Source organism: Chryseobacterium tagetis (assembly GCF_016735585.2).
GTDB classification, from domain to species: Bacteria; Bacteroidota; Bacteroidia; order Flavobacteriales; family Weeksellaceae; genus Chryseobacterium; species Chryseobacterium tagetis.
Window position 1 is genome coordinate 1 of record NZ_JAERSE020000005.1, and the last position, 115,343, is coordinate 115,343.

The window sequence follows — 115,343 nt, forward strand, 5'->3', positions numbered from 1 at the left end:
GCTTCAGAGTTTAAAAACAAAGAATAAGGTAACGAAGATCAATACGCAACCTCTGATACAGGGGGCTTACCTGATTACGATAAAAACAGATACGAACAAAACGGCGAATGCTAAACTGATTAAGAAATAAATATGATGAAAAGAATACATTACATACCATTACTTCTATTTATTTTATGTGCCGGGCGGTTGGCTTCCCAGACCGGAGAAAGCTATATGGCGGCGCCTTCGGCAGCTTCGGTCACAAGCTTTGTGAATGCCCCAGTTTCTTTATCCACAGGGATTCCGGATATCAATATCCCGTTTTTTTCATTACCGGCCCGCAATCCGTCGGTAGGGATCAATATCGGAATTTCCTATCACCCCAATAATTCCTTCAAGGGAAGTAAGGCAACAGATGTAGGATCAGGATGGTCTTTATATGGGGGAAGCTGCCTGATATACAGGGAAACCAATCCTTACAACGGTATTCCTACCGATGCCTACTATTATAGCTTTATGGGTAGAAATGGGAAATTTTTGCTAAAACCTGATGATCAGGGAGTGAAGACCGTTTTTCCTCTTACGTATGATAAACTCCAGATTACCTATACAGAAGCCAGCAACAGTTTTCGAATTATAGATCCGTCAGGAAATGAGTTTTTATTTGATAAGGTGGATAAAGCCTATTCGGGAAGCCAGTCTACCCCTACCTATTATACCTCTGCTTATTATTTATCTAAAGTGAAAGATGTGCAGCAGGCTGATATTTTAACATTTGATTATATTGAAGATAATTACCTTCTGAATCCCGCTTCATTAATAAGAGTAAAAAGTCTGAAGCTGAGTAAGATCACTTCACCCGACTATGGTTCTATTGAATTGACGTACAACCTGGACACCTCTTTACGTAAGAAGATGTCTGATCCTTTTTGGCTGCAACGCGTTGATCTGAAAAACAAAGCCGGAAAAACCATTCAGAAATATACCCTTCAGAATGAGCTTGGAAGCTATATATACCATGACCTCAGTATTTCTTCCTGTGTACCGGAGAGCTCCGATACCGGATTGTACGAGAAAAGAATCCTGCGTTCGGTAAGAAAATATGGTACGGGTGATCTCTTTGAACAAACCAGTTTTGAGTACAACACAAGCTCTTTTAGCCAGAATTACTGGTCATATCTTGCATGCAACTGCTTACCCAATGAAGATGAAAACCCAAAATATCTGAGGATCGGCTTACTCAGTACCATACAGTATCCTACAGGTGGAAAGACCCGGTATGAATTTGAGCCCAATACCTATGGCGTGAAAAAAACCAATATCTTTGATCCCTTTACACTGGATTGGAGTACCAATTATATTCCGCCCTACACTTTACAGGACCGCGATGCGCAGATTCTGGAAGATGTGGGAACATTCAGTTTCGACAGTCATAATGGCTACAGCGGTACGTTCCAGCTGAGTGCCAATCCGGATGATGCACAGGGCGCGAGCTACCTGATGTACTGTGTGAATGTGGATGTTCTGTATACCGATAGCCCAGCGTGGGATCCAGGTATGACTCCCACCGCAGATGTAAAATTGGTTTCAGGGGTTTATGACAATGCAGGTAACGAGATCTTTATGCCGGGCACCAATACCTACCAGTTCATAGGAACGGGAGGGGCAGGTACGGTGAACGTAAAGAGAATACGTTATAAATCTCTTCCTTTACCCAATTACAGCACAGGAAACGGAGTCCGTATAAAAAAGATTGAATTTCTGGATCATGAGGTCGTTATTCCTACCGAAACCAGAAGCTACTCTTATCAGCTGTTTGATAATACCAGCCTGACCAGCGGAAGGCTCTACAACCTGGAGGGGGATAACCCGGTTGTTTATAAAAACGTAACAGAAACGGTAGGTACCAATAAAGGCTATACACAATATTATTTTAAAAGACTGGAAGACGTTCCTGAAAACGTAGATGTGGACGGTAATTTTACCGGGGATAATATTGCGCATTACAACACTTTGAGATATGGGCTTCTGGAGAAAAGAGAAATGTATGATGCTGCCCATACAAAGGTAGCACAGGAAGAAAATACCTTTGAATATTATCCTGTGGGAGACTTTTATCTGCTCAATAATTATTCTTCCAGCACTCAGGTAAAAAATTCAGTGATCAGAAAGCAGGTGAATCTTTCCACCTCATTTGCAGGAGCAGACCAGATTGCTACTACCGTAGAATCTACAAGAGATATTAAAGATCTTAATATTATCAACAAAAAAACCACCACTCCCGAAGGAGATGTAATGGAAGAGAATTACACCTACTCCAAAGCAAGTGATCTTCGGCTTTGGATGGCCAATGTAAGAGACAGGGTCATTACTTCCGAGACCAAGAAAAACGGAGTGGTGATTGCTAAGGGTAAAACCCTGTATGAAGATACCTCACACTTTTATCCTACCTCTCAGATAAGCTACCTGCCGGATGATCTTTCGCAGTCTGTGAAAAACATCTCGTATGATCTTTATGATGATAAAGGGAACCCGGTTCAGTACACCTCATTTCCGGAAGTAGGCTCTACGGGAGTCCCGACAACAATTATTTATGGATATAATAAAACGTTGCCTATTGCGAAAATAGAAGGCGCTAAGCTTTCGGATATTCCTACGGCGCTTATCACAGCTATCGTGAATGCTTCCAATGAAGATGGGGATGCATTACCAGCAACAGAAGAAGCAAAGGAGAATGCCCTGATCGGTGCCTTGAATACCTTTAAAAGTGATGCTTCACTTCAGAATTTTATGGTGACATGTTATACCCATAATCCATTAATAGGAATTACGACGGCTATACCGCCTAACGGAATCATGGAGCTTTACAAATACGACTCGTACAACAGGCTGCTGAAGACAGTAGATGTCAACGGAAACATCATAAAAGAATATCAGTATAACTACAAACAATAACCATCATCATGAAAAAATTAATTCTATTCCTTTTGTTGTTTGTAGCACAAAGCATTTGGGCACAGATACCAACAGCCAGCGAAAATTATGTTTCTACAAAAGTATATCTTTCTGCAGACGGTAGTAAAAAAACAGAAACCGTACAGTATTTTGACGGGTTGGGAAGAGCCAAAGAAGTCATTCAGGTAAAAGCAACCCCTCTGGGAAAAGATTTGGTAGTACCTGTAGTGTATGACCAACAGGGAAGGGCTACCAAAACTTTGTTACCCGTTCCAGTGGCTACTGCCAATTCGGGCATACATGGCACAGATGAAAATACGGTGAACAGTTATTACGGAGGTGCCAATGCATTTTCTGATCAAAAGCTGGAAAGCTCTCCTTTGGCCAGGGTACTCGAAGTAGCCGGTCCCGGAACTGAATGGGCGATGGCAACGGGACATACTACCAAGATGCAGTATCTCACCAATACAACAGGGGATCAGGTAAAGAAATACAACACCTCGGTGTCCTGGAGCAATGCTACCCTTACCACCAATATTAGCAATGTCTCTTATTATAATGCCAATCAGCTTTCTAAGAACAGAGTAACCGATGAAAACGGAAACATCACCACAGACTTTAAAAATTCTGAAGGGAAAACCATCTTATTGAGAAAAGGAGAGGGAGCCGATAAGTTAGATACATATTACATCTATAATAATTACGGGCAGCTTGCTTTTGTGATCTCTCCCAAGGCCGATCAACAGATCACAATAAACAGCAATACCATAACAGGTCAGATTTTGGATGATCTCTGCTACCGATATGTGTATGATAATAAATTCAGGCTCGTAGAAAAAAAGCTTCCGGGCAAAGGCTGGGAATATATGGTCTATGACCGTCAGAACCGTCTGGTAGCCTCTCAGGATACCAATATGAGAAATAATCCTGCTCATCCTAACACATGGCTGTTTACCCGTTATGATAAATATGGAAGGGTAGTGTATACCGGGCAGTTTACAGGAAGTACAAGATTGCAGGAGCAAAGTAATGCCAATGCAAAAGAACTGAATAATGAAAGCAGAAGTACGACTGCTTTCACCCTGAACGGGCAGGAGATCTTTTATACCAATACCGCTTATCCTTCTGCAGTATTTACTCCTTATTCAGTTAATTATTACGATACATATCCTTTCAGCGGCCTGGGAGGAGGTAACTATCCTTTACTTACGGAAGTATTATCGTTTTACATGACGAATACTACGCAGTCATTTTCCAGTAATGGAGTGAATAGTATGAGGAACCTGAAGTTGATGCCGACTTCATCCTATGTTAAAAATCTGGATGATGACAGCTGGTCTGCTTCCCATATCTGGTACGATGCCTTGCTGAGACCCATTGGAAGTAAGAATATTAACTATTTAGGAGGCTATACCAACACCGAAAAAGAGCTTGATTTTTCAGGAGCGGTATTGCGTGCCAATACCTTTCATAAAAAAACAAATGCAAGTAATGAAACCGTTATCAAAGAAAGGTTTACCTATGACGATCAGTACAGAGTAAGACAGCACTACCATCAGGTCAACGGCAACAACGAAGAGCTTCTTGCGGAATATACATATAACGAACTTGGGCAGGTTTCCAAAAAATCAGTAGGTAACGGGATTCAGGATGTTGAATATACTTACAATATCAGAGGGACGGTAACCAAGGTTAATGACCCTTCCAATTTGAATGGTAAGCTTTTCGGGTACGAGTTGAAATTTGCTTCTACTTCCGATGCATCAGTGGCGCCTGCCAATTACAATGGGAACATCACCGAAATGATCTGGAAAAGTACCAATGATAACCTCCTGAAAAAATACAGCTATCGCTATGATCAGTACAACAGATTATTGGCAGGATTGTACCAGGAACCTGAAACCACGATTCCTCAGAATGGTTTCTACAATGAAACCATGAGCTATGATGCCAACGGAAATATTGCTGGTCTTCAGAGAAACCAGAAAAACTCTGGTGGTTTTGCCCAGCAAATTGATAACCTTACCTATGCTTATGCAGGAAACAGGCTTCTGACGGTAACCGACAGTTCCAAAAACTATGCAGGCTATCCCGATGTCTCAGGAAATACCATTGCGTATGATGACAACGGAAATATGAAAGATCATATTGATAAAGGGATATTACAGATTGATTATAATCTTCTGAATCTTCCGAAATATGTTAAGTTCAATCAGGCTGTGGCAAGCCGAGGAGGAGCATTATATGTGAATTCTACCTTTTTATACAGGGCAGATGGGGTGAAACTGAAAAAACTGCATCAATATAAAGATGGAACTAATGAATATCTGGCTACAAAAACTACAGATTATCTGGATGGTTTTCAATACGAAGGAGATGCTACCTTGGCGAATCCTATGGCAGTAGCTTCTTTAAAGTTTGTTCCCACTTCGGAGGGCTATTATAATTTTGAAAATAATAAGTATATTTACAGCTATACCGACCATTTGGGGAATGTACGTGTTAGTTACACTCGAAATACAACGAGTGGCAGCGCAGAAGCTCTTGAAGAAAACAATTACTATCCTTTTGGCTTAAGACAAACACCTGCCATTGGAGTAGGAAATCCTGCTTATAAATACCAGTACAACGGTAAAGAATTGCAGGGAGAAACCGGCTGGAGTGATTACGGGGCAAGAATGTATATGTCTGACATCGGAAGATGGGGGGGTATTGATCCTCTGGCAGAAAAGGCAAGAAGGTTCACTCCATACCATTATGGGAATAATAACCCGATACGATTTACAGATCCTGATGGGATGCAATCTTGGGATAATCTAAGTACCTACAACGCCGGTAGTTCTGTAGCAAGTTTTTTACAAAGATCCGGAGTAGATGAAGAATACATGCCGAAGTTATATGCAGATAGCAGCGGAATGATGATTGTGAATACGGGGTTAGGTAACGATGGTGAAGGCGGCGGAGGCGGAGCAACTATTGGTGAACTTATGGATAATTTAGGAATTACAGCAGGTAGTATTGAGTCTTATATGCAAGCTGGATTTGTTTTAAGTTTAAAACAACAACTAATAGATGCGGGATGGGACGATCCTGCCCATACTAAAGCTAAATTTGATGATATTTATGAACTAGTTAAAAAAGTACCTGAGTTAAAAAGGTTATTCGAAAAATTTACAACTGAAAGATCTATTAAATTTCAAAACGGGGGTACTCAATTTCCAGGTGAATATTTACAAGGAACTAATATAGTTGCTTTTGATATGAAACAAATATCTAATATATTACAGCTTGCCTTTACTGGAGGACATGAAATGTTGCACTTACATGATGCTTACTATATTAATAGAAGTTTACGAGATGTTTTTGGTATAACTACTGTTGGTACGGCAGCTATTTCATTGTATGGTGAATATCGTTCTTATACATGGATGAATAATGTAGGGTATCAAGATGCGAAAGGGAATAGTGTAAATGTTTTAGGAGTTGTTAAATATTACTCAGAAAGATTAAATGTGGAAACTAAAAGTAATATTGGAACAAGAGCTTATGAAATGTTATTGAAAAATTTAAATATGTTAAATAATAAATACAAAATACCATGAGAATAGTCAAAAAAATTTATTGGGTAATTATTCTGCTGACTATAAATATATATTCACAGAGTACTCTATCACTAAAACTTACAGATGGGGAATATCTTACTAAAAATATTGAAATTGAATTAGTAAATAATACAAATAAAAAATGTGTAATTCCCATTGATAAAACAGACTTTCAACCTTATTCTTCAAAGAGGGTAACTTCTTTAAAACCATTGATAGAAGTTAAACAAAATGGTCGGCAAGTAAAATTTACAAATAGATTTGCAGAATTAAAAGAAAATGAAATTCAAATTATAAATGAAGGAAAAAAACTTTCGGGTTATATAGAAAAAAATGAGATTATTGAAATTAAACCAATGGAAGTTTTTAAAATTGTAATTCCTTTTAACCCTTTTTCATTTAATGTTAAAAACTATATATATAATTCATATCAGATTTTATTTGATAAGGACTATGAATTAAAAATTTATTTAAAAACAAAAAAAAGCACTTGTTTTGGTAAAATAATTGAAAGTAATGTTGTTACTACTCGTTGGAAACAATAAAAATAGATACAATGCTTCAGAATAGTATTGACATTTTTATATGACCAATCTATTGATGGTCTTAATTTAAATAAATCAGATTTTATCACGAATGAAGAATTCAATAAAGTTTGGAATAATTAAAAAAAGCCCCGTGTCGGGGCTTTTTTTATTAATCATTTTGATGTTTTTCTACAATGCCAAACAAAGACACCTAATACAAATATTTTAACTGCTGTAAAATGGACAAGTATTTTGAGGTTTTCTAAAACATCAAAATGAAAACCTCCATCAATTTCAAAGCAGTAAAATCCGATTCCGAAGCCCACAACTTTCGAAGAAAAACCTTTGATTATATCCGAAAAGATTTAACAGGAAAAAACGAATACTGGTCGGAAGAAAAACTTTCAGGTAGACTTCATAAAATAGAAGCCTACTGCAAAGAAAAATCGGGTAGAAAATTACAGAAAAACGCAATGCCAATTCGTGAAGCGGTGGTTGTCATTAAAGAAAATACGACCATGCAGGATTTGCATAAACTTTCCAAAAGATTGGAAGAAGAACTCAGCATCAGAATTTTTCAGATTGCAATCCATAAGGACGAAGGACATTTTGATAGGGGAACTAAAGAATGGAAAGCAAATTACCATGCTCATTTAGTAGCTGACTGGCAGGATTTAGAAACAGGGAAAACATTAAAACATCAGTCCTTCCATTATTCAAAAATGCAGGATATTACGGCTGAATGTTTGGATATGGAAAGAGGAGTGGAAGGATCAAAAGGAAGACTTGAAGCTATTGAATTTAAAATTCAAAAAAAGGAAGAAGAATATCTTCAGTTACAAGATAAAATCAAGGATTTGAAAACTGAAATAGATTCCAAAAAATTTGAAGATCTTATCGTGAAGGAAAATGATTTTTTGGGATTTAACAGAATTAAAACAGATAAAACAATTGATAATTATGAGAAAGTTTTTAAATCATATATGATTCAATTGATGAAGGCTAAAGAAATCTTACAGTCAAAAAACAAACTCATTTCAGAATTACAGGAAAGAAATGCAAGTCTTAAAAAAGAAATAGCAGGACTCAAGAATAAATTATCCAATGTACTTTCCAGTACTGCCATTAACCTTTCCGAAAGAGAGCAATATTTACGGTCAGTAAAAGACACTTTGATAAAAGCTCTGCAATTTGAAAAGCTGAAACAGCCACAACTATTTAAAACGAGCAAAGAAAATATGATTGGACTGGTTGATACAATCTGTCAAAAAGTTTCTGTAGAAAACCAAATTCCTCTCTCTGCTTTTGAAGAACTTTTAAAAGAAAAGGATATGGTAAACGAAGTATTTTCCTTATTTAATTTTGATCATAATCTTACTTACAATCATTCTGATGAAATCATCCTTCCGGAAAAGAAGAAAAAGAGAAGACGGTTATAAATCAGACGAACAAAAAATCATAAAAAGAAATCAAAGGTATAGTTTCATATTTTGAAAAAGACAAGTTCAAGTCCTGAAGGATATGCTAAAAAATCTCCACCTTGCAGGTCGTATTTTTCATCATAAACTTGCTTTTGAAAATCTTACACAATAGAAAATGGACTTTCTTTTTTCTCTTTTTTTCTTTTGAAATAACTATTCCTTTCAGTCATTCATACAGCAATAAACAAATACGGCTCAACCATCATAGTTGAGCCGTATCAAGGAAAAAGTAATTATCCCAAATTACTCATTTTTTTATTTGTTGATTAACTTTTCAAGTCTTGCCATCATTTCATCTTTCTCCTTTAACATTCTTTCATACAAAGCAATCTTTTCTTCGTGAAGTTTGATAATTTCCTGTACTGGGTTGATATTGAATGTTCCTCCAGAATTACCAATGAAAGCTTCGTCATGAAAAGTATTAGAAATAATATTGATAGCTTGTTCCTCATCAAAATTCTGAAAAGCCTCTACAGGAATTTTCAGCGCATTAGAAATTGCCTTTAGAAGATCTTCTTCGATGACATCTTTCTGTTCCAACAGAGAAATTTTCTTTTGATTCCAGTCTTCTCCCAGATCAAAAGCCAATGCTTCCTGCTTAATCCCCAGCATTTCTCTGAATCTTTTCACATTTCTTCCCTGATGTATTTTGTGTTCCATGAGTAGTCAAATTTTTGAAGGCTTAAAGATAGAGCCATTCTGTTACAATGTTTGAAGAGTAAAGTTAAAAAAATATCCGGTAAAATATCCCTTTTTAAAGATATAATATGCGGTTTCTGTATAGATTATCTGTTTTTGATGACTGTAATTCGTGATCATATAAATGTATGCATCATGAAAAAGACTATCATAGATTTTGAATCCCAGTTTTGGGCAGGGTATAGAAAGTACAATTGCTTGCAATTAATAGATGAATTTTTCAAGATAGATAATGTGAGCGCAGTGAAAAACTATTTGTTTCTGGTGATGGATTATTCAGGAAAAAATAAAGTTTTGATGGTAGAAGATCCATCCGTTATTTTTTACTTTTATCTTTCCCTCCGTTCATTTCTTCGGGCAAGTTATCTGTTGCAGCTAAAAAAGAAAAAACTCAAACTTAATGAAGCTCCTGAGTCCGGATCATACTTGTTACTAGGAGTACTATCTGATGAAGAATACAATAACCCTCTACTGGTTTTTCAAAAGGCTTTCAAAGAATTTACGTTGAATGAGTTTGAAAACTTTCTCACAACTATTATTTATTTCTCGATGGGAGCATATTCCGACGACTCGCAAGAAAATATGGTCACTCCTTTTATCCATATCCTCAAAATGCTTGATGCTGCACAAATGATCAGAGAAAGAAGAATCGAAGAAACTAAATACTAAACCTTTCAAGGTGAGCATAATATATCCCTCTGAGGAATAGATTATCCCTTATTCCTTTTTCAACTTTACTAAAGATAAAATTTTTGATATGAAAAATAGAACACACTTTAGTAAGGAGAAACCGCTTGTAAAAACAAAAGAGCAGGCTGAGATGGCTTTACATATTCTGGTTCGGAATTCTCAAAAAGAAGATCTGGAACTTGGAATATTCCGACTTCGAGACCAACTGAATAATCCCAACCTTACAGAACTACTCGAAAACTATCCCGATCTGATTCAGGAGTACCCATTAGAAAAGCTGCTATCAGGAAAGATTGCGATCAATAATGCAAGTGAGCAGGATGTCAAGACGGCAGGACTGCTGTCCTGCCTGTTATTACTCATTCATTTTTACTTTGATTATGATAATGGTAATTTGAGCCAATCCAAAGTTGATGATTTGAATCAATTTGACAGTATCAAATACATAGTAAATGCAATCACTTCCGAGGAATGTATCTATGAACTGTTTCTTTTAGTGCTATCAATAGTAGGGATAAATTACTTTGAGAAGTATCAGGAAAAGATGAAAGACCCTGATTTTGTATTGAAACAGACTATAGGATTTGACAATGATCCTGAAATGGATGAGCATATCGATATGATGGTCTGGTTTGTCTTGGCTCGCTTATTTATTGAAGCGATCTTTATATATTACCATAGAAGTTATGAATCTAAAAATAATCAGCCATGAAAACGCAAAAAAAATCTCCATTTTCAGTTCTTGCCAATGAATTTTTGGAAAATACATTAGATCAGCTTGTAAAAGATTATTCCATTGTTCAGGTATACTATAAAAAAGAAAAGAAATCCACTCAATCACATATTCTGGTTCAGGTCTATAAATATGCAGATGTAGTGAAATTACAAGCTAAAAAATGGGTCGCCGAATTTAGGGAACAATATCAAGTATATATTTATTTTATTGATTATTCCAGAATCGACTATCAATTTTCCAAAGGTCATCCGTTTATCGAATACCATTGTCATCAATCATCATTGATCTATCAGCATGAAGAATCAAGTTCACCACTAGTGATCGAGAGAGGCTGGAAAAAATACCATAAAAAGTTCAATCAATATGAAGATTCTTTCCATCACGATCACGAGATTCGTCGGGTGCAGATCGAAAGACTGATTTCTGAAGATTCGTACAACAGTATCTTCACTTCATTTGAAAAACTGATCGAATATGACCTTGAATATTTGGAGGAATTATATACCGGAAACAGGACAAGTGACATCAATCTGAATCAAAGAATAAATAACTTGTTGATTTATATTCCAGAACTCAAATCCTATTTTGTCAAGAAGAATAGTCATCAATACTTTATAACCGAACTTTTCGCCAAAGCCAAAAAAGCAATTGAAGGAGATGATTTGATTTACGATACCGAAATGTATGAATCATTACGCATCATTGAAGATTCTTTGTTTACATTCATTGAAGCTCGATTCTATGAGCTGAAACATTTGATCAAAAAGCAGTATGGAAAAATATACAAGGTTGATCAGGATGTATTTCCAATAAAAGAATATCCCAACGATGAAATACTTGATAAGGCGATAGAGAGAATTCTCACGTTCACCGAACTCGAACAAATCTATTTATTTCATCAAACAACATACGGAGAAGTAAAAACCTATTACCTACTTTTAATTGGTTCAAATGTGAATAATGAAAAACTAAAATCCATTACCCAATCCTTGAAAAGCAGGTTTGGAGATCAATATGGTTTTTTACTGCTTGGTCATGATCGGTATTGGATTCAAATGAATCTATACCAATACCAAAGCTTCTTTGTTTTCATTATGCAAACCAAACATCTGATGTATTCTTCAGATCAATACCATCCCGAGCCGCATTGGCAAATGCCTCACCATCCACAACACAATGAACTGTATTTTCACTGCAAAAATACCCTTGAAAGCGTAGTGCAATTTTACAAGCTGTTGGAAGGGGAGAAAGAAAACTATCAAGGCATATCCAATCTATTCTCATTGTTTTTCCTGTCTTTTTGCAGAACCTACATATTGGTTAAAACTTTCTATCTGCCTAATTATTTGACGAGCGAAGCCCTTTGGCAATTATGTATCTACGCTAATAAGGACATCTATAAGTTCAACTATCTTTTTGAGCAATTTTATACCAATCCATTTTCTTTTGCTGATTATAATATGAGCGTACATCACAGCCTTGCAAAAATTGATACAGAGAAGGTAAACCAAATGAAGATGATTGTTGAAAAGCTAATGAACGAACTGAAAGAGGTTGTGATAGGTGGTCAACTATTAGACGATTTTGAGTTGGATTTAATAGCTGAAAAAACCGATCATCCAATTGTTTACACAAACTGATAACAGCATTACAATATAATATCTATCAAAATTTAGACATTTGGTGCCTAATAGGGCAGTAAGGTACTTACAACCGATTAACTGGGATTTCTCTGAATTATATTTAGAGAAATTCTGCCTATATGTCTCAACCGAAAGAAATCAAAAAAATACCAATCGAAGAAGTAATGGAATATTTCCGATCTGAAGGTATGGAAGTGACCCAAGAAGAAGCTGAATTGATAATGGAATTTTTGTACAATCTTACATGGATGGTGATCAAAAAAAATTTCACTCCTAATCAAGACTGATTGATATTCTTACATCGAAAATCACATACATAAATATATACATACAATTTCTTCTTTGGCTGGGTTGAGCATATTTTAGCATTGCATTACAAAATTAATCTATTACATTATGAAAACAGCAGACTTATATATTCGTGTATCTACAGACGAACAAGCAGACAAAGGATACTCCCAAAGAGATCAGGAAGAACGTCTCAGACGTTTCTGCTTCCAGAATAATTATATCATTGGAAATGTTATTTATGAAGATCATTCCGCTAAATCTTTTAATCGTCCCGAGTGGACAAAATTATTGGCTGAGCTTAAAAAAAAGAGTTCAAAGACCAATGTAATTTTGTTTACAAAATGGGATAGATTCAGCAGAAATGCTGGTGATGCCTATCAGATGATAAGCATTCTTTCAAAAATAGGAGTAGATCTACAAGCGGTTGAGCAACCTCTTGATCTTTCGATCCCGGAAAATAAAATGATGCTCGCAATATATCTTGCAGCACCGGAGGTTGAAAATGACAGAAGAGCACTCAATGTTTTTTATGGAATGAGAAGAGCCGTGAAAGAAGGTCGTGTTATGGGGAAAGCTCCATTTGGTTATGCGAACAAGATGACAGAAAATGGTAAAAAATATATAGCAGTAAAAGAACCTGAAGCAACAAAAATGAAATGGGCATTTAATGAATTAGCAAAAGGGATCTATGCGAGCAATTCCGTTAGAATTAAAATTAATGAGTCCTTAAGAAAAGGGATTAGCAGAACATCTTTTCACTTGGCTATTCGTAATCCTATTTACTGTGGTAAAGTCTTTGTTCCAAAACATAAAGACGAAGAAGCTTGTTTTGTTGAAGGTCAGCATGAAGCTTTAATCAATGAAGAACTTTTTGATCGCGTACAGGAAATCTTGGATGGTAAAAAACGACCTCAAAGACCCAATACAAAAATACGTGTTCAGGAAAACTTTCCTCTTCGTGGGTTTCTGACCTGTCCCAACTGTGCTAAGACCCTTACCGCCAGTGCTTCAAAAGGTAGAAATAATAGATACTACTATTACCATTGCAATTCAACCTGTGGATTTAGGGAAAGAGCAGAATTGGTCAACAAAGTTTTTGAAGAAGGATTAATGACATTGGAAATGCATGACCCTATCAAAAAATATCTTAAAAAGATTTTAACGGATAATTATAAGGATTTCATTGATGATCCGCTGAGAGAGAAAAAGAAAATATCAGACGAGATTGATACATTAAATAACAGGCTATCCTTTGCCCGAAACAAATTTCTTTCAGAGATAATTGACGATGATGAATATTTGGTGATTAAAAGAGAATGCAAAGAGCAAATTTCCAAGTTGGAAGAAGACTTAAATAAAAATTTAGTTCCTCAAATCAGCAATATAGATAAACTGTTCGAACAAGCTTTGGAAACACTTCAAAATATCGGAAAACACTACTTAGCAGGAGGAATTGAAACAAAACGGGCAATAATTGGTTCGATATTTCCTGAAAAATTGGAATTTGACGGAAAACATTATCGAACCACCCGAATCAACTCCATAGCATATCATATCTTTCAGATTAATAATGAGTTAGTACATAACAAAAAAAAGAGAAACAATCATTTTGATCATTTCTCCTTGAATGTAGACCCACAGGGATTCGAACCCCGACTGACGGTACCAAAAACCGGAGTGCTACCGTTACACTATAGGTCTATGTTGTTTTTGGTGATGCAAATTTACAGCTTTTTTCATTAGATGCAAGAACTTTTTAAACTTTTTTTTAAATTTACTGTACTTTTTATGCCCGCTTATTATGCTGATAGACTTCAATAATCTCAATATTAATCAATTATCTTTTGAAACCGAATTTGAAATTAAAATTAAAAAATTTTTAGAAGAATGGTTTTCAGATTCCGAGACGGTAAAAGTGCAGACTTCGGGTTCTACAGGCATCCCGAAGATCTTTGATATTGAGAAAAAGAAAATGATTAATTCCGCAGAAATGACCTGTAATTTTTTAGGATTACAGGAAGGAGATACTGCTTTAATCTGTTTACCTGTTGAATATATTTCAGGAAAAATGATGCTTGTTCGGTCTATCATTAGAAAATTTAAATTAATGATCGTCGATCCTTCTACAAAACCGGTTGAACATTTGAATGAGAAAATTGATTTTTGCGCCATGACGCCGCTTCAGGTAGAAAATTCTTTGGATCAGTTACATTTAATTAAAAATTTAATCATTGGAGGAGCGGCAGTTTCAGAAAGTTTAAAAAAGAAAATTATTCAAATGCTTAAACTTTCAAATTCCACAACTAAGATATTTGAAACGTATGGAATGTCAGAAACGCTTTCTCATATCGGGCTGAAGCAGGTGGCTCCAAATTCAGAAGATTTCTTTACCGTTTTTGAAAATGTTGAGATTTCGAAAGATGAAAGAGGATGCTTGAAAATTTTTGCTCCCAAAGTCAATGCTGAGGTATTGAAAACTAATGATTTAGTTGAAATTAAAGATGGAAATATGTTCAGGTTTTTAGGGAGAATAGATCATGTTATCAATTCCGGAGGGGCAAAGATTTTTCCTGAACAGTTGGAAGCTTTAGTCAAAAAAGAAATTCCAAATGAGGTAGTTTTTTTAGGAATTGATGATGAAAGTTTAGGACAAAAATTGATTTTGGTTGTTGAAGGAGAAGAATCAGAAGTTTTGATAGACAAAATTTCAAATATTCCGTTTGAGAAAAATTTTCATAGGCCTAAAGAAATTCTTTTCCTTGAAAAAATTCCGAGAACGGCTAACGGAAAAGTAAGTAGAATTGAATTAAAAAATGGATTGTAACGGTTATATCTAACCATCAATTTTAAATTAGAATGAAAGATTTTTCAAAAGAACTTAGTTTCAAAACCTCCCGAAGCAGTGGAGCAGGAGGTCAGAATGTGAATAAAGTCGAGACCTCTGTTACAGTTCTTTGGAAAGTTGCTGCCTCAGAATTTTTTACTGATGAGCAGAAAGATTTAATTCAAAATAAACTGAAGAACAGAATCAATGCAGATGGTTTTTTATTCTTAACCGTTTCTGAAAGCAGGATGCAGCTGATGAATAAAAATAAAGCGATTGAGAAGATCTTGGAAATTGTCGATCAATCTTTATGGATTCCTAAAAAACGGATAGCCACAAAACCGTCTAAAGCGAAGAAACAGAAAAGATTAGATACCAAAAAGAAACTTTCGGATAAAAAGGAAAGCAGAAGGTTTAAGTTTTAAGAATTCTTATAACTTCCGGCTTCCATCTTACAACCCAAAATTCTTATCTTTGCAAAAATTAAAAAAATGAGCAAACCGATTACTGAATTCATAGAAAAATATTACCTTCACTTTAATGCAGCTGCATTGGTGGATGCTTCTAAAGGATATGTTGCACACCTTAAAGAGGGCGGGAAAATGATGATTACTTTGGCAGGGGCAATGTCTACTGCTGAGTTGGGGAAAATTCTTGCTGAAATGATCCGCCAGGATAAAGTAGATTTTATCTCTTGTACAGGAGCAAACCTTGAGGAAGATCTTATGAATCTTGTAGCGCATTCTCATTATGAAAGAGTTCCTCATTACAGAGATTTGACAGCTCAGGATGAGTGGGATCTTTTGGAAAGAGGGCTGAACAGAGTTACAGATACTTGTATTCCTGAAGAAGAGGCTTTCAGAAGATTGCAGAAACATATCGTTGAGATCTGGAAAGATGCTGAAGCAAAAGGTGAAAGATATTTCCCGCATGAATTCATGTATAAAATGATTCTTTCAGGAGTATTGGAGCAGTATTATGAAATTCCTAGAGAAAATTCTTGGATGATTGCTGCGGCTGAGAAAAATTTACCAATCGTAGTTCCGGGATGGGAAGATTCTACAATGGGTAATATTTTTGCTTCTTATTGTATCAAAGGTGAATTGAAGGCTACGACAATGAAATCAGGGATCGAATATATGACGTATTTAGCAGATTGGTACACTAAGAATTCAGGTGGAAAAGGAGTTGGATTCTTCCAGATTGGTGGAGGTATCGCAGGAGATTTCCCAATTTGTGTAGTACCGATGCTGTATCAGGATATGGAAATGCATGATATTCCGTTCTGGTCTTATTTCTGCCAGATTTCAGATTCTACCACTTCTTATGGATCATATTCAGGAGCAGTTCCAAATGAGAAAATTACTTGGGGTAAATTAGATATCACAACACCGAAATTTATCGTAGAGAGTGATGCTACCATTTGTGCACCATTGATGTTCTCTTATATTTTAGAGAATTAATTCTTAACAGAAATAATAATAAATTATAGATAAAAGGCTTATCAAATAAGCCTTTTATTTTTTTAAGTATTTTGGATAATCTAAAGAAAAATACATTCGAAGCTCTCACTGGAATGCGAGCCATTGCAGCGATTATGGTATTTGTGTATCATAACCGTAAATATTGGCGCAATGATCTACCTTTTCCAATTATGCGCTTCATTAGTGAATGGCATATCGGAGTGACGGTTTTCTTTGTTTTGAGCGGTTTTTTGTTGGCGTATCGCTATGAAGATTCACCTTTAGAATCCAAAAAATCTTATTTAAAATATATTCTGCTCCGTATCGCGAGAATTTTTCCACTGTATTGGATTTTGCTGAGTTTTTTCTTTTTTGATACTGCATATTCTCGAAATGTAGATACTTATTTCCTGCAGTATTCACTTTTGTATTCTTTGTTTGAAAAATATTCGGTTTCAGGAATTGTACAGGCGTGGTCGCTTCAGGTTGAATTCTTTTTTTACTTATTATCGCCCTTTTTATTTTTATTGCTGAAAAAAAGCTGGAAATACTGTATTTCATTTTTAATAGGGCTTTTTCTCCTGAGTTGTGCAATAGGATATGGTTTACATGGGTACAATGGCAATCCTGAAGGCTTTTTATATCCGTTAAAGTTTATGATGGGCAATACTTTTTTCGCAAGAAGTTTAGAGTTCTTTTCCGGAATGTTATTAGCTTATCTGATGAAAAAAGAAAGGGGAGTAGAAATTTTGAAACGCTTAAAAAATCCGACTTTATACGGAGGAATTGGAATTATTATTTTTACAATTTCGATTGCACTTTTTGCCAGAAATAATTTCGTACATGGAGTAGAACGATGGGAGGGAAGGTTAATTCACGAATTGTTTTTACCCGTTGCTATTGCTGTTTTTTTCTGGGGATTGATGTCAGAAAAAACAATCGTATCCAAAGTGCTCTCTACAAAATTTTTGATTCTTTTAGGAAACGCTTCTTTTGTTTTCTATCTTATCCATATCAGTTATTTCAATCTAAAGTTAAAGGAATACATCTATTTACCTGACCGTAATTTTGTTTTGCTATGGATTTGTTCCATTATTATTTATTTGCTGATTGAGAAACCGCTCTATGAATTCTGCAGAAAATTAATTGCTAAAATCAGATAAGATTTTGCATTTTAATCTAAAGAATTAACCAGTATAAAATAACGATACGCCAGAATTCCCTTCTGAATCTTTGTCAGTGTATTGGGATCCTTATTACTCAGTTTTGGAAGAACCACTTTATTGATTCTGTTCAAAAATTTGAAAAATGATTTTTTCATGATAAAATATTTTAGTGGTTGTTAATAGCATTCAAAAAGTATGCGGTTTTGTTTAAAATAAAAACTGCCTATCATTTCGACAGGCAATTTTCTCACTAACATATTAAATGTATTTATTGCATTATCTTATTTATGGATTTCCATACATATTCGATTCTCCTCCGTCAATAGCAATTACCTGTCCGGAAACATATCCGTTTTCATCACTTAATAAATAGGCAACCAAATGCCCTACATCCATCGGATCTCCCAGTCTTCTGGTAGGATTTCGCGATGCGTATTCTTTTTCAGCAGTTTTCGGATCATTTGGATTAACCTGCTTGAAAGCTTCCGCCACCATTGGAGTCAGAATCGCTCCGGGAGCAATAGCATTGGTTAAAATATTATCTTTACCATATTCCAAAGCGGCATTTTTTGTCATTCCGGCTACGGCGTGTTTTGTTGCAACATAAGCAGTTTGATTTGAAACCCCTCTGATTCCGCCGACAGAAGCTACGTTTACGATTCTTCCGCCTCCGTTTTTCTGTAATTCAGGAATCACATATTTCATTCCGTAATAGACGCCTAAAAGATTAATATCGATTACTTTTTTGAAAATATTGATATCATAATCGATTAAAGGAGCTTGTTTTCCTTCAATTCCGGCATTGTTATATAATCCATCTACCTTTCCAAATGTCTTAACAGTTTCATCAACATAATTTTTCACATTTTCTTCCACAGAAACGTCTGCAGTTACTGTTAAGAATTTACTTTCCGGATATTTTGACTGTAGATCTGCCTTCGTTTTATCTAAAGCTTCAGCATTATAATCTACCAATGTCAAATCGGCTCCTTTAGAAGCTAATACATCTGCTGCAGCCAGACCAAGTCCCATTGCTGCTCCTGTTACAATGATTACTTTTCCTTTTAAATTTGCCATAATTTTTTTAGAATTAGTTATATCTAAATGTACGGATTATAAAAATTTTACATCTTGATCTATGGTAAGAAACCGATTGCAATACAGAAAATTCACAATATTTGAAAACAAATTTTTTGGTCTTGAAATTATGTTTACCTTTATTCTATCAGCTATTTTTATGGACGAGATATTTAAACAACAGGTTTGGGAAATTACAAAATTAGTTCCCAAAGGAAGAGTAACAAGCTATGGAGCTATTGCAAAGGCGGTTGGTTATCCCAATCATTCACGTCACGTAGGAAAAGCGATGGGAGGTTGTCCGAAAGATGTTCCTGCGCATCGCGTGATTTCGAGTTCTGGAACCTTGTCAGTTCCTGAATTTCAGGTGAAACTGGAAGCGGAAGGAATTGAGGTAGAAAATTTTAGGATCAAGAACTTTAAGAAACTGTTTTGGAATCCTCTAGAAGAATTATAAATTTCGAAAATATAAAAAAGAGACAATGTAAAAATGATTGAAAATCAACAAGTTTTAAATAGTTTTGAGCACTTGCGTTTTTATATAAAAAAGTGGACGGAAAATCCAAATTATAAAGATGGAGATATAAGAAATATGTTTATCAACCAGATTGATCGAATTTTGATTTATCATAATTTAAATTCTCACTATTTCATCAGAATATTACAAAATAAAAATGACTTTGATAAAATTTTAAAGACAGAAACTATTGAAGATCATTATTCAATATTAGAGACTTATCAAACTCAAGCAAAAAATGCGTTGATTTTTCAACTTTCAAGTATATTAGAGAGATTTTTAAGAGTAATATTGGGATATTTTAAACCTGATACGAATTCTAATAAGCAATTTTATGCTGTTAGAGAAGAGGTTTTTGATTTATTTCATTTCGATAAAAATGATGAATGGAAAGCTATTTCAATTTTATCAAATATTCGTAATACCTTTCACAATAATGGTATTCACACTTCTGACGCTATTTCCTCAATTACTTATAGAGAACGAAATTACAGTTTCGTCAAAAATGAGCTCCATAATAATGCGGATTATTATACATTATTTATGATTACACAAGATATTATAAGATTATATGGTAATATTTGTAACAGTAGTTTGAGTCAAGAAAACGATCTTATTTTGGGATAATTTTTAGCATCAATAATTCTTGAGACAATTTAGTAATGTAATATAAAATAAAAGGTTTCGGCGCGGCAAAGCCGCGCCGAAACCAATAAATTTCCTTAATATAAAATCTCTTATTTCAATAAAGATTCAATACTTTTCACAACTTCGGCAGGTTTCTCTTTTATGGCTTCTAAGTGATCGGCTGTAAATTCTAAGAAGTGTTTCGGTTCAGATGCGTTAGCGTAAATTTCCTGACCTTGAGCATAAGGAACGGTCTTATCATTTTTACTGTAGATAAAAAGAGAAGGAAGTCCTTTTATATACTGAATATCTTCTTTGGCAGAATATACAGAAGCCAGCATTTGTTGAAGCATAGCTTTGTAATCAGGAGCGAAAACAGCTGCGATATCTGCAAATGAAGACATTCCTCCATCGATGATTAATCCTGAGATTTTATCTTTATTGGTTCTTGCTAAGTGTGTTGCAATCTGAGAACCCAAAGAAGCTCCGTATAACAATATTTTTGTGTTTTTCACGTCATTTCTTTGAGTAATAACATCGAAAAACTTTTGTCCGTCTTCAGAAACATTTTGATGGGTTGGTTTTCCTGTTGATTTTCCGTATCCTCTGAAATCGACCATTACTACTTGAAATCCGTTGTCAACTAAAGGCTTAGTCATGAAAGTATAGGTAGTTACATTTCCTCCTGCTCCATGAAAAAACAGAATCGTAGCTTTTGGTTTTGCGGCTTTAGGCTTAAGGAAAATTGCTGTGATCGTATCCTGAGTTACGGGTAAACTGATTTCTTCGTATTTTAAATTTTCAATTGGCTTTAATTCTTTTTTAGGCTGATAAAATTTATCGTCAAGCTGAGCGTTGTAAAATTGAAGAGCCAGTACAAAGAAAAATGTGATAATTGCTTTAGTTTTCATAGTAATTGTTTTTAATGATGAAGCAAAGATATTGTGCATATATATCTTTTGAAAAAATAGATGACCGAACCGTTATTTTTAACGACTAAAACGTATTTTTTTAAGATTAAGATTAAAATTAAGTGGAAATAAAAAATCGGAACCACTTTCGCAGTCCCGATTTCTCAATATAAAATAGTCAATTTATTTGTTTAGATGCTGATAACTTTTTTGGATGAAATCAGTCAGATCTTTTCCTTTCAATAGATTCTGAGAAAGTTTTGCCAAGTCTAAAGCATACTTAATCAAACCTTCTTTTTCTTCCGTATTTTCTGTCTGCAATACCTGATTGGCAAATTCGCTGTTGGAATTTACTACCAGATTGTACATTTCAGGGAATCCTCCCATTCCGAACATTCCGCCACCACCGGTTGTCTGCATATCTTTCATTCTTCTCATGAATTCTGGCTGGGTAATGGTAAACGGAGCATCATTGCTGTCTAAATCTTCCAACTGAACTGTGAATTTTGCATCGCTGATTGCCTCTTCAACATTTTTCTTCAACGATTCTTTTTCCGTTTCATTTAATTTAGAAATGATCGGCTCATCTTTTTTAATCAGATTATTGATATGATCTGAATCTACTCTTACAAAAGAGATTTTCTCTTTTGAAGTTTCCAGCTTTTGGATAACGTGAGGAATAATATGAGAATCTAATAGGAGAACTTCATATCCTTTATCTTTTGCAGACTGAATATAACTGTGTTGTTCATCGGCGTTGGAAGCATAAAGAACCACTAAATTTCCATCCTTATCAGTTTGGGTCAATTTAATTTTTTCTTCCAGTTCATTCCACAAGAAATATTTCCCATCAGTTGTCGGATATAATGTGAACTTATCTGCTTTCTCAGCAAACTTTTCTTCCGTTACAATACCATATTCGATTACGATTTTAATGTCATTCCATTTTTTCTCATAATCTTCACGGTTTTCGTTGATTAAAGAAGACATTTTGTCGGCAACTTTTTTCGTAATATAAGAAGAGATTTTCTTCACTGCACCATCTGCCTGTAAATACGAACGGGAAACGTTCAACGGAATATCCGGAGAATCAATGACTCCGCGAAGAAGCATTAAGAAATCCGGAACGATCCCTTTTACTTCATCCGTTACAAATACCTGATTTTGATATAACTGGATTTTATCTTTTTCAATATTTAAATTATTGCTCAGTTTCGGAAAGAATAAAACTCCGGTTAAATTGAACGGATAATCAACATTCAAATGAATATTAAATAAAGGCTCCTCAAACTGCATTGGATACAATTCGTGGTAGAATTTCATATAATCTTCATTCGTCAATTCACTTGGAGCGATCGTCCAAGCCGGAGTTGGATTGTTGATGATATTGTCAACTTCTTCAGTTTCTGCAACCGCATCTTCAGGAGCATCTTCCGGTAAAGGTAAAGTATGGGTTTTAGTTCCAAATTTAATCGGAACAGGCATAAACTTGTTATATTTCAACAACAGTTCACGGATTTTTCCTTCTTCTAAAAATTCTATTGAATCTTCTGCTATATGAAGAATAATTTCAGTTCCTCTGTCGGTTTTATCAGTCGTTTCTTCTAAAGTAAATTCCGGACTTCCGTCACAGATCCAACGAACTGCAGGTTCATCTTTGTAAGATTTTGTTAAGATCTCAACTTTCTCAGCAACCATGAATGCAGAGTAAAATCCAAGTCCGAAATGTCCGATAATTCCTGAATCTTTCGCAGTGTCTTTGTATTTTTCCAAAAACTCTTCAGCTCCTGAAAAAGCAACTTGATTGATGTATTTTTCAACTTCTTCACCCGTCATCCCGATTCCCTGATCGATGATGCGAAGTGTTTTATTTTCTTTATCGATTTTAACTTCCAGCTTCGGATTTCCGTACTCAACTTTTGCTTCCCCGATGCTCGTTAAATGCTTTAACTTTAAAGTCGCATCTGTTGCATTGGAAATCAATTCTCTTAAAAAGATTTCGTGATCACTGTATAAGAATTTTTTGATCAACGGGAAAATATTTTCCACGGATACATTGATATTTCCTTTCGTCATAATATTTTAGTTTTAATTTTTTCTTCCAAATCTTTCTCAAAAAAAATACCGTTTGATGAAAAGTGACATTTTGACACTCATGTAATGAAGTGATGGGTTGCAAAAGGTTTTATCAAAGAAATATCTTACTTTTAAACTTTAAAAGTATTTAAAAATGAAGTTGAGAAGTACAGTTTTTATTCTGTTCCTCATGAGTTATTTCGTGTGTGGACAGAAAAAGCCTTTAGATCATTCAGTCTATGATAACTGGCAAAGTATCGGAGCAAGAAAAATTTCCAATGACGGAAAATGGATTTCCTATTCTGTGGATGCGCAGGAAGGAAATTCTACTCTTTTTCTATATTCCGCTAAAAATAAAATTTCAAAACAGTTTGCAAGAGCCACCAAATCTGATTTTACAAATGATTCTAGGTTCGCGGTTTTTCAGATCCGCCCATTATATAAAGATATAAAAGCGGTAAAAGATAAAAAACTGAAACAGGATAAATTGACAAAAGACAGTCTTGCAATAGTTAATCTTTCCAGTGGTACAACAGAAAAAATTCCGAATGTAAAAGGATTTAAAATTCCTGAAAAAGGAGGTTCGTATGTTGCTTATCTGTTGGAAAATATGAAAGATAAATCGAACGGTACTTCGGATAAAGAAGATGGTGATGATAAGAAAGATGATGATAAGAATGCAAAACCTTTGCAGTTGGTCGTTCGAAATCTTCTGGATGGGAAAAGTACAACGTATGATAATGTAATCCGCTATGAATTCAGTAAAAACGGTAAACAGCTGGTTTTTGTAACCAAGAAACCGGAAGAGAAGAAAAGTAAGGATAAGAAAGAGGAGAAGGATTCCGGAGATGAAAAAGTTGCAGAGAAAAAGGATAATGACAAATCGAAGCCGAAGAAATACGCGCTTGAGACTGTGCAAGTTGTTGATTTTCAAAAAGGATCGGTAACTAAAATTTCTGAAATGGAAGGCGATTTTTCACAATTGTCATTTGACGAAGAAGGAAATCAGTTAGCATTCGTGGGAACTTCTTCTGCGCAGAATGATCTGGTGAAATTGTATCAGTTATATTATTTTAATGTTAAAACGAATAAAAAAGAAATCGTAACCAATGAAAATGCCCAAATGAGAAAGAATTGGGTAATTTCTGAAAACCGTTTCCCGATTTTCAGTAAGAATGGAAAGCAATTGTATTTTGGTGTCGCTCCGAAACCTGTTGCCAAAGATACTGCCATGATTGCGAATGATCATGCTGTAGTGGATATCTGGAACTATAAAGATGATTATCTGCAAACCGTACAGCTGAAGGAACTTAAAAATGATTTGAAAAAATCTTATGCTGCAGTCATGCAAACAGAAAAACCTGATTTCTTTAGAAATATTGATGGGGAAGATTTGGATACGTTACGATTGGTAAATGATGGGAATGCCGATTTTGTCATCGGTATGACAAGTTTAAATAACCGTATTTCTTCTCAATGGGAAGGTTCAACAAAGAAAACGTATTTCCTTATTGATAATAAAACAGGAAGCAGAACGGAAATTATTCGAAATCTGGATGGTTCGGTTGCAGTTTCTCCGCTCGGGAAATTTGTAGTTATTTTTGACAGAGAAAAAGGAGCTTGGTTAAGCTATAATGTTAAAACGAAACAAACACTTCCATTGAATAGCGGATTGCCAGTTTCTTTTGTGGATGAGGAATTTGATATGCCAGATTTCCCGAATGCGTATGGTATCGCATCCTGGACGGATAATGATGAGTCGGTGATTATTAAAGACCGTTATGATCTTTGGGAATTTTTCCTGAACAGTTTTAAAAAGCCAAGAAATATGACGAATGGCTTTGGACGCAAAAATAAAATAACATTTGATACGTATGATTTAGATAAAGATATTAAAAGTTTGAACCGTAAAACTTCTATTTATTTATCAGCATTTGACAATACATCCAAAGCAAACGGAATTTTTAAAACGGCTATCCAGTCGAATTCTGATCCGGTGAAAATTCAAATGGAAAATGTCTGGGGATACAGGAGTCTTCAGAAAGCAAAAAATGCAGATGAGTATATCTTGGTAAAAGAATCGTATACAGACTCACCGAATATTTTCGCCACATCCAATTTCTCTGAACAACAAAAGCTAAGTAGCACCAATCCGCAACAAAGCAGTTATAATTGGGGAACAAGTGAACTGGTAAGCTGGACAACTTCAAAAGGGAATTCATCTACAGGAGTATTGTATAAACCAGAAAATTTCGATGCGAATAAAAAATACCCAATGATTGTGTATTTCTATGAAAAACTTTCAGACAACCTGAATCGTTATGTGGCGCCTGCTCCAACCCCTTCAAGACTGAATATTTCTTATTTCGTCAGCAATGGATATTTGGTTTTTACACCGGATATTTCATATGTCGATGGTCTTCCCGGAGAATCAGCAATGGAGTATATCAATTCAGGAGTAGAAAAATTGAAGCAGAATTCATGGGTTGATGGAACTAAAATAGGAATTCAGGGGCAAAGCTGGGGAGGTTATCAGGTGGCATATTTAATTGCTCATACGGATATGTATGCAGCAGCGTGGAGTGGTGCTCCTGTCGTAAATATGACTTCTGCATATGGCGGAATCCGATGGTCTTCAGGAATGAACCGTCAATTCCAATATGAAAAATCGCAGAGTAGGTTAGGGAAAAATCTATGGGAAGCACCGGAACTGTACATTAAGAATTCACCATTGTTTACCATAGATCAGGTAAAAACTCCGGTGGTGATTATGAGTAATGATAAAGATGGAGCTGTGCCTTGGTATCAGGGAATTGAAATGTTTACGGCATTGAGACGTCTTGGAAAACCGGTATGGCTTCTGAATTATAACGGAGACGATCATAATTTGATAAAGCGTCAGAACAGAAAGGATATTCAAATCCGCGAACAGCAGTTTTTTGATTATTATTTGAAAGGGGCTAAAGCTCCGGTTTGGATGACAAAAGGTGTTCCTGCAACCCAAAAAGGGAAAGATTGGGGATTTGAATTAACGGAGGATAAACCTTAATGGAATTTTTATTTTCGGCGGCAGAGCCGCCGAAAATAAAAAATGATAAAAAAGCTCGGCGGGACCTTTGGTCCCGCCGAGCTTTTTTATCCAAACAAATTACTATTTTTTATTAGCAATCTCTTCTTTAATTTTATTTTCCAGTTCTTCAGAAAGTTCAGGATTATCTTTCAATACATCTTTTACGGCATCACGACCTTGTCCTAATTTTGTTTCTTCGTAGCTGAACCAAGAACCGCTTTTCTTTACAATTCCTTGCTCTACAGCCTGATCCAGAATTTCTCCGGTTTTAGAAACTCCTTCACCGTACATGATGTCGAATTCAGCTTGTTTGAAAGGTGGAGCTACTTTGTTTTTTACAATTTTCACTTTTACACGGCTTCCGATAGCTTCATCTCCGTTTTTAATAGGAGCAGATGCTTTTCTGATATCAATTCTTACAGAAGCGTAAAATTTCAAAGCGTTACCACCTGTAGTTGTTTCAGGATTTCCGAACATTACTCCGATTTTTTCTCTCAACTGGTTGATGAATATTACCGTACATTTTGTTCTTGAAATCGTAGCGGTTAATTTTCTTAACGCCTGAGACATCAATCTTGCATGAAGACCCATTTTAGAATCTCCCATTTCCCCTTCAATTTCTGCTTTTGGAGTAAGAGCAGCTACAGAGTCGATTACTACAATATCGATCGCTCCGGAACGGATAAGGTTATCAGCAATTTCTAATGCCTGTTCTCCATTATCTGGCTGAGAAATAATCAAGTTTTCTAAATCGATTCCTAGCTTTGCAGCATAGGTTCTGTCGAATGCATGTTCAGCATCAATGAAAGCGGCAATTCCTCCTGCTTTTTGAGCTTCTGCAATCGCGTGAAGTGTTAAAGTGGTTTTACCTGAAGATTCCGGACCGTAGATTTCAATGATTCTTCCTCGTGGATAACCACCCACTCCTAGAGCGATGTCTAATCCTAAAGATCCTGATGGAATCACCTCAATCGTATTATCTACAGAACTGTCTCCTAAGGTCATTACAGTTCCTTTTCCGTATGTTTTATCTAGTTTTTCAAGCACTAATGCAAGTGCTTTCTTTTTATCGTCTGCGTTGCTCATCTGTATAATTATAATTTCTCAAAAATACATAAATTATAGTTGAAAAGCTAATATTATTTATGAAGGTAAATCATTTTTTAAACTATAAAAATATAATGTATTCATACTTAACTTGTTCAAAATTAAAAGAATGTGTTAATGTTACTTTTAATAGCTTTAATGAAAATTTGAATTGTGAGTGATCTTTAAATAATCGCTCAATACCTTCATTTGATCCTTATTTCCTTTGTTGATTCTGGCTTGTCGACTTACTGTTTTGTCATAGATTTTATTGATCAGCCATTTTGTTCTTGGGAAAGCTTTCTTGTTAGAAACATCCGGAATTTGTAGTCTCTTGCAAACTTCATCATCCAATAAAAACCACGTGCAGCAAATATGAAGATAGCGTAAATTTTTTCTTTGAAACTGATATTTCAGAATAGGATTCTCCAACGATTCGTCCAGAAGAGAATGGGCTAGAAGTACAGAATCTTTATCAGCCGGAGGTTGAACAGAAGTCCATAAGTAAAAATATTCTGTAGCCTGCTTTTTATCATTAGGAAGAAGATCTTCAGGGATTCCCAGTAAATACCCAACATATTTCCAAAGATGAAAAAGTCCTTTTTCTTCTTTCTCGGAGAAAGTATTTCCTAATTTATGAAGACTGTGTAAAAAAACGAGACTGAAACCAATATAAGTGGCCATCATATCCCAGGAATTGATAGGTTCGCCCCAGTTTTCCGTATCCCATTTTTTGTAATACTTTTTTAAAGAAACTCTGGCGTAAGAATGAATTAATCTTGTTTTTATGGCAAATTCATATCCTTTTTTATGAACTTCCAATGCATCATATCTTGTGGCATTTACCCAAAAGTCCAACGTTTCGGAAAGACGTTTTACGGCGCCTTTTTTCAGGGCTTCAGTTGCGATCAGGGGTTTGTTGAGGTAAGCATAATCGTAACCACCAATCAGACAATAATCTCTCAAAGAAATCAGAGCGTCGAGATTGCTTCTCATGCAGAGTTCTGCACCAGATTTAATTAAATCATAATCAAGCCAGTCAGGAATTCTTTGTGTTTGCAGGAAAAGTTCTTTTACACTTTCTGGAACATCATCATTTTCAGAAACCCCATTTCGGATGTAATGTTCAATTTCTTTAGAAGCTTCATGGAATTTTTTTGTGAGGTAGACATCTTTTACAACCTGATCTCCAATTTCATCAACATGATAAAAATAAGGCGCGAATTTTTCAAACTCATTAAAATTGACTTCTGCTCCGGAAAATTCAATGAGCTGCTTTCCGTTGCCTTTTGTCCAAAAATCTTTGAAGTGAGATGAATCCTTAAATCGTGGTTGTAAAATTCGGTTTTCCATTCCTATAAAAATACAGATTTTCCATTTAAATAATTTGTGAGATTTGTCAGTTTAGCGAAAAGATAGTGGCACTTTTTATTTTATTAAAATCACACAAACGGGTAATTTTTTCGTGCTCATGGATTTTTAAAATTTGTATTAAAAATTGATTACCATGAAAACAAATTTATTATTGCTATTTCTGCTGGGTTGGTCAGGAATAGTTTTCGGACAAAAGCAGATAGATGGGAAAGTAGATGTTAATGCAAATAGCATTTTTAGTTTAAGTTTCGAGTCAGATACGATAAAAGTAGAAAAAGCATCAAAAGACGGATATATTTCAATTCCTCTTAAAGTTGATATTGTGAATCCACAAACATGGGAAGACTATAAATTTTATATTGAAGTTGATAAAGAGAAAAGTTCTTTGCCTGTTTCAGATTATGAGTTTGAAGATAATACTTTTAATTTTTCTGATTTAAAAAAGAGTAAAGTCATTACTATTAAATTAAAAAAAGATACTCTTTGGGATAGAGAAAGAAAAATCGTTTTAAGTTTAAAAACATCCAAGAATACTGATGACATAGATAAAAGAAATATTGGTTTAAAGAAAAAAATAATCGTTATTGTGGGTGATGGAAAAGATCATGTTAATCTTTTTCATGAGTATAATATTCTGGCTTACGTGGGAACAAATTTTGATATTGTAGAAAGTAAGACAAAAGCCAAAAATCTGTTTTTTGCCACAAATATTTTTATACCTCCTGTCGAGAGAAGGAATAAAGTAGGTTTTTATTTTAGTTTATACGGAAATAGAACTATGAGTGATATTGATTCTACAGGCAATGTGAGTAGAGTATATAAGATTGAACCCGTTTCAGGAACTCAGCACAATGAATATAGAGCACAATATAAAATGGTGACCTCAAGAGTTTCAGATAATATAGGCGCATATATCAGTCCATTATTTAGACTTATAAAATCATCAAATAAACACTTGAGTTTGTATTACTCGCCATCTTTAGAATTTATTTGGAGAAAGTCAACAATTACAAGAGATTTTAAAGATCAGAAAAATTCAGAAGTATCCCTTGTTGATGGGTTTGTGCCCGGAACTGTCATGATGGATAATGTTTCAAGAAAAATACAGAATGAATATGTTTTTAATGTTGGAGGGGCAGGTTTTTTTCTTGCTTATCAAACAGCAGATGTCAGCTTTAGAGCACATGCATCTGTTGGGTACTCATCCTATTTTTATCCGAGTAATTATTTAGTGGAAGGAAATACTACAGAAGTTAAAAGAATGCATGATGTATTTTTTTTAGGAAGAGTCTGGTTAACAGAGGCAAAAACAGGGATAACTTTGCAGGCAGAAATTATGAATACAGCAATTAATCCTCGTCCGTTTTTTGGAGTTACGCTTTCAAAAGCAATTAAATTAGATAAATTAGGAAGTATTTTTACACCATTAACTGATCGCTCAAAATAATTTAAACAAAAAACAACCTCCTATTAGGAGGTTGCTTTTATATTACTTGATGCTTATTTATTACAAAGAAGCAGCGTGTACCAACATATCAACTAACTTGTTAGAATACCCCATTTCGTTGTCATACCAAGAAACAAGTTTTACGAAGTTAGGAGAAAGCATAATACCAGCATCCTTATCGAAGATTGAAGTTCTCTTATCTCCTACGAAATCCTGAGAAACTACAGCATCTTCAGTGTATCCAAGAATACCTTTCAATTCACCTTCAGAAGCAGCTTTTACTACGGCACAGATTTCTTCGTAAGAAGCAGCTTTTTCAATTCTTACCGTTAAATCTACTACAGAAACGTCAACAGTTGGTACTCTGAAAGACATACCTGTTAATTTTCCGTTTAATGAAGGGATTACTTTTCCTACCGCTTTAGCAGCACCTGTAGAAGAAGGAATAATATTGTTTAGAGCAGCTCTACCACCTCTCCAGTCTTTCATTGAAGGACCGTCAACAGTTTTTTGAGTTGCAGTAGTAGCGTGTACAGTGGTCATCAAACCTTCTACGATTCCGAAGTTATCGTGAATTACTTTAGCCAAAGGAGCTAAACAGTTTGTTGTACAAGAAGCGTTTGATAAGATTTTGATATCGTCAGTAAGTTCAGTGTGGTTTACACCCATTACGAACATTGGAGTATCATCTTTAGAAGGAGCAGAAAGAATTACTTTCTTAGCACCAGCGTTGATGTGCTTTGCAGCATTTTCTTTATCTAAGAATAAACCTGTAGATTCAACGATATAATCAGCTCCGATTTCGTTCCATTTCAAGTTGTTAGGATCTCTTTCAGCTGTTACTCTGATTCTTTTTCCGTTTACAACAAGGTCGTTTCCTTCTACAGAAACCTCACCTGGGAAAATCCCGTGTACAGAATCATATTTAAGCATATAAGCCATGTATGTAGCATCGATAAGGTCATTGATTCCTACTACTTCGATGTTGTCTCTTTCAGTCATTGCTCTGAAAACAAGACGCCCAATTCTACCAAACCCGTTGATACCTACTTTGATTGTTGACATAATAGTTTGTTTTAAATTATATTAAAAATATTAGATTGCTAAAATTTCTGAAATCAATAAAAGATCCTGATTGATTTCGTTATGCTTTTTAATGGCTTCTTCGATAGGCGTATAAACGACATCGTTAGAACGCATTCCTGCCATTACATTTGTTTTTCCTTCCATTAATCCTGTTACGGCTCCGTATCCTAGTCTGCTTGCCAAAACTCTGTCGGCACAGCTTGGAGAACCTCCTCTTTGCATATGACCCAGAATGGCTACACGAATGTCATAATCAGGGAAAGATACCTTTGTTTTTTCAGCCAGTTCGTAAACATTAGCCAGTTTTTCGCCTTCTGCTACGACTACAATACTTGAAGACTTTCCTGATTTTTCAGCCGTTCTGAAGTTGGCAAAAAGCTCGTCGATGCTATCTTTTTTCTCAGGAATTAAAATATCCAGCGCTCCGGTTGCCAATCCGCTGTTTAAAGCGATAAAACCGGCATCACGCCCCATTACCTCAACAAAGAAAACTCTGTTGTGAGAAGTTGCCGTATCACGGATTTTGTCGATGGCATCCATTGCAGTATTTAATGCAGTATCATAGCCGATCGTGTTATCGGTTCCGAAAATATCATTATCAATCGTTCCAGGTACACCAATAACACGGATTCCGAATTCTTCATTAAAGATTTTCGCTCCCGTAAAAGTTCCGTCTCCACCAATACAAACCAAACCGTCAATCCCGTATTTTACGCAATTGTCATACGCCTGTTGGCGACCTTCTTTGGTTCTAAATTCAGTGGATCTGGCAGATTTTAGAATAGTTCCGCCTTGATTGATTATATTTTTTACGGAACGAGGACCCATTTTCAGGAAATCATCGTGGATTAAGCCATTGTAGCCCTCTCTTACTCCGTAGCATTCGATATTATAGTAATTTGCGGTTCTTACTACCGCCCTTAATGCTGCATTCATACCCGGAGAATCTCCTCCTGAAGTAAGAACTGCAATTTTTTTTACAGCACTCTCTTTCATCTAGTAAAAAATTTCGAACACAAATCTACAAAAACAAGTTCAGATAATGGTAGTAACTTTATAAGAGTTTTGAATATAAATTATTAAACTTATCTAAAATTTGAGGTTTTGAAAATAAGGTCTTTTGTTTTTGTCTCAAAATAGGTCAATAAGCAAATTGAAATTAATGTTTTTCAGTAAGATATTTCCAATAGCGTTTAGGAACATGCTGAATATGAAGTTTCAAATTTTTTCTTTCCATAATGTTGGTTTTTGTGAAATACCGCTGCCAAAGGGTTTGGTAATTCTTTTCTTCATCATGAAACTTCTGCTCATACTTATTTAAGTTCAGTTTTTCATCTGGATAAAAGAAATCACAAGTTTCCATATCGTATAAGACTCCATAATTTCTCCTCAAATCATAAATCATCCATTTCTGATCCTGATAACGGTCTTTAAAATGTTTCCGAATTAAAGGAATTACATTAAAATCAGGATCGATTTTAGCAAAGAAAACATCATCCTGCATTTTTTCAAAACGGACAAAAGCGGTCATTCGATGTCTTTCACGACTTACGGATTTACATATTTTTGAAATTTTTAAAATATCCTGATCGGCATAATTCTGTAAAATATTTTCATTCAGATGCTGCACAGATTGTTGTATCGCTGAAAAAATAAGGTGTTCCAGTTCCGGATCTTCTGATAAATACACTTTTAATAATTCATGGATTCCCGACTTTCCAATGTTTTGTTCTAATTTCTTAAAAACCCTTTCCGCTTTATCATTTTGAGTAATCACCTCATGGATTTCTGCAAAAATATTTTCCTGATGAAATCTTTCTCTGCTTACAATTTCCATGTCTTTATAACGGTATTCGAAAACTTCAAATATCGCGGTTAAAAGTCCGTCGAAACTGCCGTCGTAGAGTAGGGTAGTCATATTTAATTTGAATGAGGTAATTTGAAAATTAGTTAATGTTATATGGTTAGATTGTCATTCTGACGAAGGAAGAATCTCTGCATTTTTTGAGATTCTTCACTGTATTTCATTTTGTTCAGAATGACAGACAAGTAATCTACTCATGCAGTTTATATTTAAAAAAGAGTCAATTGTTGTGAAAACTGATTGTGGAATTTTGAAGAACTGCCTCCAATCAATAGTTTTCTGAGGTTTTTATCAGTTAAATACCTTAAAAAAGCATTTCCGGCATTAAAGTCAATAAAATATTTAGCTCGATTTACAGCGGCTCCCAGTTTTTTCAAATGATCTATATTCAATACCTGAAAACGTCTTGCGCTCACAATTTTTTGTGCTGTTTTTACTCCAATTCCCGGAATTCTTAAAATCATCTGATAATCTGCGGTCTGTAAATTAACAGGGAACTGATCAAGATGGCGCAATGCCCAGCTTAACTTTGGATCAACTTCTAAATCTAAAAACGGGATATTGGGATCTAAAATTTCTTCAGCTTTAAAACCATAAAAACGCATCAGCCAATCAGATTGGTATAAACGGTTTTCACGAAGCATTGGAACTTCCGTCGTCAAAGAAGGCAGTCTTTTATCCTCCAAAACAGGAACATATCCGGAATAATAGACTCTCTTTAAACTGAAGTTTTTATAAAAATGATCGGCAACTTTGATGATCTGTAAATCGTTTTCATTCGTTGCACCCACAATCATCTGAGTAGACTGACCGGCAGGAGCGAACTTTGGCGTTTTTCTGAAAATTTTCTTTTCATCTTTATACTGTGCAATTCCATTCTGAATATATTTCATCGGATTCAGCATATCCTGTCTGTTTTTTTCAGGAGCCAGTAATTTCAAACCGCTTTCCGTAGGAATTTCAAGATTAATAGATAATCGGTCGGCGTATAAAGCAGCTTCCTGCATCAGTTCGTCACTTGCTCCCGGAATCGATTTTAAATGAATATATCCGTTAAAATTTTCTTCTAAACGTAATTTTTTCGCCACACGAACCAGACGTTCCATGGTGGTGTCCGCATTTTTGAAAATTCCTGAGCTTAAAAATAATCCTTCAATATAGTTTCTGCGATAAAAATTGATGGTTAAATCAACCACTTCTTCCACCGTAAAAGCAGCTCTTTTTATATCATTAGAACTTCTGGAAACACAGTAGGCGCAATCATAAATACAATGATTGGTCAAAAGAATTTTGAGAAGCGAAACACATCGTCCGTCTTCTGTATAGGTATGACAGATTCCGCTTACGGAACTGTCTCCTAAAGCACCTTTTTTATTCTTTCTCGTTCCTCCGCTTGATGAGCAGGAAACGTCATATTTCGCTGCATCGGCAAGGATTTCAAGTTTTTCTTTCAGGCGGTCAAAATTCATTCTTATTCTCTTTTTTACCAATTAAAGATTCTATTTTTTTAACACATAAGTCACATAAGTTTTCAATGAAATATATTGAGAATACTTAGATCTTATTAAGAAAAAAAATCTCTGATTTTCAAAAACTGATGTCTTCTTATTTACAGTTTGTTTTAAATCTCATGTGACTTATGTGTTAAAAAAATAAGCCTTTTGTGGTTTGAAATTCTATATTTTCTATTCAAATGTAGTTCCAAAATTGATAAATATCAACTGTTTTTGATTGAAGTTATCCACAGTTTACAGAGACAAAATTAGTATATTTACGGACATTAATTTATGAGTGTAATCGTAAAACCGCATTACATTACTGTATAAAATCGCTTACTTATGAATCATAAACCGGTAGAAGGTTTTTCTAAATTGACAAAACAGGGAAAAATCGATTGGCTAGTTAACGAATACCTTGAAGGAAACTCAGAATATCAACATATATTAAATCAATACTGGAACGAAAATGCTGATTTGCAGAAACTTCATGATGAGTTTTCTGAAAACACAATTTCCAATTTTTATATGCCTTACGGAATTGCTCCGAATTTTTTAATTGACGGAAAATTATTTGCTCTTCCAATGGCGGTTGAAGAAAGTTCTGTAGTCGCGGCAGCTTCAAAAGCTGCAAAATTCTGGATTGATAAAGGCGGTTTTAAAACAACAATTATCAATAATGAAAAATTGGGACACACTCACTTTATTTTTAATGTTGAATCTCACAAACTGCTTCATTTCTTTAACTTTAATTTAAAGAAAAAATTAATTGAATCAACAAACGATATTACCGCCAACATGAGAAATCGTGGGGGAGGAATTTTAGATATTAAGTTAATTGATAAAACTTCCGAAATGCCCAATTACTACCAGTTGAAAGCAAGTTTCGATACGGTAGATTCGATGGGAGCTAATTTCATTAATTCCTGTCTGGAACAGTTTGGGAAAACATTGAAACAGGAAGTAGCTGTAAGTGAAGATTTTTCTCAGGAGGAAAAAAACTCTTTACAGATTGTTATGAATATTCTTTCCAATTTTACTCCTGATTGTCTTGTAAGAGCTGAGGTTTCTTGTAAAATTGAAGACTTAAAAGACGATAGCGGTATTTCTAACGAAGAATTTGCTTCAAAATTCAAACAAGCCGTTACGATTGCTGAAATTGAACCTTTCCGTGCAACTACTCATAATAAAGGAATTATGAATGGAGTAGATGCAGTGGTCATTGCTACAGGAAATGACTTTAGAGCAACAGAAGCTTGTGCGCATGCATATGCGGCAAGAAACGGAAAATATTCTTCTTTAACCCATTGTACAACAGATAACGGAATTTTCAGATTCTGGATTGATCTTCCTATTTCTGTAGGAGTTGTAGGTGGTTTAACGAATCTTCACCCATTGGTAAAATTCTCTTTGGCACTTCTTGGAAAACCTTCTGCTCAAGAATTGATGAGTATTTTGGCGGTTTCCGGCTTAGCACAGAACTTTGGGGCTTTGCGTTCTTTGGTGACAACTGGAATTCAGAAAGGGCACATGAAAATGCATTTACTGAATATTTTAAACCAAATGGGAGCAACAGAAGAGGAAAAACAACATTTTGTGACGTATTTCAAAGATAAAACGGTCACTCACCATGAAGTTATTAATGAATTTAACAGATTAAGAGGTCAATAATGATACAGATTATTCTAGCCATTATCATCTTGCTTTTCGGATTCTTTTTAAAGAAAACCAATCATCCTGGATTCAGGAGTTCTAAAAGGTTTGCCATTATGTTTATTATTTTGGGAGGTGCGGTATTGATTGGCAAGCTGGTTTCCTATTTTTTACATCCTGCATAGTGAAAAGGAAAATTGTATTTTTTCTGTTGATCTCCGGTTTAAGTTTTTCACAGCAGAAAACCTTAACCATAAAAGATTTGATGCCGAAATCTGAGGATTCTGTGTTTCCGGTAATTTCCTATTCAGAGAATTCAAGAGTGGAAAATAAAATCAATACCTTTTTACAGGTTGATCAGCTGGAATACATTCCCGGATCAGCGGGAAATCCATTTAAACTGGTTTCTACGGGAAAAACGTCCTACTCCAATTATGTTTATTTTTACAGTTGGGAAAAGTTGGAAACGCCTAAAAATATTCTGAGCCTTGCATTAGACGGGGAAGCTTCAGGAGCTTATCCGGAAGGTTTTTCCATCTGGAAGAATTTTGATCTGAGAACCGGAAATTTTATTAATGCAAAAGATTTATTTCAGCCCAATTCAGCAAAAACGGTTGAAAATTTAATTCAGAAAAGCATAAAAAAAGAGGTAAATGATTTTCTTACACAGTTAAAATCTGAGAAGAATCCTTCAGAAGAAGTTGTAGACCAGATTTCTATTTATGAAGATTGTTTTACGGATTTTACCTTAGATGGGATTGAATATTATTTCGGGAAAGATAAAATCAGATTTATTGCAGGGAGATGCTCCAATCATGCGATGAGAGCATTGGATGAACTCGATCGTCATGTGGTTGAGTTTCCTTATAAGGATCTGGAAAAATACTGGAGTCCTTATGCGAAAAATTTGTTGTCTGGTTCTGAAAAAATTGATAGAACAAGTTTTAGCCATAAATTATATAAAGGAAAAATCGATGGGAAATACCCAATCACGATGTTGATCAATCAGGTTTATGATGACGGTTCTTTTTCTGCGAAATACTGGTACGATAAAAATAAAAAGCTGATTGAATGGAATGGCAAGTTGAAAGGAAACCATATTTCTATTATAGAAAATGATTACTATAGCGAAGAAACCAATCAATGGATTTTCAGAGCTTTAGTAGAAGCAGAACTGAAAGACAATAAAATTATTGGAACTTGGCAGGATTACAATACAAAAAAATATTTAAATCTAGAATTAGAAGAATTATAAAATGAAAACAATTACTTTAGTTTTTGGAGCGGTTTACGGAATGTTATCTGTAATTTTAGGAGCATTCGGAGCGCACGCTTTAAAGAAAATTTTGTCTGTAGAAAGACTGGAGAGTTTTGAAACAGGAGTGAGGTATCAGATGTACGCTGCATTCTTTTTATTAATTATCGGCTACATTTTGAAGTTTGAGACTTCATCAGAAAAATGGACTTCAATTTTAATGATTGCGGGAACATTTTTATTCTCAGTAAGCATTTATTTCCTGAGTTTACAGGATTATTTGGGAGCAAATCTAAAATTTTTAGGACCGATCACTCCACTTGGAGGATTATTGATGATCCTAAGCTGGTTGATGCTTATTTTTCATTTTGCTAAAGGCAGAATTTAAACTGTTTATAAACCGGTGTTGTGTTCCCTTTTTCCGATACTATTAAAACAAATGATGAAACTTCCTTTTAATATGTAATACATCAAAAATGAGAATTAATAGAAGGCGAAGGCTCATCAAAACTTTTGATCTTTTGGATCAGCCCATCAGATTCAATCCCTTTGTATTTAGCCGTACTTTTTTCATGTGGGCGATTACAGGTTTGGTTGGTGGAATTATCGCCGGACTGTACTGGATCGTTCTTGAGCATTTCACAGAGTTTTTAGCGGAATTTCAAGGATGGATGGTGATTCCGACAATGGCAATTTCGGGACTTTTGGCGGGTTTAGTAATCCATTTTATTGGTGATCCTGGAGAAATTCATTTGATTGTTAATAACATTCGATTTAATAAAGGGAAACTGGAGCCGAAAAATAATCCATCCATGATTTTATCTTCACTTTTTTGTGTAGCATCAGGAGGAAGTTTAGGGCCCGAAGCACCTTTAGTTCAGGTGACGGGTTCTACGGGAACCTGGCTCGGCAAAATATTTAGATTAAAAGGGGAGGAGTTGCGTTCTTTGAGTATTGCCGGAATGGCTTCCGGTTTTACTGCACTTTTCGGAGCTCCTCTTGGCGGAAGTTTATTTTCGTTGGAAATTCTTCATCATAAACATGCTGTAGAATATTATAAGGCGATCATTCCTGCGTTGGTGGCAAGCTGTTTCAGTTACGTTATGTTTGCTTTAATTATTCATTTAGGAATAGGAGCAACATGGGATCTGAAGGCTTATCATTATACAGGAGTTTATGATTTTGCTTATGCGGCAGCTTTTGGAGCTGTAGGAACTTTATTTGGCTGGATTTTTATTTTCGTGGTAAAGTTCTTCAAAAAGGTTTTTGAATACAGAAAATTTCCGATTTATATTAAAACTTTAGTAGGCGGAATTATATTAGGAGTCATCGCTTACTATTTTCCGATTACGAGATATTTCGGTCATAATGAGATCAATCAGTTGATCAACGGAAATTTTGCCCTGAATTTTTTAATCATTGTTTTAATTTTCAAAATTTTAGCCATAGCGATTACCGTAACTTCGGGATGGAGAGGTGGTTTTATCATTCCACTTTTCTTTGTGGGAACGACTTTGGGGCTAATTATTCATAACTTATTTCCGACAGTTGATACTACATTAGCGATTGTAAGCTGTATGGCCGCTATTAATGCCTGTGTCACAAGAACTCCGATGAGTACCACGATTATTTTGGGAACTTTAACCGGTTTTACCTATTTTGTTCCGATACTTTTTGCAAGTTTAACGGGGTATTTCCTTGCTCCGAAAATCCCGTTTATCGGTTCACAGTCAGAAAAATTATCCGAAGAATAAAGAAAATTTAAAAGACATGTTAAAAATCAATTCAAATGGACTTTAATTTTTAGGTCAATAAACTTGAACTTCCGTGTCTTTTTAGTAAATTTGTCAACCTTTAAATTTTAAAATAAAATAATAAAAATAATATGAATCTTCACGAGTATCAATCAAAAGAGATTTTATCAAAGTATGGAGTAGCTATCCAACGTGGTTACGTAGCAAACAACGTAGACGAGGCTGTAGCTGCTGCTGAAAAACTAACTGCTGAAACAGGAGCTCAAGGCTGGGTTGTAAAAGCACAGATTCACGCAGGTGGTCGTGGTAAAGGTGGGGGTGTTAAGTTTTCTCCAAACATGGATAAGCTTAAAGAAAACGCTCAGAATATCATCGGAATGCAGTTGATCACTCCACAAACTTCTGCTGAAGGTAAGTTGGTAAATTCTGTATTGGTTGCAGAGGATGTATATTATCCTGGAGAAACTGAAACTAAAGAATTTTATGTTTCTATTCTTTTAGACAGAGCTGAAGGTAAAAATACAATCGTATATTCTACTGAAGGAGGTATGGATATTGAGCACGTTGCTGAAGTAACTCCTCATTTGATCCACAACGAATTGATCGATCCTGCTTTGGGTCTTCAAGGTTTCCAGGCTAGAAAAATTGCTTTCAACCTAGGTCTTGAAGGGAATGCTTTCAAAGAATTCGTAAAATTCATCTCTTCTTTATATAATGCTTATACAGGAATTGATGCTTCTCTTTTCGAAATCAACCCTGTGTTGAAAACTTCTGATAACAAAATTATCGCTGTAGATGCTAAAGTAACATTGGATGGTAACTCATTGTTCCGTCACAAAGATCTTGAAGCACTTAGAGATACAAGAGAAGAAGATCCTATCGATGTTGAAGCTGGTGAAGCTGGTCTTAACTTCGTAAAACTAGACGGTAACGTTGCTTGTATGGTGAACGGAGCTGGTCTTGCTATGGCAACTATGGATATCATCAAATTATCAGGTGGTAACCCTGCAAACTTCCTAGACGTTGGTGGAACTGCTGATGCTCAGAGAGTACAGACTGCTTTCGGAATCATCTTGAGAGATCCAAACGTAAAAGCAATCTTGATCAACATCTTCGGAGGTATCGTAAGATGTGACAGAGTTGCTCAAGGAGTTGTAGATGCTTACAAAGCGATGGGTAGCCTTCCGGTTCCATTGATCGTAAGACTACAGGGAACTAACGCTGTTGAAGCTAAAAAATTGATTGATGAATCTGGTCTTCCGGTTCACTCTGCAATTACTTTAGAAGAAGCTGCAAACAAAGTAAAAGAAGTTTTAGCTTAATCTAAAATTTTTATATAAAACTTAAAACCGTTTCATTTTTGGAACGGTTTTTTAATGCTTTGTAGGAAAATAATATATTCATGAAAAACCTATACATTCCAGAGCCCTGTTCAGAAAATTGGGAAATGATGTCTCCTCAGGAAAAAGGGAGATTTTGTTCTGTTTGTAATAAATGTGTGATTGATTTTACACAAAAACAATCTGAAGAAATTTTCCAAATCATTAATGAAAAGAAAGACGGAGAAGTTTGTGGAAGGTTTTATAATTATCAACTTAGTAATAAAGAAAGTAAATCTGAGAAGTTAAAAACTAAACTTTTCAAAAATATCCCATCTTCTATTCAAAATAACAGAATAATACTGGCTGTTTTTTCTTTTATTCTGTTTTTAACGGGCTGCTCAAAGCAAAAAGAAGAATCGTGTACAATGACTACTGGTGTTCTTGTATCCGATATTGAAATGGATACTGTAAAAAATAAAAGCTACGTAATGGGAGAAGCTGTAATTCCTGAAGATCAGCAAACAACAAAAATTCATAAAAAAGACAGTGTTGCTTTAAAAGGTAAATTGCTAAAAAAATAGTCCATTAATTTCTGTAATGGTTTTTTGTTAAAATGTAACATATTCATTTTAAAATTATTATTTTTACAATAATTAGGTTTTAAAATGAAAATACATCTATGCTTTTTTCTTTTTTTATTTCTTAATTGTCAATCTCAGATTGTCAGCAGTAATGGAGTGTTCAAAAGAAAGGAAATTCAATTTGAAGACAAGTATCATTATTCTTTTACGATAACTTCCAAAAATTTTCTTCTTATTAATTCTCAGCAAAAAATGGATGAGGTATTTAAGTGCATTCATAACAATAATAAAGGAAACCGGTTTTCTCCAATTCCTGTACTTGTTGAAAATGAAACTTATCTAATTATTAAACCTCCTTTAAAAGATTCTAATGATGTTTCAATTGAAAAGGTAAGTTTGGATAACAATATACTTTACATAAAAGTTACGGAATTTGATAATCCCGATTTCAATAAAACAAATAGAGTATCACCCAATATTTTATTAAAATTAACAGGAAAGATCACCTTTAAAAATATCACCATTACATACTAATATATTAAAATTACCCCTCATGAAAACTAAACCATTTATTGTCTCGTGCCTGTTGATGGCCGTGCAGGGATTTGGCCAGCAGAATTACTGGTCAAAACTTAAAGATCAAAACGTAAGTAGAGAAAATTTGAGTCCGAGATGGACAACTCCGAATACTTTTTCTTTATACCAACTAGATTTAGACAAAATTAAAGCAGATCTTAAAACAGCTCCGCAACGTTTTTCAAAAGATGAAAGTTTAATCATTAAATTTCCTGATTCAGATGGGAAAACAAGAGATTATATTGTTCAGGAAGCATCTGTGATGGAACCAGAATTGCAGGCAAAATTCCCTGAGATCCGCTCGTATGTTGGTTGGCAAAAAAATCATCCGGAAAATTCGATCCGTTTCAGTGTGACTCCGCAAACAGGAATTAGTGTGATGTATTTTGATAATTGGGAAGTAAGCTATCTGGACACTTATGCAAAAGATCATTCCTCTTTCATTCTTTACAAAAGAAAAGATCTGCCTAAAAATGATCGTCTTTTTGAATGTCATGTAGAAAATGAATTAGATAATTTAAAGAATAATGGGTCTACGAATAAAGCCCCTTTGGTTTCTGACGGTCAGTTCAGAACATACAGATTAGCTTTAGCTGCGACAGGAGAATATACGACTTTCCATGGTGGAACGATCGCGGGAGCACTTGCTGCAATGGCAACTACAATGACGAGAGTAAATGGAGTCTACGAAAAGACTATTTCCTCTACAATGGTAATGATAGCCAACAATAATTTAATCATTTATACTAATGCTACTACAGATCCTTATACAAATAATAATGGATCTACGATGTTAGGCGAAAATCAGACGAATATTAATACCGTCATTGGAACGGCTAATTATGATATTGGCCATGTTTTCAGCACGGGAGGTGGCGGTGTTGCCTATTTAGGATCAATATGTACAACCAATAAAGCAAGAGGAGTTACAGGTTCAGGAGCTCCGGTTGGAGATCCTTTTGATATCGATTATGTAGCTCATGAAATGGGGCATCAGTTTGGAGGAAACCATACTTTCAGAGCCAATACAGGTTCATGTAGCGGAAATGCAAATAATTCTACAGCATATGAACCAGGGAGTGGGACTACCATTATGGCTTATGCAGGAATTTGTGGAGCAGCAAACAATGTTCAAAACAACAGTGATGCGTACTTTCATGCTGCCAATGTGCAGGAAATGTATGCTGTCTTACAAAGATCATCGGATTGCTCTGTGAAAACTCCGAATAATAATTTAGTTCCCACTGCAGATGCAGGAGCAGATTATAGTATTCCTAATGGGACGGCTTTTGTTTTAACAGGCACGGGAACCGATCCTAATGGAGATCCGATCACGTATTTATGGGAGCAGTATGATAATACTTCAAATACACAGCCTCCGGTTTCTACGGCAACAGTAGGTCCTGTGTATCGTTCTTTGTCTCCGACAGTTTCTCCTTCAAGATATTTTCCGGTGCTAAGTTCAGTTGTTGCTAATAATCTGATTCCAAAATGGGAAGTTACCCCAAGTGTTGCAAGAACGCTGAATTTCTCATTACTTGTCAATGATAATAAAGCAACAGGAAACCAGGCTGCAAGAGATGCGATGGTAGTAACCGTTACAAGTGATGGTCCTTTCACGGTATCTTCACATATAAGTAATATTAATTATACTGGAGGTACAACGACTAATGTCACTTGGAATGTGGCAGGAACAAACACAGGAACGATCAATACCCAAAATGTTACGATTTTACTTTCGAAAGATGGTGGTTTAACTTTTAATACAGTTCTGGCTGCAAGTGTTCCGAATAACGGTTCTGCAACGGTGAATTTACCTAATGAGAATATTGCTTCAGCAAGAATAATGGTAAAAGCGCTGAATAACATTTATTATGCATTGAATTCTTCAAGCTTTTCAATCACCCAGTCATTGGGAACTTCAGAATCTGAAATTAAGGGCAGTTTCTCAATCTATCCTAACCCATCCCATGATGTGGTTAATATTAAATTGAAAAACCAGTCACAAAAAGCAGACTATTCATTATTTGATGCTTCAGGAAGACTGGTGAAAAACGGAAGCTTTAAAGGCGAAACAAAAGTGAAAGTTAACGATCTGACCAATGGAAATTATTTGATCTCGATTGCTTTGGAAAACGGTGAGAGGGTAACTGAAAAATTAATTATAGGAAAATAATTATAAAGTTTATTAAATACAAAAGCAGTCGTTTTGACTGCTTTTTTTATTAATCGTGATTTTCATTGATGCCGATTTCTCCATTTGTAATGCTTATACTTGTTGGCGTTACCAGCTGAATCCCGTCTGCATCAAAACGCTGTTTTATTTTTAATAAAGCTTCACTTTTTAACTGTACCATATTGGCTCCTATTTTCATCCAGAATTTAGCCTGTAAATTAAAAACGCCTTGTTTCAAATCGGTGAAGATAACTTCCACATTATCCAGCCGATCAACATTATCTAGGCTTGTTATAATTTCTAAAATTCCCTTTTGAGCTTTGCTGATATCTTCATCTGCGGGAATTTCAAAATTTAAAATAATTCTTCGTTGAGGAGATGCGGTAATATTGTAAAATGGAGCATTAAAAACGACCTGATTGGGAATATAAGCTTTTTTTCCATCATCCGTAAGGATTTTTGTCGTTAGAAAACCAATTTCCTGTACCGTTCCGGAGTGGTTTCCTATAGTAATATAATCACCAACTTTGTATGCTTTATCAATTCCGATCAGCATTCCTGAAAATATACTGGAAACCAGATCTTTCAATGCAACCCCGGCAATTACCCCGGCAACTCCCAAACTTCCGATGAATTTCCAGAGAAAACCGCTGAAGCCCATGATTTCTAATGAGATAAATGTTCCCATGATCATGATTAAAAATCTGAAAACACCAATTAAAGTTACCAATGAGCTTTCTTTTTTACTTTTTGGGAAAAATTTATGAAAAAGCTTTACCGCGATTTGGCTGAGATATTTACTTGTGAACAGAAAAAAAGAAAATACAATAATTCCCACCACCAGTTTTGGGGTGAGTTCAGCAAAAGTTAAATACCAGTTTTCTAAAACTTTGTACACAACATCTATATATCTTAAGCCTGTTTTCTCCATAAAATTTTAAAATTAAATTTTTTTATAATTTTTAAACAAAAATTTTGCCAGTCTCAAAAAGTCTACTAAATTTGTAGACTAATAAAACAAATGAATATGTCAATTAAACTAGGAGATACAGCACCAGATTTTAATGCAGAGTCTACATCCGGAAATTTGAATTTCTATGATTTTCTTGGAAATTCATGGGGGATTTTATTTTCCCATCCCGCAGATTATACCCCGGTATGTACTACAGAACTTGGCTATACTGCAAAGCTGAAGTCTGAATTTGAACAAAGAAATACAAAAGCAATTGCTTTAAGTGTAGATGAAGTAGAAGACCATCACAACTGGATAAAAGATATTAATGAAACTCAAAATACAAAGGTAGAGTTTCCTATAATTGCTGATAAAGACAGGAAAATTTCGGAATTATATGATTTTATTCATCCGAATGCTTCTGCAACAGCTACCGTTCGTTCTTTATTGATTATTGATCCTGAGAAAAAAGTGAGATTGATTATTACTTATCCGGCATCTACAGGAAGAAACTTTAATGAGATCATAAGAGTTTTAGATTCTTTACAATTGGTAGATTCTCATAAAATCGCGACTCCTGTCAATTGGAAAAATGGTGAAGATGTTATTATTCCACCGGCAGTTTCTACCGAAGATGCTAAAAAAATATTCCCTAAAGGAGTAAGAGAAATAAAGCCGTATCTGAGATATACGCCTCAACCCAACATTTAATTTATTTGATTTTTTATAGTTTAGTTTTAATTTGTACGAAAAGCGGCCCGGAAATTTCCGGGCCGCTTTTACTATTTTTTAATACAGAAGATTCTAGTTTGCTTCTCTGATTACCTGTTTTGCTTTCGCTGTCGGAATATAAATACTGAACCCTACATTGAATGTAATATTAGAATTTAATCCTTCACTTCCAAATCCTGCTTGTCCTTGGTATTTTACTAAACCTTCCAATCCGATGTTAGGAGTAATGAAGTAAGAATATCCAGGTCCTACTCCAAAATCAAGACCTGTCGTAGAATTTCCGTTTTCTACAGAAGATCCACCGATCCCTACATTTCCTTCAAAAAACCATCTTCCGTGGTTTAATAAATTATCAACTCCTTTTTCTCCCGGTGATAAATAATAACGTCCTAAACCTCCTACTGCATAATCAAATCTTGTAGGGCTTCCGTTGGTTACCTTGCTGATCCCAAGATTTACATATCCACCAACTGCTACATTATCATCAATAAAATAAGCTCCTTTTGGCTGAATTGCAATATTATAACCACCTCCTGTATTTAATCCGAAGTTACTGGAAAGAAGGCTGCTTCCTACTAACCAATTCCCTTTCTGTATCTGAGCATTTGCAGTTGCGGTTAATCCACCGATCGCAAATATTCCTGCTAAAATTAGTTTTTTCATACTTTATCGTTTTAATAATTAATGTTTATTATTCTAATAATTGTTAAAAAACAATAAATATGCCATGTAACTCATTTTAAAGTGATTTTTTATGATTTACTTCAGTTCAAGTAAAAATAGGATGCAATTTTTTGATCACTTTTTTATTGATTTTACAATTTATATGAAAACAAGAATGATAGAAACGATAAGTCCTACAATGGTAAATACCATTCCACGTTTGAATGCTTTTGTTTTAGGATTGAACATCCAGAAACTTGAAATCACAAAGAAAAACAAAGCGATTCCAAAGAAGGTATTTAATGGAGAAAGAGTATCTTTAGACTGGGATTTGTGAAGTTTTGTCATTTTATCCAACACAAAAGGAAGTTCTTTTTTTGTGTATTTTGCCTGACCTGTTGCTGCATCGTACGTTCCCTGTTTGAATCTCAAAACGCTACCTTCAGTTTTTTCCACTTCTAGGTTTTTCATTTTTAATTCTTTTCCTAATTCCTTTTCAGAAAGATTTTTAGCGATTACTTTATCAATTTTCTTTTCTTTTTTCAGAAAATCGGTATCTCTGTAAATCAATAAAACTCCACTTACTGCATATACCGCCATAATACCTGCAAGGAAAAACCCTAAATAGCGGTGCGTAATTCTCATAAAACTTCTTGTGTCTTTAATCTTATCCATATCTTAATTATTTTTTGTTTTATAAAGTTAAAAGTGGAAACTGCAAAAATGCAACTTCCACTTTGATTTGAAAAATTATTTAATCTTAAAGTTTATATGTTAATGTGAAATAGAAATTTCTTGGTGTAATCGGGTTTACAGAATAGTTTTCGTGAACGTTATAGTTTACAGTATCAAACAGGTTTCCCACTTTTCCTTGAATTGAGAATTTCTTCCAGTCGTAGCCTGCGCTGAAATCTACTGTTGTGAAGCCATTCACATCAATCATCCTTGTGACTTGTGTTTGATTTTTCGTATCATTCCAACCAGCTTTTCTATCTCCTGTATAAAATACTGTTGTTCCAATTTTAAGACCTTTAGCAAAATTTGTAAATGTATAGAAAGCTGAAATATTTGTTGTAACAGCAGGAGTTCTTACTAATCTTTGATCTTCTACATAACCATAAATATCTGGAGTTTTTGTATAAACAGCATTGTTGTATGAAATACCTCCGATTAATGATAGATTAGTTAATGGGTTTCCTGTAATATCTAATTCTATACCACGACTTCTTACTTTTCCTGCAAATTCTTTCAAATTAGAATCTGAGTTTTGAGTAACTCCATCGGCTTTAAATCTTGCAGTCGTGTAATTATTGTTGTTAACAATTTGATATGCTGTTAAGTTAATTGCAACTGCATTATTAAAGATATTCTTTTTAATCCCAATTTCATACTGATCTACAGTGGAAGGTTTCAATGATTCAAAATTTACAGTGGTTCCTGTATTTGGAACAAATGAATTGGTGTATGTCGCGAATACTGAAATATTTTCATCAGGATTGTAAATAATACCTACTTTTGGTGAGAATGCGTGATCTTCTGTTTTTGCACTTGCTACTGGAATTACATATCCAGGTATAAATATATTGTCTGAAGATTCACCATTAGTTAAATAAGAATAACGAACTCCAGCTAAAACTTTTAAAGATTTTGTTAATTCAACTAGATCTTGGGCATAAACTCCAAATCTTCTTGTCGGAATTCTTCTTCTGTAAGCTTTATCTGCGGTTGGCATTGTTCCATCATTTGTCCAAGTTGAAGGATCATTTAAAAGAAATGTACCTAAAGTTGTACTGCTTAATTTAAAAGTGTAAGAATCAGCTACTCCATAATCTCCATCAGTACCGACCAATAGTTTGTGATTAATATTTCCAGTCTTAAACTCTCCATTTAAATTAATCTGTAATGAAGTATAATTTTGCTCATTGTAAGTTCTACCTACCGGTCTTGTCCAACTTGGATTTAAATTATTCGTTTTTGAATTATAAGCCCACTGAACTCTTTCCGTAGAAAAATAATCTTTTGTATAATTTTGATAAGAAGCGACAGCATTTAATGACCAATTATTATTAAATCTATGATTTAAAATAATATCAGTTGTAGCTTGTTGATTGGTTTGGTATTGCCAATTTGTTCCAAAGAATTGATTTCTGCTAACTTCAGTTGCTAATCTAGAAACTCCTGTTGCATTATCTGTAACACTTCCAATTCCAAAATCTGGTGTGAAAGTATGATATAAATAATCTCCTTCTACGATAAGCTGAGTATTTTCACTAAGGTTAAAGAGAAAAGACGGATTGAAATAATTTTTTTTAGATTCTACTAAGTCTCTGAAACTTTCAGCATATTCATAAGTTCCGTTTACTCGGAATGCAATATTCTTTGAAAGAGGTCCATAGATATCTACAGTTGGTTTATATGAGTTCCAGCTTCCCGCACTGAATCCAACTGAACCTCCGAAATTAAATTTTGGTTTTTTGGTAATCAAGTTTACAATTCCACCAGGACCAACATTTCCATAAAGCATGGCGTTTGCTCCTTTTAGTACTTCAACTCTTTCAAGTCCGCTTACTTCGGGAAATACTCCGCTATTAATTTTGGCTCCATTTTTGAATATATTATCATTTCCAAAAGTAAAACCTCTTCCTCCGAAACTATCCTGAGAGCCTCCTCTTGCAGAAGTAAGGTAAATTCCGTTTACGTTTTTTATAACATCGCTAAGCTGCTTTGCCTGTTGCTGTTCAATGATTTCGTGAGTAACGATTGCAATTGGTTGAGGAGTTTCCATTACTGTCAGATTTGACTTTGTAGATAATGGTTTTGCCTTATTAGGGTTTCCTGTTTTATAAAGGTTTACGTCTTCAATAGTCTGAATTTTGATGGTATCAGATTCAGTTTTTTTCATTTGTGCACCTATAGATACAGCTGTAAACAGCAATCCTAAAGTTACCAGTTGCTTTTTCATTTTTATTTTTATTTAGAGTGGTTTTAAATAAGGTGCAAAGCTAATTATTTATTTGTCTTTATTTAGATTTATTAAAAATAATATTGCTGATTTTTATCATAACAAATGTTAAAATTTACATTCAGGCAATCTTATTAAAATGTATTTATAAATATCTTTGTTAAAAATATTAGTATGCAATTGGTAAAAGTTGGGCTATGTGCCTTTGGAATGAGTGGGAAGGTTTTTCATGCTCCGTTTTTGAAAGAACATCCAGGTTTTTTTATGTCTGCGGTAGTAGAGAGAAGTAAAGAAGAATCTAAAGAAAAATATCCTGATGCAGTTATTTATCGATCTGTTGAAGAAATGTTAAACAATTCAGATGTTGAATTAGTAGTCGTGAATACACCGGTTCAGACTCATTTTGAATATGCGAAAATGGCTTTGAATGCGGGTAAAAATGTAATAGTAGAAAAACCTTTTACGGTGACTTTGGCAGAAGCAGAAGCCTTAGTGAAATTGGCTGATGAAAAAGGATTGTTTCTGAGTGTATATCAAAACAGAAGGTTTGACAGAGATTATCTGCAGGTTCAGAAAATTATCCAGGATAAAAAAATAGGAAATCTGAAAGAAGTTGAGATACGATTTGACCGTTTCAGAACTGAAGCAAGTGGAAAACAGCATAAAGAAAACCCTGAGCAAACAGGATCTGGTTCTCTGCATGATTTAGGATCACATCTTATAGATCAGGCAACACAGTTTTTTGGTTCTCCTCAAAAATTATTTGCCGATATTTTTTCAATGAAAGGAAAAGAATTTGCGAATGATTATTTTGAGATCCTTTTATTTTATCCTAATGAACTCAGAGTACGGTTGAAGTCTTCGGTTTTTAGCAAAGAAGCTCATTATGCTTATATTTTCCATGGAGATAAAGGAAGCTTTTTACAGGAAAGAACTGATGATCAGGAAAATGAATTGGTAGCAGGAGCCATTCCTGAGTATGGAAAAGAATGGACAAAACCTTTACAGGAAGCCGATGGAATTTTAAACTTCATCAATGAAAATTCAGAAACAGAAAGAATTCTTACGTACAGTGAAGCTGGTAATTATATGAATTATTACCAACAAATTTACGAGTATATGGTTTTTGGATATGCTTTGCCGTCACCGGGACAAGAGGTGATTCAGAATATGAAAATCATTGAAGCAGCAGAGGAAAGTGCAAAAGAAGGGAAGATTATTAACTTAGCTTAAAATTATGCTTAATAACTAACCACAAAAGAAACAAAAGCTATTTGAAATTTTTAGGTAAATAAAGTTCTTAAAAAATAGATGTGATTAATTCTTTTGTGGTTAAATAAAAAAGAAAAAGGTTCATGAATTTTTCATGAACCTTTAATTTTATGCTTCTCCTAGAATTTCTTGAAGTTCCAGCCATCTCATTTCGTGGTTTTCCAATTTTTCGGAAATCGTTTCTAAATCGGCAGAAAGTTTGGAAATTTTTTCATAATCAGCTTCGTTGTTCAGCTGATCCAATATTTTTCCTCTCTGTTCTTCCAGTTCGGGCATTTCTTTTTCAATTGATTCCAGTTCTCTTTGTTCCTTAAAAGAAAGTTTTTTCTTTTTCGTTGAATTTTGAGATGGAGTGGGTGCTGAAATATTTTCTTTTACAGCTTCCTGTTTCTGAATCGTATTTTTTTCTAAAGATTCTTCACGACTCTTCGCTTCTCTGTATTCTGAGAAATTCCCGACAAAATCTTTTATTTTTCCGTCTCCTTCAAATGCCAGAATATGATCCACAATTCTGTCCATAAAATATCTGTCGTGGGAAACAATAATCAATGAACCTTGGAACATTTGCAGAAAATTTTCAAGAACGGTTAATGTAGGAAGATCAAGATCATTCGTAGGCTCATCGAAAATCAAGAAATTTGGATTCTGATACAGAATATACATCAGATGCAGTCTTCTTTTTTCTCCTCCTGAAAGTTTTGAAATGGGAGAATATTGAGATTGATCGTCGAATAAGAACAATCTTAAAAACTGAGAAGCTGAAAGACTTTTGCCATTGGCTAAAGGATAAAATTCGGCAATTTCTTTAATGAAATCTATTACTCTCTCATCTTCTTTATACGTTAAGCCTTTTTGGGAAAAATATCCGAAAGAAATCGTTTCTCCGGTTTCTATTTCACCTTTATCAGCTTTTTCAAATCCCTGAATGATGTTCAGAAGCGTAGATTTTCCGGCCCCGTTTTTACCTACGATTCCTATTTTTTCTCCTCTCTGAAACTGATAGCTGAAATCTTTAAATAAAACTTTATCTCCAAAGCTTTTATCAATATGATGAAGTTCAAGGATTTTGCTCCCTAACCTTTTCATTTCAAAATCGAGTTCCAGCCCTTGTTTTCTCGTATCTGTTTTGGCTACTTTTTCGGTTTCGTAAAAAGAATCAATTCTCGATTTAGATTTTGTCGTTCTTGCTTTAGGCTGTCTTCGCATCCATTCTAGTTCTTTTCTGTAAAGATTGTTGGCTTTATCTATGGTTGCGTTCATATTATCTTCACGAATCATTTTATTTTCAAGGTAGGTTGCATACGAACCATTATGAAAATAAAGATTTTTATCTTCCATTTCCCAGATAATATCACAAACGCTGTCTAAGAAATATCGGTCGTGAGTGACTAATAATAAAGTGATTTTGGCTTTATTTAAATAATTCTCAAGCCATTCCACCATTTCTACATCCAGGTGATTGGTCGGCTCATCCATGATCAGCAATGTATGGCGGTGTTCAGCTCTGGTTTCAGTTAATAACTTTGCCAGTGCTACACGTTTGATCTGTCCTCCTGAAAGTGTTCCCATTTTAGCCTCAAGATTGGTGATTTTAAGCTGAGACAGAATCTGTTTCATTTCATTCTCAAGATCCCATGCTTTGTGAACTTCCATTTCAGCTAATGCTTTTTCGATGAAATCATTGTCAGTAGAATGGAGGGATTTATGATAGTTTTTAAGCGCTGCAATCGGAGCAGAATCTAACGTCATCATGAACTCATCTACGGTAAGATTCGAATCAAAATCTATTTCCTGATCAAATAAAACGACCTGAATATCTTTATTGATGATTACATTTCCGCTGTCTGCAATCTCTTTTCCCATCAGAATTTTCAGAAGAGTAGATTTTCCGCTTCCGTTTTTGGCTACAATGGCAATTTTATCTCCTTCATTGATGTTAAAAGAAATATTTTCAAATAAAACTTTTATTCCGTAGGATTTGGTAAGGTTTTCAGCAGCAACGTAATTCATTTCTATAAAAATTTGTAGCGCGAAAATACAAAAATATAAAGCGTTACAAGAGAGAAAATAGATTTTGCTGCGGAAAGATTTTTAAATGTTTTTAATAATTGATTTCACTTTTGTGTGATGATTTAGAATAAATTTAACAATTCTAAGATCAAATTTAATAAGCCGTTATGAGCTTTTGATAAAATTAATAAAGAATTTTGCTTCAAATTTTTACCATGAAAAAACTTACAATTTTACTTCTTTCCTTTGTTGCGGTTTCCTTCCATGCACAGGTGATTTCGGCAACGGTATTTTCTAAAGATGAAAACAAGCCGATTCCTTATGTAAAAGTAGGTGCTGAAAAAGAAAAAACCGGAGTGATTTCTGACGAGAACGGACGTTTTTCCATTGATCTTTCAAATTTTAATTCTACCAAACCTATTTTGATAGAAGTTCCCGGATATGAAAAATATTCTCAGTCTGTTCAGAACTTTAAGAATTTAGACGGACAAAAAATATTCCTGAAAGAAAAGGTGAAAAATATTGATGAGGTAAAGATTAAACCTAAAAAACTCGTAGATAAAAATTGGGGTGTAAATACCAAAACAAAGAGCGTCATGTATTCTGTAAACCCGGATTTTAAAAACGAAAATTTTTTGGGCGAGACGGCTTTAGAATTTAACACGAGCAGGAAGTCCAAAATTAAAAATATCAATCTGAATATCTCAAGTTATACTTCAGATCAGCCTGTTATTATGCGTTACAGTATTTATTCGGAGAAAAACGGTTTTCCGGATAAGAATATTTTAGATGAAGAGATTACGGTTGAGCTGACGAAAGATATGATAAAAGACGGTACCTTTACTTTAGATGTCAATGATCGTAATATCTGGGTTCAAGGGAAGTTTTTTGTTGGAATACAGTTTTTGAAAAGATTTCAGGGTAGAATTACCATTAGTGCTGCGCTGTTCAGAACCGGATATATCAGGGAGTTTTATGGAGACTGGAAAAAGATGACTATTGCAGCACCGGCAATTAATATTGATGTGAAAGTGGATAAAAACGGTAAAAATACCAAAGACGAAGTAAGAGATAACAACGATAAAGTTTCAATGTTAGCTCCGGATCTCAGTCAGTATAATATGGAGTCTGAAAATTCTATATATGGAAAAAATGATGTGGCCGGAAATACTCTGAAATTAAATGATACCGAACTGTATTATGAAACCTACGGCGAAGGAGAACCGCTTGTGTTACTTCATGGAAATGGAGGAAGCATTAAAGAATTTTACAAACAGATTCCCGAACTTTCAAAACAGTTTAAAGTCATTGCTGTCGATACAAGAGCTCAGGGAAAAAGTAAAGATTTTACGAAAGGGGAGCTGAACTACAAAATTTTTGCAGATGATCTGAAAAATTTAATGGATCATTTAAATATTCCGAAAGCTTATATTTTAGGATGGAGCGATGGTGGAAATACAGGATTGGAATTTGCTTTAAAATATCCACAAAATCTTAATAAATTAATCATTATTGGAGCCAATGCATTTCCGGAAGGTGTAGATGATGATCTGCTGAAGAACTTTAAAAGTAAAGTTCATATCATGCAGCTTGCTAATCAGCCGGAAAATGAAACTGAAAAAAGATTGCTGAACTTAATGCTGAAAGAGCCCAATATCAGTAAAAAATCGTTACATCAAATTCAAAATCCGACGCTGGTTCTTGCCGGAGAAAATGATGTGATTAAAAAAGAGCATACAGAAATGATTGCCCGGGAAATTCCAAATGCTAAACTTAAAATTTATCCTAAAGCAAGCCACTATCTTCCTTTCGAAATTGCAGAAGATCTAAATAAAGATGTGATTGATTTCCTGAAGAATTAATCTAGAGTCAGTCTTTTTAAAGACCATGAATTTCCATTGTAGATATCCAGATCCACTTTGGTATTGATACCGTGTACAATTCCGTTTTCCGTAAACTGCCAGAAATCCCAGTTGTCATCGGGAGACGGAGCGGGAACATCATTGTAATTGGCAAGCCAGAGTGGATACTCATCAAATTCACCTTTTAAAAAGTCTTTGTAATAGTGATAATAGGTGTAGATGATGGGTTTCTCACCATATCTTTCTTTCACAATTTTGCACCAGACTTTTAAGTCTTCGATCAGTTTTTGGTTGGATTTTCTTCTGGGAATTTTTTCAATATCTAAAATAGGAGGTAAGTCACCTTCTTCCAGCTGTACATTGGCCAGGAAATTATTGGCCTGAATCACAGGATCTTCATCAGCTCTGTAAAAATGATAAGCTCCGCGTATCAGTTCATGTTTTTTTGCCTGTTGCCAAAACTCATCAAAATGTTTATCCGCATTGCGGTTTCCCATCGTTGCACGCATCACTACAAATTCTAAAGGAATGGTCTTGTTGCCGATACTTAAACTGTCCCAGCTGATGTCTTCCTTATTCTGATAATGAGAAACATCAAAACCATACGTTTTATCGAGATTATCCGAGAGTATTTTTTGGATTCTTAAAGCTTCTGTTTCAGAGTTATGAAGTTTTTTATGCTTAAATTTATTAAAATACAAAGCATAGTAATAGTTTATAGAGTGTTTTAAATACAATCCGGTTCCGATAAGAGCAATGAAAAGCAGTGCCAATAGAATCTTGCGACGGAAAAAATAGTTCTTCCGCCGGCTTTTATGAATCTTTTTGGCAGTCTTTTTGGTGTACTTTTTAGGGCTCATAAAGTTTTGCAAAACTAACTTTTTAAGCGAAAAAATACTAAATAAAATAAGTAAATTTGTGTAATATGGAAACACGCGAAAAGATCATCATTATAGGAGGCGGCTTTGCGGGACTACAGCTTGCAAAAACTTTGAACAATAAAAATAAAAAAGTTATTGTTCTCGACAGAGTAAACCATCATATGTTTCAGCCGCTTTTTTATCAGGTGGCGTGTGGTAGGATAGAACCTTCCAATATTTCCTTCCCGTTCAGAAAAATCTTTCAGCAATCCAGAAATACACAGTTTCGTCTGACCGAGGTTAAAGAGATCGATCCGGTTCATAATAAAGTGATAACAGACGAAGCGGAATTTACCTATGATAAATTAATCATCGCAACAGGCTGTAAAACCAATTTCTTTGGCAATAAAGATATGGAGTCCAAAGCTTTCGGGATGAAAAATACACAGGAAGCCATCAGTATCAGAAACCATGTTTTAATGACGTTTGAAAAGCTTATCTTAGAAAAAAGTAGAAGTGATGACGGAAACTGGAATATCGTGATCGTAGGAAGCGGACCGACCGGGGTGGAGCTTGCAGGAGCTTTTGCAGAAATGAAAAAAGAGATTCTCCCAAGAGATTATCCGTATATGAACTTTGATCATCTTAAAATCATACTGATAAGTTCTACAGAAAAACCGCTTGCTGTGATGAGTAACGAATCTCAGGATAAATCTGAAGAATATTTAAAAGATTTAGGTGTAACTTTCCTTAGTGAAGAATATGTAACAGAGTACGACGGTGATAAGGTGTATATGAAAAGCGGAAAAGAAATTCCTTCAAATAACGTGATCTGGGCAGCAGGAGTTACCGGAAATGTGATTGATGGCTTTCCAGCTGAAAACCTTATGAGAAACCGATACATTGTAGATCGTTACAATAAAATAAAAGGCTATAATAATATTTACGCAATAGGAGATATTGCCTATATGGAAACCCCGAAATATCCTCAAGGTCATCCGCAGGTGGCCAATGTAGCCATAAATCAGGCTAAAAATCTTGGGAAAAATTTTCTGAAGAAAAATGTAAGCGAATGGAATGAGTATGAATATGATGACAAAGGCTCATTAGCAACAATAGGTAAACATAGAGCCGTTGTTGATTTACCATTTATAAAATTTCAGGGATTCATTGCGTGGTATTTTTGGATGTTCCTTCACTTAATGTTAATTTTGAGCGTTCGAAATAAGCTTGCCGTCTTTTTTAATTGGATGTGGAGTTATTTCAACAAAGATTCAGCATTAAGATTAATTATTTTACCTAATAAGAAAAACGGAACATTACAATGAGAATTGATATCATAAGCGTACTTCCAGAATTGATGGAAAGTCCATTTCAAACTTCTATTTTGAAAAGAGCAATGGATAAAGGACTGGCAGAAGTGCATTTTCATCATCTTAGAGATTGGGCAATCAATAAACACAGGCAAATAGATGATGAGCCTTATGGAGGAGGTGCAGGAATGGTAATGATGGTAGAACCATTGGATAAATGTATTTCTGAGCTTAAATCACAAAGAGAATATGATGAGGTAATTTACTTAACACCGGATGGCGTTACTTTAAATCAGAAAATTGCCAATACTTTGTCTATAAAAAATAACTTGATCTTCCTTTGTGGCCATTATAAAGGTATTGATCAGAGGGTAAGAGATCTGCATGTCACTAAAGAAATATCAATAGGGGACTATGTTTTAACGGGAGGAGAGCTTGCGGCATGTGTGCTTGCTGATTCTGTCATCCGTCTTTTGCCGGGAGTTTTGAATGATGAACAAAGTGCTTTGACGGATAGTTTTCAGGATGATCTTCTTTCACCGCCTATCTATACAAGACCAGAAGTATATAAAGGATTAGAAGTCCCAAAAATATTGCTGAGTGGCAATTTTGGTAAAATTGAGGAATGGCGACATGATGAAGCCGTAAGAATAACGAAAGAAAAAAGGCCGGATTTATTATAAATCCGGTTTTTTATTGGAATAAATTCTAAAAAACTCTAAGAAAAAAGAGTTAAAATTTTAATATTATCGAAAAAATATAAAATAATCCCGTTTTACAGACGGGATTTAGATTAAAAAACCACAAAATTAGGTATTGTTAGGTAGAATTTGTGATTTTTTTACGAAATTTATGCGCGGTCAAAATAGAGTAGAATTTCTCTTGGTCTGAAGAAAAAATAATTTAAAATTTAAATATTTTACAGTAAAATTTAAATCTATATTGATGATTGAATTGTTAATTTTCATATTATGTGGATTTGGTTTTTGAGTTTCTCGTAAAATAATTGTGAAATAAGTAATAATATTTGTAAAAAAGTGATAAATTTACATTCGGAACTTAAGGTGGAGAAACCGCGCTTTGAAAATAAATGTTGATGGAATTATTAGCTTTTTATAATGTAGAAAATTTATTTTTACCTGATCCGAAGCCCACACATAAGCTTGATCCTACTCATTCTGGATTGAGAAACTGGGACGACCGAAAATATAAGAATAAGCTACACAAAATTTCTCATGTTTTTCAACTTATAGAAGATAAGAAAGGTACCCTGCCATTCCTCATTGGTTTGTCTGAAATTTCGGGAAGAAAAGTTTTAGAAGAACTTGTACAGATGCAGCCCTTTTATTCAGAATACGGAATTGTTCACTACAATTCTATGGATGAAAGGAAAGTAGATGTAGCCTTGCTGTATGACAAATCAAAAGTGGAAATTTTAGATTCCGAAGCCATTACTTTTTTTTTTGAAAGAGGAAATCCTGATAAAGAGGATTATGATACTACAAGAGATGTCCTTTTTTCGAAAATAAAATGTAATGATGAAATTATAAACGTCTTTGTTGCTCATTTACCCTCCAAAAGAGAAAAAGACGTCAATAAGCCTAAAAGAGATTTTATTCTCAAAGAAATTAAAGAAAAAATTCTTGGAATTGTTACCAATAGTAGCGAATCTGTGATTTTGTTTGGTGATTTTAATGAGAATCCTGATGAAGAGAATTTAGTAGAAATGCTATCTGATTCGCATTCAGGAAAAATTTTAGAAAATCCCTTTAGGCAGTTATTTACAAATAAAAAATACTCCACGTACCATTATAAATCTGGGCTTTTATTTGATCAGATCATATTGTCTGCATCATTTTTTAATGAAAGCGCGGGATTTTGTTTTGAAGAAGCTTCTGTTTTTAATGCGGAAGAAATCAGCAGCCGCGATAAGATGTTTAGTGGGAGGCCTTTCAGAACGTATGCAGGAACCCGTTATTTGGGTGGTTACAGCGATCATTTTCCTGTAATTGTAGAATTAAGAAAACATAATAATAAAAAATAAAGTAAAAAAGTAAAAAGTTTAACAAAAATGAAAGACGCGGAAAACACAACCTACCATTTAGACTCCATTGACAAGCAGATTATCCATATGTTGATGGATAATGCGAAGACTTCTTTAGCACATATTTCAAAAAATGTGGGGATTTCTACAACGGCAGTGCATCAAAGGATCAAAAAATTGGAGCAGGCAGAAGTTATTGAAAATTCAATATCTTTTTTGAATCCTAAAAAGATAGGGTATAAAGTAATTTCTTACATTGGTGTTTTCTTAGATCAGCCAAGTCATTATCCGGATATGGTAAAAGCTTTGAGAGATATTAATGAAGTCGTAGAAGCGCATTATACAACCGGAAACTATACTATCTTCTTAAAAGTATTGTGTAAAGATAATGATCATCTGATGCAGATCCTTAGCAAAATTCAGAAGCTAAAAGGAGTAACCAGAACAGAAACTTTCATATCTTTGGAACAAGGTATTTACAGACAACTGAAAGTATAACAGATTATGAACATTGCACAATATTTGGATTCCACTTATTTGAAAACTCCGACACAGTCAGGGCTTTCAGATGAAGAGACTTTACAGAAAGATATAGAACTGACACAGGAAGCGATTGACAACGGAATTTTCGCTGTCATGATTCGTCCGGATTATGTGTCTGAGATCAAAAAATATATTCAGGAAAGACAATCCAATGTTGTGGTAGGAACTGTCATTGGTTTTCACGAAGGAACCTATTCCGTTGATGAAAAACTGGCAGAAGCTACAAAAGCAATTGCAGACGGAGCCGATGAACTGGACTTTGTTATTAATTACAATGCGTATGTAAAAGGAGACTTGAATCTAGTAAAGGATGAATTTGTACAATGTACAAAACTGTCTCTTGAGCATCATAAAATTGCAAAATGGATTATCGAGATTGCAGCTTTAACAGATGCTCAGATTGCAGATCTTACCAAGAATATTTCTAACTGGGCAGAAGAAAATTTCCCTGAAAATGAGCTATCAAAAATTTTCGTAAAATCTTCAACAGGTTTTTATGAAACTGAAAATGGAAAACCTAACGGAGCAACATTTGAAGGAATAAAAATTATGCTGGACAATGCAGGGAGACTTCCTGTAAAAGCAGCAGGAGGAGTAAGAACTCCGGAAGATGCCGAAAAAATGATTAATCTTGGTGTAAAGAGAATAGGAACTTCTTCAGCATTGGCTTTAATTAAAAATCAGTCTGCTTCAGAAGGATATTAATAAAATTAAGTGATATCAAAAAGAAAACCCATCAATTTTGATGGGTTTTTATTTTATGCTTGCTGAGCCAAATATTCTGTGTAAAATGCTTGGGTTTCTTTAATCAAAGCATCCATCTCCTCTAAAGTAAAGACTTCTAAGAATTTTTTTCTGAAATCTTTGAAATGAGGAACTCCACGGAAATAATTGCTGTAATGCTGTCTCATTTCAACCAAACCTAATCTTTCACCTTTCCATTCTGCGCTCCATTCTGCGTGCTGACGAACAGCCAATAATCTGTCTTCAATAGTTGGTGCAGGTAAATGTTCTCCGGTTTTAAAGAAATGTTTGATTTCGTTAAAGATCCAAGGATAGCCAATCGCTGCACGACCGATCATGATTCCGTCGCAAGCGTATTTTTGTTTGTATTCCAATGCTTTTTCAGGAGAATCGATATCTCCGTTTCCAAAGATTGGAATTTCAATATTTGGATTTTGTTTAATTCTTGAAATATGTTCCCAATCTGCCTCTCCTTTATACATCTGAGCGCGCGTTCTTGCGTGAATTGTTAAGGCTTTGATACCGGTTTCCTGAAGACGCTCTGCAACTTCATCAATATTAATGGAAGTACTGTCCCATCCTAAACGGGTTTTTACCGTTACGGGAAGATGAGTAGAGCTTACTACGGCTTTTGTCAGACGAACCATAAGATCAATATCTTTCAAAACACCTGCTCCCGCTCCTTTACAAACGACTTTTTTTACAGGACATCCGAAATTTATATCAACCAAATCAGGGTTTACGGTTTCTACAATTCTGGCAGACATGGCCATTGCTTCTTCATCACCCCCAAAAATCTGAATTCCGACAGGTCTTTCATAATCGAAAATATCAAGCTTCTTTCTGCTCTTGATGGCATCACGTATCAAGCCCTCAGAAGAAATAAATTCTGAATACATTAAATCTGCACCATGCATTTTGCATAACCTTCTGAACGGAGGGTCACTTACATCTTCCATCGGAGCCAGCAAAAGCGGGAATTCCGGCAGTTCTATATTGCCTATTTTTATCATGGTGCAAATTTACAAAATTCTATTTTATGTCTTGATAGAGTTTATAAGTAGATCATATTTGAATTTATTTATTTTTTGTAAAAGCTCTATTTTGCTGATGTTTTTGTTGTTCTGTTGATGTTTTAGTGTTTTATTTTTATTTTAATCAAATATTTGTTAAATATTTTGTATATATTTAAGATAGAAAAATAATACCATATGAGAAAACTTTTATTTTGCTTAATGACGGGCTTTGCCGTCATGAGTATTCACGCACAAGTAAATGTTGCTGCTACAAGTGGTACAGCAACTGGAACTTATACGACATTAAAAGGGGCTTTCGATGCCATTAATGCCGGAACACATCAAGGAGCTATCAATATCAGCATAACAGCAAATACAACAGAAACAGCAACAGCAGTTTTAAATGCGAGTGGAGGTACTACAAGCTATACATCTATAGTTGTAAAACCGGCAGCAGCTACAACTCCTACTGTTTCAGGAAGTATTGCGAGTGCAGCATTGGTAAGAATTCTTGGGAGTAACGTTACACTGGACGGAAGTAATACCGCTTCCGGTACAACGAGAGATCTTACATTTACGAATACATCGACTACTGGTCCACAGGTTATTACTTTTATTGCAACAAGTGCAGCTACAGCCAATACCAATATTGTTGTTAAAAACCTGAATATCGTAAATGGTATCAATACATCATCCGGATTCATCATGTATGACGGAAATACGACCCCTACTGGAGGATATTTTAATAATGTTACCATTCAAAACAATTCTATTAAAAAATCTTACATTGGATTGTATTTATTTACAGCAATCGCATTAGGAAACGGGGCGAATACTTTAGTTACGGGCAATGATTTCAGTGCTTCCGGAACTGATGCCAACAGACTTGTCGGGATTTATCTGCAAGGTCTGGATGGAGCAACAGTAAGTAATAATACGATCGGGAATTTTGAAACTACTAATGCTGAAATCAAAAGAGGAATCTGGCTAGCCACAGGAACTGTAAATACTACTATTTCATCCAACACAATTACAAATATTGGATATAGCGGAACAGGTGCAGGTGGTGCAACAGGTATATCTGTAACATCCGGTAATACAGGAGCAGCACCAGTTGCAGGAGTTATCATAAGAGGTAACAATATTAATAACTTTACTTCTAGCGGAACAGGAACTTTATTTAGCGGAATTTATATTGCAGGAACTTTGACTAACGGTGTTATTGTTGATAGAAATAAAATTACCTCCATTAAAAATACCAATACAAGCGGATATGGTGCACAAGGAATTTATTTAGCATCAACGAGTACTGCCGCAAATACTTTAATTGCAAATAATATTGTAAGTGGAGTAGCAGGATATGGATATCTTACAACGGGAGGAGTAAATGATAATGGAAACGGAATTGTAGTAGGAACAGGTGCCGGTTACAAAATTTATTACAATACAGTTGTAATGGATGCAAACCAAACCGTTTCGGGAAGACCTTCTGCATTGAATGTATTGTCTACAATTACGACAGCAGGTGCTATCGATCTGAGAAATAATATTTTTGTAAATACTCAGACACAGGCTGGAGATAAATATACAATCTATTCCAGTGCAGCCAATACTGTTTTTTCTAATATTAATTATAATAACTATTATTCTTCAGGAGCAAATCTTGGATATATCGGTTCTGCACTAACTGCCATAACTGATATTCAGACTGGTTTTGGAGGAAATGCGAATTCCATTAATGTTTTACCTGTGTTTGTTTCTGCAACGGATTTTCATTTGGCAGCATCAGGGAATTCAGCGCTTGATAATAAAGGTACACCGGTCGCAGATGTTACTGTAGATGCGGATAATAATCCGAGAAGTGCAACAACACCTGATTTAGGAGGATATGAATTTACAAATGTTGTTTTGGCAACCCAGGATATTAGCAGTAAAGACAGCAAAATCAGTTATTATCCAAATCCGGTTGTTGATTATTTAAATATCATAAACGACAGCAAGATTACCAATATAGAAATCTATAATGCTGGAGGACAAAGAGTAATGAGTGAAACAATAAATGCGGAAAAAGGTTCTGTAGATGTGAGGAAACTATCTCCGGGAATGTACATTTTAAAAATAAATTCAGACAAATCATCTGAGTCACTTAAGATTCTTAAAAGATAAATCTTAATATTTGAATTTAAATATAAATCCCTGATGCATAATGAATCAGGGATTTTTTTAATGATTAAATTGTGACACTCAGTGAGTATGGAATTTGAATATTTATTTTATCAAAAATTTAAGTTAGAAACTTGCTTTCACCTGCATACTACCAATGTGAATCGTTCTGTCTCCTGAATTTCTTCCTTCATACGTTAAATTCAACTGAAGGAAAGAGTTGATCGCCTGTTGGATGAATACACTCCATACCTGGTTTTTACCTGGTTTTAACCCATCAAGCATCTGATTTCCTACAATACTGAAATTATTTCCGGTGAAATCATTATTAATGAATGAGAAATTACCTCTGATAGACGTTTTTTTACGCTCCCATTGTATGGTTCCGGTAATATCGAAGGCTTTTAATAATTCTTCGCCGTCCACTCTCTGCTTTTCTCTGTAAGCAGAAGAAAGTTCAGCCTGTATGGCATCTGTGAATTTATAGGTTGCTTTAGGTTTTGTTTCAAAATTATTTAAACGGTAATCCCTTGTTGCGAACAATTGAGAAGAATTTTTAATATCATGAACTGAGTTTTCCCAGTCTATCCTGAATTCCTTATTAAACCAGTATCCGATATTTAGGAAATGTGAGGTTTGCTCTCTTTCTTCATTACTGAAATTGGCATTGATGAGGTTGTCATTCGATATAAAACGATAGTTACCATTCCAACCTGATTTTTCGGTAGGATTGAACTGTACGGAAGTTAATATATTTTGATTTTTAAGAATCTGATTATCGCTTTTTTCAAAAGGATTTAATACCAGTACTTTGTCTTTTTTATAAAATGAATTTTGCGAATTCAGGGAAATATTAAAATTCCATCGTTTTAAAAATTTATTTTCGGAATTAAAAATAATAGCAGGATTTACGAATAATGCTAACTGAAGTTTATTTTTATTGGAAGGAAGATAACGTACGGAATTGGTGTATACTCTGATATATTGAGCCAAATCCGAATATTCTGCAATCTCGAATTCATCAAGCTGCTGAACTCCATCACCGTTATAATCGGTCCATTTGTAAATACCCTGTCCGTCGGTTACCTTTATATATTGGAATTCTCTTTGAGCTTCCTGTCCGTTTCCTAGTTCGTAAAATGCTTGTAAACGCATCCCGTTTCTGAAAAGCTGCTGATTGTAAAGAATATTTCCAACAACGAAATCATTATTTTGAGTGGCATCCGCATCCTGATTCTGGTAGAAGAACTTTCTGTAATGAAGCAAAGCATTCAAGGTAGTTTTCTCTGTTTTGATGATCTGACTTTCGACCATGAATCCTAAAATATTATTCATACTTTGAAGACGGTTATCACGTACAGAGTCATTATCTCTCATGTATACTTTTGCCAATAATTTGGTTCTGGTACTGTCTCCGATTTTCTTCTGAACAAAAAGCTCTCGCCAGCTAAAACTGGTGACATCCATAAGCTGAGTGTCATTGTAGGTTTTTTCGTTATGCTCCATACTTCCTCCTACAGCCCAGCTTCCTTTTTGTCCAGTGAATTCTGTGGAAGCTCCTCCTCTTATGAATTTTGTGTTTTGAAGCGTTGCTTTTGTATCTAAATAAGATAAATTCCCTTTTGTTAAAAATTTACCTTTAGTCCAGGCAAAATCCAGATCGTTTTTAATTCCCTTATAAGAATCCTGCTCGTCCAGATAATTGACACGGTAATTTAAAGTCGATTTATTGTTCCATTTGTTTAAAAAGCTGAAAATAAATCTGTTTTGCGTTCTTCCGCTGAATTCCTGAGCCAAGTTGAAATCTCTGGAAAATTCCACATCATTAATACGGTCTAAAATATGGAATTGCTTATCAATATATTGATATTCAAAAGTGGGGGTACCGCTCCAGCTGTTTTTCTTGAAAACTTTGTTTCCGAAAATACGCCATGCATATCCCGTATTCAGCCTCGAGTCTTTTGAAGAGAATAAGTTGACATCATAGTTGCTTAAAGAGAAATCAGCTCCAATTTTACCATCTTTAAGCGCATATTCAGAATTTATCGAGTACACCTGAGACTTTTCGGGAGAAGGCAATTTTCTTACCGCTTTATAATCTCCCAAATTCGTTCCTACATATTCAAAAACACGTCCATTATTTGTGGTTTGGGTAAGTTTATAATCTCCCAAATTTGTTCCGAAGTAGGTGAAAGATACCTGATAAAGAGTTTCGTTGGCGTCTGTTGAAAATTCGTAATAATTTCCATTAGGATTCAGTCGGTACAGGATTTTATTTACATCATATTCGGTAATAACTCCGGATGGCGCATACATTAAATCAGGATTATTACCTGCATTTGCTAAGATTTGTTCATCTTCTTTAGAAAGATTGAGCGCAAGAGGAGCATTCTTATTGTCATTTTCCATAAACCAGTTTAATCCTAGTTTAAGTTTTTCTCTTGCGTGTTCAATTTTTCCTGTAAATAAATATCTTGAATAGTTTCTATTTGTATAATTATAAGATATGGTGATAAAATTTTGCTGGAAAATAGGACGGAAACTGGTGAAAGTAACTTCTCCAGTATTGTAATTAATAATATAATCCTGGTTTTCTCCTCTTTTCATCAAAATACCATCAATGAAAACTTGTTCGGAACCTGAAATAAGCGTAATGAACTGCTCGCCGTTTTTACCAGTCAGTCGATAGGGCCCCTGATTTCCTTCCACCCCTTGAAAACGGACTCTGTAGAATTCACTTCGGGCAACCCCCATAGAAACATCTACGAAAGTTTTATTTTCCTTACCCATTTCCGTCTGGAATTGAAGTCCCATGCTTCTCCTTTGGTATTTGGCAAAATAATTTTTTGTTTCGGCTAAATCCAGATGTCCTGCTCTAAGGATAGATTTATCCTTTATATTAAGCTGCATATAGATTTTATCAAACTCTTCCAGGGTTTGGGTATATCCATCAGCTTGAATAGGGAGATTGTGATCAGAAATACTGGCTAAAATTGTTACATCTTTAGACAGTCTTCCGGAGATCTGAAGATCCATTGAGCTTTGTACAGACTGCCCTTGGTTATTCCCAAAAGTAATCCCGCGAATAATAGATCCTTTGGAATTTAGCTCTCCTAAAAATCTTTTTTTATCATTTTTAGCTAAAACGGCTTCATCTACAATAATTCTGTTGCTGGTCTTTACAAAATCCAAAGTATCTTTTGTGAAAATATCCTGTTCCAGCTTTGCAGCAATGATACTATCCTTTTTTGCGGAAAAAATACTGTCCTTTTTTAAGGTGTCTTTAGGAAGGTTGGGATTCTTCCATGAGAAAACCTGAGCATTACTTAAAAATACGCCCATAAAAAACAATACGAATATTAAAAGATAATTCCGCAATTCCTTAAAAATAATTGGTAAAAATAGCTAAAAAAATACTTACACTTGGGGTTTTAGTACTATTAACAAAAAATTAATGCAATTATTGCTTTTGATTAAAAAAATGACGTAATTTTGCCCTATAAATTATAAATAATTAAAAATTTAAGTTATGAGAAAAATATTTACTGTTTTAGGGATTGTTGCGGTGTCTGCAGTAGCGAACGCACAACAGACGATTGTTTTATCTGAGGATTTTGCTACTTACACAGATGGAGGGAATACAGCTTCAACAGGTACTGGTGCTCCAAGTGGAACTGATATCTATAATCCAGGGTCAGCTACTAATCCAATTGCTCCTGTTACAAACTTTCCTACAGGTTCTAAAGTTTATAGTGCAGGTGGAATGGCTAAGTTAGGGACGGCATCATTAATTGGAACTATGACTTCTAAAACTTTAGATTTATCTAGTAATGGAGGAAATGTAGTGATTACTTTTGATGTAAAAGGTTGGACAGCTACTCCTAGTACAATACTTGTAAAAGTGACGAACTTGGCAGATCAAACTGTTTCTTATTCAGCTGTAATGAGCGGAAGTACAGAATCGAAAACTGTTACATTTACTGGAGGGCAAGCAAACTCTACTGTGACTTTTGAGACACCAACAACGGCGTTCAGAGCTTATTTAGATAACATTGTAATTAAAACTGTTGCTAGTGGTTCATTAGCTGTTGCAGATTTCGGAAAAACAAAATCTCTTTTTGTAAAAAATACTTTTGTAAAGAATAATGAGATTGCTTTCGGAGCTGATGCAAAAAATGTAAAAGTTTACAATATGTTCGGACAAGTAGTAAAAACAGCATCTGTAAAAGCTGACGGAACTTTAAATGTAGCTGATTTAGCAAAAGGAAACTATATCGTTACAGGTACTGTAAACAACGAAGCGGTTTCTCAGAAGATTTTGAAAGATTAATTTTAAAAGAAATTATATTAGAAAAGAGTTGTCATTTGGCAGCTCTTTTTTTGTTGGTAATAAAAAATTCACATAATTTAGAAAAAATAAATAACCATATAAATTAAAATTATCATGAAGAAAAAATTAGCTTTAATAGCAGTGTTGAGTGGACTATTTATAAACGCCCAAAATAGTTGGTCATTAACAGGGAATTCTGGAACAACTCCCGGAACAAACTTTATTGGGACTACAGATAATCAGAATTTGATATTTAAAACAAATAATCTAAATCGAATTGTAATTGGTGACAATGGAAAGATGAGATTTGGAACAGGCTCCGCTATTAATCCAAATTATGATTTTTCATTTTGGGGAAATCCTATTTTTAGTGTAGATGATATGGCAACATCCGTATTCCAAATTTACAATAACCCTAATGACTATATTCATTTTAGAGTGGATGGGTATAATATGATAGATTATTTACAGGAAGATTATGGTAAAGTTGTTATAGGCTCTAAAACTTTAGCTAATTGTTCTGATTGTAATAATTATAAACTTTTTGTAAAAGGAGGCATCCGAACAGAGCAGGTAAAAGTAGATGTCGCAGTTAGCAACGGTTGGGCAGATTATGTATTCAAAAAAGATTATCAACTGATGCCATTAAAAGAAGTAGAACATTTTATTACTAATAATGGTCATCTTCCGGAAGTTCCTTCCACTGAAGAAGCAATAAAAAATGGTATTGAGCTTAAGGAAATGAACATTCTTTTACTGAAAAAAATAGAAGAACTTACATTATATACTATTGAACAGCAAAAGAGAATCGAGGCTCTAGAAAAAAAAGTAAAATAATAATTATATAAAACTGAAAACCATGAGACGATTTTATATGACTTTTTTATTTGTGTTGCCATTATTATTGTTTTCGCAAGGTGAGAATGATAATTGGTATTTTGGAGATAAAGCAGCTGTAAACTTTTCTTCGTATATATCGCCAACAAATCTTAACAATAGCCAGATGACAAGTGCTGTTGAAGCATGTGGAACGGTGAGTGATGCCAATGGAAAATTGCTTTTTTATACTAACGGAAGTGAAATATGGAATAGGGATCACCAAATTATGCAAAATGGAGCAGGATTAACAGGGTGGTGGTCAAGCGAGCAATTAGTAATAGTTAAACATCCAGGGAATCAAAATCAATATTACATATTTACAACAGGGTTTATTAATGCCACTTCAACTTCAAAAATAGCTTATACAGTTGTAGATATGTCACAAGGAAGTTTAGGAATGGATGGATTACCTTTGGGAAAAGTTGTGGATGGTTTCAAAAATGTTCCTGTAATAGATAACAACGGTAATTTTTTTAAAACCGAAGCAATAGCAGTGGCCCCAACATCATCAGGAGATTTTTGGATTCTCATCCCTAATGGATTGCATTTGTATAGCTATTTGTTTAGCGATATTTTAGGCTTTAATAACGGAAATCCTGTTATAAGTGATTTAAACTTTCCGGCATCATTATCCGAAACGGATTTAAATCATTTTGGAATCAAAGTATCCCCAAGACTAAATTCTAGTTATAATTTTTCAAATTATATATGCGTTAGTTCAGTCTATAATCCGGATTCTAAAAATGTTGTCTATTCTTTTAATAATTCAACTGGAAAGATAACAACTGATTATAGACTTAATGTATATAGTATTAATTCTTATATTCCAGAATTTAATAAAGATTCATCAGTACTATTTTTAGGGTACAATAAACTTTATGCTGTTAATTTGGTAACATCAACTTCAGCTAGCCCAGTGTTTTCTCAAGTATATGATTTTGGTACTAATACTATTGTCGGTTCAATTCAACGGAATAAATACAACGATATTTATTTTAGTGTTCCTGTAAATGGTAATTACTTGGGTAAAATTAATAATCCTAATGTTTATGGTTCGGGTATTACTGTAAATATGAACTATTTTAATTTAGGGGTGAACAATGGCGTACAAAATTTGGCGAAATATGGGCTACCTCAGTTGATTGAACCTCGTGTTTTTGAATCAAGATGTGTCCAAGATATAACATTAACGTCTCCCGAAACCTCCACTTCCTATGTTTATCGAGCTCCAAATACTATAAAAACAGAAAACAATTATCAAGTTAGTCCTTCAAGCCAAAATATAGCTTTTAAAGCTGGTAATAATATAACTCTTTATCCAAATACTCATATTCAGTTAGGAGCATTTTTTTCTGCAAAGATTGAAGATTGTTTAGATGAAAATGGGCAAAGACTTAGAAGTCGTGATAATCAAAAATCAATATCAATATATTTGGATGAAGAAAAAAGTAAGGACGATATAAGTATCTTCCCTAATCCAACTTCTGATATCTTAAACATTAAGACAGATTTTAAAATTAATAATGTTTCTGTTGTTGATGTGACAGGAAGAAAGATAAATGTAAAATTAGAGAATAATAAATTAGATGTTAAAAGTCTTGCAACAGGAACTTACCTTATCAGTATTGAGACTGAGGGTGGTATTTCCTCTCAAAAATTTATTAAAAAATAAGGTAATTATATACAATTTTACATTAATCCTGCTATCTTAATTATTATGACTCTGTCATTCTGAATGTAATGCAGTGAAATGAAGAATCTATGCTATAGTAAGATTCTTCCTTCGTCAGAATGATAATGGTGTAAAATTCTATATAGTTGTCAAAAATAATTTTTAGAAAATCAGAAGAAAACAGCTGCAATCCGCAGCTGTTTTTTTATTATAAAATTAATACCAACCTCTTCTGGCAGCATTAATAATAGATCCAAGATTCAGAACCAGAGTATATCTAATACGTCTTGCATAATCCTTAAAAGATGGCTCAAAGCCTAGCGAAGACTGTACAGGGAAATACACCTCAAGAAAATCAGGAATAACCCTCACTTTTATTCCACTGTCCCAGATAAACTGAGTTGGATGATTTTTATTTTTATAAAATCCGGCATCTGCATATACATGGAAAATTTTCCAGACACTGGAATCTACATTGAAAGAAGTAATCCATTGGTTGACGCTTCCCGGTAAGAAAGATTTGAAACCTCCGTCAGCCAAAATAAACTGTTGAGATAAAATTCCGCTACTGGCACTTTCTCCCAATAAAGTATAAGAAAATGAATAATTCGAAACCCTTGAAATTCCGTAGTTGAACGTACTGTTTCGCGTATCGTTTCTTATAAAATATCCTGCAAATAATCGTAAGCTTAATTTTTGCTTAGGAGCAAATTCCCATCTGTAAAACCCTTCCGCATTTATTTTATTGAAATCTTCCATTCCCTGAGTACTAATGCTTAAACTCTTCTCATGAATCATTTGACTATCGCTGTATCCATATCCCAGACTCCAAAGATTGTACTTGCCGTAGTCTTTGTTGGCAATTCTCGCAGGGCTAAGATCTCTTTCAAAATAATTATATGAAAAAGCTAGACTTCTTCCTACCGTACTTCTTGGATTCTTTCTGAAATTAATATTGGAGAAGGCAGATAACTTACGATATGCAAGATTGTAATCATAATGAAAATACGATCCCGAAACTCCGAAGGTCAGACTTCGGATAATACTTTCTGCAGGCAGAAAAGAGTAGGAGATAGCTCCTGATCCGGTCATTTTTCCGGTTCCGGAACTATACATCGGTGTAAATGAATACAGGAATTTCTGATCAAAGAATGACTGATTTTTAAAATTAACACCAAACAAAAATTTATCGTAGGTATTGTTAAATCTGATTTTTGGACTTATATATATTTCATTGAACTCAGGATTGGGAATATCTTTTATGAATTTGAATTTAATCTTCTTCGTATTAGAGAAAAAACCTTTGGCATACAGATAATTGTCTCTGTATTTAGACTCCGGAAAGATATAATCTTCATTCAGGGTAATTTTGTAAATATCATCTGCAGGCAGTGGAAAAATCTTTGTTTTTTCATTCTCTTCACCTTCTACCCAGTATTCTTGTTTATTTCCTTCTTTATCTTCCGTTTTTAACTTTACGGGAATATTTGAAAATGTATTTTTTTGAATTTTAATATTCAGTGTATCATTTTCTTTCTGTAATCTTTTTAATTTAAAATTTACCCGGTTTTTGTGTTCAAGGAAATCTGCCAGATATTCTGTTCTCTTATCTTTTTCTGAAAGCTCTTTTAAAAAGTCTCTCGGATTGATGTTTTGATGTGAATTTTTTACAATAAAATCTTTTAACAGACTGTTGAAATTCTCGTATCCCATTTTATTGGCAGAATAGTTGAACAAGCTTCCGGTTTCAAAACTGCTGATCGCCATATCATTGAAGTTGCTCAAAACTGTGAATTTTTCATCAACCTTCTGGTCAAGATTCTGAGACATGATGTATTGATAAGCCAGTCCATACCGGTCAATTAATTTCACTTTGGAAGCATGAAACAACTTTAAAGGTTTTACTCCAAAAATTTTAGCTTCCGGAAGAGTTCCTAAAAGTTTGGTGTCTTTATAAAATTTATTCAGATACTGGATTTCTAAATACGATTTCAACCCATTTTTGAACCAGTGATTGTCCTGTTTGCTGGTAATGATACTTTCATCAAGGATTTTTTTGGCAATAATTCCGAAATAGTCCAGATCTATTTTTTCGGCATCTGTAAAAAGAGGAAAGTTAAACTTCCAGACATTGATGTCATTATTGCCGAAAAAGTCTTCCTTATTCCTGAATTTCTCAGAAATAAAAAGCGTTTCAGGAACAAATCCCAATTTGTCTTTAATAAATCTTAAATGAAGAGGTAAGAAAAATTCCAGATTTTCTTTTTCCTGAGGATTCAGAGGATATCCGAATTTTATTTCTGTGTTGAGGTCCTCAGAACTTATTTTTATCACAGGAAACTCCTTTTTAGAAAGAATAAACTCCGGCTCGGAATCTAAATCACCCATGAAATTTCCGTCTGCTGACTGGGAAACATTACTTTGAATATAATATTTTGTATCAGTAATAAGATGGATATTCCAAAAAGTATTGAAGTTCACAGATTCCTCAATATCATGATATTTTTTTGAAGAAATATTATCCGGATCAAAATGATCAGGAACAATAAAGAAATATTTTAAAGCTACACTGTTATCAGAAGTGCCATATCCTGTAAATCTCTGATCAGGAAGCTGCATCTGATAATGCAGTTGTAATTTTATTTTCTCTCCCGGCTTCAGTATTTGCTGTAAAGGCAGGAAAAGATTTTCATCAGAAAGGTTTTGAACGGGGATTTCCTGATCGGAACTTTTAATTTGTAAATTTAAAAGCTTTCCCAACTGTTCATCTTTGGCAAAATGAAGATCGGTATTCCGGTCTTCCAGTTTTCGGTAGGCTAAAGAAGTTCCTCTTTTATGATAAGCAGAAATCCAGTTTAACAATTTGATAGTGTTCAGGTCTTTCTCGGAATGGTTGTAATACACCAGTTCCTGATTCACTGTGATCGTTTTCTTGTCCGAAGACAATTTTGCTTCAATAGAGATACTGTCTTTCTGTGCAGAAACCTCTGCAACACCTAAAAATAAAATAAGACAAATACTAATCCTTTTCAATATTCCTGATAAAGTATCAAATATAACTTATTTTGAATAGATTTCGTAAAGATTTGAGCAAGGAGTTGATAAAAAATTAACCACAAAAGAGATAAAAGACTCAAATGAGTTCTTTTATCCCTTTTGTGGTTTTAAAAAAAATATATTGAATTGTTTTTTACAAAGAATTCAAATAAGCTTTCCAGCCTTCATTTTTATAAGAGATGGCAGCTTGCTCAGCATTTTCAGCTTTATAAATTCCTCTTCCTACGATAATGAAATCAGTATGAAGAGTTTTGAATACGTGTTCCGGAGTATTGTACTGTTGTCCTTTTCCGTCACCAGAATCAGCAAGATTCACACCCGGAGTAAATAATAACAGTTCTTCAGGAAGTGTATTTTGAGAAACGCCTCCAATTACATTCGGATGAGATAAAGCCACTTTTAAAGCTTCTTCTCTGTAGCTGCTCGTCGTTAAAGTTCCTTTAGAAGACATTCCTATGATAGCGACTACACCTACGTTTTTGAAGCAGTCTAAAGATTCAAAACCACCAATTACCTGTGAAGTCACAAAATCTGCCCAGTCTGTAATTTTGAAAACTCCGCTCGTAAACTGAAGTTCCTGAGTATTTCCGATATCAGCAAATTTTCTGTCTTCCATCAATAGGAAATTGTGTTTTGCAGCCAATGCTTTTAAAGGAGTAATTGTTTTTTCGTATTCAAAATCAGAAATAACGTCGATGTGAGTTTTTAATGCAATGACGTGTGGACCCACTTTATCAGCAAGATCTAATAATTCCTGCGTTGTAGTAACATCAGCAGAAGCAATTAAATTTGATTGTTTTGCGATAGCAGTCTCTAATAATTTTTTAGAAACAGAATGTTGTGTAGTGCTTAGTTTTTGTTCGTAAGAAGACTTTGTTTTTTCTTCAAACTGAATATGGTTCCCTTGTAAGAAATCCTGAATTCTTTTTACCTCTTCATCAGATAATTCTCCGTTTTCCTGAAGAATTTCGCAAACTTCTGAAATATTGAAAAGCGTGTGTACTTTATAACCTTTACTTTCCAAAAGCTGTTTTCCGCCTTGCTCTCTGTCAAGAACGACAACGATGTCTGCAACTTTAAGATCTTCTTGTTCTACCTCTGCAATAGTTTCGATCAAAGATTTTCCTGAAGTGATAACGTCTTCTACCAAAAGACAGTTTTGTCCTTTCTGGTAAATTCCTTCAATCAGTTTCTTGGTACCGTAGCTTTTTGCTTCTTTTCTTTTAATAATTAACGGAATATAGCTTTCCAAAGACATTGCTGTAGCCATAGGAAGTGCAGCATAAGGAACACCGCAGATCAAATCGAAATTATCCAGAGGGAGCATTTCCAATAAATAATTGGCCAGGCTTTTCAAAATTTTAGGATCTGAAGCCAGAGGTCTTAAATCTACATAAAACGGACTTTCAATACCGCTTTTTAATGTAAATCTTCCGAATTTAATGATGCCCAGTTTGTAGCACTCCAAAAAGAATTCTTTTTTACTTTCCATTATTTTTTATTAGATGGTGCAAATTTAAGGATTTGAAAACAAAATGGGAAAAAACTCAAATATCAATTTTACCTCATAGCTAATATCTGTTTAAACTTTTTATTTAACCACAAAAGACACAGAAGACTTATATACTGTATTGAAAGTTTATTATTAAACTGAAAGTAAGAACGCACAATTCTTTAAAAATCTTTGATTTTTATTCTTTTGATTGCTTTTAATATCCGAGTATAGCTGTAGAAATAGCTTTTGTCTCTTTGTGGTTAATTTTAAACATCAGAACAAACAATGATTTGTTGTTCACAAAAAAAACATTCCCAATCGGGAATGTTTTCTATTTTATTATTTCTGCGTCAATAATCTTTGTTTCTCCTGTGCTGTACTTCTGTTGGGTTTCCCAAAGTAAAAACTTATCTACTTCTTTTATCAGTTTAGGAATGACCAGGTACAAAACCGCAAGATCATCCATGACTCCTAAAACAGGTATTGCTACTTCAGGAATAAGATCGATGGGAGAAAGCACATACAGAATTCCCAATAAAGGAAGAATGATATCTATAGACTTCATGGGATATTGCCCTTTCCGCCACATTTTTATCATTCTGAAAATATCAGGAATCTTTCTGATGAAACCTTTGTGGTTGATGGCTTCTTTTGCCAGACTCAATTTTGAATATTTCATTTTGTGTTTATTTTAAAATAATTTTTAACACATTAAATTTCACAAACTTTGTACCAAATATTTATAAAATTTAGTTAAAATATTATTTAACGGTGCTGTCAATGAACTGATGTACAGATTCTGAATTCCAGTCTCTTGAAGCATCTTCTTTAATGATGATTCTTCCGTTTTTATTCAACAGATAAGTTGTAGGAAATACTTTCGGAAGTATTTTTTCTGAAATAGGACTTTGTGCAATATAAACAGGAACGTTGTAATTATTTTCCTTTAAAAATTTTCTTACTGCGTCTTCCTGGTCATTCATTGCGATTAAAACAAAATCTACTTTGTCCTTTCTTCCTTCATATAATTTTTGAATTGAAGGCCATTCTTTTCTGCATGGTGGACACCATGTTCCCCAGAAATTAAGGAAAACCGCTTTGTCTTTGAAAGCTTTAAGGTTGGTACTCGGAACATTAATGCCCTGTAAATCGATATCATAATCTTCATCACTTATATGTACGGCATTTTCAATAGTAGCGATCGGTAAAAATGTGTCCTGCAATTTTTCCTTGACTCCCGGAACGAAAGCGATAACACCAATAATGACGATTAATACAAGATAAATTATGTTTTTTTTCATGAATTTTAAATATTTATTTTATCCCAATATACTCAAAGCAATTACTGTTGAGCTGATATACCAAAAACTTTTTGCTAACGGTTCCTTTTTCGTCCACAACAGGAATATACAGTTTATTCTGATCAAACTTAATTAATTTTAAAGGACGTTCCGGCCGGTCAACAACACTGAAGAAATCAAATTCTGCTTCAATTTTATTAAGCATTTTTGTTTTCGTTTTAAAGATTTTATCCGTATCAATCAGTTGATCATTTTTGATGGTAAATGCCTGAACAGCCTGTGCCTGATCTTTATTAGAAAAAATTCCGTTCGAAATAACAAGATAATAAGTCTGGTTACGAATTGAAGTCTTTATAATTTCGGATACAAAATAAGGAGTGTCGGAATTGTAAATGGTTTTTACTTTTCCGTTGGATGAATACTGGATCATTTGATCAAAACTTACCATCGTTCCTCCCATTCCTGTATCCCAGACATAAAATCTTAGTTTCTTATCTTCGGAAGTGATGATGTATAGCTTATCTTTTAATTTTTTGAAATCATAAGCAAGCGTTTCTGGATTTCCGGAAATGAATTTTTTAAACTCTTCTGAAAATTTAGCAGACTGAGCTTGTTTACTGTCATAATCCTCACTTTCTGAAAACTTTGTATACACTTTTAAAAACTCTGCTTCTTTACTTTCAAATTTTCCTTTTTGAGCATACGAAACGTTTGAAATAAAGAAAAGGAGCAGAAAAAATCTAAAAAACCGTGACATTCTAAAGAAGATCTAAAATTTCCTGAACGGCATCTTTACCTCTGTTTTTTGCGTAATACAGCTGCAGATCATTATAAAACTGATCTTTTGGATATCCTTCCGGATCGGCTTTATGTTTCATCAGTAATTCTTTTCCGTGTTGTGGACGCGGTCCCCAAGAATCTTTTACGTTAAAATCTTCATCTAAAATAATAACTTTAGGAATAGATTCTGTTCCGTTGGTCAAAAACTGATTGATTAAGCTTTTATCACTATCTCTAAGGAAGATTTTTACCTCATTATGACCTTTGAAAAATGTAACCAAAGCAGGAACTGTTGCACTCGCATCACCACACCAAGCTTCGGAAATAATTAAAATCTTTCCGTCAAAATTCTTCGCAGCCAGCTCTTTCAATTGTTCTTCATCAGGAACATACTTTTTTAAAGTTCTGTCCATTCTCTGAAGTCCCAGTTCGTAATATTGTTTATAATCTATTTCCTGTTGATTGGAAGGATGTTCTAATCTTTCTTTTGCAATCTGAATATACTCTTCAAAAGAAATTCCTTGAGCCCAGTAATTTTCCATTACTTTATTTATATTTTAAAAATTATTGATGTTTCTTGTTTTGTTAATCAAAAATAAATCCGCTAAAGCAAAAGCTGCCAAACTTTCCACTACCGGAACTGCTCTTGGAAGAACACAAGGATCGTGGCGTCCTTTTCCTTCTACAATTGCAGGGTTACCATATTTATCAACACTTTCCTGAGGCCTTAAAATGGTTGCTACAGGCTTGAAAGCCACACGGAAATAAATATCCATTCCGTTTGAAATCCCACCTTGAATTCCACCGGAAAGGTTAGATTTTGTCGTGAAATCTTCATTGAAAAGATCGTTGTGTTCTTTCCCTGTCATTTTTGCACCACAGAATCCGCTTCCGTACTCAAAACCTTTTGCAGCATTGATGTTAAGCATTGCTTTTCCCAATTCAGCTTGCAATTTTGAGAAAACCGGTTCACCGATTCCTACAGGAACATTTTTGATCACACAGGTAATCGTTCCGCCAATCGTATTGCCTTCTTTTTTGATTTCTTTGATTCTTTCGATCATTCTTTCTGCTGTCTCAGCATCCGGACAACGCACTTCATTGCTTTCCGTTTTGGAAAAATCCAAAGCCTGATAAGGTTTTTCACAGAAAATTTCGCCTACGGAAGATACGTAAGCATTGATCTCTATATTTGATAAGAACTGTTTTGCCAAAGCTCCGGCAACTACCCAGTTCATGGTTTCTCTCGCAGATGATTTTCCACCCCCGCGATAATCTCTCAGACCATATTTCTGATCATACGTGAAATCTGCATGACTCGGGCGATACGAGTTCGCAATATGATCATAATCTTTTGATTTCTGATTTTCGTTTTCGATAATAAAACCAATGGGAGTTCCGGTTGTTTTTCCTTCAAAAATTCCTGAAAGAAACTGTACCGTGTCACTTTCCTTTCTTTGGGTTACGATTGCAGATTGACCTGGTTTTCTTCGATCCAATTCGTATTGAATTTTATCGAAATCAACCGTTAAACCTGCCGGAAAATTATTGATGATTCCACCGTAAGCCAAACCATGACTTTCTCCAAATGTTGTAAGACTGAGAAGATTACCTAAAGTATTTAACATGATACAAATTTACGGCTTTTTCTTCAGATAAAGGAGCTCATAAATTACTTCTGTTTATACAGATTGTTGATAGAATTGATCACGTTTTGTGCTTCTTTTTTTTCTTCCGGATTCATGGTTTTCCAAATAAATCCTTTTTTCATATCTGTTTTATCAATGAGTTGAGGGAAAATTCCGGCATTGATGTGCTCAAAAACATAGCCTTCTGAAATGGCGGGGAGAGGAGTTTCATAACTAAGCGGATATTTCTTGGCAACATTGAAATTAAGATTTCCGATTTTGTAAGAATTAAAGTCAATGGTTTTATAAACGGCCGGTTTGTAAAACTGTTCCATTTTAGCTTCTTTCATAAAATTTCCCAGATAGAAACTCTGAAAATGTTTTTTAACAAGTTGGGGAATGGATATGAATCCGACGAAAAATAAACTGAAAACAGAAAATACAATCAGTGATTTTTTCTTGTCAAAATAAGGAATGAACACCACAAAAAAGATGACAAAAAATACATCGATGAAAAATCTGTACTGCGCTGAAAATAAAATGACCAAAATGCTTTTAATAAGTATTGAAATACAAATCAAAGTAGTGATTTTATCTTTTTTCCTGAATGTAAAAGCAGTAAATACGAATAAGCTTATAACAAATAGAATATTGATTTTAGATTTTATACCATGTAAGAAAAACCAGTTTTTTATATAATCCAACCATGAAAACTGCTGAATCTGCGCGTAAGTATATTGCATATCATAGGTTTTCCGAATGGCAATTTGCGATGAAATTTTTAAAACTTCAGCATTGGGTTTCCAGCTGACTCCGATATCGCCAATTGAAACGGGAAAAACAGGATAACCAAAAGTGTAAATGTTTTTAATACAAAATAAGACAACGACTAGAATTCCCAGAATTAAGTTTTTAAAACTTGATTTGATGATAAAAACTGAATACAGAAAACTTAAAATGGGAACCCAGATCATGGTCGGCTTTATCGCAAAAACAAAAACGGAATAAATGAACAGGAAAGAAATATTTTTGTTTCCCTGTAAAATCTCGTTTAAAATAAGCAAGGAAAAAATAATGACCGGTAAATCCGGACTTGGAGATTGAGAAAATAGTAATAAAATAGGAAGAAAACATAGGTGAATCCAGCTTTTTCTTTCTATGATATATAAAGCATAAATAATTAATACAATTGAATTTATCCTTAAAAACGGATCGGAAAAATTGGAAAATCCGGCCTGAAAAATATGCCAGATAGACATTTGGCCAAGTATAAGGTTGAGATTTGAAATCCCTTTAACTAACCCGAATTCTGTCAACCATTTAATGGTGGGAACATAATACCCAAAATGGTCTATCATATATGGATAAAATGATCCGCAAAATAAAACGATCAGTGAAATGTTCAAGAGTAATAGATAATCTTTTTTTGAGAAAACAGAAAACTCCTGATACAATTTATCTTTTATAAAGAAGAAAATCCCTACTAGAATTGTCGGAATTTCCATATAAATATTCAACGGAATGAAAAAGGAGAGAACTGTCCATATTAAACTGATGATTAAAATTCCAGAAAATATTTTCCCTGAAATTCCTTTTAATGAAGAACCTAAAAAATATTCTGAAATTTTTCCCCAACCGATTAAAGTTGGAATGAGTAAGATTGTCGAAAGTAAAATTAAAATCATAAAAAAAGATTGCCTAAAAATAAGCAATCTTTTAGTGTTATTCGTGAAAATACTAATTATTTTGGCTGAACCCGTCCATCTTTTCTGTCTCCGGATCTACCGATTGTATAACCGGTTGCGCCACCTACAACACCACCAATTACAGCACCAAGTCCTCTGTTTTTCTTAGCGATAATCGCGCCTGCTGCTGCACCACCTACAGCACCAATAATGGTACCTTTTGCGGCTTTACTCATTCCTTTTTTCTGAGTTGTCCCTTGTGAAGTAGTAGTGCTGCTTGTGTTATTGGCATAGGTTCCGTTTGAACCAGAGCTTTCTCTATAGATGGTTTTTTCTCTTATTACCTGTGGTCTTGAATTATTTGAAGTGGCTTCTTTTGCTTTTTTAGCTTCAACAATGCTGTCTGCCTGTTTTTGAGCTTCATAGGCCATTTTTTCTTTTTCAATAGCTAATTTCTGTTTTTCAATCTCAAGCTGTCTCATTTGAAATTCCATTTTCTGTTGTTCCAATGATTTTTCAGCTACTTGATTATCTTTTTTACAAGCTGTCATTAAAAATACTGACAAAAAACTTGCTAACACTATCTTTTTCATAATTCAAATTTTTATTGACAAAATTTGTCAATTATTATAAACATAATTTCAATTATAAAGCCAAAATAAAGTTAATAAATGTTAAAATTGAAAAAGAGGTGAAAATAACGATTTAAAGTTTTTAGATAAAAATGGAAATTTTAGATTGTAAAATGGTTTGAATATTCCTTGTTCAGACTAATCGTTAAGGATATTAATAATCTCTATAGGAAAGTATAAGTGATAAGAATATAAAGAAATAAATGATAAAGATTTCTGAATTTTCTTTATTGGTAATTCTAATATTTAGATCAATGTTATTTAAATAAAAAAACTCTAATCCTAGGATTAGAGTTTTTGGAGGTGCCTAGCGGATTCGAACCGCTGTAGATGGTGTTGCAGACCACTGCCTAGCCGCTCGGCCAAAGCACCGTTTTTTACCATTTTTGAGGTGTGCAAATATAGTAAAATATATTATTCAACAAAAATTTTATGCTATATTTCTGTGTTGATCATTCTTTTTATCTTGTTTATCAATGGGATAAATTTATAAAAAATGACTTATTGCAAGTAGAGGTTATATTAAATTCCGGCAAGAGTGAGTTTTAACGAAGCATTTGTATCGATAACAGCCGTAATCGCCGATGATGTTAGAAAAATTTTTGTTGGTTTAAGATTAAAAACTCTTCCGCTCATTTTTAATCCTTTGTAATATTCTTTGTTGAAAGCTTCTTCAATGCTTTTTTTCGAACTGTTTTCAAGATCCTGTGTAGGAATACCGTATTCTTCCTCAATCATTTTTACAATTTTTCCCTGAAATAAGACAGAGGCTGTTTTTTGTAAGAAATTGGATGTTTTAAGTTTGAATTTGGTCTGTGAAAGAACAATTTTCTTTTTCGTTTCATCATACACCGGAATTCCGGAAATAATAGTTGTCCCTTTTATATATCCTTCTGTTTGGGCTTCGATCATAATTTTATCATCGATTCCGTACACCCGAATATCAGTAATTTTCACTTTTGAATCTCGGATATCAAACTCTTTATTCAAAAACGTTTTTCTTGCAATATTACTGGCTTCTGTATAAGGAATATTTGCAGTGGTCTGTAACAAGAAATTATCAGCCAAATTTGGTGAAAAGTTAAAATTTGAAGCTGTCTTTATAGGTTGTGAAGCTTCCGGTTTTGTTCCTGTAAAGGTTTCGGAATAAATATCAATTCCGATATTGGTATTGATCTGATTGGCATAAAACTTTAAAGGTGTGATGTTTACTGTAATAGGAGAGACTTTCAGCCATGTATTATATTCTTCAGAAATATTGAACGGATTCGAAAAAACATTCCATGCCATCACTGCATATTGCTGAAAGTTAAGCTGTGTAGCCATTTGCTGATCAATGGTTTTGCAGAATTTTTGCTGTTGCTCAACCAGACTTTTTTCTACCAAAGAGGTAATAGGAATCTGAATTCTGCCGTAATCTAAAACAGGTTTTGTTACCCATTTGAAACCATTCGGCTTTGTACTCGTAGCGATTGTCCAGTTATTTTGAAAATTTAAGGTGGTATTAAAGTACATCACGGTTTCAAAAGTCGTTTCCTGATACGTGTAAACTCCCAGTGTTCCAATCCCTTTTTCTGCCCATATTTTTAAAGGAACTTCAATTAAAATATTTTGATTGGCTCCTCCTACTAATCGTATAGGACGGGTTTTCCAGACTTTTACTTTAAACTGGTCGTTGTTGTTATCCGTATAAGAATCATCCTGATAAATAAGTTCTTTTACAGAAGCATTGATCATATTGCTGATTTCCGAAAGAGGAATCGTTACAGGCATTGTAATATTAGACTTTATCTTCGGAAAATTGTAAGCTACCGGCTGGTTCTCGACATTTGTTTGTCCAAAAGTACTGATGAAAGCCAGTAAAAATAATATTTTGATGAATTTCAAGTGTTTCAATTTTAGAAAGTAAAATTAGGAAATAAATTAATTTTCAGGCTTAAAGCTTTTTTCCAGTTCGATACTTGCGCCTTTCATTTCGCCCTGCATAGGAGGAGCTGTTTTTGTAATCTTTAATTTGATATAGTCGATCTGTGAAAATTTATCATGGATTTTATAAATGATTCGTCCGGCTACATGTTCTAATAATTTAGATTTGATCTTCATTTCATCATGGATGATCTGGTTAATATCTGCATAACTTATCGTATCGTTCAAATCATCGGATTCTGCAGCTTTCCATAAATCGGTGTGAAGCTCCACATTGAGAAGGTAATACGTTCCAATGATATTCTCTTCTGGAAGAACACCGTGATAGGCATATATTTTTACGTTTTCAAGATAAATCTTGCTCATGTTTTTCTAATTTTTATTCAGCAAAAATCGTTTTAATTCAGCAAAATCCGGTTGTATTTCGGTACTTTTTTTCTCCTTCTTCATTAAATTTTCTAAAGATTCAGGAAGGTCAATTTTAATTGAGACTGCCTTCTCCACTGCATCAGGAAATTTTACAGGATGCGCTGTTCCCAAAATAAACCCTTTTTTACCCTGATTTTCTTTCAAATATTGTTCCATTGCGGTGTAAGCAACGGCACTGTGAGGTTCGAGCAGGTAATTGTATTTCAAATAAACTTCTTTGATGGTTTGTAACGTTTTCTCATCATCGATAGAGTAGCCTGTAATTTTATTTTTTAAATCTTCAAAATGATGGTCAAAAAGCTCGAGAACTCTGATGAAATTGCTCGGATTTCCCACATCCATCGCATTAGAAAGGGTTGCAACTGTTTCTTTTAATTCCATTTTTTGCGTCTTTAAATAATTCGGAACAACATCATTTTCGTTACAGGCAGCAATGAAATGTTCAACAGGAAGTCCTCGAAAATGGGTTAGAATTCCTGCGCAAATATTTCCAAAATTTCCACTGGGAACACAAATGACAGGATTCTCTTTTTCAAATTTCTGCCATTGTTTTAAAGCTAATAAATAATAAATCTGCTGAGGAAGCCATCTCGCTACATTAATAGAATTCGCCGAAGTCAAAAATAAAGCAGAATGTATTTCTTCATCTGAAAAAGCCTGTTTTACCAAATTCTGGCAATCATCAAAACTGCCGTCAACTTCCAGCGCAGAAATATTCTCACCCCAAGCTGTCAATTGTTGTTCCTGAACTTCACTCACCCGGTTTTTTGGATAAAGAATAACCACATCAATATTTTCAGCGTTGTAAAACCCATGAGAAACTGCACCTCCCGTGTCTCCGGAAGTGGCTACCAAAACCGTTACTTTTTTATTTTCATCTTTCAGAAAATAAGAGAGACAGCGGCTCATGAATCTTGCGCCAATATCTTTAAAAGCTAAAGTTGGGCCATGAAAAAGTTCTAATGAATATATATTTTCATTGATTTTTTTCAAAGGAATTTTAAAGTTGATGGTTTCCGAAACGATTTCCTTTAAAATATCAAACGGAATTTCATCTCCAACAAAATCTTTCATGCATCGAAAAGCTATTTCTTCATCGGAATATTGTGGTAGGTTTTCTATAAATTCCAGATCAAACTGTGGAATAAATTCAGGAAAGAACAACCCTTTTTCTTTTCCCTGTCCTTGTATGGTAGCTGTTTTAAAATCAACAACTTCTGTTTTATCTTTTAAATTATAATATTTCATTAGTTTATATTTTGTGAATAATTTTTTAACATTGAGATTGAAAATTCTTAATGTTGAGATGAATTTGAGATACTCTTAATCTTCAATGATTTTAATTCCTGATGGGTTTATTTTTGAAACATAGACGAAACTCTCTATGTCGATTTCATTATAAACAGATTTCATCATTTCTGCAATGTTATGTGAAATTTCTTCTTTTTCCGAAAGCATAAAAATCGATGGTCCTGAACCTGAAATTCCGCCACCTAAAGCACCCAGTTTTAAACTTTTTTCCTTGATCTCACTAAACTTCGGAATCAAAATACTTCTTACAGGTTCTACGATAACATCGTTCAGACTTCTGCCGATCAATTTAAAATCATTATTCTGAATTCCTGCAACCAGTCCTGCAATATTTCCCCATTGTTCTATTGCATCTTTCAACAGAATATTTTTCTTTAAAATCTGTCTTGCGTCGGAAGTTTTTACTTCAACCTGCGGATGAACAGCAGTTACAAATAAATCAGGAGAATTCAGCGGAATAATATCAATCGGATTTGAAGATTTAACTAAAGTTATTCCACCAAAAATGCAGGGAGCAATATTATCAGCATGTTTCACCCCTGAAGCTAATTCTTCTCCAAACATTGCAAAATGTACAAGTTCTTCTCTGGTGAAAATATTTCCTAATAATTTATTGGCTCCAACAGCGGCTCCGGCTGCACTTGCCGCACTGGAACCCAGTCCGCTTCCCGGTTTTATTTTTTTATTAATGATGACTTCAAAACCGTTTTTCAAGTTCAAATACTCCTGAATTTTTAATAAAACGACTCCGGCAACATTTTGTGAGGGTTCTTCCGGTAATTTGAAATGGTCTGTATGTTTGATGATAATTTCAGGAGTTTCCAGTAATCGTAATTCCATTTTATCAAACGGTTCATGGATGGGCATTCCTAAAATATCGAATCCGCAAACCAGATTGGCAACTGTTGCAGGAACTTGTAATTTTACTTTTTTCATAATTAAAAATTTAAATGGAACGTACAATATCAGCGAAAACTCCGCTTGCGGTAACTTCTGCACCGGCTCCTGCGCCTTTCACAACTAAAGGCTGTTCAGAATATCTTGATGTTTTAAAAATCACAATATTATCTTTTCCATACAAATGAAAAAGGTCACTTTCCGGAGCAATGTGCTGTAATCCAACCTTTGCTTTTCCGTTTTTAAATTCAGCAACATATTTTAAAATTTTTCCGTCATTTTTAGCTTTTTCCAATACATTTTTAAAATGACTTTCATATTTAAACAAGGCTTTGTAAAAATCTTCTACATTGCCTTTCATGCATTCTTCAGGAAGGAAACTTTCGTTTTCAATTTCATTAAATTCAAGGGCGTATCCTGCTTCTCTGGCTAGAATTAAAATTTTTCGGGCAACGTCTGTTCCTGCTAAATCCAGTCTTGGATCGGGTTCCGTGTACCCTTCTTTTTGTGCCTGCGCAACGATTTCAGAAAATGGTTGGCTTCCATCATAATTATTAAAAACAAAATTCAGAGTTCCGCTCAAAACTGCCTGAATCGAAGTAATCTTATCGCCACTTCTTATCAGATCATTAATCGTTCCGATGATGGGAAGTCCGGCTCCGACATTGGTTTCAAAGAAAAATCTGCAGCTGTGATTTCGGGCAATGTTTTTTAAATTTTTATAGTTTTCAAAATCTGAAGAAGCGGCAATTTTATTGCAGGCCACAATATTTACACTCTTTTTTAGCAGTTTTTCATAAATATTCGGAACTTCAGAACTTGCGGTAACATCTACAAAAACAGAGTTTCTTAAATTTCGTGAAATAATTTCCTGAGCAAATTTCTCAGCAGAAGCTTCTTCGCTATTTTGATTGAAGTCCTCAAATTCGTTTTCTAAAATTCCTTGATCTGAGAAAATCATGTTACGGCTATTGGAAAGTCCGGCAATTCTTAAATTCACCAAAAGATTTTCTTTTAGATATTCGTTCTGATCATAGATCTGCTGAATCAATTTCTTCCCGACATTTCCTGTTCCGCAGATGTAAAGATGAACCTGTTTTATTTCCGACTCGAAAAATTCTTCATGCAAAACATTGACTGCTTTTTTGATGTCTTTTTCGGAAATAACAATGCTGATGTTTTTCTCTGAAGAACCCTGCGCAATTGCACGGATATTGATTCCATTATTTCCCAGACAGCCAAACATTTTTGCACTTACACCGCTTCTGCTTTTCATATTTTCTCCTACTAAAGCGACGATGGCAAGATGGTTTTCAATTTTTACCGGTTCAACTTTTTTTAATTTTAAATCATCTTCAAAAGCGAGATCAATAGCATTTTTTGCTTTAAAAATATCCTTTTCATGAATGGCAACCGTGATGGAATGTTCAGAAGAGCTTTGTGTAATGAGAATAACATTCACCTTTTCATTGCTTAAGCATTGAAATAATTTTGCTGAAAATCCCGGAATTCCAATCATTCCGCTTCCTTCTAATGTCAATAATGTAATGTGACTCATATTTGAAATTCCAACAGCAATCTGTTGATTTTCAGGATTTATTTTTTCTAATTGATGAGAAATTAATGTTCCTGTTGCTTCCGGATCAAAAGTATTTTTAATTCTTAAATCAATATTTTTCACCATGACCGGTTGAATAGTAGGCGGATACAGAACTTTTGCTCCAAAATGAGAAAGTTCCATGGCTTCAGCATACGAAATTTCAGGAATTGGTTTTGCATTAGAAACCAATCGCGGATCGGAAGTCATCATTCCGCTTACATCTGTCCAGATCTGAAGTTCATCCGCGTCAATTGCCGAAGCAATGATAGCTGCAGTATAGTCCGAACCGCCTCGTCCCAACGTTGTAGAATTGCCTTTTTCATCTTTAGCAATAAATCCGGGAGCGATGATCATTTGATTTTTATTTTCGTTTAAAAATTGTAAAAGATTCTTTTCTGTAGCTTCAAAATTTACTTTTGCATGGGTGTAATTACTATTAGTGATAATATTTTCGGAAGAGTTCATCCAAACGGCATCAAGTCCTTCGAATTGTAATCTTGCTGCGATGATGTTTGAGGATAGAAATTCGCCGTAAGAAGTTATTTTGTCTTTAATTTTATCCGTAAATTCTCCCAAGACGAAAATTCCGTTGCAGATATCTTCGATGTCATTAAAATGTTTTTTAACAAAGCTCAACCATGAACTTTGATCTAAAATAGGAATCAATTCTTTGACTAAATCTAAATGTTTTTCTTCAAGGTTTTTAATAATTTGAAGATAGTTTTCATTGTTTTGAGAAGCTGATTCTGCTGCTTTTATCAATTGATCTGTTACACCATGAAGTGCAGAAACTACGACAATGACCCTATTTTTCAGAGATTCTTTTTTTACAATATCTTCGACCTTCAATATATTTTTGGTATTGGAGACAGAAGTTCCGCCAAATTTTAAAACTTTCATTATGTTTTATTTTAAGTTATGGAAAATGAAATTTTACTCTTCAGAAAAAGAGTACACGCGCGTGAATGATATGTGAAAATTTACCCCGTTATGGGGTAGTCGTAGTTGTAGTTGTTGTAGCAATAATAGAAACAAAATTTCCTTCCGAAATAGAGAAATTCGGAGTAGAAATATCAGATATGTTTCTTAAATAATTCATTGCTGCTTGAACAAATGTACAAATTATTTTGAAACATGAATTAAGTTTTGTATCAAATAGTATTTATTGAATACAATTTAACATAAAATAATATTTATCAATAGGTTGTGATTTAATTAGTTTAATTGTCTATTTTTAAATAAGTTAAACCAATAAAATAAAATACTATGAAAAATCTAAAAAAATTGGACAGACAAAACTTAAAAACAATTAACGGAGCAGGAACCTGCAATTATACTTGTCCTCCCGGACCTTATGGTCCCGGTTTTCCAAAATCCTGTGCAGACTATGATGCTTTGCCAGAATGTTGTAAGTCTAAAGTGTTGCTAAGCTACGAATGTTCTCTTGATTAAGATTTATACTGTAACCATCAAAAACTATTTACTATGAAAAATTTTAAAAAAATGAACAGAGAGAATCTAAAAGAGATTTTGGGAGGAGTGAATCACGAATGTAATATTGATTCTGATTGTGCTACGATTCCTGGATGTGGTATTTGCACTTTGTTTATGAAAAAACGAGTTTGTATTATGTTTTCTTATGATCCTGTAACTAATAGTTGTCCAGGATAAAATAAAATTAAACGACTATGAAAAATTTACAAAAATTAAGCAGACGAAATTTAGAACAGATCAACGGGGCAGGAATTCCTCCAATTTCACATTGTAATGGATGTCCGACAGGAGCTTTTGGCCCCGGAAGTAACCATTCTTATTCTTGTGAAGCCTATTGGAATCTCCATGAAACCTGTAGAAATTGTGTGTTGGTAAGTATGGAATGTTTTGAAATCATTAAAGAATAAAATAAATATGAAAAAATTAACAAGATCAGCATTAAAGAATATCAAAGGTGCTTTAACCTGTTCAGGCTGTCCTGTCGGAAATAATTACGGAACGGGTCCTGAATATTCCAATACCTGTGCGCAATATTTTGCACTGTCTTACAATTGTCAGATGTGCGTAGATGTAAGTGCAGACTGTTTTGAAAATTAATTTTGGCGACTCTATACAATTTCACACCATTGTCATTCCGACGAAAGAAGAACCTCATGATAGCTTAGATTCTTCATTTCACTGCGTTACATTCAGAATGACAGAGTCATCATAATTAAGACAGCAGAATTCATGTAAAATTGTATATAATTACCTTAATTTAAAAAAAAAGCACTGTGAAAAACAGTGCTTTTGATTTATTTTATGCTTTTTGAAAGATCAAGCATAGCTTCGATTGGTTTTAATGCTCTTAGTCTTAAATCTTCATCGATCAGAATCTCAGGGAGTTCATATTTCATACATAAGTACAGCTTTTCCATTGTATTACGCTTCATGTAGAAACATTCTGAACAGTTACAGGTTTCGTCAAAAACCAAAGCTGGAATCAATTCTTTATGGGGTGCACGTTTTTTCATTTCGTGCAGAATTCCTTCTTCTGTTGCAATGATAAATCTCTGACAGTCATCTTTTTGTACGTAATCCAGTAATGCAGAAGTCGAACCTATAAAGTGAGCTAATTTCAAAACAGATTCTTCACTTTCCGGGTGTGCAATCAATTTAGCATCCGGATTGTCTGCCAATTGTTTTGCGATTCTTTCCATTGAAAATGCTTCGTGAACGATGCAGCTTCCGTCCCAAAGAATCATATCACGTCCTGTTTTTTGAGATAGATATCTTCCTAAATTTTTATCAGGAGCGAAAATAATCGGTCTGTCTTTTGGAAGTGCTTCAATTACGGTTTCAGCATTTGAACTGGTAACGATGATGTCACTTTCAGCTTTTGTTTCTGCATTACAGTTGATGTAAGTTGCCACTAAAGCGTTCGGATGCTGTTCTCGCATTTTTCTTAAGCCTTCTCCTGAGCAACCGTCTGCTAAAGAGCATCCTGCCATTGTATCGGGAAGAACAACTTTTTTGGTAGGATTCAGAATTTTTGCTGCTTCAGCCATGAAATGGACTCCGCAGAAAACAATCATATCGGCATTTGTATCTTTTGCCTGTCTTGCCAGTTGCAGGGAATCTCCCAGAAAATCGGCAATATCTTGAATTTCTCCAGGTTGGTAATAATGCGCTAAGATCACCGCATTTTTTTCTTCTTTCAATTTAAGAATTGCTTGTACAAGCTCTTCTCCTTGAGGAATTACCAAATCTTTAATATCCAGAAATCCTTTTACAGGAATGGTAGATTTAGCTTTTTCTAATGTTTCGGTACTCATATCAACCTCAATGTTTTAGAATTAGAAATTAGAAGTGAGAAATTAGAAGTGAGAAGTTGAAATGTTTGAATTATATACTGTCATCAAACTTTCATCATCCAGCTTCAGTCTCCCAGCTAATTAATTTCCAATAAAATTTTTTATTAAACTTTCTATTTCTCTTTTTGCTTCATCTAAATCTGTGTTGATGACGATTTTGTCAAATTCATCAGCATAAGACATTTCTTCTTCTGCTTTTGCTACACGGGTTTTGATGGTTTCTGCATCATCTGTGTTTCTTGAAATCAATCTTCGTTCCAACTCTTCAATGGAAGGCGGTTCAATGAAAATTGACAGTGCTTTTTCTCCAAAATATTTTTTCAGGGAAATTCCGCCTTTCACATCTACATCGAAAATTACTACTTTTCCTTGGCTCCAGATCTTTTCAACTTCTGATTTTAAAGTACCGTAATATTTATCAGTATATACCTCTTCAAATTCTACAAAAGCATCTTCCGCTATTTTTTCTCTGAATTCATCGGGCGTTAAAAAATGATAATCTACAGCATGCATTTCACTTCCTCTCGGCTGTCTCGTCGTGCAGGAAATTGAGAACTGCAGTTCATCAAAAACCTCCAAAGAATGTTTTACTAATGTAGTTTTTCCGCTTCCAGACGGTGCTGAAAATATGATAACTTTATCCATATGGTTGTTGGTTGTCTGTTTCTGGTTGATAGCTTTAAAACAAACAACAATCAACCAAAAACAAACAACTAATTATAATACGTTTAACGTTTGTTCTTTAATTTTTTCCAAATCGTCTTTCATCATCACTACCAGTTTCTGGATTTGGGCATGATTGGCTTTTGAACCTAAAGTATTGATTTCACGACCGATCTCCTGAGAAATAAAACCAAGTTTTTTCCCGTTGAAATCTTCATTATCCATTACTTCCTGATAATATTTCAGGTGCTGAGTCAGTCTTACTTTTTCCTCAGAAATATCTAATTTTTCTGTGAAATAGGCCATTTCCTGATAAAAACGGGTTTCATCCACATTTTCAAATTCTTTTAACGTTTTCTGATAACGTTCTCTTACAGAACCAATTCTTTCTTCTTCAAAAGGAATGACTTCAGCCAGGTTTTTATCAATATTTTTAATATTTCTTTCTAATTCTTCGTGCAGAATTTTACCTTCTGTTTTTCTGAATTCCTCGAAACGATTCACTGCATTATTAACAATTTTTGCCAGTGCTTCCCATTCACCTTCCGACAATTCGTCTGGTCTGGAAGTGATCGCATCCGGAAGTCTTACCGCCATTTTTAGATATTCGAAATCTGGTCCGTCAGAAGCAATATTTCGAAGTTCATTGATATAAGACTCGATTAAACCTTTATTGATTTTTACATCATTGGTCTCCTCAAGATTTTCTATATTGATGTAGCAGTCTACTTTTCCACGGATTATTCTATCATTAAGAATTTTTCTGATTTCAAATTCTTTTTCTTTATAACGCAAAGGAATTTTAATATTCAAATCAAAGCTTTTGCTGTTCAGTGATTTGATATCTATTGAAATTTTTTTTCCTTCAAAAACGTCTTCGGCTCTACCAAAGCCTGTCATTGATAAAATCATAGTTTTTTATTGTCGTACAAAGATAAACATTTAAGTGTATAGTTTGACTAATGTTGAATGGTTGGAAGTAGGATGCGGGAAGCGAGAAGATTGTCATGGATATAAACTATGTCGAGTTTTAACTTCTATCTTCAGACTTCCATCTTACAGCAAATTAAATAAACTCATTTTCGTAATTTAGCGCTGTGAAAAAGAAAAATTTGATTTCTGTAGTAGGACCCACTGGAATTGGTAAAACGAGATTGGCAATTGATTTGGCAAAACATTTCAATACAGAGATTATTTCCTGTGATTCCCGACAGTTTTTTAGAGGAATGGAAATCGGTACTGCAGCACCTTCAGCAGAAGAATTGGCGGAAGCACCTCATCATTTTATAGGAAACCTTTCTGTTCAGGAATATTATTCTATCGGGCAATATGAGGAAGATGCTTTAAAAAAGCTCCATGAACTTTTTGAAAATCACGATACGGTCATTTTGGTGGGAGGAAGTATGATGTATGAAAAAGCGTTAATTGAAGGGTTAAATGATTTGCCGGAAGCTGATGAAGAAAACCAGAAAAAACTACATGCGATTCTTGAAAACGAAGGAATTGAAAAACTTCAGGAAATCCTGAAAGAACTCGATCCTGAGTATTTTGCTGTTGTCGATTTTCATAATCACAGAAGACTTCTAAGAGCTATTGATGTCATTTGGCAGACGAATAAAAAATATTCTCAACAAATTGCGGTTTCACAAGATTCCAGAGATTTTAATTCTATCCGAATTGGAATTGAAGCACCCAGAGAAGAATTGTATGACAGAATCAACAGGAGAGTGGATATTATGATGGAAAAAGGCTTGTTGGAAGAAGCGAAAGGTCTTGAGGAATTTAAAGATTTAACTGCTTTGAAAACGGTTGGGTATTCAGAACTATTCAAATATTTTGATGGGGAATGGGATTTGGATTTTGCGGTTTCCGAGATTAAGAAAAACAGCAGAAGATATGCAAAACGTCAGTTGACTTGGTACCGAAAGGCGGATGATATTCATTATTTGCAACTGGGATATTCTCAGGAAGATTTTGATGGGCTGGTTGAGTATATTGATGAAAAGACTTTGCTGTAATTTTATTTCCCACAGATTTTTTTCTCTAAACCATTAAGATTTTTATTTAGGAGTTCAGATTATTAAGATGAGCTTTGCTTTTAAGGTAATGCTTATTAAAAATCTATCTGATTTTTCTTAATGAACTTAATACCTTAAATATTCTTAATGGTTGAAAAGGTTCAAGTATTGTCATTCTGACGAAGGAAGAATCTCTGCAAATATTTTATAAATTCTTCACTTTGTTCCGTTCAGAATAACAGAAAGGTAAAATCGTATTTCAACAAAAAAATGCGATCCCGAAAGACCGCATTCCATTAACAATATAATTTTAATTTACTACTTCCAACCGCCTCCTAACGCTCGGTACAAGTCTACAATACTGCTTAATCTCTGTCTTTTTACGGATGCAAGATTCAGCTCTGCCTGCAGAGAATTTCCCTGAGCTGTTATTACTTCTAAATAATTTGCCATTCCACCTTTGTATAGCATTTCGGCACTTTTAATTCCATTTTTTAAAGTGGCAACTTGTTCGGTTGCTTTTTGTTCCTGAACTTTTAAACTTTCATTAGAAACCAAAGCGTCAGAAACTTCACCCACTGCATTCAAAACAGACTGACGGAACGCCAAAACGTTTTTCTCTCTCTGGATTTTAGCCATATTTAAATCGGTTTTCAATTGTCTTTTCTGGAAAATAGGTTGAGTCAATCCTCCCAAAACAGATCCGAACAATGAAGCCGGAATCTGGAACCAGTTATCAATTTTAAATGAATTCACACCTCCGTTTGCTGTAATTTTCAACGAAGGATACATATTTGCCTGAGCAATTCCCACTACTGAATTTGATTCCAATAATACCAATTCCTGTTGGCGAACATCCGGACGACGGCTTACCATTGCTGCAGGAAGTCCTGCAGAAATATCTTGTGGTAAAGAAGTATCTGCCATTTCAATTGTTCTGGTGATTTTGTTTGGGTTTTCTCCAATTAAAATACTTAATGCATTTTCCTGAATCGCAATATTTTGTTCCAATTGAGTGATCAGAAGTTCTGTAGACTGCTTTTGAGCTGTTGCCTGCTGAACGCCTAAAGAAGTTGTATCGCCACTTTTCCACAATTTTTCTGTTAAAGAAAGAGTATTTGTGCTTAATTCTAAATTAGATTTTGCAATCTGGAGTTGTTTATCAAGCATCAATAAATTGTAGTAGCCTTGAGCAATAGCCGCAACTACCTGTGTCTGAATTGCTTTTGTTGCTTCATAAGTTTGCAGGTATTGCATTTTTGAAACTTCCTGCTGGTTTTTTATTTTTCCCCAAATATCAGCTTCCCAAGACAGGTTGAAAGCTGCATTATAATCTTCAACATAGCTTTTTCCTAAAAATAAGTTTAAGCTTTGCCCATTCATGCTGTTTTTTGAAGGCTTTGAAATCTGTGCAGAAACTCCGAAGCCAACATCCGGATATTGAAGGTATTTTGCCTGTTTCAGTTTTTCCTGTGAAGAAGCAACCTGTTTTAAGGCAATCTGTAAATCGTAATTGTTTTTAATCCCTTTTTCGATCAGATTTTGCAGCATAGGATCGCTGAAAAATTCTTTCCATTCGAGATTGGCAACGCTTGCTGTATCGGCGGTTGCCGTATAGTTGAACGTTTCGGGAAGGTCGAGTTCAGGCTCCTTGTATGCCAGTTTCGACACACAGGAGACGGAACCTAAAGCCAGTCCGAAAGCGATGATACCATTTATTATTCTTTTCATAATTTTTTTAATAAGCTTTTAATTGATAACAAAACTTTGAGAAGCTGTTGCAAAGAAATCTTTAGTAGGAGAAAATGCTTTGCTTATATGTAATAGTTTGAATAGTTTCTTCTCTATTTTTTATTCTGAAATTTTTTAATGCAAAGAAACATTTTAAGGTGAAAAATATTTGAGTGAGCAAAGTTGTAATCTATTCAATTGATTTTTAAGAAGTGAACTTTTTAAATCATTCAGCTTCATTAGCGATTTGTCGCTTTCTTTGCTCCTTTACAATATTTGGATCTAATAAATAAATCTTTGCGTTTAAAATCTTAGTTTAAATTAAAATCTCTCAAAGTTTTGTCAATCATTTTATTAATGAGCCGGACTTAAAAGTTCTTGCTCCAGTTTTTGTCTTTGAAGTCTTTTCTTTTTTCTGCTCGGCATTTTTTCGTGCAGGTATTGGAAAATCACAAACATTACAGGAATAATGAAAATCCCGAATACAACCCCTGTAAACATCCCACCAACAGTACTGATACCGATAGAATGGTTACCTTTTGCAGCCGCACCCTGTGACCAAACCAATGGTAACATTCCCACGATGAAGGCAAATGAAGTCATCAGAATCGGTCTTAAACGTAATCTTGATGCCTGTAGTGCTGCTTCAAGTAAAGTTCTTCCCGCATTTCTTCTCTGAACGGCAAATTCTACAATCAGAATCGCGTTTTTGGCGAGTAATCCGACGAGCATAATTAAACCAACCTGAACGTAAATATTATTATCAATTCCAGCTAATCCTGTGAAAGCAAATACTCCGAAAATCCCAGTAGGAATCGTTAAAATAACCGCAAACGGAAGAATATAACTTTCGTATTGCGCTGCCAATAAGAAATACACAAACAAGATACTCAGTGCAAAGATGAATGTGGTCTGTCCGCTTGTTTTGATTTCCTCACGGGTAATTCCTGTCCATTCATATCCGAAACCTCTTGGCAATGATTTCTGAGCCGTTTCTTCTACCGCTTTGATCGCATCTCCGGTACTGTAACCAGGTTTTGGTGTTCCGTTGATCGTAACAGCGTTGAACAAGTTGTTTCTTGTCACTGTTTCAGGTCCGAAAGTTCTTTTTAAAGTAACTAATGTTTTCACTGGCACCATTTCGCCGGATTTATTTTTAACATAAATTCCTTCCAGAGAATTTGCATCCGTACGATAAGGAATATCTGCCTGAGCCATTACTCTGTAATATTTTCCGAATCTGTTGAAATCTGAAACGAAACTACTTCCATAATAGATCTGCATGGTCTGCATTAATTCTGTGATAGAAACCCCAAGCTGATTGGCTTTGTCTGAATCTACATCAATTGTATATTGTGGGTTTCCGGCTGCATAGGTTGTAAAGGCAAATGCAATTTCCGGACGCTTCATCAGTTCTCCAATAAATGCCTGAGTGGTAGTTCCCAATTGCTCAAAAGATCCGTTGGTTTTATCCTGAAGCATAAATTCAAAACCGGAAACGTTACCAAATCCCTGTACAGTAGGGAAGTTGAAGAAAAAGGCATTGGCATCTTTTACCTGAGCAACTTTTCCTGTTAATCCTGCTGCAATCTGATCCGGATCGGTTATTTCACCACGTTTGTCATAGTCTTTCAATTTAATGAAACCTGCTGCATACGGAGAAGCATTGGAATTACTGATGAAGTTCATTCCATCGGCTACCCAAAGGTGATTTTTTGCTTTTTCCCCATTGATGATTTTATCAATCTGCTCTGTTGCTCTGTGTGTTCTGTCTAATGAACTTCCCGGAGGCGTATTCACTGCATACAAAACGAAACCTTGATCTTCAGTCGGAATAAATCCTGACGGAGCTTTATTGATTAAGAAAACACTACTTGCAATTAAAAGTGCTAAACCTCCGATGGCAACCCATTTGTTTTTAATTAAAAATTTTAAACTGTAAATGTATTTTCTTGTCATCTTGTTGAAGCTCGCATTGAATGCGTTGAAGAATCTTGCTCCAAAACCAGTCTTTTTACCATGTTCTCCATGCTGACCTTGAGGATCATTTAAAAGCATTGCACATAAAGCCGGACTTAACGTTAATGCATTAATCGCGGAAATCATGATTGCAATTGCCAGTGTAAAGGCAAACTGTCTGTAGAAAACTCCCGCAGGACCCTGCATAAAGCCAACCGGAATAAATACGGCACACATGACCAATGTAATAGAAATGATCGCACCGGAAATTTCACTCATCGAGCTCATGGTAGCATGCTCTACAGGCATTCCTGTATGTTCCATCTTGGAGTGAACGGCTTCTACCACAACGATGGCATCATCTACAACAATACCAATGGCGAGTACCAATGCAAACAAAGTCAACATATTAATACTGAACCCAAATAGCTGAAGGAAGAAGAAGGTACCGATAATCGCTACCGGAACGGCAATCGCAGGAATTAAAGTAGATCTGAAATCCTGAAGGAAAATATACACTACAATAAATACCAAGATAAAGGCAATCACTAAAGTTTCAACCACCTGATGAATAGATGCATCCAGGAAATCTTTTGAATTGTACATGATGATCGGTTCAACTCCTTTTGGAAGAGTCGTTTTCATCTGTTCAACCTGTTTTTCAATTTCAGTTAAGATTTCATTAGCGTTTGATCCTGCAGTTTGAAGGATCGCAAATCCCGCAACAGGTTTACCATCCACTCTGTTAGCAGCTGTGTACGTATAAGAACCGAATTCTACTCTTGCCACATCTTTCAGTCTTAGGAAAGAACCGTCGCTGTTTGCTTTGATGGCAATGTTTTCGTAGTCCTCGTTCTTGTTTAATTTCCCTTTATACTTTAAGATATATTCATAAGTTTCCTTACTTCCCTGTCCCAAACGGCCGGGAGCGGCTTCCAGGTTATGATCTTTCACGGCATTCAAAACTTCCTGTGGAGAAAGTCCGTTTGCTGCTAATCTATCTGGTTTCAGCCAAAGTCTCATTGAGTAATCTCTTGTTCCGAAAACCTGCGCCTGAGCAACACCCGGAATACGCTGGATCTGTGGAATTACGTTGATTTTCAGATAATTTTGCAGGAAAAGTTCATCATATTGTTTTGGGTCATCACTTGATAATCCCATGAACATAATCATACTGTTCTGAACTTTCTGCGTGGAAATTCCCGCCTGCACAACTTCCTGAGGAAGCTGGCTCATGGCTTTGGATACACGGTTCTGAACATTTACCGCTGCATTATCCGCATCTGAACCCTGTTTGAAAAATACAGTCAGAGACATGGTTCCGTCGTTACTCGAATTTGAGGTCATATACGTCATGTTCTCAACTCCGTTTACCGCTTCCTCGATAGGCGTTGCAACCGAACGGGCTACAACTTCCGCATTCGCCCCCGGATAAAAAGCCGTTACCTGAACGCTCGGTGGAGCAATATCCGGAAAGAGGGCAATCGGTAAATTAAAGAGGGACAGCGCTCCCAATAATAAGAGTATTATGGAGATGACCGTTGAAAGTACCGGTCTTTCTATAAATTGTTTTAACATAAGAAGTTTATTTTTTTAAGTCTTCTGTATTCTGAAAAGAATTACAAAGGTTTTGCTTTCAGTAAGCTGTCAGAAGAAATAGCTTTTGGTTTGATGGAAGCACCATCTTTTAAGCTGCCCAATCCTGTGAATACGATTTTTTCTCCAGGTTGCAGTCCTTCAGAAATAAAGTAATAGCTATCAGTTTTTCCTGAGATTTTAATGGGTTTGCTGGTTACTTTTTGATCTTTTCCAACGATATAGACATACGTTTTATCCTGTATTTCAAAAGTAGCTTCCTGTGGAATAACCACTGCATTTGACATAAGTTGCGGCATACGAACACGCCCTGTATTTCCTGTTCTCAATGCTCCGTTTGCATTTGGGAAAACGGCACGAACGCTGATTGCTCCTGTAGTTTTATCAAACTGTCCGTCAACAATACTCATTTTTCCTTTTTGTGGATAAATGCTGTTGTCTGCAATCACCAAATCAACCATTGGCATATTTTTTAGTTTTTGGTCTAAAGTGGCTCCTTCATATTTATTTTGGAAAGCAATAAAATCAAGTTCACTTAAAGAGAAATAGGCATAGATCTCACTGATGTCAGATAATAAAGTCAATGGACTCGCATCTGTTCTTGAAATAAGACTTCCTTTTTTGTAAGGAATTCTTCCGATGTATCCGCTTACCGGTGCTGTGATGGTTGTGAATCCAACATTGATTTTTGCACTGCCTACTGAAGCTTTTGCCTGTGAAGCGGCTGCAACAGCAGCTGCGTAATTGGCTTTTGCGGTTCTCAGCTGTACATCCGAAACTACTTTTGCCGCAACAAGAGGTTCCAGTCTGTCAACTTCTACTTTTGCTTTTTGGATGTTGGCATTGGCAGCCTGTAAATTGGCACTTGCCATATTCATTTGCTCTCCGTATGCTCTTGAATCTATTTTAAATAAAGGTTGTCCGGCTCTCACATAAGCGCCTTCTTCCACATAAATTTTATCTAAATAACCGTCCACCTGCGATCTGATTTCCACGTTGTTTTTTCCTTCCAAAGCGGTTGGAAATTCCTGATATGTAGTAGCTGGAGACGTAATTACGGTATAAACAGGCAGTTCTGGAGCTGGAGGAGCCATATTTGATCCTTCAGCAGCTTTTGTGCAGTTTTGTAAAAGGATAATACTTGATATAAGTACAATGAACCTTATTTTTCCAGGTATTTTCATTTTGAGTTTAAATTTTTAATGAAGTGTTAAATTAAATAATGTTGTTTTTAAATTGAATTCTGTTATATTTCCTAACAGTGTTAATGATTTGTTCAAAAAAAATTTCAGAATTCTTAATCTGGCTTAAATTGTTGTTTACATGATTACAATTTTAAATGTTTTTGGTTTGGATGTTTTTGCGTGTTATTTTTCTGAACAGTGTTAATGATAAGGAAATAAAATCGCAAGAATTAAGGTGAAAAAATCATATTTCATAATAGAAAATTGTTTTTAATGTTGATGTAAGTATAAGTAAGATGAGGTGTCTAAATTGTGTTATTTTTACTAACAGTGTTAATTATTGAGATAAAAAAAATTGCTTGTCAATAATTAGTTTTAAAATTTTACATTTCTTTTAATTCGTTTTTAATGAATGGTTTAAATTAATTAAGTGTTAATAATCCTAACGGTGTTAATTTTTAGTTCAAAAAAAATTTACAAAGACTTAATGAAAGCAGAAACTGTTTCATCCAAAGTCGTCTTGTTCATCGTAGAAGGAATATCGTCGTTACGCATCATCATAATAGAGATCAATCCGTGTACCGCTGAAAACAGCGCATGAGACATATGACAGGCATTGTCAGGATTTGATCCGCTTTTTTTAATAATTTCATACGTGCAATCGTAAAGCATATCCTGAAAAGATGAAAATTCTTCTTTCATCATTCCTTTTCCGCTACATTGCATTCCCAATCCGAACATCAATTGATAATACTCTTTGTTTTTAAATGCAAATTTCCAATAGGCATCTACAATAGCTTTCAATTGTTCATCCGGAGCGTCGTGTTCTCTCTGGGCTTTTAACAATTCTATGTGCAAACAATTGAAACCATTCAACGAGATCTCGTATAAAATAGCTTCTTTGTTTTCAAAATAATCATAAACTACCGGTGCACTATATTCAATGGCATCGGCAATTTTTCTCATGGAAAGTGAAGCCCACCCTTCGGTTTTTGCTAAAGAGAAAGCCGCATCCAAAATATTGGTACGTATATTTTCTTTTTCTCTTTGTCGACGTTCATGTAGACCCATGATTTTTTATTACTAACAGTGTTAGCAAAACTACAAACTTTTGATCATAACTTCCAAACAAATTTTAAAGTTTAACTTTTAAAGCAAGGTTTTTGAGAGCTAGTGTAGTTGGACTGGATGTCGTAAGAATGGGAGCTGAAAGTAGTTTTAAGTTGTCAATTGTTGAAATTATTGTAAAAATAAATGAAGTTTATAGCCAGGCTCAATTAAATGATAAATGTATAACTTCCATCTTCCTGCTTTACGCTTGCTTACTTATATAATCAAAGAAAATCTATATCTTTGTGATCAAATAAAAAAGTTATGAATACTCCCTCAAATATGATTGATTTGGGTACAAAAGCACCGTTTTTTGAGCTTCCGAACCCGTCAAAAACTAACGAAATTCAGTCATTGGATGATCTGAAAGGAGAAAATGGTACGTTGGTGATCTTCATGTGCAACCATTGTCCGTTCGTTCTTCATGTGATTGATAAACTGAACGAATTGTATGAAGATTATAATGAAAGAGGGATTGAGTTTATTGCTATCAACTCGAATAATGTAGAGAAATATCCTGATGATGCTCCGGAAAAAATGATCGAATTCCAGATTGAAAGAAAATTTGATTTTCCTTATTTATATGATGAGAGCCAGGCAATCGCAAAAGCATATAATGCAGCATGTACACCAGATTTCTTTTTCTTTGATGAAAAGCTGGATCTTGTCTACAGAGGGCAGATGGATGATTCAAGACCGGGAAATAATAAAGATGTAACAGGAGAAGATTTAATTATTGCTTTTGAAAATCTTTTGTTGGGTGAACCACAGGAAGAAATTCAAAGACCGAGTATGGGATGTAATATTAAATGGAAGTAAGATGAGTAAATCATTATAAAATAAAAGCCGTCATTATTGACGGCTTTTTAATTATTTAAGGAAAGGATTATGCTGTTTTTCAAATCCGATGGTGGTAGAATTTCCATGTCCGGAAAAAACTTGAGTTTCATCATCAAGGATAAAAAGCTTGGTTTTGATCCCATCTATTAATTGCTCGTAGTTTCCTTTGTATAGATCTGTTCTTCCTATACTTCCTTCAAAAAGAACATCGCCGGAGATCATGAACTTTCGCTCATCATTATGATAGACTACACTTCCAGGAGAATGTCCCGGAACATGGTAGATTTTAAATTTCTCTCCGTCAAGATCAAGTTCGTCACCTTCATTTACATAGGTAGTTTCCACGGCAACCGGAGGTACCTGAAATCCAAATCTTGCGCCACTTGCCGAAAGCATATCTAAAACTTCCTGATCGTCTTTGTGTAAAATAACAGGAACCTTATAAGTATCAAAAGCCCATTGTAGTCCTAAAACATGATCTATATGAGCGTGTGTTAAAAGAATTTTCTGAATATTTAATTTATTTTCAGTGATAAAATTGCTGATCACATGGGTTTCCTGCTCATTCATGTTTCCCGGATCAATAATCCATGCATTTTTACTGTCGTTGTAAAGGATATACGTATTTTCACTTGCAAAATTGAACACGAATCTCTGAATATGAAGCATAATTGAATTTTTTTTCAAAAATACGATATTATGGAGAAAGTGTGTATTTTTCGTTATCTTCGTTATAATGAAAACTTTGCAATTATTTTTATTTTCTCTTGGGGGACTGGTGTTTGGACAAAATATCCAGAGCATTCAGCTTTTTAATCCTCAAACCAACGATGAGACGCCGGTAATCAAAATGAATGAAACTTTGGTTTTAAGTTTTGATGATCTTACCAACAGGAACGAAATCTACAGATATACCATTAAACATTATGACCGAAACTGGGAAGATGATAATCTTTTCTTTACTGAATTTGCTAATGGAAGTTTGAATGGGCTTTTAGATAATTTTCAATATTCATTTAATACGTTACAAGCGTATACTCATTACAAGCTTGTTTTTCCAAATGATAAGATACAGCCTAAAATCTCCGGTAATTTTGAATTGATCGTTTACAAAGATTCTGCTGAAAAGCCTCTTCTAAAAAAAAGGTTTTATGTGGTGGAAGATAATGTCAGTGTCGCTTTGGATATTTCAAGATTTGCTGACAAAAATCCGAATCTCAACCAGAGAGTGGAAGTGCAGGTGCTTCCGAAAGGAGGGGATATCACATCAAATGTCAACTCTATGACTCTGAATGTAATGCAGAATAATAATCCTAATATGGTCATCAAGAGTTTAAAACCGAGTATTACTTTAGGAAATAAACTGCTTTTTCAACAGCTGAATCTTGCTTTTCCGGGAAATAACGAATTCTATTATTTTGATAATAAGAGTATGAATATAGCGGCCGATATGGTTCGTGCAACAGAGGTTAAAGACGGAGTGAATAATACGTATCTTCATCCGGTTTGGGCTTATCCTTTAAATTATCAGTATCAGCCTGATGTAAATGGAGCTTGGTATTACAGAAGGAGCGATTTAGGAATTGAAAGAGATGCGGAAAGAGAAGCTGATTATTCTTGGGTATATTTTTCAATAGAATCAGATCCTATGGATAAGGAGTTGTATGTTTTGGGAGGGTTCAATAATTTTAATCCGTCTAAAGAATATCAGATGCAATATGATGAGACTTCTAAAAAATATGTAGCGAAAATATATCTGAAACAAGGTTTTTATAATTATATCCTGGCAACGAAAGATGCAAATGGAGTGGTAAATTTAGGAGAAATTAACGGAAACTTCTGGCAGACCGAAAACCTTTATCAGGGCTTTTTGTATTATGCTCCTTTTGGGAGAAATTATGATGGTTTGATGGGGTATGGTGAATTTAGGACACCAGTAAGATAGTCAAAAGATACATAGTTTTAAAATAAAAACCCTTATAGAAATTTCTGTAAGGGTTTACATATAATAATAGCTTAGGAATTCCTTTTTCAGACTTTGAAAATAGCCGTTACCAATAAATTTTCGTTATCCTCAAATATGTAATGAATATTTACAGGGAAATTTTGCATGGTATTGACGGTAACTTCCTTATATTTTGTTTCATGGTTTTTGTTGTGGTGTAGGATTTCGCCGATTGATACTTTTAAATCTTCGAGAAAATCTATTCCTTTATTTTTTTTTTCCGCATTAAATACCCGCATAAGAAGCCTTATGTCGTTTTTGGCAATGGAAGACAGGAGAACGTTCATTTTATGCGCAATTCTTTTTCAGCTCGGAAATATTTTCGTAAAAATCTAGTTTTGTTGTTGGATTCTCATTGTGAAACTGAATTCTGTACAAAACTTCATCCAGGTGAAATTGAGAAATCGCAGGTTTGTTGTTTACTTCAAAACTTTCTACCATTTTAGCAAATGCTTCTAGAGTTTCCGGGCTGAAGTTTTCGATCTTTGCTTTTAAAATTTCGGCAGTTGCATTCATCATTTTAAAATTTTAAGGTTGGTGATGTTATTTTGATGGGGTAAAGGTATGAAAAATATTTAAATTTTACATTTTTATTTAAAAATAATAGGGGTGTTTCAAAATAAAATATATTTTATTTTGAAATTGTATTTAAAAATTAGGGGGTGTTGTTTTTAAAATCTTTTTTTATAAAAAAAATAACCTCCGTTTCCGAAGGTTACTATTTTAAACTAAATAAAATTCATTGAGCTTTTCCTCACAAAGAGTTTTTACTACTTCAATCCATCGGTCCTCATCGTTCAGACATGGAATATAATGGAAGTTTTCTCCACCACCGTGTAAAAACTGTTCTTTGCCTTCCACTGAAATTTCTTCCAGAGTTTCCAGACAGTCTGAAACGAAAGCTGGACAAACAATTGCCAGATTTTTAATTCCTTTTTTGCCAATACTTTCAAGAGTTTCATCTGTGTAAGGCTCCATCCATTTGTCTTTTCCTAATCTGGATTGGAAAGTAACCATTACTTTTTCTTTTGGCAATCCTAATTTTTTAATGACAGAATTGGTGACATCAAAACATTGATGACGATAACAAAACTGATGACTCGGATTACTCTCACGCGAACAGCAATCGTTTAAATTACATGTTTTCGTAGGATCGGTTTTGTATATATGTCTTTCCGGAACTCCGTGATAAGAAAACTGTAAAGCATCAAAATTCTCAGGAAGTTTTTCTTTAATGCTTTCCGCAAGACATTCTATATAAATATCTCTATTGTAAAAAGGCTGAATATAATTGATTTTTACATCCGGGAATTTGGCTTTTCTTACTTCCTCGGCTTTTTCAATTACCGTTTCCGTTGTGCTCATCGCATATTGTGGATACAACGGGAAAAGTACGATTTCAGTAACGCCTTTCTCTGTTAATTTTCTGATCCCTGTTTCAATGCTTGGTTCTGCATATCTCATTCCGATTTCTACCGGAACATCCACAAGTTTCTGAAGTTTTTTCTGAATTTTTTCTGTAATGACAATCAGAGGTGATCCTTCATCTGTCCAGACTGTTTTGTAAGCTTCTGCAGATTTTGCAGGTCTTGTATTTAAAATAATTCCACGAACCAAAAGTGCACGGAAAATCCAGCGATAGTCAATCACTCTTTCATCCATCAGGAATTCATCCAGATATTCTTTTACATCATTTACTGCTGTGGATTTTGGTGAACCAAGATTTACCAGTAAAATTCCTTTTTTAGCCAAAATTTTTAATTTTAATTATCAATAGACTTTTCAAAATTCATCATAAATTTTGAAATTTGGGTAAAGGTATCGTTTTCTATTGAGCTGTTTTTATCAAATTTGCCCTTTATACCTTTTATCAGCAGTTGGTGGTCATCAACTTTTGCGCCAAGAGTCTTCAGGATTAATAATAATTCTTCATGCCCTTTTTCTCCATTGGCAGAAGCTGTTACAACTCCAACAGGTTTTTCACTAAAAATAGTGGTGGAAACACACCATTCCAATAAATTTTTTACTCTACTCGGAATACTGAAAATATATTCCGGCGTAGAAAAAAGTACACCTGCTGAAGTATAGATATCTTCGCGGATTTTCAATACTTCAGCAGGTGTATTATTATTGGTAAGTTCTGTATCAAAATGCGGGAGGATAGAAAGGTTATCATAGAGCACGAAATCAACATTGGTTCTTGTCTCCAATGCTTGTTCCATTAATTTTAAATTGCTGGAATTTTTCGTAGCGCTTCCAATAATGATGATGATCTTCTTTCTATCAGACATTTTGTAGAAAATTATCCGTTTACAGCTTCCACTCTTTCTACCAAATCAGGTACGAATTGTTTTAAAATATTTTCAATCCCGCCTTTTAATGTAGCTGTTGAACTTGGGCACCCTGAACAAGCACCCTGTAAAAGCATTTTTGCCGTTTTATGTTCCTTATCGTATTCCATCAAAGAAATCTTTCCGCCATCGTTTTCTACTGCAGGCGCAACATATTCATTTAAGATGTCAGAAATTTTCTGTTCGTCGTCCGTATATTCTCTGTTGATGATTTTTTCTACAGGATTTTCGTGTTTCTGAGCTTCAATAGTAGAAATTTCACCTCCGTTTTGAAGGTATTCAGCGATAAAACCGCGAACAGCCATCATGACTTGGTGCCATTCTACAGAATTATCTCTTGTTACCGCTACGAAATTATCAGAAATAAAAACCTCAGTAGTAAAATCGAACTCTTTGAAAATTCCCTGAGCCAAAGGAACTCCTTCTGCTTCATCTCTGGATTTTACTTCTACGAAACCGTCTATTAATAATTTGCTGGAAACGAACTTCATCACATTCGGATTTGGAGTCATTTCCGCGTAAATCTGATACATTTCTTTTCTTTTCTGAAGATAAATTCTCGGGTTGGCCAACAATTCGTCTTCCACTATGTTTTTCAGACTTTCAGCTACGTGCTCCCATTCTACAGTATCTTGCTTTGCAACGGCTACAAAATTAGCCGTAATGAAAATTCTTTCTACAAACGGATAGTTGAAAAGTTCCTGTGCTAAAGGAATTTCTGAAATATCTGAGTCTCTGTCCAACTCCAAAGATCCCGGGATCAGGTTGTAATCCGCGACAAATTTCATCACTTTCGGGTTTTCGGTTGGTTCTATAAGGATAGTATGCATTTTTTCGTTAAATTTGAGATACAAAAATACGGAATTAGAAATTAGAAGTTAGAAGCAGGAAGTTAGATTTTCGCTATCGGTATCATTTTAAAATTGTGAGATCTAAAATTTAATTTCCCAATGAGCTCATTATCAAATTTTCAAATTAAAAATATGGCACTTATAAAAGAACTTTTAGGCAAAGCACCACAAATAGGAGAAAATGCATTTTTGGCTGAGACAGCTACTATTATTGGAGACGTTACGATGGGAACAGATTGTAGCATCTGGTACAATGCGGTGATCAGAGGAGATGTTCATTACATCAAAATGGGAAATAAAGTGAATGTTCAGGATAATGCAATGCTTCATTGTACCTATCAGAAACATCCTTTAAACATAGGAAACAATGTATCGATTGGTCACAATGCAATTGTTCACGGATGCACCATTCATGACAATGTTTTGATCGGAATGGGAGCGATTGTAATGGATGAATGTCTGGTGGAAGAGAATTCTATCGTAGGCGCGGGTTCTGTGGTAACACAGGGAACTCATATCAAATCCGGAGAAGTTTGGGGAGGAGTTCCTGCAAGAAAAATTAAGGATATTAATGCACAGTTACTGGAAGGAGAAGTAAACAGAATTGCAGATAATTATGTGAAATATTCTTCCTGGTATAAAGAAAACGTAAAGCATGTTGAAGGATAGTAGTATCAACTGTCTTCAAGGAAATTAATAGAAAAGTTCTCTCAATGTAAATTGGGAGAACTTTTTATTTTAAATGATATGATATTAATAAACTAAGACTGCTTTTCCGTTTTCACATTTCACTCCCGTAGGTTCGGCAGGCATCATACAGTCAGAAGTGATGTTGTATTTTTTATTGTATTCGGACATTGCGTTTTTATAAAATTCGATTTTAGGAAGCAATGTGCTTTCTATTTTTTTTGGATAAGCGATATAGGAAACGGGGCCACCACAGGCTTTTGATCCTATAGGAGAAAACGTCCAGTCTGTGGCATTTGTGCATTCTTCTTTTGCGATTTCTTCATGAATAGCAGACTCTATGGCTTCTAATCTTGCCTGATCATACTTTTGGCTGTTTTCATCGGCAGGTCTTTCGGAAATATCTTTTGGAAGGTTTGAGTCATCATTGACGACTGTTTTACATGATACGGCAAAAAGGGATAAGCAAAATGTAATGACGGATATTTTTAGCAGCTGGTTTTTCATAAATTTTTTTTAACTAGAATCAAAGTTTATGCCTTAACAACATTTTCCGTAATTTTGACAACGATGAACAATCATTTTTTTGACTTAATAGAACATACCAACCGAAGTATATTTTTAACGGGGAAAGCGGGAACAGGAAAGACGACTTTCCTCAATGATTTTGTAAGACGGACACGTAAAAAACACATTGTAGTTGCTCCTACGGGAATTGCAGCGATCAATGCAGGCGGTGTTACCATTCATTCAATGTTTGGATTGCCGCTGAGAACTTTTTTACCCACTACCGATAGAATTGACACCAGTTTGGCAAATAATATTGCCGATCTGATGCCCCATTTTAAATATCGAAAAGACAAACTAAAACTTTTAAGAGAAGTTGAGGTTATCATTATTGATGAGGTTTCGATGCTTCGTTCCGATGTACTGGATATGATGGATTTTTCTTTACGGTTTATCCGTAGAAATAATCAGCGTTTTGGTGGGGTTCAGATGTTGTTCATCGGGGATCTGTATCAGCTTCCGCCGGTAGTGAGAGATGAGCATATTCTGAAAATGTATTACAATTCTCCTTTCTTTTTCGACAGTTTGGCGATCAAGGAAATTCCTTTAATTACCATTGAACTCACAAAAGTCTACCGTCAGTCTGACGAAGAATTTTTGGAGATCTTAAATGCGATCCGTGACGGTGATGTTGCCAATATCGATTTTGATCATCTGAATAAAAGATATGATCCGGATTTTGATATGGGGAAAGAATCTTACGTTTATTTGTGTTCACACAATAAAATGGCAGATGAAATCAATCAGGAAAAGCTAACGGAAATAAAAGTTGATGCTAAAACTTATGAAGCCAAGCTTTTTGGAGAATTTAAGGAGAATCAGTTTCCCAACGAACAGTTTTTAGAACTGAAAGTCGGAGCGCAGGTTATGTTTATCCGCAATGATATTTCCGGAGAAAAAAAATATTTCAACGGAAAGCTGGGTGAAATTTCCGCAGTGGATGAAAACGAAATTAAAGTCGTTCTTGAAGGAAGTGAAAGGGAAATTGTTGTAAAACGTGAAGTCTGGGAACAGAAAAAATATTTTCTGGATACTGATAAAACCATCAAGGAAGAAGTGTTGGGAAGTTTCGAGCAGTTTCCGATAAAGTTGGCTTGGGCGGTTACGATTCATAAAAGTCAGGGACTGACGTTTGATAAGGTAATTATTGATGCCGGAAAAAGTTTTACCGCAGGACAGGTGTATGTGGCATTGTCACGTTGCCGAACACTGGAAGGAATTATTTTAAAATCTAAAATTACACCTGAAGTTATTTTTAAAGATAACCGGATTCTGAAATTTCAGGGGGAAACTCACGCCAATGATAATGTGGAAGCCATTTTAAACCAAGAAAAATATGATTACAGCATCAGAAAAGTTCTTCGTACCGTAGATTCTCAATGGCTGCTGAATGAAGTTGAAGAATGGAATAAACTGTCAATTGCGGCCAAAAGTATTGATAAGGTAAAGACCAATCAGTTGTATCTTCAGTTGAAGCATGAGATCATTAATCTTGGAAAGATCTTCGAAAAACTGGAAAGAGTCATTTCTCAAAAAGTCAATAATTTTATTGAACAGAAAGAAGAATGGTCTGAAATTGAAAATAAAACCAAAGGCGCGGTTAATTTCTTCTTTACGGAGATCAGAGATAAAGTTTTTAATCCTCTGAAAGAATTCTATGCCGAAATAAAAGGGGTAAAAGGTCTGAAACAATACAATGAAGAATTTAGAAGCTGGCTGGAAGATGTGGAAGAATATCTGAACAGTTTAAAAGAAATTCATTTATTGGACACCAAATTATTGGATGAGAAAAATGATAAGGAAATCAGCATGAAAATTGCTAAAGTTCCGTCTCAGGTTCTTACCTTCCAATTATTTGAACAGGGAAAAACAATTGCAGAAGTTGCGTTGGAAAGAGGATTGGTGAAAGAAACGGTCATTGGTCATCTGGCGAAATTTGCAGAGCAGGGTTTACTGGATATTTCTAGAGTGATTACTTCAGATAAAATAAAAACGTTTGAAAATGTGTTCTATGAAAATCCAAAAGAAACGTTGACCGAATGGAAGAATGCATTGCCTAATGATTTTGAATTTAATGAAATCAGAATTCTTATTAATCACTTTACTTATTTAAAAGAGAAAGGAAAATAAAATAAAAAAGGTTTTAGAATTACTAAAACCTTTTTTATATCTATTTATTTAATAAATCCTGATTGATATGGTATCCTACAATTTTGATGTTACCTTCTTTATCTTTTTGTAAAGTAAAAGTTTCATGGGTCGTTTCATTGCCTCTTTTTACATCATAAGTGAACAGATATTCACTTTTCGGATCGGTTCCTTTTACAACCAGAGTTTCCCATTTTGAAAGATTGTATTCCTCGACAGGTCCGATTTTAGTGACCATGCTCAATAATTCTTCAAGTTTTGCCTTATCTGTTACTTCGAAAAATTTTTCGCCAAATAACTTGTGAACATTATCCTGATTAGTTCCATATTGAAGTTCCCAGTAAAATTTTTGAGGAATTTTTTCGCCATCTGCTTTGTCGGATTCCCGATCTTTATAAAATTGATTGAAATTGCAGCTTAGCAGAAGAAATAATGTGATCAGTAAGTAAGCTATTTTTGATTTCATGGTTTTGAAAATTAGTAGAACGATATTAATAATTTTAAGCCTAAAATAATCTGATCTTTGATGAGTTAGTCTTCATATTCTGAATTAAATTAAAATAATTACATGTTATTGTTTTGATAATCAATATTTAAAATATTTTTTTATATTTTTATACTAAACATTAATATCATGAAATATCTTTTTATAACATTATTCTTATTCTTTCTGAATGCTGATAAAAAAGTAGAATTTAATTATAATTTATTAATAGGTTCCTGGTCACAGAAATCAATTGCCAATACTACTTCTACGGGAGTTTTCACCTTTAAAAAAGACAGTATGGCCGGCCTAGAAATGAGAAATGGGAAAACCGACGCCATGATTGGCGGTATGACGGGACCTTATTCTTTAAAAAGATCAAAAGGAATTTTGAAAATGTCTTTAATGGGAAAAGAAAAAGAATTTGAAATTCAGGAACTGACTTCCGATGTTTTAGTCATTCAAAATAAAAAAGAAGGGAAGGAAAAGCAGGTTTTTAATAGATTGGTTGAAAAATAAAAATTTAAATACTTAATTATATACCACGAGTTTCTTTTTGTTATTTTCCCAATAACTTTCCCGGCGACTTATGTTTTTATACTGAGGTTCTTTATTTTCCCTTTCATGAAATTTATTTTTATCAGTCTCAATACATTCAATGACTGTAAAATAATTTTCATCAAGAGTATTGAAATTAACCAGCTTTAGATAAGCATCAATAGAATTTTTGTCAATCATAATCTTTCCGCCTCCGCACCAATGTCTGTTTTGTCCGTTTTTCTTCACACCCGAAACCCAATATTCTTCCCCAGTTTCTATGTCAAAATGGTTTCCTGAAATTCCGGTATTTTTGAGTTTTTTTAATGCTTTTCCATTAAAATAAATTGTTTGTCCAGATTTTGAAAACTCAACAAAGCCTATCCATGCAGGTCCGTTATGACCAAAGGATTTGTTTTCGATGTACATTATTTTTGATTTCATACTTTCTATTGGTTAATTTTTAGGTCAGTGAAATGAGAATTTTATTTTTTTTCAAAATCATACAGTGTGATGTAGTCAATTTTACGTTGCCATATTTCAGTCATGGACGCGTGTGGAAATGCTCCGGATATTGATGTATTCTCAAATTCATTTTTATAATAATATTTTATATCTGCTTTATAGCTTAATGAAACATCTAGATTGCTTCTTAAGTTAAGTACAGTTTTCCAATCCTTATCTTCTTTTCCTTCCTTATAATATGCCCCCATAAAGAATAATTCAATTGTTTTTTCTTTAGGATTTTCAGAAAAAAGTTTTTCCCGTTTGTCTAATGAATAATATTTTTCGTAAGGTTCAATATTCAAAACACGATATTCATACTTATCTCCTTTTTCTCTTAATTCAAGAGTGATTTTTGAACCTAGAGGAAATGTGAAGACACCATAATCAGTTGGAAACTTGGTAGGAATATTTAAACGTTCCTGAGAAATTAATCTGTTGCTAAATATTAGAACTGTAAAAAGTAATAAAATTTTTTTCATTGTAAATTACTGTAAAGAAATTAAGGATAAGTGTTTTTCCAAATATATAAAAAGAATTTTTCCTACGAAAAAGTATATAATTATAATATTAATTTCCAATAGTTTTTTCCTGAACTACCCAATCCATTCTATCGATTACAAAAAGTAACTAATGCAATTTATTAGTCTTAAATTTGCTTGATTTTTATACCTGAAATTTAGAACATGAAATCGACAAAGGAAATTCTCTATTTCCTTTAAAAAAATAAATATCTCAATATGAAAAATTTTGAAATATCGGTACTTGATCTTGCGCCTGTAAAGCAGGAGAAAAGTATTCACGATACTTTTCAGGACAGTTTGTCTTTAGCAAATTACACTGAAAATTTAGATTATAAAAGATTCTGGCTTGCAGAACATCATAATATGGAAAGCATTGCCAGTTCTGCAACTTCGGTTTTAATTGGTTTTATTGCCAACGGAACAAAAAAAATAAGAGTAGGTTCTGGGGGAATTATGCTTCCCAATCACAGTTCATTAGTGATTGCCGAACAATTCGGTACACTGGAATCTCTTTTTCCCGGAAGAATTGATCTTGGGTTGGGTAGAGCTCCCGGAACAGATGGATTGACGGCTCAAGCGTTGGGAAGAAATCCGGCAATCATCAATCAGCAGTTTCCAAGACAAATTCTTGAATTACAAAAATATTTCTCTAAAGAAAATCGTGATGCTTTGGTGCGTGCGATTCCCGGAGAAGGATTGGATATTCCGTTGTATATTTTAGGATCAAGTACAGATAGTGCTTTTTTGGCAGCAGAATTGGGACTTCCATATGCATTTGCCGGACATTTTGCTCCTGAACAAATGGAAATGGCGTTTAATATTTATAAAGAGCATTTCGAGCCTTCAAAATATTTAGATCAACCGTATATCATCGCCTGTGTAAACGGAGTTGCGGCTGAAACTTCTGAGGAAGCACATAAAATTTCGACCACGCTGTTTCAGGCTTTCATTAATATTATAAGAAACGACAGGAAACCTTTTGCGCCGCCTGTTGATGATATGGATGAAATCTGGTCTTCTATGGAAAAAACAATGGTGTTACAGAAACTAAAATATACTTTAATAGGAGATCAAAAGGAGATCGAAGAAAAGCTGAAAAGTTTTCAGGAAAAATTCAATGTGGATGAATTAATGATTAACTCCCATATTTACGATCATCAGAAAAGATTGGAGTCTTATCATATTTTCAGAAATGCCAAAAACTCAATATTCAAAGCATAAGATTAATTGGAAGATGCCTTTTTTTATGAGTATCTTTGCATAAATTTAAAAAGTAAAAATGTCTGATATTAAATTAAATACTATTCCAGAGGCTATTGAAGACCTTAAAAATGGTAAAATAATCATAGTAGTAGATGATGAAGACAGAGAAAACGAGGGTGATTTTCTTTGTGCAGCTGAATTGACAACACCGGAAATCATCAATTTCATGGCACTTCACGGAAGAGGATTAATCTGTATGCCGCTTCCTGAAAAAAGATGTGATGAACTAGGTTTGGAAGTAATGGTAAGCAGAAGCAGCGACCCGAAAGAAACTGCTTTCACAGTATCGGTTGACCTTCTTGGAAACGGAACTTCTACAGGAATTTCTGCAGGAGACAGAGCGAAAACAATTTTAGCTTTGATGGATGAAAAATCTAAACCAACAGATTTCATGAGACCTGGACACATTTTCCCACTTCGTGCAAGAAAAGGTGGAGTTCTAAAAAGAGCAGGCCATACAGAAGCTGCAATCGATCTTACCCATTTAGCTGGTTTGAAAGAAGGTGGTGTAATCTGTGAGATTATGAATGAAGACGGATCAATGTCCCGTTTACCAGACCTACACGTTTTTGCTCAGAAGCATGATATGAAAATCGTTTCTATTGAAGATTTGATTCACTATCAGCTTAAAAAAGGAAACCTGATCGAAAGATTGGAAGAAAGAAAAGTAAAAACAGCTTATGGAGAATTTGATTTCTTCGCTTTCAGAGAAACTTCAAATGATCAGATCCATTTTGCTTTGACGAAAGGAGCTTGGACTGTTGACGAGCCCGTTTTGGTGAGAGTTCAGTCTTCTGATTCTTATTTTGATGTATTGACAAGATTGAATAACGGTGAAAAACCTTTATTGGAGAAAGTAACCAATATGGTAAATGAAGCTGGAAAAGGAGCTGTTATTTTCATCAATAACGTTTCAAATTCTGAAAATACATTAAGAAAGCTACAGCAGTTCTTAAACTATCAGGACGGTCAGGAACAACGTCCTACGTTAGCATACAATTACAGAGATTACGGAATCGGAACTCAGATTCTGAAAAATCTGGGAATTAATAAGTTTAAAGTAATCACTCAGAATCCTAATATCAAACCTCAGGTTGGAGGATATGATGTTGAGGTGACGGAGTTGGTTCAATTATAAAAAAGAAAATGGCTTGATTGTATCAAGCCATTTTTATTTCGTCGAAGTTTCTGAAACCATTCAGAAAATCCTTTATATTCATTCTTTTCTTTCCTTCCAGTTGTAATTCTAAAGGAAAATAGACACCGTCTTTCGTGTAGATTTTAAATTCATTTTTCGAAATATCTAAACTCCCGACAGCTTTTCCATGATTGGAAAGTTCAAATTTTCCACCGAATATTTTTAATCCTTTTTCTTCTTCTCCAATTTTCAATGTGGTGAAAGCAGCCGGATAAGGTGACATTCCCAACACAAACTGATGAACTTCTTTTGAGGTTTTGGTCCAGTCGATTTTTGTATCTTCTTTAAAGATTTTATAAGCATTTTTTGGATGCTCAACATTCGGTTGAGGTTTTTCTATGATTGAATTTTCTGCCAATCCATCCAATGTTTTTACCACCAATTTTGAACCCATTTCCATTAATCGGTCATGAAGGCTTCCTGCATTTTCATCCGGTAAAATAGCTAATTCTTCCTGTAACAGAATATTTCCCTCATCAATTTTTTCATTGATAAAAAATGTAGTTGCTCCGGATTTTTCTTCGCCATTAATGACTGCATAATTAATCGGAGCGGCCCCTCTGTAATCAGGAAGTAGGGAAGCATGCAGATTGAAAGTTCCCATTTTAGGCATGTCAAATAATATTTTAGGCATCATTCTGAACGCTACCACCACAAAAACATCAGCATCAAGTTTTCTTAATTCTTCCAAAAATTCCGGATTTCTCAGTTTTTCAGGTTGAAAAACGGGAAGATTATTTTCTACAGCAAAAACTTTTACAGGAGACTGATTGATTTTTTGTCCGCGCCCGCTTGCTTTATCTGCAACAGTTACAACGCCTACAACTTCGTGATGAGATTGATGAATGGCTTCCAGTGAAGTCTTCGCAAACTCAGGAGTGCCTAAAAAAACTACTTTCAATGATTTCATGGTGCAAAGATAAACTTTGTTGATTTAAAAAATTAAGGATATATCAAATATCATCCATCACCTATGCCAAGGCGTAGGTTCTAAAATTCAGCATTTTTACC

At 34.5% G+C, this 115,343-nt stretch carries 101 protein-coding genes, 2 tRNA genes and 1 pseudogene (1 of these 104 running past the window's edge); 50 read left to right on the top strand and 54 right to left on the bottom strand.

Translation table 11 applies throughout. The features are described 5' to 3' along the window. Positions 1-132 precede the first annotated feature (132 nt). From JI747_RS16830 to JI747_RS16845, 4 genes are all read left to right on the top strand, one after another. Entirely contained in the window at positions 133-2,937 is a 2,805-nt protein-coding gene (locus tag JI747_RS16830; protein ID WP_225690041.1) for a hypothetical protein, read from the top strand. 8 nt (positions 2,938-2,945) lie between these two features. Then, positions 2,946-6,539 (top strand): DUF6443 domain-containing protein, encoded by a 3,594-nt coding sequence (locus JI747_RS16835; RefSeq protein WP_225690042.1) that lies wholly within the window; start codon positions 2,946-2,948, stop codon positions 6,537-6,539. After that, on the top strand, positions 6,536-7,084 hold the full coding sequence (locus tag JI747_RS16840; RefSeq protein WP_225690043.1) for a hypothetical protein: 549 nt from the start codon (positions 6,536-6,538) through the stop codon (positions 7,082-7,084). Before JI747_RS16835 ends, JI747_RS16840 begins: the two co-directional genes overlap by 4 nt. A gap of 257 nt (positions 7,085-7,341) precedes the next feature. Continuing rightward, positions 7,342-8,505 (top strand): hypothetical protein, encoded by a 1,164-nt coding sequence (locus JI747_RS16845; protein WP_225690044.1) that lies wholly within the window; start codon positions 7,342-7,344, stop codon positions 8,503-8,505. A 297-nt stretch (positions 8,506-8,802) separates the two neighbouring features. Here JI747_RS16845 and JI747_RS16850 read toward each other — a convergent pair whose 3' ends face one another. Next, a complete protein-coding gene (locus JI747_RS16850) occupies positions 8,803-9,207 on the bottom strand; it encodes a helix-turn-helix domain-containing protein (RefSeq protein ID WP_225690045.1) in 405 nt (134 codons plus the stop codon). A gap of 174 nt (positions 9,208-9,381) precedes the next feature. Here JI747_RS16850 and JI747_RS16855 point away from each other — a divergent pair, with 174 nt between their 5' ends. The 5 genes and pseudogenes from JI747_RS16855 to JI747_RS16875 form a co-directional block, all read left to right on the top strand. Then, positions 9,382-9,915, top strand: a complete 534-nt coding sequence (locus tag JI747_RS16855; RefSeq protein ID WP_225690046.1) for a hypothetical protein — start codon at positions 9,382-9,384, stop codon at positions 9,913-9,915. Between the two features lie 88 nt (positions 9,916-10,003). After that, a complete protein-coding gene (locus tag JI747_RS16860; protein ID WP_225690047.1) occupies positions 10,004-10,648 on the top strand; it encodes a hypothetical protein in 645 nt (214 codons plus the stop codon). Beyond that, complete coding sequence (locus tag JI747_RS16865) at positions 10,645-12,312, top strand: hypothetical protein (RefSeq protein ID WP_225690048.1); 1,668 nt, start codon at positions 10,645-10,647, stop codon at positions 12,310-12,312. Before JI747_RS16860 ends, JI747_RS16865 begins: the two co-directional genes overlap by 4 nt. A gap of 122 nt (positions 12,313-12,434) precedes the next feature. Continuing rightward, positions 12,435-12,602: a hypothetical protein gene (locus tag JI747_RS16870; protein WP_225690049.1), complete on the top strand. Its 168-nt coding sequence runs from the start codon at positions 12,435-12,437 to the stop codon at positions 12,600-12,602. Positions 12,603-12,711: 109 nt separating this feature from the next. Beyond that, a pseudogene (locus tag JI747_RS16875) lies at positions 12,712-13,494 on the top strand (recombinase family protein); the annotation flags it as partial. 742 nt (positions 13,495-14,236) lie between these two features. Here JI747_RS16875 and JI747_RS16880 read toward each other — a convergent pair. Then, a tRNA-Gln gene (locus tag JI747_RS16880) sits at positions 14,237-14,307 on the bottom strand. Positions 14,308-14,407: 100 nt separating this feature from the next. Here JI747_RS16880 and JI747_RS16885 point away from each other — a divergent pair. The 4 genes from JI747_RS16885 (at position 14,408) to JI747_RS16900 (ending at position 18,056) form a co-directional block, all read left to right on the top strand. Beyond that, positions 14,408-15,430 carry an AMP-binding protein gene (locus JI747_RS16885; RefSeq protein WP_225690050.1) on the top strand — a complete coding sequence of 341 codons (1,023 nt, stop codon included), beginning with the start codon at positions 14,408-14,410 and terminating at the stop codon, positions 15,428-15,430. A gap of 32 nt (positions 15,431-15,462) precedes the next feature. After that, positions 15,463-15,855, top strand: coding sequence for an alternative ribosome rescue aminoacyl-tRNA hydrolase ArfB (gene arfB / locus JI747_RS16890; protein ID WP_225690051.1), 393 nt, complete (start codon positions 15,463-15,465; stop codon positions 15,853-15,855). Between the two features lie 66 nt (positions 15,856-15,921). Beyond that, entirely contained in the window at positions 15,922-16,893 is a 972-nt protein-coding gene (locus JI747_RS16895; RefSeq protein ID WP_225690052.1) for a deoxyhypusine synthase family protein, read from the top strand. Between the two features lie 113 nt (positions 16,894-17,006). Further along, entirely contained in the window at positions 17,007-18,056 is a 1,050-nt protein-coding gene (locus tag JI747_RS16900) for an acyltransferase family protein (protein ID WP_225690053.1), read from the top strand. Between the two features lie 11 nt (positions 18,057-18,067). Here the strand turns inward: JI747_RS16900 and JI747_RS16905 are convergent, their stop codons facing one another. After that, complete coding sequence (locus tag JI747_RS16905; protein WP_225690054.1) at positions 18,068-18,214, bottom strand: hypothetical protein; 147 nt, start codon at positions 18,212-18,214, stop codon at positions 18,068-18,070. A 130-nt stretch (positions 18,215-18,344) separates the two neighbouring features. Then, entirely contained in the window at positions 18,345-19,136 is a 792-nt protein-coding gene (locus JI747_RS16910) for a glucose 1-dehydrogenase (protein ID WP_225690055.1), read from the bottom strand. A gap of 160 nt (positions 19,137-19,296) precedes the next feature. On the opposite strand from JI747_RS16910, the gene JI747_RS16915 reads away from it, so the two are divergent. Together JI747_RS16915 and JI747_RS16920 are read left to right on the top strand one after the other, a co-directional pair. Further along, positions 19,297-19,593: an MGMT family protein gene (locus tag JI747_RS16915; protein ID WP_072410761.1), complete on the top strand. Its 297-nt coding sequence runs from the start codon at positions 19,297-19,299 to the stop codon at positions 19,591-19,593. 33 nt (positions 19,594-19,626) lie between these two features. Next, complete coding sequence (locus JI747_RS16920; RefSeq protein ID WP_225690056.1) at positions 19,627-20,280, top strand: hypothetical protein; 654 nt, start codon at positions 19,627-19,629, stop codon at positions 20,278-20,280. Between the two features lie 110 nt (positions 20,281-20,390). Here the strand turns inward: JI747_RS16920 and JI747_RS16925 are convergent, their stop codons facing one another. Together JI747_RS16925 and htpG are read right to left on the bottom strand one after the other, a co-directional pair. Further along, the gene (locus JI747_RS16925) at positions 20,391-21,191 is read right to left on the bottom strand and encodes an alpha/beta hydrolase (RefSeq protein WP_225690057.1); all 801 of its coding nucleotides are present in this window, start codon (positions 21,189-21,191) and stop codon (positions 20,391-20,393) included. Between the two features lie 183 nt (positions 21,192-21,374). Further along, positions 21,375-23,267 carry a molecular chaperone HtpG gene (gene htpG, locus JI747_RS16930; protein ID WP_225690058.1) on the bottom strand — a complete coding sequence of 631 codons (1,893 nt, stop codon included), beginning with the start codon at positions 23,265-23,267 and terminating at the stop codon, positions 21,375-21,377. Between the two features lie 154 nt (positions 23,268-23,421). Here htpG and JI747_RS16935 point away from each other — a divergent pair, with 154 nt between their 5' ends. Then, the gene (locus tag JI747_RS16935) at positions 23,422-26,316 is read left to right on the top strand and encodes an alpha/beta hydrolase family protein (RefSeq protein ID WP_225690059.1); all 2,895 of its coding nucleotides are present in this window, start codon (positions 23,422-23,424) and stop codon (positions 26,314-26,316) included. Positions 26,317-26,418: 102 nt separating this feature from the next. On the opposite strand, the gene recA is transcribed toward JI747_RS16935, so the two are convergent. Beyond that, a complete protein-coding gene (gene recA, locus JI747_RS16940; protein WP_039367885.1) occupies positions 26,419-27,423 on the bottom strand; it encodes a recombinase RecA in 1,005 nt (334 codons plus the stop codon). 156 nt (positions 27,424-27,579) lie between these two features. Beyond that, the gene (locus JI747_RS16945) at positions 27,580-28,776 is read right to left on the bottom strand and encodes an oxygenase MpaB family protein (RefSeq protein WP_225690060.1); all 1,197 of its coding nucleotides are present in this window, start codon (positions 28,774-28,776) and stop codon (positions 27,580-27,582) included. Positions 28,777-28,930: 154 nt separating this feature from the next. On the opposite strand from JI747_RS16945, the gene JI747_RS16950 reads away from it, so the two are divergent. Beyond that, the gene (locus JI747_RS16950) at positions 28,931-30,244 is read left to right on the top strand and encodes a hypothetical protein (RefSeq protein ID WP_225690061.1); all 1,314 of its coding nucleotides are present in this window, start codon (positions 28,931-28,933) and stop codon (positions 30,242-30,244) included. A 60-nt stretch (positions 30,245-30,304) separates the two neighbouring features. On the opposite strand, the gene gap is transcribed toward JI747_RS16950, so the two are convergent. The 4 genes from gap to JI747_RS16970 all read right to left on the bottom strand — a co-directional run bounded on the left by gap (position 30,305) and on the right by JI747_RS16970 (position 34,663). Further along, the gene (gap, locus tag JI747_RS16955) at positions 30,305-31,309 is read right to left on the bottom strand and encodes a type I glyceraldehyde-3-phosphate dehydrogenase (RefSeq protein WP_047441813.1); all 1,005 of its coding nucleotides are present in this window, start codon (positions 31,307-31,309) and stop codon (positions 30,305-30,307) included. Positions 31,310-31,339: 30 nt separating this feature from the next. After that, positions 31,340-32,326 carry a 6-phosphofructokinase gene (gene pfkA / locus JI747_RS16960; RefSeq protein ID WP_225690062.1) on the bottom strand — a complete coding sequence of 329 codons (987 nt, stop codon included), beginning with the start codon at positions 32,324-32,326 and terminating at the stop codon, positions 31,340-31,342. 163 nt (positions 32,327-32,489) lie between these two features. Then, positions 32,490-33,248 (bottom strand): TIGR03915 family putative DNA repair protein, encoded by a 759-nt coding sequence (locus JI747_RS16965; protein ID WP_225690063.1) that lies wholly within the window; start codon positions 33,246-33,248, stop codon positions 32,490-32,492. 155 nt (positions 33,249-33,403) lie between these two features. Continuing rightward, positions 33,404-34,663: a putative DNA modification/repair radical SAM protein gene (locus JI747_RS16970; RefSeq protein ID WP_225690064.1), complete on the bottom strand. Its 1,260-nt coding sequence runs from the start codon at positions 34,661-34,663 to the stop codon at positions 33,404-33,406. Positions 34,664-35,032: 369 nt separating this feature from the next. On the opposite strand from JI747_RS16970, the gene JI747_RS16975 reads away from it, so the two are divergent. The 9 genes from JI747_RS16975 to JI747_RS17015 all read left to right on the top strand — a co-directional run bounded on the left by JI747_RS16975 (position 35,033) and on the right by JI747_RS17015 (position 44,007). Further along, positions 35,033-36,361: a hydroxymethylglutaryl-CoA reductase, degradative gene (locus tag JI747_RS16975; RefSeq protein WP_225690065.1), complete on the top strand. Its 1,329-nt coding sequence runs from the start codon at positions 35,033-35,035 to the stop codon at positions 36,359-36,361. Continuing rightward, on the top strand, positions 36,361-36,528 hold the full coding sequence (locus JI747_RS16980) for a hypothetical protein (protein WP_225690066.1): 168 nt from the start codon (positions 36,361-36,363) through the stop codon (positions 36,526-36,528). Before JI747_RS16975 ends, JI747_RS16980 begins: the two co-directional genes overlap by 1 nt. After that, a complete protein-coding gene (locus JI747_RS16985; protein WP_225690067.1) occupies positions 36,528-37,598 on the top strand; it encodes a hypothetical protein in 1,071 nt (356 codons plus the stop codon). Before JI747_RS16980 ends, JI747_RS16985 begins: the two co-directional genes overlap by 1 nt. Before the next feature lies 1 nt (position 37,599). After that, positions 37,600-37,986 (top strand): DUF423 domain-containing protein, encoded by a 387-nt coding sequence (locus tag JI747_RS16990; protein WP_225690068.1) that lies wholly within the window; start codon positions 37,600-37,602, stop codon positions 37,984-37,986. Positions 37,987-38,074: 88 nt separating this feature from the next. Next, complete coding sequence (locus JI747_RS16995) at positions 38,075-39,352, top strand: chloride channel protein (RefSeq protein ID WP_225690069.1); 1,278 nt, start codon at positions 38,075-38,077, stop codon at positions 39,350-39,352. Positions 39,353-39,483: 131 nt separating this feature from the next. Continuing rightward, positions 39,484-40,674, top strand: coding sequence for an ADP-forming succinate--CoA ligase subunit beta (gene sucC / locus JI747_RS17000; protein ID WP_039367911.1), 1,191 nt, complete (start codon positions 39,484-39,486; stop codon positions 40,672-40,674). Between the two features lie 80 nt (positions 40,675-40,754). Further along, positions 40,755-41,255, top strand: a complete 501-nt coding sequence (locus JI747_RS17005) for a hypothetical protein (RefSeq protein ID WP_225690070.1) — start codon at positions 40,755-40,757, stop codon at positions 41,253-41,255. Between the two features lie 252 nt (positions 41,256-41,507). Next, positions 41,508-41,789, top strand: coding sequence for a hypothetical protein (locus tag JI747_RS17010; protein WP_225690071.1), 282 nt, complete (start codon positions 41,508-41,510; stop codon positions 41,787-41,789). A gap of 19 nt (positions 41,790-41,808) precedes the next feature. Continuing rightward, positions 41,809-44,007: a reprolysin-like metallopeptidase gene (locus tag JI747_RS17015; RefSeq protein WP_225690072.1), complete on the top strand. Its 2,199-nt coding sequence runs from the start codon at positions 41,809-41,811 to the stop codon at positions 44,005-44,007. Between the two features lie 49 nt (positions 44,008-44,056). On the opposite strand, the gene JI747_RS17020 is transcribed toward JI747_RS17015, so the two are convergent. Continuing rightward, entirely contained in the window at positions 44,057-44,938 is an 882-nt protein-coding gene (locus tag JI747_RS17020) for a mechanosensitive ion channel family protein (RefSeq protein ID WP_225690073.1), read from the bottom strand. A 96-nt stretch (positions 44,939-45,034) separates the two neighbouring features. On the opposite strand from JI747_RS17020, the gene JI747_RS17025 reads away from it, so the two are divergent. Further along, the gene (locus JI747_RS17025) at positions 45,035-45,670 is read left to right on the top strand and encodes a peroxiredoxin (RefSeq protein WP_225690074.1); all 636 of its coding nucleotides are present in this window, start codon (positions 45,035-45,037) and stop codon (positions 45,668-45,670) included. A gap of 93 nt (positions 45,671-45,763) precedes the next feature. On the opposite strand, the gene JI747_RS17030 is transcribed toward JI747_RS17025, so the two are convergent. From JI747_RS17030 to JI747_RS17040, 3 genes are all read right to left on the bottom strand, one after another. Further along, the gene (locus JI747_RS17030; RefSeq protein WP_225690075.1) at positions 45,764-46,354 is read right to left on the bottom strand and encodes a hypothetical protein; all 591 of its coding nucleotides are present in this window, start codon (positions 46,352-46,354) and stop codon (positions 45,764-45,766) included. 159 nt (positions 46,355-46,513) lie between these two features. Beyond that, a complete protein-coding gene (locus tag JI747_RS17035) occupies positions 46,514-47,029 on the bottom strand; it encodes a PepSY domain-containing protein (RefSeq protein ID WP_225690076.1) in 516 nt (171 codons plus the stop codon). Between the two features lie 85 nt (positions 47,030-47,114). Continuing rightward, on the bottom strand, positions 47,115-49,316 hold the full coding sequence (locus JI747_RS17040; protein WP_225690077.1) for a TonB-dependent siderophore receptor: 2,202 nt from the start codon (positions 49,314-49,316) through the stop codon (positions 47,115-47,117). A gap of 174 nt (positions 49,317-49,490) precedes the next feature. Between JI747_RS17040 and JI747_RS17045 the strand changes: the two genes are divergently transcribed. Then, a complete protein-coding gene (locus tag JI747_RS17045; RefSeq protein ID WP_225690078.1) occupies positions 49,491-50,549 on the top strand; it encodes a Gfo/Idh/MocA family oxidoreductase in 1,059 nt (352 codons plus the stop codon). A 147-nt stretch (positions 50,550-50,696) separates the two neighbouring features. On the opposite strand, the gene JI747_RS17050 is transcribed toward JI747_RS17045, so the two are convergent. Further along, the gene (locus tag JI747_RS17050; RefSeq protein ID WP_225690079.1) at positions 50,697-52,598 is read right to left on the bottom strand and encodes an ABC-F family ATP-binding cassette domain-containing protein; all 1,902 of its coding nucleotides are present in this window, start codon (positions 52,596-52,598) and stop codon (positions 50,697-50,699) included. A 215-nt stretch (positions 52,599-52,813) separates the two neighbouring features. On the opposite strand from JI747_RS17050, the gene JI747_RS17055 reads away from it, so the two are divergent. Beyond that, positions 52,814-54,460, top strand: coding sequence for an alpha/beta fold hydrolase (locus JI747_RS17055; protein WP_225690080.1), 1,647 nt, complete (start codon positions 52,814-52,816; stop codon positions 54,458-54,460). Here JI747_RS17055 and JI747_RS17060 read toward each other — a convergent pair. After that, the gene (locus JI747_RS17060) at positions 54,457-55,320 is read right to left on the bottom strand and encodes a glycoside hydrolase family 25 protein (protein ID WP_225690081.1); all 864 of its coding nucleotides are present in this window, start codon (positions 55,318-55,320) and stop codon (positions 54,457-54,459) included. The genes JI747_RS17055 and JI747_RS17060 overlap by 4 nt on opposite strands. A 65-nt stretch (positions 55,321-55,385) precedes the next feature. Between JI747_RS17060 and JI747_RS17065 the strand changes: the two genes are divergently transcribed. From JI747_RS17065 to deoC, 5 genes are all read left to right on the top strand, one after another. Beyond that, positions 55,386-56,648, top strand: a complete 1,263-nt coding sequence (locus tag JI747_RS17065) for an NAD(P)/FAD-dependent oxidoreductase (RefSeq protein WP_225690082.1) — start codon at positions 55,386-55,388, stop codon at positions 56,646-56,648. After that, a complete protein-coding gene (gene trmD / locus JI747_RS17070; RefSeq protein ID WP_225690083.1) occupies positions 56,645-57,316 on the top strand; it encodes a tRNA (guanosine(37)-N1)-methyltransferase TrmD in 672 nt (223 codons plus the stop codon). The genes JI747_RS17065 and trmD overlap by 4 nt, the downstream gene beginning before the upstream one ends. 413 nt (positions 57,317-57,729) lie before the next feature. Beyond that, positions 57,730-58,677: an endonuclease/exonuclease/phosphatase family protein gene (locus tag JI747_RS17075; RefSeq protein WP_225690084.1), complete on the top strand. Its 948-nt coding sequence runs from the start codon at positions 57,730-57,732 to the stop codon at positions 58,675-58,677. 27 nt (positions 58,678-58,704) lie between these two features. Further along, positions 58,705-59,175 (top strand): Lrp/AsnC ligand binding domain-containing protein, encoded by a 471-nt coding sequence (locus JI747_RS17080; RefSeq protein WP_100376671.1) that lies wholly within the window; start codon positions 58,705-58,707, stop codon positions 59,173-59,175. 3 nt (positions 59,176-59,178) lie between these two features. Then, on the top strand, positions 59,179-59,925 hold the full coding sequence (gene deoC, locus JI747_RS17085) for a deoxyribose-phosphate aldolase (RefSeq protein ID WP_225690410.1): 747 nt from the start codon (positions 59,179-59,181) through the stop codon (positions 59,923-59,925). Between the two features lie 53 nt (positions 59,926-59,978). On the opposite strand, the gene dusB is transcribed toward deoC, so the two are convergent. Then, positions 59,979-60,977 carry a tRNA dihydrouridine synthase DusB gene (gene dusB / locus JI747_RS17090; RefSeq protein WP_225690085.1) on the bottom strand — a complete coding sequence of 333 codons (999 nt, stop codon included), beginning with the start codon at positions 60,975-60,977 and terminating at the stop codon, positions 59,979-59,981. A 198-nt stretch (positions 60,978-61,175) separates the two neighbouring features. On the opposite strand from dusB, the gene JI747_RS17095 reads away from it, so the two are divergent. Then, positions 61,176-63,146, top strand: a complete 1,971-nt coding sequence (locus JI747_RS17095) for a beta strand repeat-containing protein (protein WP_225690086.1) — start codon at positions 61,176-61,178, stop codon at positions 63,144-63,146. Between the two features lie 123 nt (positions 63,147-63,269). On the opposite strand, the gene JI747_RS17100 is transcribed toward JI747_RS17095, so the two are convergent. Continuing rightward, positions 63,270-66,485, bottom strand: a complete 3,216-nt coding sequence (locus JI747_RS17100; RefSeq protein ID WP_225690087.1) for a hypothetical protein — start codon at positions 66,483-66,485, stop codon at positions 63,270-63,272. A gap of 187 nt (positions 66,486-66,672) precedes the next feature. On the opposite strand from JI747_RS17100, the gene JI747_RS17105 reads away from it, so the two are divergent. The 3 genes from JI747_RS17105 (at position 66,673) to JI747_RS17115 (ending at position 70,024) form a co-directional block, all read left to right on the top strand. Next, a complete protein-coding gene (locus JI747_RS17105) occupies positions 66,673-67,473 on the top strand; it encodes a T9SS type A sorting domain-containing protein (protein WP_225690088.1) in 801 nt (266 codons plus the stop codon). Positions 67,474-67,587: 114 nt separating this feature from the next. After that, the gene (locus JI747_RS17110; protein WP_225690089.1) at positions 67,588-68,310 is read left to right on the top strand and encodes a hypothetical protein; all 723 of its coding nucleotides are present in this window, start codon (positions 67,588-67,590) and stop codon (positions 68,308-68,310) included. 22 nt (positions 68,311-68,332) lie between these two features. Next, complete coding sequence (locus JI747_RS17115) at positions 68,333-70,024, top strand: T9SS type A sorting domain-containing protein (RefSeq protein WP_225690090.1); 1,692 nt, start codon at positions 68,333-68,335, stop codon at positions 70,022-70,024. Between the two features lie 216 nt (positions 70,025-70,240). On the opposite strand, the gene JI747_RS17120 is transcribed toward JI747_RS17115, so the two are convergent. From JI747_RS17120 to thrA, 15 genes are all read right to left on the bottom strand, one after another. Further along, positions 70,241-73,057, bottom strand: a complete 2,817-nt coding sequence (locus JI747_RS17120; RefSeq protein ID WP_225690091.1) for a gluzincin family metallopeptidase — start codon at positions 73,055-73,057, stop codon at positions 70,241-70,243. 157 nt (positions 73,058-73,214) lie between these two features. Then, positions 73,215-74,573, bottom strand: a complete 1,359-nt coding sequence (pyrF, locus tag JI747_RS17125) for an orotidine-5'-phosphate decarboxylase (protein WP_225690092.1) — start codon at positions 74,571-74,573, stop codon at positions 73,215-73,217. A gap of 334 nt (positions 74,574-74,907) precedes the next feature. Further along, complete coding sequence (locus JI747_RS17130) at positions 74,908-75,255, bottom strand: YkvA family protein (protein WP_225690093.1); 348 nt, start codon at positions 75,253-75,255, stop codon at positions 74,908-74,910. 82 nt (positions 75,256-75,337) lie between these two features. Beyond that, positions 75,338-75,877, bottom strand: coding sequence for a TlpA family protein disulfide reductase (locus JI747_RS17135; protein ID WP_225690094.1), 540 nt, complete (start codon positions 75,875-75,877; stop codon positions 75,338-75,340). A gap of 13 nt (positions 75,878-75,890) precedes the next feature. Further along, complete coding sequence (locus tag JI747_RS17140; RefSeq protein ID WP_225690095.1) at positions 75,891-76,634, bottom strand: hypothetical protein; 744 nt, start codon at positions 76,632-76,634, stop codon at positions 75,891-75,893. A 1-nt stretch (position 76,635) separates the two neighbouring features. Next, the gene (locus tag JI747_RS17145) at positions 76,636-77,199 is read right to left on the bottom strand and encodes a thioredoxin family protein (RefSeq protein ID WP_225690096.1); all 564 of its coding nucleotides are present in this window, start codon (positions 77,197-77,199) and stop codon (positions 76,636-76,638) included. 15 nt (positions 77,200-77,214) lie between these two features. Then, positions 77,215-78,285, bottom strand: a complete 1,071-nt coding sequence (gene aroC / locus JI747_RS17150) for a chorismate synthase (RefSeq protein WP_225690097.1) — start codon at positions 78,283-78,285, stop codon at positions 77,215-77,217. Between the two features lie 44 nt (positions 78,286-78,329). Beyond that, positions 78,330-79,970 (bottom strand): LIC_10190 family membrane protein, encoded by a 1,641-nt coding sequence (locus JI747_RS17155; protein ID WP_225690098.1) that lies wholly within the window; start codon positions 79,968-79,970, stop codon positions 78,330-78,332. 56 nt (positions 79,971-80,026) lie between these two features. Beyond that, positions 80,027-80,563, bottom strand: coding sequence for a YMGG-like glycine zipper-containing protein (locus JI747_RS17160; RefSeq protein WP_225690099.1), 537 nt, complete (start codon positions 80,561-80,563; stop codon positions 80,027-80,029). A gap of 337 nt (positions 80,564-80,900) precedes the next feature. Beyond that, positions 80,901-80,974 (bottom strand) — tRNA-Cys (locus JI747_RS17165). Between the two features lie 150 nt (positions 80,975-81,124). After that, positions 81,125-82,498 carry a DUF4403 family protein gene (locus JI747_RS17170; RefSeq protein WP_225690100.1) on the bottom strand — a complete coding sequence of 458 codons (1,374 nt, stop codon included), beginning with the start codon at positions 82,496-82,498 and terminating at the stop codon, positions 81,125-81,127. A gap of 27 nt (positions 82,499-82,525) precedes the next feature. Beyond that, a complete protein-coding gene (gene folB / locus JI747_RS17175; RefSeq protein ID WP_225690101.1) occupies positions 82,526-82,894 on the bottom strand; it encodes a dihydroneopterin aldolase in 369 nt (122 codons plus the stop codon). Between the two features lie 6 nt (positions 82,895-82,900). Next, positions 82,901-84,205, bottom strand: a complete 1,305-nt coding sequence (thrC, locus tag JI747_RS17180; RefSeq protein WP_225690102.1) for a threonine synthase — start codon at positions 84,203-84,205, stop codon at positions 82,901-82,903. A 75-nt stretch (positions 84,206-84,280) separates the two neighbouring features. Next, positions 84,281-85,204 carry a homoserine kinase gene (locus tag JI747_RS17185; protein WP_225690103.1) on the bottom strand — a complete coding sequence of 308 codons (924 nt, stop codon included), beginning with the start codon at positions 85,202-85,204 and terminating at the stop codon, positions 84,281-84,283. A gap of 10 nt (positions 85,205-85,214) precedes the next feature. After that, complete coding sequence (gene thrA / locus JI747_RS17190) at positions 85,215-87,665, bottom strand: bifunctional aspartate kinase/homoserine dehydrogenase I (protein ID WP_225690104.1); 2,451 nt, start codon at positions 87,663-87,665, stop codon at positions 85,215-85,217. Positions 87,666-88,031: 366 nt separating this feature from the next. Between thrA and JI747_RS17195 the strand changes: the two genes are divergently transcribed. Genes JI747_RS17195 through JI747_RS17210 form a run of 4 tightly spaced genes read left to right on the top strand, consistent with a single transcriptional unit; the run spans position 88,032 to position 88,856 of the window. Then, entirely contained in the window at positions 88,032-88,217 is a 186-nt protein-coding gene (locus JI747_RS17195; RefSeq protein ID WP_225690105.1) for a bacteriocin-like protein, read from the top strand. Positions 88,218-88,250: 33 nt separating this feature from the next. Beyond that, entirely contained in the window at positions 88,251-88,436 is a 186-nt protein-coding gene (locus tag JI747_RS17200; RefSeq protein ID WP_225690106.1) for a bacteriocin-like protein, read from the top strand. 17 nt (positions 88,437-88,453) lie between these two features. Then, the gene (locus JI747_RS17205; protein WP_225690107.1) at positions 88,454-88,666 is read left to right on the top strand and encodes a bacteriocin-like protein; all 213 of its coding nucleotides are present in this window, start codon (positions 88,454-88,456) and stop codon (positions 88,664-88,666) included. A 7-nt stretch (positions 88,667-88,673) separates the two neighbouring features. Then, entirely contained in the window at positions 88,674-88,856 is a 183-nt protein-coding gene (locus tag JI747_RS17210; protein ID WP_039368010.1) for a hypothetical protein, read from the top strand. 197 nt (positions 88,857-89,053) lie between these two features. Here the strand turns inward: JI747_RS17210 and nadA are convergent, their stop codons facing one another. The 3 genes from nadA to JI747_RS17225 all read right to left on the bottom strand — a co-directional run bounded on the left by nadA (position 89,054) and on the right by JI747_RS17225 (position 91,687). Continuing rightward, positions 89,054-90,073, bottom strand: a complete 1,020-nt coding sequence (nadA, locus tag JI747_RS17215) for a quinolinate synthase NadA (RefSeq protein ID WP_225690108.1) — start codon at positions 90,071-90,073, stop codon at positions 89,054-89,056. 120 nt (positions 90,074-90,193) lie between these two features. Then, a complete protein-coding gene (gene gmk, locus JI747_RS17220; protein WP_225690109.1) occupies positions 90,194-90,757 on the bottom strand; it encodes a guanylate kinase in 564 nt (187 codons plus the stop codon). 72 nt (positions 90,758-90,829) lie between these two features. Next, positions 90,830-91,687, bottom strand: coding sequence for a YicC/YloC family endoribonuclease (locus JI747_RS17225; protein ID WP_225690110.1), 858 nt, complete (start codon positions 91,685-91,687; stop codon positions 90,830-90,832). Positions 91,688-91,872: 185 nt separating this feature from the next. Here JI747_RS17225 and miaA point away from each other — a divergent pair, with 185 nt between their 5' ends. Then, positions 91,873-92,793, top strand: a complete 921-nt coding sequence (gene miaA / locus JI747_RS17230) for a tRNA (adenosine(37)-N6)-dimethylallyltransferase MiaA (RefSeq protein WP_225690111.1) — start codon at positions 91,873-91,875, stop codon at positions 92,791-92,793. 318 nt (positions 92,794-93,111) lie between these two features. On the opposite strand, the gene JI747_RS17235 is transcribed toward miaA, so the two are convergent. From JI747_RS17235 to JI747_RS17250, 4 genes are all read right to left on the bottom strand, one after another. After that, the gene (locus JI747_RS17235) at positions 93,112-94,524 is read right to left on the bottom strand and encodes an efflux transporter outer membrane subunit (RefSeq protein WP_225690112.1); all 1,413 of its coding nucleotides are present in this window, start codon (positions 94,522-94,524) and stop codon (positions 93,112-93,114) included. A gap of 354 nt (positions 94,525-94,878) precedes the next feature. Then, the gene (locus JI747_RS17240; protein WP_225690113.1) at positions 94,879-98,061 is read right to left on the bottom strand and encodes an efflux RND transporter permease subunit; all 3,183 of its coding nucleotides are present in this window, start codon (positions 98,059-98,061) and stop codon (positions 94,879-94,881) included. A gap of 41 nt (positions 98,062-98,102) precedes the next feature. Further along, the gene (locus JI747_RS17245; protein WP_225690114.1) at positions 98,103-99,263 is read right to left on the bottom strand and encodes an efflux RND transporter periplasmic adaptor subunit; all 1,161 of its coding nucleotides are present in this window, start codon (positions 99,261-99,263) and stop codon (positions 98,103-98,105) included. A gap of 474 nt (positions 99,264-99,737) precedes the next feature. Continuing rightward, positions 99,738-100,334, bottom strand: coding sequence for a TetR/AcrR family transcriptional regulator (locus JI747_RS17250; RefSeq protein ID WP_225690115.1), 597 nt, complete (start codon positions 100,332-100,334; stop codon positions 99,738-99,740). A 303-nt stretch (positions 100,335-100,637) separates the two neighbouring features. Between JI747_RS17250 and JI747_RS17255 the strand changes: the two genes are divergently transcribed. After that, positions 100,638-101,192: a thioredoxin family protein gene (locus JI747_RS17255; protein WP_225690116.1), complete on the top strand. Its 555-nt coding sequence runs from the start codon at positions 100,638-100,640 to the stop codon at positions 101,190-101,192. Between the two features lie 51 nt (positions 101,193-101,243). Here the strand turns inward: JI747_RS17255 and JI747_RS17260 are convergent, their stop codons facing one another. Then, on the bottom strand, positions 101,244-101,882 hold the full coding sequence (locus JI747_RS17260; RefSeq protein WP_225690117.1) for an MBL fold metallo-hydrolase: 639 nt from the start codon (positions 101,880-101,882) through the stop codon (positions 101,244-101,246). Positions 101,883-101,949: 67 nt separating this feature from the next. Between JI747_RS17260 and JI747_RS17265 the strand changes: the two genes are divergently transcribed. Next, positions 101,950-103,158, top strand: a complete 1,209-nt coding sequence (locus JI747_RS17265) for a type IX secretion system plug protein (protein ID WP_225690118.1) — start codon at positions 101,950-101,952, stop codon at positions 103,156-103,158. An 86-nt stretch (positions 103,159-103,244) separates the two neighbouring features. Here the strand turns inward: JI747_RS17265 and JI747_RS17270 are convergent, their stop codons facing one another. The 5 genes from JI747_RS17270 to JI747_RS17290 all read right to left on the bottom strand — a co-directional run bounded on the left by JI747_RS17270 (position 103,245) and on the right by JI747_RS17290 (position 106,399). Beyond that, positions 103,245-103,505: a hypothetical protein gene (locus tag JI747_RS17270; RefSeq protein WP_225690119.1), complete on the bottom strand. Its 261-nt coding sequence runs from the start codon at positions 103,503-103,505 to the stop codon at positions 103,245-103,247. 1 nt (position 103,506) lies between these two features. Beyond that, positions 103,507-103,737, bottom strand: a complete 231-nt coding sequence (locus tag JI747_RS17275; protein WP_225690120.1) for a hypothetical protein — start codon at positions 103,735-103,737, stop codon at positions 103,507-103,509. A gap of 204 nt (positions 103,738-103,941) precedes the next feature. Then, the gene (hemH, locus tag JI747_RS17280) at positions 103,942-104,970 is read right to left on the bottom strand and encodes a ferrochelatase (RefSeq protein WP_225690121.1); all 1,029 of its coding nucleotides are present in this window, start codon (positions 104,968-104,970) and stop codon (positions 103,942-103,944) included. 11 nt (positions 104,971-104,981) lie between these two features. After that, the gene (locus JI747_RS17285; protein ID WP_225690122.1) at positions 104,982-105,509 is read right to left on the bottom strand and encodes an NADPH-dependent FMN reductase; all 528 of its coding nucleotides are present in this window, start codon (positions 105,507-105,509) and stop codon (positions 104,982-104,984) included. Positions 105,510-105,520: 11 nt separating this feature from the next. Further along, entirely contained in the window at positions 105,521-106,399 is an 879-nt protein-coding gene (locus tag JI747_RS17290) for a NifU family protein (protein ID WP_225690123.1), read from the bottom strand. A gap of 153 nt (positions 106,400-106,552) precedes the next feature. On the opposite strand from JI747_RS17290, the gene JI747_RS17295 reads away from it, so the two are divergent. Next, a complete protein-coding gene (locus JI747_RS17295) occupies positions 106,553-107,089 on the top strand; it encodes a gamma carbonic anhydrase family protein (protein WP_225690124.1) in 537 nt (178 codons plus the stop codon). A gap of 84 nt (positions 107,090-107,173) precedes the next feature. Here JI747_RS17295 and JI747_RS17300 read toward each other — a convergent pair whose 3' ends face one another. Continuing rightward, positions 107,174-107,614, bottom strand: a complete 441-nt coding sequence (locus JI747_RS17300; protein WP_225690125.1) for a hypothetical protein — start codon at positions 107,612-107,614, stop codon at positions 107,174-107,176. 63 nt (positions 107,615-107,677) lie between these two features. Here JI747_RS17300 and JI747_RS17305 point away from each other — a divergent pair, with 63 nt between their 5' ends. Next, entirely contained in the window at positions 107,678-109,804 is a 2,127-nt protein-coding gene (locus tag JI747_RS17305) for a helix-turn-helix domain-containing protein (protein WP_225690126.1), read from the top strand. Positions 109,805-109,844: 40 nt separating this feature from the next. Here JI747_RS17305 and JI747_RS17310 read toward each other — a convergent pair whose 3' ends face one another. Beyond that, positions 109,845-110,288, bottom strand: coding sequence for a hypothetical protein (locus JI747_RS17310; protein WP_225690127.1), 444 nt, complete (start codon positions 110,286-110,288; stop codon positions 109,845-109,847). A gap of 168 nt (positions 110,289-110,456) precedes the next feature. Here JI747_RS17310 and JI747_RS17315 point away from each other — a divergent pair, with 168 nt between their 5' ends. Then, positions 110,457-110,825 (top strand): hypothetical protein, encoded by a 369-nt coding sequence (locus JI747_RS17315; RefSeq protein WP_225690128.1) that lies wholly within the window; start codon positions 110,457-110,459, stop codon positions 110,823-110,825. A 12-nt stretch (positions 110,826-110,837) separates the two neighbouring features. Here the strand turns inward: JI747_RS17315 and JI747_RS17320 are convergent, their stop codons facing one another. Both JI747_RS17320 and JI747_RS17325 read right to left on the bottom strand, forming a co-directional pair. Continuing rightward, a complete protein-coding gene (locus JI747_RS17320) occupies positions 110,838-111,287 on the bottom strand; it encodes a hypothetical protein (RefSeq protein ID WP_225690129.1) in 450 nt (149 codons plus the stop codon). 41 nt (positions 111,288-111,328) lie between these two features. After that, a complete protein-coding gene (locus JI747_RS17325) occupies positions 111,329-111,829 on the bottom strand; it encodes a hypothetical protein (RefSeq protein ID WP_225690130.1) in 501 nt (166 codons plus the stop codon). Positions 111,830-112,087: 258 nt separating this feature from the next. On the opposite strand from JI747_RS17325, the gene JI747_RS17330 reads away from it, so the two are divergent. Continuing rightward, positions 112,088-113,092, top strand: a complete 1,005-nt coding sequence (locus JI747_RS17330) for an LLM class flavin-dependent oxidoreductase (RefSeq protein WP_225690131.1) — start codon at positions 112,088-112,090, stop codon at positions 113,090-113,092. A 58-nt stretch (positions 113,093-113,150) separates the two neighbouring features. Next, complete coding sequence (ribB, locus tag JI747_RS17335; RefSeq protein WP_225690132.1) at positions 113,151-114,272, top strand: 3,4-dihydroxy-2-butanone-4-phosphate synthase; 1,122 nt, start codon at positions 113,151-113,153, stop codon at positions 114,270-114,272. 22 nt (positions 114,273-114,294) lie between these two features. Here ribB and fmt read toward each other — a convergent pair whose 3' ends face one another. Together fmt and JI747_RS17345 are read right to left on the bottom strand one after the other, a co-directional pair. Further along, positions 114,295-115,242, bottom strand: coding sequence for a methionyl-tRNA formyltransferase (gene fmt / locus JI747_RS17340; RefSeq protein WP_225690133.1), 948 nt, complete (start codon positions 115,240-115,242; stop codon positions 114,295-114,297). A gap of 61 nt (positions 115,243-115,303) precedes the next feature. Next, positions 115,304-115,343, bottom strand: the 3' end of a protein-coding gene (locus JI747_RS17345; protein ID WP_225690134.1) for a RecQ family ATP-dependent DNA helicase. The gene runs 1,862 nt beyond the window's last position; only the last 40 of its 1,902 coding nucleotides appear in the window; its start codon lies beyond the right edge, outside the window; the stop codon is at positions 115,304-115,306.

Excerpts from the sequence above, each read along its gene's own strand:
- JI747_RS17135 (WP_225690094.1), bottom strand. The coding sequence starts at position 75,877 with ATGAAAAAAAACATAATTTATCTTGTATTAATCGTCATTATTGGTGTT.
- JI747_RS17320 (WP_225690129.1), bottom strand. The coding sequence starts at position 111,287 with ATGAAATCAAAAATAATGTACATCGAAAACAAATCCTTTGGTCATAAC.
- JI747_RS17305 (WP_225690126.1), top strand. The coding sequence starts at position 107,678 with ATGAACAATCATTTTTTTGACTTAATAGAACATACCAACCGAAGTATA.
- fmt (WP_225690133.1), bottom strand. The coding sequence starts at position 115,242 with ATGAAATCATTGAAAGTAGTTTTTTTAGGCACTCCTGAGTTTGCGAAG.
- JI747_RS16905 (WP_225690054.1), bottom strand. The coding sequence starts at position 18,214 with ATGAAAAAATCATTTTTCAAATTTTTGAACAGAATCAATAAAGTGGTT.
- JI747_RS17295 (WP_225690124.1), top strand. The coding sequence starts at position 106,553 with ATGGCACTTATAAAAGAACTTTTAGGCAAAGCACCACAAATAGGAGAA.
- JI747_RS16995 (WP_225690069.1), top strand. The coding sequence starts at position 38,075 with ATGAGAATTAATAGAAGGCGAAGGCTCATCAAAACTTTTGATCTTTTG.
- JI747_RS17005 (WP_225690070.1), top strand. The coding sequence starts at position 40,755 with ATGAAAAACCTATACATTCCAGAGCCCTGTTCAGAAAATTGGGAAATG.
- pfkA (WP_225690062.1), bottom strand. The coding sequence starts at position 32,326 with ATGAAAGAGAGTGCTGTAAAAAAAATTGCAGTTCTTACTTCAGGAGGA.
- JI747_RS16835 (WP_225690042.1), top strand. The coding sequence starts at position 2,946 with ATGAAAAAATTAATTCTATTCCTTTTGTTGTTTGTAGCACAAAGCATT.
- htpG (WP_225690058.1), bottom strand. The coding sequence starts at position 23,267 with ATGACGAAAGGAAATATCAATGTATCCGTGGAAAATATTTTCCCGTTG.
- JI747_RS16830 (WP_225690041.1), top strand. The coding sequence starts at position 133 with ATGATGAAAAGAATACATTACATACCATTACTTCTATTTATTTTATGT.
- JI747_RS17200 (WP_225690106.1), top strand. The coding sequence starts at position 88,251 with ATGAAAAATTTTAAAAAAATGAACAGAGAGAATCTAAAAGAGATTTTG.
- JI747_RS17260 (WP_225690117.1), bottom strand. The coding sequence starts at position 101,882 with ATGCTTCATATTCAGAGATTCGTGTTCAATTTTGCAAGTGAAAATACG.
- thrC (WP_225690102.1), bottom strand. The coding sequence starts at position 84,205 with ATGAAATATTATAATTTAAAAGATAAAACAGAAGTTGTTGATTTTAAA.
- JI747_RS16860 (WP_225690047.1), top strand. The coding sequence starts at position 10,004 with ATGAAAAATAGAACACACTTTAGTAAGGAGAAACCGCTTGTAAAAACA.
- JI747_RS17285 (WP_225690122.1), bottom strand. The coding sequence starts at position 105,509 with ATGTCTGATAGAAAGAAGATCATCATCATTATTGGAAGCGCTACGAAA.
- JI747_RS17035 (WP_225690076.1), bottom strand. The coding sequence starts at position 47,029 with ATGGATAAGATTAAAGACACAAGAAGTTTTATGAGAATTACGCACCGC.
- JI747_RS17195 (WP_225690105.1), top strand. The coding sequence starts at position 88,032 with ATGAAAAATCTAAAAAAATTGGACAGACAAAACTTAAAAACAATTAAC.
- JI747_RS17185 (WP_225690103.1), bottom strand. The coding sequence starts at position 85,204 with ATGAAAAAAGTAAAATTACAAGTTCCTGCAACAGTTGCCAATCTGGTT.
- JI747_RS17275 (WP_225690120.1), bottom strand. The coding sequence starts at position 103,737 with ATGATGAATGCAACTGCCGAAATTTTAAAAGCAAAGATCGAAAACTTC.
- JI747_RS16915 (WP_072410761.1), top strand. The coding sequence starts at position 19,297 with ATGGACGAGATATTTAAACAACAGGTTTGGGAAATTACAAAATTAGTT.
- JI747_RS17025 (WP_225690074.1), top strand. The coding sequence starts at position 45,035 with ATGTCAATTAAACTAGGAGATACAGCACCAGATTTTAATGCAGAGTCT.
- JI747_RS16970 (WP_225690064.1), bottom strand. The coding sequence starts at position 34,663 with ATGAATTTTGACCGCCTGAAAGAAAAACTTGAAATCCTTGCCGATGCA.
- JI747_RS17060 (WP_225690081.1), bottom strand. The coding sequence starts at position 55,320 with ATGAGCCCTAAAAAGTACACCAAAAAGACTGCCAAAAAGATTCATAAA.
- recA (WP_039367885.1), bottom strand. The coding sequence starts at position 27,423 with ATGAGCAACGCAGACGATAAAAAGAAAGCACTTGCATTAGTGCTTGAA.
- JI747_RS16950 (WP_225690061.1), top strand. The coding sequence starts at position 28,931 with ATGAAAACAAATTTATTATTGCTATTTCTGCTGGGTTGGTCAGGAATA.
- JI747_RS16870 (WP_225690049.1), top strand. The coding sequence starts at position 12,435 with ATGTCTCAACCGAAAGAAATCAAAAAAATACCAATCGAAGAAGTAATG.
- JI747_RS16965 (WP_225690063.1), bottom strand. The coding sequence starts at position 33,248 with ATGACTACCCTACTCTACGACGGCAGTTTCGACGGACTTTTAACCGCG.
- JI747_RS16900 (WP_225690053.1), top strand. The coding sequence starts at position 17,007 with ATGCGAGCCATTGCAGCGATTATGGTATTTGTGTATCATAACCGTAAA.
- JI747_RS16925 (WP_225690057.1), bottom strand. The coding sequence starts at position 21,191 with ATGAAAACTAAAGCAATTATCACATTTTTCTTTGTACTGGCTCTTCAA.
- JI747_RS16980 (WP_225690066.1), top strand. The coding sequence starts at position 36,361 with ATGATACAGATTATTCTAGCCATTATCATCTTGCTTTTCGGATTCTTT.
- JI747_RS16885 (WP_225690050.1), top strand. The coding sequence starts at position 14,408 with ATGCTGATAGACTTCAATAATCTCAATATTAATCAATTATCTTTTGAA.
- JI747_RS17140 (WP_225690095.1), bottom strand. The coding sequence starts at position 76,634 with ATGTCACGGTTTTTTAGATTTTTTCTGCTCCTTTTCTTTATTTCAAAC.
- JI747_RS17315 (WP_225690128.1), top strand. The coding sequence starts at position 110,457 with ATGAAATATCTTTTTATAACATTATTCTTATTCTTTCTGAATGCTGAT.
- JI747_RS16895 (WP_225690052.1), top strand. The coding sequence starts at position 15,922 with ATGAGCAAACCGATTACTGAATTCATAGAAAAATATTACCTTCACTTT.
- JI747_RS17310 (WP_225690127.1), bottom strand. The coding sequence starts at position 110,288 with ATGAAATCAAAAATAGCTTACTTACTGATCACATTATTTCTTCTGCTA.
- JI747_RS17240 (WP_225690113.1), bottom strand. The coding sequence starts at position 98,061 with ATGTTAAAACAATTTATAGAAAGACCGGTACTTTCAACGGTCATCTCC.
- JI747_RS17050 (WP_225690079.1), bottom strand. The coding sequence starts at position 52,598 with ATGAATTACGTTGCTGCTGAAAACCTTACCAAATCCTACGGAATAAAA.
- JI747_RS17300 (WP_225690125.1), bottom strand. The coding sequence starts at position 107,614 with ATGAAAAACCAGCTGCTAAAAATATCCGTCATTACATTTTGCTTATCC.
- JI747_RS17115 (WP_225690090.1), top strand. The coding sequence starts at position 68,333 with ATGAGACGATTTTATATGACTTTTTTATTTGTGTTGCCATTATTATTG.
- JI747_RS17290 (WP_225690123.1), bottom strand. The coding sequence starts at position 106,399 with ATGCATACTATCCTTATAGAACCAACCGAAAACCCGAAAGTGATGAAA.
- folB (WP_225690101.1), bottom strand. The coding sequence starts at position 82,894 with ATGAGCAAGATTTATCTTGAAAACGTAAAAATATATGCCTATCACGGT.
- JI747_RS17270 (WP_225690119.1), bottom strand. The coding sequence starts at position 103,505 with ATGAACGTTCTCCTGTCTTCCATTGCCAAAAACGACATAAGGCTTCTT.
- JI747_RS17330 (WP_225690131.1), top strand. The coding sequence starts at position 112,088 with ATGAAAAATTTTGAAATATCGGTACTTGATCTTGCGCCTGTAAAGCAG.
- JI747_RS17155 (WP_225690098.1), bottom strand. The coding sequence starts at position 79,970 with ATGATTTTAATTTTACTTTCGACAATCTTACTCATTCCAACTTTAATC.
- JI747_RS17145 (WP_225690096.1), bottom strand. The coding sequence starts at position 77,199 with ATGGAAAATTACTGGGCTCAAGGAATTTCTTTTGAAGAGTATATTCAG.
- JI747_RS17095 (WP_225690086.1), top strand. The coding sequence starts at position 61,176 with ATGAGAAAACTTTTATTTTGCTTAATGACGGGCTTTGCCGTCATGAGT.
- JI747_RS17210 (WP_039368010.1), top strand. The coding sequence starts at position 88,674 with ATGAAAAAATTAACAAGATCAGCATTAAAGAATATCAAAGGTGCTTTA.
- JI747_RS17205 (WP_225690107.1), top strand. The coding sequence starts at position 88,454 with ATGAAAAATTTACAAAAATTAAGCAGACGAAATTTAGAACAGATCAAC.
- JI747_RS16865 (WP_225690048.1), top strand. The coding sequence starts at position 10,645 with ATGAAAACGCAAAAAAAATCTCCATTTTCAGTTCTTGCCAATGAATTT.
- JI747_RS17080 (WP_100376671.1), top strand. The coding sequence starts at position 58,705 with ATGAAAGACGCGGAAAACACAACCTACCATTTAGACTCCATTGACAAG.
- JI747_RS16945 (WP_225690060.1), bottom strand. The coding sequence starts at position 28,776 with ATGGAAAACCGAATTTTACAACCACGATTTAAGGATTCATCTCACTTC.
- JI747_RS17265 (WP_225690118.1), top strand. The coding sequence starts at position 101,950 with ATGAAAACTTTGCAATTATTTTTATTTTCTCTTGGGGGACTGGTGTTT.
- JI747_RS17030 (WP_225690075.1), bottom strand. The coding sequence starts at position 46,354 with ATGAAAAAACTAATTTTAGCAGGAATATTTGCGATCGGTGGATTAACC.
- JI747_RS17020 (WP_225690073.1), bottom strand. The coding sequence starts at position 44,938 with ATGGAGAAAACAGGCTTAAGATATATAGATGTTGTGTACAAAGTTTTA.
- JI747_RS17010 (WP_225690071.1), top strand. The coding sequence starts at position 41,508 with ATGGATGAGGTATTTAAGTGCATTCATAACAATAATAAAGGAAACCGG.
- pyrF (WP_225690092.1), bottom strand. The coding sequence starts at position 74,573 with ATGGAAAGTAAAAAAGAATTCTTTTTGGAGTGCTACAAACTGGGCATC.
- trmD (WP_225690083.1), top strand. The coding sequence starts at position 56,645 with ATGAGAATTGATATCATAAGCGTACTTCCAGAATTGATGGAAAGTCCA.
- JI747_RS17225 (WP_225690110.1), bottom strand. The coding sequence starts at position 91,687 with ATGATTTTATCAATGACAGGCTTTGGTAGAGCCGAAGACGTTTTTGAA.
- JI747_RS16920 (WP_225690056.1), top strand. The coding sequence starts at position 19,627 with ATGATTGAAAATCAACAAGTTTTAAATAGTTTTGAGCACTTGCGTTTT.
- JI747_RS17130 (WP_225690093.1), bottom strand. The coding sequence starts at position 75,255 with ATGAAATATTCAAAATTGAGTCTGGCAAAAGAAGCCATCAACCACAAA.
- JI747_RS17245 (WP_225690114.1), bottom strand. The coding sequence starts at position 99,263 with ATGAAAATACCTGGAAAAATAAGGTTCATTGTACTTATATCAAGTATT.
- thrA (WP_225690104.1), bottom strand. The coding sequence starts at position 87,665 with ATGAAAGTTTTAAAATTTGGCGGAACTTCTGTCTCCAATACCAAAAAT.
- JI747_RS17045 (WP_225690078.1), top strand. The coding sequence starts at position 49,491 with ATGCAATTGGTAAAAGTTGGGCTATGTGCCTTTGGAATGAGTGGGAAG.
- JI747_RS16840 (WP_225690043.1), top strand. The coding sequence starts at position 6,536 with ATGAGAATAGTCAAAAAAATTTATTGGGTAATTATTCTGCTGACTATA.
- JI747_RS17100 (WP_225690087.1), bottom strand. The coding sequence starts at position 66,485 with ATGGGCGTATTTTTAAGTAATGCTCAGGTTTTCTCATGGAAGAATCCC.
- JI747_RS16910 (WP_225690055.1), bottom strand. The coding sequence starts at position 19,136 with ATGGCAAATTTAAAAGGAAAAGTAATCATTGTAACAGGAGCAGCAATG.
- JI747_RS17235 (WP_225690112.1), bottom strand. The coding sequence starts at position 94,524 with ATGAAAAGAATAATAAATGGTATCATCGCTTTCGGACTGGCTTTAGGT.
- gap (WP_047441813.1), bottom strand. The coding sequence starts at position 31,309 with ATGTCAACAATCAAAGTAGGTATCAACGGGTTTGGTAGAATTGGGCGT.
- gmk (WP_225690109.1), bottom strand. The coding sequence starts at position 90,757 with ATGGATAAAGTTATCATATTTTCAGCACCGTCTGGAAGCGGAAAAACT.
- JI747_RS17065 (WP_225690082.1), top strand. The coding sequence starts at position 55,386 with ATGGAAACACGCGAAAAGATCATCATTATAGGAGGCGGCTTTGCGGGA.
- aroC (WP_225690097.1), bottom strand. The coding sequence starts at position 78,285 with ATGTTAAATACTTTAGGTAATCTTCTCAGTCTTACAACATTTGGAGAA.
- JI747_RS16990 (WP_225690068.1), top strand. The coding sequence starts at position 37,600 with ATGAAAACAATTACTTTAGTTTTTGGAGCGGTTTACGGAATGTTATCT.
- JI747_RS17040 (WP_225690077.1), bottom strand. The coding sequence starts at position 49,316 with ATGAAAAAGCAACTGGTAACTTTAGGATTGCTGTTTACAGCTGTATCT.
- sucC (WP_039367911.1), top strand. The coding sequence starts at position 39,484 with ATGAATCTTCACGAGTATCAATCAAAAGAGATTTTATCAAAGTATGGA.
- nadA (WP_225690108.1), bottom strand. The coding sequence starts at position 90,073 with ATGAGTACCGAAACATTAGAAAAAGCTAAATCTACCATTCCTGTAAAA.
- JI747_RS17055 (WP_225690080.1), top strand. The coding sequence starts at position 52,814 with ATGAAAAAACTTACAATTTTACTTCTTTCCTTTGTTGCGGTTTCCTTC.
- JI747_RS17110 (WP_225690089.1), top strand. The coding sequence starts at position 67,588 with ATGAAGAAAAAATTAGCTTTAATAGCAGTGTTGAGTGGACTATTTATA.
- JI747_RS16855 (WP_225690046.1), top strand. The coding sequence starts at position 9,382 with ATGAAAAAGACTATCATAGATTTTGAATCCCAGTTTTGGGCAGGGTAT.
- JI747_RS16850 (WP_225690045.1), bottom strand. The coding sequence starts at position 9,207 with ATGGAACACAAAATACATCAGGGAAGAAATGTGAAAAGATTCAGAGAA.
- JI747_RS17105 (WP_225690088.1), top strand. The coding sequence starts at position 66,673 with ATGAGAAAAATATTTACTGTTTTAGGGATTGTTGCGGTGTCTGCAGTA.
- JI747_RS17250 (WP_225690115.1), bottom strand. The coding sequence starts at position 100,334 with ATGGGTCTACATGAACGTCGACAAAGAGAAAAAGAAAATATACGTACC.
- arfB (WP_225690051.1), top strand. The coding sequence starts at position 15,463 with ATGAAAGATTTTTCAAAAGAACTTAGTTTCAAAACCTCCCGAAGCAGT.
- JI747_RS17325 (WP_225690130.1), bottom strand. The coding sequence starts at position 111,829 with ATGAAAAAAATTTTATTACTTTTTACAGTTCTAATATTTAGCAACAGA.
- JI747_RS17075 (WP_225690084.1), top strand. The coding sequence starts at position 57,730 with ATGGAATTATTAGCTTTTTATAATGTAGAAAATTTATTTTTACCTGAT.
- JI747_RS17255 (WP_225690116.1), top strand. The coding sequence starts at position 100,638 with ATGAATACTCCCTCAAATATGATTGATTTGGGTACAAAAGCACCGTTT.
- JI747_RS17160 (WP_225690099.1), bottom strand. The coding sequence starts at position 80,563 with ATGAAAAAGATAGTGTTAGCAAGTTTTTTGTCAGTATTTTTAATGACA.
- JI747_RS17015 (WP_225690072.1), top strand. The coding sequence starts at position 41,809 with ATGAAAACTAAACCATTTATTGTCTCGTGCCTGTTGATGGCCGTGCAG.
- JI747_RS16975 (WP_225690065.1), top strand. The coding sequence starts at position 35,033 with ATGAATCATAAACCGGTAGAAGGTTTTTCTAAATTGACAAAACAGGGA.
- JI747_RS16935 (WP_225690059.1), top strand. The coding sequence starts at position 23,422 with ATGAAGTTGAGAAGTACAGTTTTTATTCTGTTCCTCATGAGTTATTTC.
- JI747_RS16845 (WP_225690044.1), top strand. The coding sequence starts at position 7,342 with ATGAAAACCTCCATCAATTTCAAAGCAGTAAAATCCGATTCCGAAGCC.
- dusB (WP_225690085.1), bottom strand. The coding sequence starts at position 60,977 with ATGATAAAAATAGGCAATATAGAACTGCCGGAATTCCCGCTTTTGCTG.
- ribB (WP_225690132.1), top strand. The coding sequence starts at position 113,151 with ATGTCTGATATTAAATTAAATACTATTCCAGAGGCTATTGAAGACCTT.